The organism is Variovorax sp. UC74_104, from assembly GCF_044055375.1.
In the GTDB taxonomy this organism is placed as follows: Bacteria; Pseudomonadota; Gammaproteobacteria; order Burkholderiales; family Burkholderiaceae_C; genus Variovorax.
On record NZ_CP171978.1, the window covers coordinates 3,038,609 to 3,150,245 of the forward strand.

The following is a 111,637-nucleotide window of genomic DNA, read 5'->3' on the forward strand; positions in this document are numbered from 1 at the left end:
GTGGTCATGCTCATCGCTTGTGCAACGACCTCATTGGCCGCTGCCGCTAAAGAAGACCTGGTCTATTTCCACGGCCTTGGTGCCGAAGGTTGCGACAAGCACATTGCATGGCGGAGAAACAAGGACGTCGTCTATGAGGACGGCATTGTTCAGTGGTCATGGGGCTTCATCAGCGCTTTCAACAACGTGGCGCGGATACAGACGCCAAACAAGGCTCTTCCCCCCACGAAGGTGCTTGCGTATCTAGACAAGTACTGCCGAGATCATCCTCTGGAGCCGGTCTATGGAGGCGTCGAAGACTTGATCACGGAACTTGGTGGTCGGCGCTAGGCTTGGACGGCGGAGGGCGCCTAAGCCGTCACAACTCTATTGCTCTTGGCGCTTGAGTTAAATGCCGTTGTCGCGCCAGACGGCACGTGCGCGTGGACAAAGAAGAAAGCGATCCCCATGGAAGACTGGATTGTTCTGAATGACTGGAATCCGAGTGAGCAGACGCTCCGGAAATGGGCGTACGACGAGCGCATCCAACTTTCCGATCAAGACGCCGACTTGGTTCTGCATGAAGAGGAGTATTTGCCGCTGCTCCTCGAACTCGCGGACGAACCGTCCTGTCCCCGGTCTTCCGAGATTTTGGGCACGTTGGACTACTACCTGATGTTCCTGGTTCTTCGGGGAGTTGAAGAACACATTCGCATCGTGGAGAAGGCAGTGGCCCTTGCAAGGTCCGCGAAGACCGCGCCTGTGATTGAGTGGCGGCAGCTGCAGGAGCGCCGACTCCGCTATAGGGCCGGTGCGGGGCCGCTCAGTCGGGAGCAGGCCGTGGCCGCCGCACGGGATTTGCTGATTGGCATCGATCGCATTGCCGAATTGAAGGTCGTGGACGAGAACCCGAAGACGTGGGAAATTGAACTGTCCGTTCCTCCATCGCACCGCTATCGAGACCGGCTGTCGTTTGACAGGGCCACGGGAGTATTTCGGTTCTCCCGATAGCCGCTACTCAGAGGGGCCTTGTCACAGCGTCTATCGCTGCGGCATATCCTTGACCGAATACCCCAGGCTCACAGTCGCATCCTCCGGAATAGCCGGCATCGTCGCATTCCAGGCCTGCCAATCCGCCCGCATCGCAGCCAGCCGCTCCGGCTCCTTCTTCGCCAGGTTCGCCCGCTCGCGTTCGTCGCCGGGAATGTTGAACAGGTACTCGTTGCCGTCGACCTTCAGGTACTTCCAGTCGCCGTCGCGCAGCGCCTCTTGCCCGCGATGGTTCATGCGCCAGTGCAGGGGGCGGCGGAAGGATTGCTTCGCGTCCTTCAGCACGGGCATCAGCGAGACGCCGTCCAGCGGGTAGTCGGGGTGCGCGGCCACGCCGGCTGCGTCGAGCATGGTGGCGGACCAGTCCATGGTCATGCACAGCTGGGTGCTCTCGCCGCCCTTGCCGATCACTGCGGGCCAGTGGGCGATCCATGGCACGCGGATGCCGCCTTCGGTCAGGTCCATCTTGCCGCCGACCAGCGGCCAGTTGTCGGAGAAGCGCTCGCCGCCGTTGTCGCTGGTGAACACGACCAGGGTGTTGTCGGCCATGCCGTGCTTCTTCAGCGCGCTCATGATCCAGCCGATGCCTTCGTCCATGTGATGGATCATGCGGCGGTACACGTGGATGTTGCCGCCGGCCAGGTCGAACAGGTTGTCCTTGATGTTCGGGGCCTTGGCCGCGTCGTCGCGGGTTTCCCAGGGCCAGTGCGGGGCGGTGTAGTGCAGGCTCAGGAAGAAGGGAGCGTCGTCCTCTTTCTTCTGAAGCTCCGACATGCGCTCGACGTAGTCGACGGCGCGCTTCGAAAGGATGTCGGTGAGGTAGCCGTCTTCCTGCTTGTCTTCCTCGCCGAACCACAGGTCGTGGCGGCCGGTGGAATCGCAGTGGGTGAAGTAGTCGACGCCGCCCGACATGGGGCCGAAGAATTCGTCATACCCCGAGCGCAGCGGGCCGAAGCTGGGCGGGTAGCCCAGGTGCCACTTGCCGATGAGGGCGGTCTGGTAGCCGCTGGCCTTCAGCAGCGAGGGCAGGGTGGGGTGGTCGGTGGGCAGGCCCAGGGTGGTGCTGCCACGGCTGCGGCTGTTGATGGGCTCTTCGGCCGCGCCGCGCAGGCGGTACTGGTAGCGGCCGGTGATCATGCCGAAGCGCGTGGGCGAGCACACGGGCGAGTTCGAGTAGCCCTGGGTGAGCTTCAGGCCGTTGGCGGCCAGGCCGTCGAGCACGGGCGAGACGGGGCCGAACACCGCGTCGCGGCCGCCGTAGCAGCCGAGGTCGGCATAGCCGAGGTCGTCGGCGACGATGAAGATGATGTTGGGTCTTGCCATGTGTCTCTTGGGCTCTCTCGCTGGGTTTTGCTTCTGGTTGCCGGGCTTAGGGCTGGTAGCCGGACTTCTGGACCACGGGGGCCCACTGCGCGCGGTAGGCCTTGAGCATCGCGGCGGTCTGCGCCTGGGTGCTCACCACAGGCGTCATGCCCGAGTCCTTGAACTTGCGCTGGGTGTCGGCGTCCTGCATGACTTCGCGGATCACCACGGCGAGGCGCTCGACCTTTTCCTTGGGCATGCTGGCCGGCGCGAAGAAGGTGTTCCAGCCGGTGGCGGCGAGGTCGAGGCCGGCTTCCTTGAAGGTGGGCACGTCGGGCACGAAGGGCGAGCGCTTGGCGCCCGAGATGGCGAGGATGCGCGCCTTGCCCGCGGTGTGCTGGGGCACGACGACGTCTTCGGTGTCCACCGCGATCGGAATCTGCCCGCCGATCAGGTCGTTCAGCAGCGGGGCCGAGCCGCGGTAGCCGATCACCTGGGTCTGCACCTTCGCCTTCTCGCCCACCATGAGGCCGAAGAAGTGCGGCAGGCTGCCGGTGGCCGGCACGCCCACGTTGGCCTGGTTGGGGTTGGCGCGCATCCAGGCCAGCAGGTGGTTCAGCTCGCGCACCGGCAGGGTGGGCGACACGGCGAGCGCGAAGTTGTAGTCGTTGACGTACGACACGGGCACGAAGTCGTGGTCGGGGTCGTAGTTGTTGTCCTTGAAGACCAGCGGCGCCACCACCATCACGGCGGGGTTGGCGAGCATCAGCACGTTCTGGCTGGCGGGGGTGGTCTTCACCTGCTGCGCGGCAAGGCGGCCGCCGGCGCCGGGCTTGTTGTCGACCACCACGGGCACGCCCAGGCGGGCGGTGAGCTTGTCGCCCACGACGCGCGCCACGCGGTCGGTGGCGCCGCCGGGGGCGTAGCCCACCACGATGCGCAGGGGCGTGTCGAACTTCACCTCGGCGGCCGTCGCGCCGCCAGCGAAAGCCGTCGCGAGGCCGGCGATGGCCAGCAGGCCGGCAAGGCGGCGGGTGATGGAGAGGGATGGGGTCGGCAGCATGGTGAGCAGGTCCTTGTTTCGTCGTTCAGGCGATGGCTATCGATGGCAATCGAGTATGGCCGCGGGATCCGCAGTTGCGGACGATTCTGAAGAGGCCGCGCTCGATTGATCAAATCAACCATTCCCGGGACTTACCCTTCCTCGACCTGCTGTCTCAATCCACCTTCATGCCGGTGGCTTTCACGATGCGGCCATAGCGCGCCTGGTTGGCGGCCAGGTGCTCGCTGGCGGCGGCGCCGGTTTCTCCCAGCGGCACCATGTCGAGCGAGGCAAGGCGCGACTTGATCTCGGGCAGCGCCATCGCCTTCTGCAGCGCGGTGCGCAGCGTCTGCGCCACGGGCTCGGGCGTGCCGGCCGGCAGCATCGAGACATAGAGCACCTCGAATTCCAGGCCCTTCAGGCCCAGTTCGCCCACGGTCGGCACCTGGGGCAGCAGCGGAGAGCGTTGCTTGCCGGTCACGGCCAGGGCGCGCAGCTTGCCCGACTGCACCTGCGGCAGCAGGCCCGGCGTGGCGAGGATGCCGGCCTGCACCTCGTCGCCCATCAGCGCCAGCACGGCGGGCGCGTTGCCCTTGTAGGGCACGTGGGTGATCTTCGCGCCGGTGTCGCTGGCGAAGATCTCGGCGGCGATGTGGCCCGGGCTGCCGTTGCCGGCCGAGCTGAAGGTGGCGGGCTCGGCCTTGGCCTGGGTAATGAACTCCGGCAGCGTCTTCGCTTTCACGCCGGGCGCCACGCCGAAGGCCAGGCCCGAGGAGCTGAAGATCATCAGCGGCTTCAGGTCCTTGGCCGCGAAGGGCATCGAGGCATACAGGTGCGGGTTGATGGTGAAGGTGCTGTCGATGCCCAGCAGCACCGTGTAGCCGTCGGCCGGGCTCTTGGCGACCAGGTCGGCGCCGATGTTGCCGCCCGCGCCGGGGCGGTTGTCGACGATGAAGGGCTGCTTCAGGTCCTTCTGCAGCGCGTCGGCCAGCGCGCGGGCGAGGATGTCGATGGGTCCGCCCGCCGGAAAGTTGACGAGCAGCCGCACCGCCTTGGCGGGGTAGGGCGCGTCGGCGGCCAGGGCCTGCGTGGGCGCGGCGGCGCCGAAGGCGAGGGCGGCGCAGGCCGCCAGGGCAGCGGCGAGGCGGCGGCGCGTGCCGCTGAAGGAGTTGCTGGGCGAACCGGTGGTCATGTCGTCTTGTCTCCGTTGTCCGGCCGACTCTAGGTGCGCGGCAGGGGCGGCACAACTGAAAGCTCTTCTGCCAGCTATTCCGGCTGGTTATATTGGAGCGGCCACTTTCCTGAGGAAACGCCGTGTCAGACATGAACTTTGGGCGCCTGAAGATGCGCCACCTGCAGTGCCTCGTGATGGTGGCGCAGGAGCGCAACCTGGTGCGCGCGGCCAAGGCGCTGTCGCTCACGCAGCCGGCCGTCTCCAAGACGGTGGCGGAGCTGGAAGAGATCGTCGGCCGCCAGCTGCTGCTGCGCCGCCGCCGCGGCGTGGAGCTCACGCCGGCCGCCGAGGTGTTGGTGCGCCATGCCGTCTCGGCGCTGCGCGGTCTGCGCGAGGGCCTGGGCCTGGCCATGGACCAGCCCGAGGCCGACCAGCTCCGGGTGGCCGTCGGAGCGCTGCCGAACATGGTGGCCAACCTGCTGCCCGAGGCCGTGGCCACGCTGCATGAATCGCAGCCGGCGCTGCGCGTGCGCGTGGTGAGCGGCACCAACGCGCAGCTGATGACGCAGCTGCGGCAGGGCGAGATCGACCTCGTGCTCGGCCGCCTCGCGCAGGCCTCTGCCATGGCCGACCTGGCCTTCGAGCAGCTCTACAGCGAGCCGCTGCTGCTGGTGGCGCGGCCCGGGCATCCGCTGGCGGCGCGGCGCAAGCCGCCGCTCGACGCGCTGGCGGGCCATCCGCTGGTGCTGCCGGTGTCGGGCACGCTGATACGGCACACGGCCGATGCCTTTCTCATCGCGCAGGGCATGGCGCTGCCTGGGCGGCTGGTGGAGGCGACGGACACCAGCTTCGTGCTGGGGTTGCTTCAGCGCTGCGATGCGGTGTGGTTCGCGCCGCAGGGAGCGGTCGAAGGGCTGGTCGAGCGCGGCGAACTCAAGCGGCTGGCCATCGACACCTCCAGCACCGAGGGGCCGGTGGGGCTCACCATGCGGCGCGGCGACGAGCCGGCCGAAGGCGCCCGGCTGCTGATCGAGGCCATCCGCGAGATCGTGGCGGCGAGGCACCGCACGGCCGAGGGAGTGCCCGCATGAGCGGCAGCGAAAAGACGATGCCCGCCGAGCGCCAGTCGCTGGTCGACGCCCTGCGCGGCTTCGCGTTGCTGGGCATCCTCGTCGTCAACATCGCGAGCTTCTCCTCCACGTACTACGGCGCGGGCATTCCCGACCCGATGGCGCAGTCGGTGCTCGAACGCGCGGCGCTGCTGGTGCGCACGCTGGTGTTCGAGACCAAGTTCTACCTGCTGTTCTCCTTCCTCTTCGGCTACAGCTTCACGCTGCAGATGCAGTCGGCCGAGCGCGGCGGCAAGGCTTTCGCGCCGCGCATGGGGCGACGGCTGGTGGGGCTGTGGGTGCTGGGGCTTGTGCACGCGGTGGTGCTGTACCACGGCGACATCCTCACCACCTATGCGGTGCTGGGGGCGGTGCTGCTGGCGCTGCGTCGGCGCGGCGACGTTTTCATGGCGCGCGCCGCGGTGTTCCTGGTGCTGGCGACTTCGCTGCTGTGGGCGGGCATCGGCTACCTGCTGGTGACGGCGGGCGCGCCCAACGACACGCGCACCGCCTACATGGATGCCGTCGCGGCGCTGGCGGCATATCGCGGGACGCCGTTCACGGTGATCGTGCAGCACCTGCGCGAGCTCTCGCAGATCTGGTGGATCACCGGGCTGGTGCAGGCGCCGACGGCGCTGGCGATGTTCTTTGCGGGCTTCATCGCGGGGCGGCGCGAGTTGTTCGCCAACGTCGATGCGTATCGGCCGCTGTTCAAGCGACTGCTGCGCTGGGGGCTGGTCATCGGGCTGCCGGGCGCGGCGGTGTACGCCTTTCCTTCGATCCGGCTGGACAACCCGGTGCGCGAGCTCTATGGCCTCGCGGCCACGCTGCTCACCGCCCCGTTCCTCACGGCGGCCTACGCGGCCGGCCTGGTGCTGCTGATGCTGTCGCCGCGCGGCCGGGTGCTCGAAGCCATGCTCGCACCGGCAGGCCGCATGGCGCTGACCAACTACCTGACGCAGTCGCTGGTGTGCGCGTGGCTCTTCCTGGCCTACGGGCTGCGCTGGATCGGCACCATGGGCCCGCTGGCCGCCACCGGCATCGCCTTCGCGATCTTCGCGGCGCAGCTGGTGCTGAGCCGCTGGTGGCTGGGCCGCTTCGTCTATGGGCCGGTCGAGTGGCTGCTGCGCGCGTTCACGAACCTGGAGCTTCCGCCGATGCGGCGAAAGGCGGTGGCGCAGGCTCAGCGCGGCAGCAGCGTCGACAGCTGATAGACCGCAAAGGCCAGCAGGATCGCGCCCGACAGGCGGTTGATCGACTGCATGGTCTTGGCACTGAGCTTGTGTCGCACCGACGACACCATCGTCGACAGTCCCAGCCACCACAGCGCGGAGCCCAGGAACACGCCGAGCACCACGGTCGCGGCCTGGGTGCCGCCCGTGGTGTGGCCGGTGGAGATGGAGGCGAACACCGCGACGAAGGACAGGATCGTCATCGGGTTCGCCAGCGTCAGCACGAAGACCGAGAGCGTGGCCTTCAGCGGCGTGGTGGCGTCGGCGGCCTGCCGGGCCTGCGTGGCGACCGGCGCGCGAAGCAGCTGCACGCCCATCCACGCGAGGAAGGCCGCGCCGCCCAGCGCCAGCGGCACGCGCGCCGCCACCATCGAGGCGATGACGGCCGACACGCCCAGCGCACCGATGGCGCCGTAGAAGGCGTCGGCCAGCGCGGCGCCGAGCCCGCTGAGAAAGCCGATGGTGCGGCCGTGCGCGAGGGTGCGCTGGATGCACAAGAGGCCGATGGGGCCGACAGGTGCCGCGATGGAGAGCCCGATGACGAGGGCCTTGAGGAAGAGGGTAGAGTCCATTTGTAAATTGTCTTTACCACGTCGCCTGATGAAAATGGCGAAGCTCAGGCGGAATGCGCTTTCCGCCTTAAATTCAAGACGAATCGATCGGCTGAAGCCTGAAATCCATGGAAATCGACAGCAAGAACTGGCAGATCCTCGAAGTGCTGCAGGCCGATGCGCGCACCTCGCTCACCGCGCTGGCGCGGCAGGTGGGCCTGTCGGTGCCCTCGACCTCGGAGCGCGTGAAGCGGCTCGAAGAAGCCGGCGTGCTCGCCGGCTATCGCGCCGTGGTGCCGCCGCGCAACGTGGGCTACACGGTGATGGCGCTCGTGGGCATCACCACGCCGCAGCCCGAGAAGGCGCGGCTGCTGAAGCTGCTCGAGGGCAGGCGCGAGGTGCTCGAGTGCTTCCACGTGACGGGGCAGGACTCGTACGTGCTGAAGGTGGCGGCGCGCGACATCGAACACCTGGAGGCCTTCGTGAGCAGCATCAACCACCTGGGCGAGACGCGCACGTCGATCGTGATGTCGGTGCCTATTCCGGCGCGCGCCATCGCCGCGCCCGAACCGGAAAAGCCGCCGCGCCGCTAACCCGGAGGCAGCGGCCGCGACCAGAGCCAGGCCAGCACGCAGGCCATGCACCCGATGGCCAGCGCGGCCAGCCACGCACGGTGCGCGGTGAAAGAGACGATCACTGCGCAAACCGCCATCGTCACGGTCGCGCTCCACTTGGCGCGCCGGCTCACGGTGCGGCCGTTGGCCCAGTTGTGCAGCAGCGGGCCGAAGAGGCGGTGGTTCAGCAGCCAGGCATGCAGCCGGGGCGAGCTGCGCGCCGCGGCCCATGCGGCCATCAGGATGAACACCGTGGTCGGCATGCCGGGCACGATCACGCCGATGAGGCCCAGCACCAGGCACAGCACCGCAAAGGCATAGAGCAGCGCTCGCGTGAGCGCGGACTTGCGTTCAGGGGCTGGGGCCGGCTCGGGCTTCAAGACAGGATCAGGCCGGGGCCTGCCCTTGTTGCGGCGGCTGCGGCGGCTGTTCGCGCTCGGGCAGCCCGTCGGCCGAGATGCGCATCTTCGGCAGGAACTGCGGGTACTCGCGCTGCATGAAGTCGATGAGGCCTTCGCGCACGCTGCAGCGCAGGTCGAAGGTCAGGCCCGAGGTGGCGGCGGTGCAGAGCACGCGGATCTGCATCGTGCGCTCGGTGGCGTCGGTCACGCGCAGGTTGAAGAAGCGGCCGTCCCATTCGGGGGCGGCCTTCACGATGCGCTCGACCTCGGCGCGCAGCGGCGCGAGCGGCATGCCGTAGTCGACGTAGATGAACACCGCGCCCAGCAGCTGGGCCGAATGCCGCGTCCAGTTCTGGAAGGGCTTCTCGATGAAGTAGGTCAGCGGCAGGATCAGCCGGCGCTCGTCCCAGATCTTCACGACCACGAAGGTGCCGGTGATCTCCTCGACGCGGCCCCACTCGCCCTCGACCACCAGCACGTCGTCGATGCGGATGGGCTGCGCCAGCGCGATCTGCAGCCCCGCGATGAGGTTGCTGAACACCGGCTTGGCCGCCAGACCGGCCACGATGCCGATCACCCCGGCAGAGGCCAGCAGGCTCGCGCCCACCTGGCGCGCGCCCGGAAAGGTCATGAGCATCATCGCGCCGCCCGCCACGACCACCACGGTCATCGCGGTGCGCGCGAGCACGCGCGTCTGCGTGAGCACGCGGCGGGCCTGCAGGTTGTCGGCGATGTCGGAAGGGTGCTGCGCGAGCACGCCGTCGGCGAAGCCGCTGATGGCCTTCACCGCGAGCCAGGTGGTGGCGGCGATGAGCAGCAGGCCGGTGAAGTGCCGAACGTTGCCGATGAAGCGCAGGTCGTCCGGCGCGCCCTGCCACACCATGGTGAGCGCCACCAGCGGGAACACGAGCCGGGCGGGCGCCCTGCAGTTGACCACCATCGCATGGATGGCCGGCGCGGGGCGGGTGATCCGCCTGAGCACCAGGCCGACGATGCGGTGGGCAAGAAGAGAGAGGGGAACTGCGATCAGTGCGGCAAGCCAGGTGCCGAACCAGGGATGGGCGAGTATCTCTTTGGTCATCAGGCGGGAGTCGTCTTCGCTTGTTCTGTTGTCTCGTTCAGAGGTTGAAGAATGCGCGCCGCGTCGTCGCGCAGCTGCGTGGCGAGTGCCGTGGCCAGGTCGAGCCGGCGAAGCAGCCAGGGGCTGATGTCGTTGTCGAACGGGTCGGGCAGGGGGATCGGGCCGCCGACCGTGGTCGAACCGGCACTCTCGGGGTGGGAGGGACCGGTGGTTGGAATAGTTCCGATGGCCGCCTCGATGCGCTGCGCGGTGCGGCCGATGGGGCCTTCCACCTCGGCCGGCGTGAGGCGGTCGCGCCGCAGCACCAGCATCGACTTCACCGCGCTGAGCTGCGCGAGCAGCTGGTAGCTGTGGGCCTGCAGGTGCTCCAGCGGCTCCAGCGGCGGCTGCACAGCGCGCGGCTCCGACAGCGAGCGCTGCGTGGCCTGCACCAGCGCCGAGAGGCTGTCGTAGGCCTCGCGGCGCGCGAGGCGCCATTCGAGCTCGGGGCTGCTGTCGATGGCCTTGAGCTGGCCCAGGCCCAGCGCCAGGCGCGCATGGCGGGCCTGCGCGGTGAGCACGCGTGCGACCAGCGCCGGCAGCTGCGTGCGCTCCCACGAGGGCAGCACGTAGCAGAAGGCCCAGGCGAGCGCGGCACCGATGAGCGTGTCGGCGATGCGCTCGAAGAGCGCGAAGATCGGCGCCACGCCCACGTTCAGCATGTGGGCCTGCACCAGGCCCAGCACGGTGGCGGCCACCGCGGTAATGAGGTAGCGCCGCACCGCGAAGCTGTGCGCGATGGCCTGCGACACCGTGACGATGACCAGCAGCATCAAGGCCGACGGATGCGCCGACAGCAGCCCCACCGCGAGCACGCAGCCCAGCAGCGTGCCGGCCACGCGGGCGTTGCGCCGCTCCAGCGTCTGCGAAAGGCTGCCGCGCAGCACAACCACGATGGTCAGCAGGATCCAGTAGTCGTGCGAGCCCCAGGGCATCGACACCGCGATGGCGTAGCCGGCCGCGATGGCCAGCGCGGCGCGGATCGCGTGGCGCAGCGGCGGCTGGTCCCAGCTCCAGAGCGTGAAGAAGGGGCGCAGCGACCAGTCGGTGGGGCTCACGAAGAGCTGCCAGTTGGCGCGCACCACGGCCAGGTTGGGCTCGACGTCGCCGCGCGCCATGGCCGACAGGCGCAGCACCTCGTCGTTGATGTGGCCGATGCGGCTGGCCAGCCCGCGCGCGAGCATGGCCGCGGTGGGGCCGATGTGGCCGCCGCCCTCGGCGCTGTCGTCGGCCGAGACGTGGATGGCTGCCAGGCGCGGGCGGCGGTCGGGCACCGCGTCGGGTTGCCGGCCGAACATGAGCGCGTCGGCCAGGGCGATGGTTTCGTCGGCCAGCTCCTCGAGCACGCGGCGCATCTCGATGAGCGCCTCGGCGTGCGCGGGGTGTGCGCGCAGGGTGTCGAGGTCGAGCTCGCTGGCCAGCAGTTGGTCGCGCATCTCGAGCACGATCACGAGCATGGCCGCCAGCCGCTGGCGGCGCGGGGTGCGCGGCGATTCGAGCACGATGTCGCGCGTGGCCTGCAGCTGGTCGGCCAGCGCGGCCTGCTCGCGCAGCAGCCGGCCCAGCATGGGGGCGGGAACGTCGCGCACGTCGCGGGTCTCGTCCTGCGGCAGGAACTGGCTGGCCTCGGTGCGCATGAGCGCGGCCAGCGAATACAGCACGTCGGCGATCGACTGCGTGCGAAAGCGCCCGTTGAGCGCCAGGTTGGCCAGCGTGGCCCAGATCACGTACAGCCCCGCGCCCAGCCCGAAGTGCCAGGTGCGCTCGATGACGTCGGCCATGCCGGCGGGCGCCTGCGTGGCCATGGAGAACACCATCGAGAACATCACCGCGATGGCGATCGGGATGCCCCGCTTGCCCCAGGCCATGGCCAGGAAGGCCATGAAGGTGGCGGGCACCAGCAGCAGCCCCAGGCGGATGGGGGCGCTGTGCAGCATCTGCACCGCGAAGAACAGCGGCAGCCCGATGAGCGGCGCCGGCAGCATCTGCAAAAACTTGCCGCGGCGCGGGCCGGGCAGGTCGGGCGGCGCGGTGACGATCACGCCGGTGGCGGCGGTCGAGGCCGCGAGGGTGCCCAGCCACAGGTGGATGCCGCCGGAGATGAAGAGCAGGCCCAGCGCGACGGTGAGCCCGCTCGCGACATAGTGGCTCAGCGCGACGCGCAGAGCGGCTCGGACCCGGGGCGCGGTGCTGCTGGGCCCCGGCATCGTCACTTGGCGGAGGAGTTGCCTTGGGAAGGGGCGCCGTTGGCGGGCGCTTCGCGGCGCACGCGCGTGAGCTTGCGGGGCGCGGGAGGCGCGGCGGCAGGGGCCGGGGCTTCGGCGGCCTCGTCGGCAAAGCCCGTGACCGTGCTGCGGGCGTAGAGGTCGGCGGAGGCGTCGTCCGTGCCCGCGCTCGCCTTGGTGGAGGCCGACACGGCGCGAACGCGGTCGCTGGCGCGCAGCTTGTCGTCCACGTTGGCGAACTTGGAATACTTGGCGAGCAGCGGCACCAGCTGCCCGTACACGCGCGGAGCGCCGGCCAGGCATTCGCGCTGGTCGATGAACTCGGGCTCGCCCGTGAAGTTGCCGATCAGGCCGCCGGCCTCGGTGACCAGCAGCGAGCCCGCGGCCACGTCCCAGGGGTTCAGGCCGGTCTCGAAGAAGGCGTCGGTGAAGCCCGCGGCCACGTAGGCCAGGTCGAGCGCGGCGGCGCCGGGGCGGCGCAGGCCGGCGGCGCGGGGCATCATGTCCGCCATGATGGCCAGGTACTGCTTGAAGTTGTCGCCGGTGCGGAAGGGGAAGCCGGTGGAGATCAGGCACTCGTTGAGGCGGGTGCGCTTCGAGACGCGGATGCGGCGCTCGTTCATGTAGGCGCCGCGGCCCTTGGTGGCGGTGAACAGGTCGTTGCGGGTGGGGTCGTACACCACGGCCTGCTCGATCTTGCCGCGCACCGACAGCGCGATCGACACGCAGTACACCGGGAAGCCGTGGATGAAGTTGGTGGTGCCGTCCAGCGGATCGATGATCCAGACGTAGTCGGAGTCCTTGGCGCCGTACTGGCTGCCCGATTCTTCCGCGAGGATGCCGTGCCCCGGGTACGCGCCGAGCAGCGTCTCGATGATCGCTTGCTCGCTGGCGTGATCGACTTCGGTGACGAAGTCGTTGACCTGCTTCTGGGAGATGCGCACGGCCTCCACGTCGAGGGCGGCGCGATTGATGATGGCGCCAGCGGCGCGTGCGGCCTTGACGGCCACGTTGAGCATGGGATGCAGGTTGGGGGACGACATTGGATTGTGGGAAGAACGGTGGGGAGGGCCCCCGGAGACGGCCCGGCGATGCGGGCGGCGAGAATCGGGGGATTTTACCGGCTCCGCCCGTTAGTGTCCGCCAACCCTCCATGCGCACCCGTTTCATCCTGATCCAGACCAGCCACGCCGGCAACGTGGGCGCCGCCGCCCGCGCCATGAAGACCATGGGTTTTTCCGACCTGGTGCTGGTGGCCCCGCGCTGGGCCAACGTGCTGCGGCGCGAGGAAACCATCCAGCGCGCGAGCGGCGCGCTCGACGTGCTGGCCAACGCCCGCATCGTCGAAACGCTCGACGAGGCCCTCGACGGCGTGACCCACCTGTGCGCCACCGCCATGATCCCGCGCGACTTCGGCCCGCCCACGCGCACCCCGCGCGAGCACCTGGAGCCCCTGGCAAAGCAGGGCGACCAGCACGTGGCCTTCCTGTTCGGCTCCGAGCGTTTCGGCATGCGCAACGAGGACGTCTACCGCTGCAACGTGGCGCTGAGCATTCCCACCGACCCGAAGTTCGGCTCGCTCAACCTGGGCGCGGCCATCCAGGTCGTCGCCTACGAATGGCGGCTGGCGCTGGGCGGCTACGAGGTGCGCGAGGCCATCCAGCCCGTGCAGGCGGCCGACGCGCAAGCCGTGGCCGGCATGCTCGACCACTGGGAGCGCTCGCTGGTGGAGATCGGCTTCCTCGACCCCGAGGCGCCCAAGAAGCTCATGCCCAGGCTGCGGCAGCTCTTCAACCGGGCCCAGCCCACGCCGGAGGAGATCCACATCCTGCGCGGCATCGCCAAGGCGATGAGCGACGCGACCCGGCCGCCCAGGGGAGACAAGGGCGACAAGGGCGGAAAGGCCCCCAGGAACGACTAAAACCTTATCGTTCGTACGCGAAGACACGCGGCCTTAGACTGCGCGGCCCCTATCGATATAACGACAACAGACAGAAGGCATAAGGCAGCGATGTTCTCCAGACTGCGCGCCGACATCCGGTGCATCCTCGAACGCGACCCGGCCGCCCGAAGCGCCTGGGAAGTGATCACGGTCTATCCCGGCTTCCACGCCGTGGTGCTGCATCGCTGGGCGCACGCCTGTTGGACCCATGGCTTCAAGTGGCCCGCGCGCTTCATCGCGCACTGGTCGCGCTGGCTGACCGGCATCGAGATCCACCCCGCCGCCAAGATCGGCGAGCGCGTGTTCTTCGACCACGCCATGGGCGTCGTCGTGGGCGAGACGGCCGAGATCGGCGACGGCTGCACCATCTACCAGGGCGTGACCCTGGGCGGCACCTCGCTCTACAAAGGCACCAAGCGGCATCCGACGCTGGGGCGCAACGTGGTGGTGGGCGCGGGCGCCAAGGTGCTCGGCGGCTTCGTGGTGGGCGACGGCGCCAAGGTGGGCTCGAACGCGGTGGTGACCAAGCCGGTGCCCGCGGGCGCCACGGCGGTGGGCAACCCGGCGCGCATCATCGAGGCTGAAGCCGCCGCGCGGCGCGAGGAAACCGCCTCGCGCATGGGCTTCTCCGCCTACGGCGTCACGCAGAACGACGACCCGCTGAGCCAGGCGCTGCGCGGCCTGATCGACAACGCCTCGGGCCAGGAACACCAGATCGCGCTGCTGTGGCAGGCCATCGAGAAGCTGTCGGCCCAGCCGGGCAGCAGGGACTGCGTGCCGGGCGACGCCGCGCGCGACGAGAGCTTCGAGGCGGACAAGCTCACGCAGCTGATCGGCAAGTAGGCAGGTCGACCGGTCAGCCGCCGCGCTTGGCCGGCGCGTGCAGCGCGCCATGCACGTGGCCCGCGTGCTGCCCGAAGGTCTCGGGCGCGAGCGCGGCTGTATCCAGCTCCTGCAGGATGCCGCAGGCGTTCGCCGATTCGGGGCCGCAGCACTGCTGGCGCAGCGCCTTCAGCTGCTTCTCCAGCGTCTTCAGCTCGGCGATGCGCGCGGCCACGTGGCCGATGTGGTCGTCCAGCAGCTGGTTGACCTCGCCGCAGTCTTCCTGCGGCGCATCGCGGAATTTCAGCAGGCTGCGGATCTCGTCGAGCGTCATGTCCAGCGAGCGGCAGCGGCGGATGAAGCCCAGGCGCTGGGCGTGGTCCTCGTCGTAGATGCGGTAGTTGCCGTCGGTGCGCGCGGGCTCGGGCAGCAGGCGCTCGCGCTCGTAGTACCGGATGGTTTCGACCGGCGTGTTCGCGGCCTTGGCCAGTTCACCGATTTTCATGATGCGGCAAATGAAAGGGTGGAGATGGGTGGTTGACTCTACACCTGCTTCAGGGTTTCCAATCGATTCCATGACGAACCAGAACGCCCTGAACCCGACCGTGCCGCGCTCGCATGCGCACCCTCACCCGCATGCGCATGAGGAGGGGCACGGCCACGATCACGGCCATGAACATGACCACGCGCACGAGCACTCGAAGGCCAAGCCGGCCGACGCCTGCTGCGGCTGCAGCAGCACCGCCAGCCACGGCCCGATTCCGCTGGCGCCCGATGTCGGCGACGTGCCCAAGGGCGCCTTGCTCTTTCGCATTCCCACCATGGACTGCGCGGTGGAAGAGTCCGAGATCCGCCGCGCGCTGGAGCCCATTGCCGGCGTCAAGGCGCTGCGCTTCCGCCTCGGCGAGCGCACCATGGCCATCACCACCGACGACGGCGTGCTGCCCGATGCGCTGGCCGCCATCCGCAAGGCCGGCTTCAAGCCCGAGCCGCTGAATGCCCCGGGCGCGCAGGCCGCTCCTGCAGCACCCGCGAAGATCGCCGGCATGAGCGCTGGCCTGGCGCGGCTGGTCGCGGCGCTGGTGCTGGCCGTCGCGGCCGAGTCGGTCTCTTTCATGGGGCTGGAGGGCCGGGGCTTCATGGCGTTCGAGATGGCGCTGGCGCTGGGCGCCATCGGCCTCGCGGGGCTCGATACCTACAAGAAGGGCTTCGCGGCGCTGGTGCGCGGCCGCCTGAACATCAACGCGCTGATGGCGGTGGCCGTCACCGGCGCATTCATCATCGGCCAGTGGCCCGAGGCCGCGATGGTGATGGCGCTCTACGCGATTGCCGAACTCATCGAGGCCCGCGCCGTGGACCGCGCGCGCAACGCGATCCAGAGCCTGCTGGCCCTCGCGCCCGAGCAGGCCGAAATCAAGCAGGCCGACGGCGGCTGGAAGACGGTGATGGCGAGCGAGGTGCCGCTGCAGGCCATCGCGCGCATCCGTCCCGGCGGTCGCGTGCCGCTGGACGGCATCGTCACCGAAGGCACCAGCGCCATCGACCAGGCACCGGTCACCGGCGAGAGCATTCCGGTCGACAAGACCATCGGCGACCAGGTGTTCGCCGGCACCATCAACCAGACCGCCGCGCTCGAGTTCCGCGTGACGGCCGTGGCCGCCAACACCACGCTCGCGCGCATCATCCACGCGGTCGAGGAAGCCCAGGGCTCGCGCGCCCCCACGCAGCGCTTCGTCGACAGGTTTGCTGCCATCTACACGCCCGCCGTCTTCGTGCTGGCGCTGGCCGTTGCGGTGCTCACGCCGTTCCTGATGGACTGGACCTGGACGCAGGCCATCTACAAGGCGCTGGTGCTGCTGGTCATCGCCTGCCCGTGCGCGCTCGTCATTTCCACGCCGGTCACGGTGGTGAGCGCGCTGGCCTCGGCGGCACGGCGCGGCATTCTCATCAAGGGCGGCACGTACCTCGAAGAGGCGCGCAAGCTCAAGGCGGTGGCGCTCGACAAGACCGGCACCATCACCGAAGGCAAGCCGAAGCTGGTGGAGTCGTCGCTGGTCGGCGATTCTTCGGCCGGCAACCAGGCGGCGGTGTTCGCCATTGCCGCCAGCATCGCGGGCCGCTCCGACCACCCGGTGTCCAAGGCGATTGCCGAAGGGCTCAAGGGCGAGCAGGGCGAAGTCGCCGACTTCACCGCGCTGCCCGGCCGCGGCGTGCAGGCCGCGCATGAGGGGCAGGTCTACGTGCTGGGCAATCACCGCTTGATCGAGGAGCGGGGCCTCTGCATGCCGTCGCTCGAAGCCGAGCTCCAGCGCCACGAGGAGGCCGGCCGCACCGTCACGCTGCTGGCGTCCGACAAGGCCGTGCTCGCGCTGTTCGCCGTGGCCGACACCATCAAGGAATCGTCGCAGGCGGCGGTGGCCGAACTGCGCTCGCTCGGCGTGGTGCCGGTGATGCTCACCGGCGACAACACCGCCACCGCCAGGACCATCGGCGCCCACGCCGGCATCGAGGACGTGCGCGGCAACCTGCTGCCCGAGGAGAAGCTCGACGCCGTCAAGGCCATGCAGCAACGCTACGGCGCGGCCGCGATGACCGGCGACGGCATCAACGACGCCCCCGCGCTCGCCCGGGCCGACATCGGCTTCGCGATGGGCGGCGCCGGCACCGACACCGCGATGGAAGCGGCCGACGTGGTCATCATGAACGACGACCTGCGCCGCATTCCCGAAACCATCCGCCTCTCGCGCCGCGCCCACTCGGTGCTGTGGCAGAACATCACGCTCGCGCTGGGCATCAAGGCCGTGTTCTTCGTGCTCGCCGTGTTCGGCAGCGCGACGATGTGGATGGCGGTGTTCGCGGACATGGGTGCGAGCCTGCTGGTGGTGGCCAACGGACTGCGGTTGATGCGCGCGCCGAAGTGAGGGAACGGGCAGGCTGGGAGGGCAGCCGGGAGGGCAGGCCCGGCTGGCTCCGCGACATGGCTTGGGACTAACATAGGCCGGGTTTCCGTTCCCCAGCCAGAGTCCTTCGATGTCCGTCACCTCGCTCCTGCTGCAGCTCATCGTCATCCTGGTCACCGCGCGCCTGTGCGGCTGGATCCTTCGCCACGTCGGCCAGCCCGGCGTGGTCGGCGAGATGGCGGCGGGCCTGATGCTCGGGCCGGTGGTGATGGGGGCGCTCTTTCCCTCGCTGCACGCGCAGCTGTTCTCCAAGGAATCGCTGCAGGGGCTGTCTTCCCTTTCCACGCTGGGGCTGGTGCTCTTCATGTTCGTCGTCGGCCTGGAGCTGCGGGCTTCCAAGGGCGTGCGCGAGCAGCTGCGCTCGGCGGGCTACGTGGGCGTGCTGAGCGTGGTCGTGCCGATGGCGCTGGGCATCGCGATCGCGCCGGCGCTGCATCCCACGCTCGCGCCGGCCGGCGTGGCCTTCTGGCCCTTCGCGCTGTTCATCGCGGCGGCGCTGTCGATCACCGCCTTTCCGGTGATGGCGCGCATCCTGAAGGACCGCGGCATGACGCGCACGCCTTTCGGGCAGCTCTCGCTGAGTGCGGCGGCCGTGGTCGACGTGTTCGCCTGGATCCTGCTCGCGGTGGTGATCGCGCTGGTCGGCGCGGGCGAGGGCTACCAGGGACTGCTGAAGACCACGCTGGGCATGGCGGTGGTGCTGGCGGCGCTGTTCCTCGGGCTCAAGCCGGCCTTCGCGTGGCTGCTGCGCGTGAAGGCGCCCGAGGGCGAGCCTTCGACAACCGTGATGGCGGCGCTGATGATCGGCCTGCTGGCGACCTCGCTGGTCACCGAGTGGCTGCATCTTCACGCGGTGTTCGGCGCATTCCTGTTCGGCGCCTGCCTGCCGCGCGACGACCGCCTGCTGAAGTCGCTCACCGAGCGCATCGAGCCGATCTCCATCGTGGTGCTGATGCCGCTCTTCTTCGCGCTCGCCGGCCTGGGCACCACGGCCAACGCCTTCTCGGGGGCGAGCCTGGGCGCGATGCTGCTGATCGTGGGCGTGGCCACCGTGGGCAAGATCGCCGGCGGCGCGGCCGGTGCGCGCATGGCGGGCTACGGATGGCGCGACAGCCTAGCCACCGGTTCGCTGATGAATGCGCGCGGACTGATGGAACTCATCGTCATGAAGATCGGCCTCGACGCGGGCCTCATCGGCCCTGAGCTCTTCACCATGCTGCTGGTGATGGCGCTGGCCACCACCGCAATGACGGGGCCGCTGATCAACCTGTTCATCGGCCGCAAGCAAGCGGTAGCGGCAGACGCCGCGCACGCGAAGCCCTGAATTCGATCAGCGCTTCGCCACGGTGAAGCCGATGCGCGTCTCGCCGCCCCGGCTCGCGGCGAACACCCGCCCGCCGTGCATGCGAGCGATGGCTTCCACGATCGACAGGCCCAGCCCGTGGTGGCGCGTCGAGCCGTCGCGGGCCCGCGCGGCGCGGTAGAAGCGCTCGAACAGGCGGGGCAGGGCGGCAGGGGCGATGGGCTCGCCCTTGTTGACCACGGCCACGGCGAACTCGGTCGCGCTTTCCTCGCCGATCTCGATGCGTATCGTCGAAGCGGGCGTGGCAAAGCGGATCGCGTTGCCCAGCAGGTTGAAGAGCGCGCGGCGTACCAATGCGGCATCTACGTCGGCCATGGCGTCGCCGCGCACCTCGGCGCGCAGGCCGGCTTCCTCGAGCATGGCGTCGTAGAAGTCGATCACGTCCGTGGCCTGCGCGGCCAGGCTCGTCACGGCCCGGGTGCGCATCGGCGCGCCGCGCTCGGCCTGCGAGAGGAACAGCATGTCGGTGACGATGCCGGAGAGCCGCCCGACCTCCTCGAGGTTAGATGCGAGCACGGTCTGCAGCTCCTCGTTGCTGCGTGGGCGCGTGAGCGCGAGTTCGGTGGAGCCGATCAGGTTGGCCAGCGGCGTGCGCAGCTCGTGTGCCACGTCGGCGTTGAAGGATTCGAGCTGCACGTAGGCGCGCTGCACCCGCAGCAGCAGGGCGTTGAACTGGGTGATCCAGGGGCGCAGCTCTTGTGCGAAGTCGTCGGCGTCGATGGGCTGGTTGGCCTTGTCGGGCGCCATCGCGGCGGTGCGCTCGGTGAGCGTCTTCAGGGGCTTCAGGCCGCGGCGCACCAGCCACATGCCCGTGAGCGAAACCAGCGCGGTGCCCAGCACCACGGCGCCCAGCAGGGTCCACGCCAGGCGGCGCAGCAGCTGGGCTTCCTGCGCGGTGTTCACGCCGATGCGCACCGCGAGCTGGGTGGTGGCGCCGGCCTGCGTCCAGGGCACCTGCAGGTCGCGCAGCATCCACTTGCCGCCGGCCGTGGGGCGCGATTCGAAGAGCTGCCTGCCGCCGGCGGAGATCGACAGGGTCACGTCGTCCTGCATCGAGAAGAAGTCGTCGAGCTTGTGGCGCAGGAAGACGAGGTCGCCGCCTTTTTCCGCCTCCTGCAGCAGGTGCTGCACCAGCTCGGCCTTGTTGGAGAGTTCCTCTTCCTGTTTCTGCCCGAAATTCCAGGCCGTGACCAGATAGATGGCGAAGCAGATCACGCTCAGCCCGAACAGGGTCTGCGCGGCGAGCCAGAGCGACAGCCGGCTCTGCAGGGATCGCGGCCGGGGGCTCAATGCCAGGAGCGGTCTTCGAGCACGTAGCCCATGCCGCGCACGGTGTGCAGCAGCTTCACCTCGAACGGATCGTCGAGCTTGCTGCGCAGCCGGCGGATGGCCACCTCGACCACGTTGGTGTCGCTGTCGAAGTTCATGTCCCACACCTGCTCGGCGAGCGTGGTGCGCGAGAGGATCTGCCCGCGCCGGCGCAGCAGCACCAGCAGCAGCGTGAACTCCTTGGCGGTGAGGTCCAGCCGCGTGCGGTTGCGCATGCACTTGCGGCTGACGAGGTCGACCTCCAGGTCGGCCAGCCGCAGCACGGTGGATTCCTGCGGCTTGCCGCGGCGCAGCAGGGCCTGAACGCGCGCCAGCAGCTCGGAGAAGGAGAAGGGCTTCACGAGGTAGTCGTCGGCGCCCTGCTGCAGGCCCTGTACGCGGTCTTCCACCTTGTCGCGCGCCGTGAGCACCAGCACGGGCACGTTCTTCGTGCGCCGGATAGCCTGCAGCACGGCAAAGCCGTCGATGCCGGGCAGCATCACGTCGAGAAGGATCAGCGCGTAGTCTCCCTCGGTGGCGAGGTACTTCCCCTCGATGCCATCGCGGGCTATGTCGACGACGTAGCCGTTCTCCTCCAGGCCCTTCTTGAGGTAGTCGCCCAGCTTGGGCTCGTCTTCGATGACAAGGATTCGCATCTGCGGATGGTATCGAAGCACTTCCGATACGGGGGTTACGTTTCGGTAATCCTGCTGACAGACAAAGCCTCGCCCCGCGGTCGTACATTGCGCCGGCCCGCATTCTTCAGGGCCTGCGCCTTGCAGGGCCATTGCCCAAATGCCCGATGCAGGCCGCCGATATACTTTTTGCCTCCATGCGCCGCTGGTTCCTCATTCTCATGCTCGCCTTGCTGCCGTTCCAGTTCAGCTGGGCGTCGGCATCGGCGTACTGCCAGCATGAGCGCGACACACGGCCCGACCACTGGGGCCATCACGAAAGCGAGACGCGCGGCACCGACCGCAGCCACAGCGGCGAAGGCGCGCAGAAGAACTCGAGCACCCAGCCCAACGCCGTTGTGGGCGATTGCGCGGTCTGCCATTTCGGCCATGCCCAGCATGCTGACGCGCTGGACGAGCCGGCGCAGTCGGCGGCGCACGAGGCGCAGCCGCTGCGCGCGACGCCCGACGAGCGCTTCGCCTCGCATGTCTCCGACGTGCCGGTCCGCCCCGACTGGTCTCTCGCCTCCTGATTCGGCGAGAGAACACAACCCCCTTCTGATACCCACCATCAGCTAGCCGAGCTCTCGCCGAATTCGTCCGTCCGTTGTTTCGCAACCCAGGAGAATTCGATGCGCACGCTCTTCGTGCCGCTGGCCGTGCTGGCCATGGCGGCGCCCCCGGCTTTTTCGCAGGTCGCCCAGGCCTCGGCCGGTGCCCTCTATTCACAACCCGCGCAGTCCGGCGCGGCCAATGCCCCACGCGTGCAGGAGCCCGCGGGCCCGCTCACGCTTCGCAGTGCCGTTGCGATGGCGATGCAGGCCAACCCCGGCCTGTCTTCCGCATTGCGCGAGCAGGAGGCCACCGAGGCCGCCATCGTCCAGGCCGGCGCCTGGCCCGATCCCACGCTCGACGCGCAGCTCGAAGACCTGCGCCGCGACAACCGCACCACCACGCTGCAGCTGAGCCAGCCCATCGAACTGGGCGGCAAGCGCTCGGCCCGCGTCACGGCGGCCGAGCGGGCGCGCGACCAGGCCGCGTCGGCGCTGGCAGGGCGCCGCGCAGAGATCCGCGCGGCCACCGTCACCGCCTTCTTCGACGTGCTCACCGCGCAGGAGCGCCTGCGGCTTGCGCAGGATTCGGTGGGCCTCGCGCAGGCCGCCACCCGTGCCGCGGCCAACCGCGTCGCGGCAGGCAAGGTCTCGCCGCTGGAGGAAACCAAGGCGCGCGTGGCCGAGGCCGGCATCCGCGTCGAGCTGATGCAGGCAGAGGGCACGCTGCGCTCCGCGCGCCAGCAGCTCGCGGCGTTGTGGGGCAACCCGAGCCCGCGCTTCACGCAGGTGGACGGCGCGGTCGACCAGCTGCCCGCGACGGCCTCGGCGCAGGACATCGCCAACCGGCTGGTCGATGCACCGGTGGTGCGGCAGGCCCGGCTGGAAGTGGAGCGGCGCAAGGCGCTGGCCGACCTGGAGCGCGCCAGGCGCATTCCCGACGTGACCGTTTCGCTCGGCGCCAAGCGCGTGCCGGCCTCCGAGGGCGAGAACGGCGGCAGCCGGCGCAACCAGGTGGTGCTGGGCCTGTCGGTGCCGCTGCCGATCTTCGACACCAACCGGGGCAACGTCGCCGAAGCCCTGAGCCGCGAGGAAAAGGCACGCGACGACCTCGCCGCCGCCGAGCTGCAGCTGGGCACCGACGTGGCCCAGGCCACCGAGCGCCTGCGCTCCGCGCACGCCACCGCCGAGACGCTGCAGCGCGATGCGCTCCCCGGCGCCGAGAGCGCCTACAAGGCCGCGACCAAGGGTTTCGAGCTGGGCAAGTTCAGCTTCCTGGAGGCGCTCGATGCGCAGCGCACGCTGTTCCAGGTGCGCGCGCAGTACCTGCTCGCGCTGGCCGATGCGCACCGCGCCGCGGGCGAGCTCGACCGGCTGCTGGGCAATGAAGGCGGCGAAACCTCTCCCGCGACGGCGCCCGCCACGCGCTGAAAAGCAATCAAGGAATTCCACAGATCATGAACACAGAAGAACGCAAGACCTTCGCCGAGCGTGTCGGCAGGAAGCAGCTGATCGCCATCGCGGCCGTGCTCGCGCTGGGCGCGGGCGCCGGGGCGCTGATCCTGCGCAGCGCGCCAGCCAAGCCCGAGGCGGCCGGCCATTCGGAAGCCGCAGGCCATGGCGACGGCGAGCACCACGAGGAGGGCGGCCACAAGGAAGAGGGCCACAAGGAGGCCAAGGCCGGCGAAGACCACGACCACAGCCACGGCGAGGCCAAGGGCCACGGCGACAAGGAACACCACGCCGAGGAAGGCAAGGGTGAAGCCAAGTCTGCTTCGGGTGAGGCCAAGGTCGAGGAGAAATCCGCCGCGCACAAGGAAGACGAGGAAAAGATCGCCTTCACCGACGAGCAGGTCAAGGCCGCCGACATCTCCGTCGAAAGCGCCGGCCCCGCGCGCATCAAGCTGTCGCTGCAGCTGCCCGGCGAGATCAAGTTCAATGAAGACCGCACGGCCCATGTGGTGCCGCGCGTGGCGGGCGTGGTCGACAGCGTGTCGGCCAACCTGGGCCAGGAGGTCAGGCGCGGGCAGGTGCTCGCGGTGCTGTCGAGCCCGGGGCTTTCGGAGCAGCGCAGCGAGCTGCAGTCGGCGCAGCGCCGGCTGGAGCTGGCGCGCACCACCTACGAGCGCGAGAAGAAGCTGTGGGAGGAAAAGATCTCGCCGCAGCAGGACTACCTGCAGGCCGAGCAGGCCATGCAGGAGGCCCGCATCGCCGTGGCCAACGCCAACCAGAAGCTGCTGGCGCTGGGCGCCACGCCCGGTTCGTCGGCGCTGGGCCGCTACGAACTGCGCGCACCCTTCGACGGCATGGTGGTCGAGAAGCACATCTCGCTCGGCGAATCGGTGGGCGAGGCGGTCAACGTCTTCACCATCTCCGACCTGTCGACCGTGTGGGCCGAGATCAGCGTGGCCGCCAATAACCTGAACCTGGTGCGCATCGGCGAGCCGGTGAAGATCCGGTCCACCGCCTTCGACCAGACCGCGACCGGCAAGGTGTCGTACGTGGGCTCGCTGATCGGCGCGCAGACCCGCACCGCCACGGCACGCGTCACGCTGACCAACCCCGAGCGCATCTGGCGCCCGGGCCTGTTCGTGAACGTCGAGCTGGTGGCCTCGGAGACGGAGGCGCCCGTGACCGTCGCGGCCGACGCGGTGCAGACGGTGGAAGACAAGCCAACCGTGTTCCTGCGCGTGCCCGGCGGCTTCATGCCGCAGCACGTGCAGACCGGGCGCAGCGACGGCAGGCGCGTCGAGATCGTCGGCGGGCTGAAGCCCGGCGCGGCCTACGCGGCCGGCGGCAGCTTCGTCGTGAAGTCGCAGCAGGGCAAGAGCTCGGCCACGCACACCCACTGAGGAAGCCCGCATGTTCGAACGAATCATCCGCTTCTCCATCGAGCAGCGCTGGCTGGTGCTGCTCGCCGTGTTCGGCATGGCGGCGCTGGGCATCTTCAGCTACCAGAAGCTGCCCATCGACGCCGTGCCCGACATCACCAACGTGCAGGTGCAGATCAACACCGCCGCGCCCGGCTACTCGCCGCTGGAGACCGAGCAGCGCGTGACCTACCCGATAGAGACCGTCATGGCCGGCCTGCCGGGGCTGCAGCAGACGCGCTCGCTCTCGCGCTACGGCCTCTCGCAGGTGACGGTGATCTTCAAGGACGGCACCGACATCTACTTCGCGCGGCAGCTCGTCAACGAGCGCATCCAGTCCGCGCGGGAGAGCATGCCGCGCGGCATCTCGCCGGTGATAGGGCCGATTTCCACCGGCCTCGGCGAGATCTACCTCTGGACCGTCGAGGCGGAGGAGGGGGCCAGGAATGCCGAAGGCAAGCCCTACTCGCCCACCGACCTGCGCGAGATACAGGACTGGATCATCAAGCCGCAGCTGCGCAACGTGCCGGGCGTGACCGAGATCAATTCCATCGGCGGCTTCGCCAAGGAGTTCCAGATCGCGCCCGACCCGGCCAAGCTGCTGGCCCACGGCCTCACGATGAGCGACATCGTTCTTGCGCTGGAGCGCAACAACGCCAACGTGGGCGCGGGCTACATCGAGAAGCGCGGCGAGCAGTACCTCATCCGCGCGCCCGGGCAGGTGAAGTCGGCGGAGGACATCGGCAACGTGATCCTGGGCAACGCCAACGGCATCCCGCTGCGCGTGCAGGACGTGGCCGAGGTCGGCATCGGCCGTGAGCTTCGCACCGGCGCTGCCACCGACAACGGCCGCGAGGTGGTGCTGGGCACGGTGTTCATGCTGATCGGCGAGAACAGCCGCACCGTGTCGCAGGCCGTCGACAGGAAGATGCAGGAGATCAACCGCACGCTGCCGGCCGGCGTGAAGGCCGTGACGGTGTACGACCGCACGGTGCTGGTCGACAAGGCCATCGCCACGGTGAAGAAGAACCTGTTCGAGGGCGCGGTGCTGGTCATCGCGATCCTGTTCCTGTTCCTGGCCAACATCCGCGCGGCCGTCATCACCGCGCTGGTGATTCCGCTGTCGATGCTCTTCACCTTCACGGGCATGGTGAACCAGAAGGTCAGCGCCAACCTCATGAGCCTGGGCGCGCTGGACTTCGGCATCATCATCGACGGGGCGGTGGTGATCGTGGAGAACTGCGTGCGGCGCCTGGCCCATGCGCAGGCACACAAGGGACGGCCGCTCACGCGCAGCGAGCGCTTCCACGAAGTGTTCGCGGCCTCGCAGGAGGCGCGGCGCCCGCTGCTGTTCGGCCAGCTGATCATCATGATCGTGTACCTGCCGATCTTTGCGCTCACGGGTGTCGAGGGCAAGCTGTTCCACCCGATGGCCTTCACCGTGGTGATCGCGCTGCTGGGCGCGATGATCCTGTCGATCACCTTCATTCCGGCGGCGGTTGCGCTCTTCATCGGCAACAAGGTGAGCGAGAAGGAGAACCGCCTGATGGCCTGGGCCAAGCGCGGCTACGAGCCGCTGCTGGCGCGCGTCATGGCTGCCAAGCCGCTGGTCATCACCTTCGCGGTTGTGACCGTGGTGCTGTCGGGCCTGCTGGCCACGCGGCTGGGCACCGAGTTCGTGCCGAGCCTGAGCGAGGGCGACTTCGCCATCCAGGCGCTGCGCATTCCGGGCACCAGCCTCACGCAGTCGGTGGAGATGCAGAAGCAGCTCGAGCGCACGCTGAAGGCGAAGTTTCCGGAGGTCGAGCGGGTGTTCGCGCGCACCGGCACGGCGGAGATCGCCTCCGACCCGATGCCGCCGAACATCTCCGACGGCTACATCATGCTCAAGCCCGAGAGCGAGTGGCCCTCGCCGAAGCGTTCTCGCGCGGAAGTGCTCGCGGCGGTGCAGGAAGAAGTGGAGAAGCTGCCGGGCAACAACTACGAGTTCTCGCAGCCGATCCAGCTGCGTTTCAACGAGCTGATCTCCGGCGTGCGCAGCGACGTGGCGGTGAAGATCTTCGGCGACGACATGGACGTGCTGAACAAGACTGCGGCCGAAGTGTCCGGCGTGCTCAACGGCATCGCCGGCGCGGCAGAGGTGAAGGTGGAACAGACGACGGGCCTGCCGATGCTCACGGTGAACATCGACCGCAGCAAGACCGCGCGCTACGGCCTCAACGTGGGCGACGTGCAGGACGCCATCTCCGCCGCCGTCGGCGGGCGCGAGGCGGGCACGCTGTTCGATGGCGACCGGCGCTTCGACATCATCGTGCGCCTGCCCGAGGAACTGCGCACCGACCTGGAGGCTATCAAGCGCCTGCCTGTGGCCCTGCCCAAGGGCGCGGGCGCCGAAGGCCTGCGCACCAGCTTCATCCCGCTGGGCGAGGTGGCCACGCTGGACATCGCGCCCGGCCCCAACCAGGTGAGCCGCGAGGACGGCAAGCGCCGCATCGTGGTCAGTGCCAACGTGCGCGGGCGCGACCTGGGTTCCTTCGTGGCCGAGGCCGAGGAGGCGATGGGCAAGGTGAAGATTCCCGCGGGCTACTGGACCGTGTGGGGCGGGCAGTACGAGAACCTCGCCTCGGCCACGCAGCGGCTGCAGGTGGTGGTACCGGTCTCGCTGCTGCTGGTGTTCACGCTGCTGTTCGCGATGTTCGGCAACATCAAGGACGGGCTGCTGGTGTTCACCGGCATTCCGTTCGCGCTCACCGGCGGCATCGTGGCGCTGTGGATGCGCGGCATTCCGCTGTCGATATCTGCGGCGGTGGGCTTCATTGCGCTGTCGGGCGTGGCGGTGCTCAACGGGCTGGTGATGATCTCCTTCATCCGCAACCTGCGAGAGGGCGGCCTGCCGCTGGACGCGGCCATCCGCGAGGGCGCGCTCACGCGGCTGCGGCCGGTGCTGATGACGGCGCTGGTCGCCTCGCTGGGCTTCGTGCCGATGGCCATCGCCACCGGCACCGGCGCCGAGGTGCAGCGGCCGCTGGCCACGGTGGTGATCGGCGGTATCCTGTCCTCGACCGCGCTGACGCTGCTGGTGCTGCCGCTGCTCTATCGCATCGCGCACCGGCGCGACGAGGAGGAGGGGCAGGTGCAAGTGCAGCAGCAGGCCCACGGCGCGCCGCTCGATCCTTCACTGCGAGGTTCCCATGGCACATGAGCATTCGCACGCCACCGGCGGCAACGAGAAGGCACTGCGCTGGGCGCTGCTGCTGACCTCGCTCTATCTCGTCGCCGAGGTGGTGGGCGGACTGGTGTCGGGCAGCCTCGCGCTGCTGTCCGACGCGGCGCACATGTTCACCGACACGGTCGCGCTGGCGATCTCGCTCGTGGCCATCCGCATCGGCAAGCGGCCGGCCGACAGGCGGCGCACCTTCGGCTACTACCGCTTCGAGATCCTGGCGGCGGTGCTCAACGCGGTGCTGCTCTTCTTCGTGGCGATCTACGTGCTGTACGAGGCGTACAGGCGCATCTCGCAGCCGGCCGAGATCCAGTCGACCATGATGCTGCTGGTGGCCGCAGGCGGCCTCGCGGTCAACTTCATCGGCATGCGGCTGCTGGCGTCGGGCAAGGACGAGAGCCTCAACGTGAAGGGCGCCTACCTGGAGGTGTGGGCCGACATGCTGGGCTCCATCGGCGTGATCGTGGGCGCCATCGTGATCCGCTTCACCGGTTGGGGCTGGGTCGACTCGGTGATCGCCGTCGCCATTGGCCTCTGGGTGCTGCCGCGCACCTGGCGCCTGCTGCGCGAGAGCCTCAACGTGCTGCTCGAAGGCGTGCCCGAAGAAGTGGATTTGCCGGCGGTCGAGGGCGCGCTGCTGGGCAGCGAAGGCGTCGCGAGCCTGCATGACCTGCATGTGTGGGCGCTGTCCAGCGGCAAGGTGAGCCTGAGCGTGCACGTGGTGTGCACGCCGGATGTGGGCGACCTGGCGCCGCTCGTGCAGCGGCTGCGCGCGATGCTGGCCGAGCGCTTCGACATCCACCATTCGACCGTGCAGGCCGAGCGGGTGCCCTGCGAGCAGGCGGCCGACACGCACGGTTTCGGGGCGGAGAAGGCTTAGGAAGGGTTTTCAGGCCGATCTGGAAAGAAGAACGATCCGGCTGTCACAGGCGCGTGGGGTCGGACGTCTTGAAGGCGAGGGCAGCCATCGGGGCGCTCTTTCCCACACCTTCTTGACCAAGGAATCGACCATGAAAATCACCATCATCGGAGGCTCCGGCCTCATCGGCTCCAAGCTCGCCGCCCGCCTGCGCGAGGCCGGCCACGACGTCGTCGCCGCATCGCCGTCCACGGGCGTCAACACACTCACCGGCGAGGGCCTGGACGAAGCGCTCGCGGGCGCCCGCGTCGTCGTCGACGTGGCGAACTCGCCCTCGTTCGAGGACAAGGCGGCGCTCGACTTCTTCGCGACCGCGGGGCGCAACCTGCTCGCGGCCGAGGTGAAGGCCGGCGTGGCGCATCACATCGCGCTGTCGGTGGTCGGCACCGCGCGGCTGCTCGACAGCGGCTACTTCCGTGCCAAGCAGCTCCAGGAAGACCTGATCGAGGCCTCGCCCGTGCCCTACACCATCGTGCAGGCGACGCAGTTCTTCGAGTTCGTGGGCGCCATCGCGGCGTCGGGCGTGCAGGACGGCGTGGCGCGGCTCTCGGACGCGCTCATCCAGCCGATGGCGGCCGACGACGTGGCGGCGGCGCTGGCCGAGGTCGTGACCGAGCGGCCGGCGCACGGCCGGATCGAGATCGCCGGGCCCGAGGCCCTGCCGCTCGATGCGCTGGTGCGCCGCTTCTTCGCGGCGACGGGCGACGCCCGGAAGGTCGTGACCGATCCCGGCGCGCGCTACTTCGGCGTGCAGCTCGACGACGGCTCGCTGACGCCCGGATCGAAGCCGCGCCTGGGCACGATCCGCTTCGACGAGTGGCTGGCGCAGCGCGCGACGGCCTGAGCGACGAGGAACACAGCCATGAACCGTTTCATCAGGGCCGTCTGCATCCCGTTCGGCATCGTCCTTGGCGCATTCGCCGCCATGCCTGCCGCGGCCGCCCCCGAAGCCGCCGTGACCATGCTCAGCGCCAAGGACCTGGCGGACATGCCCGGCAAGGAAGCCATCGTGTTCACGGTGGACTTTCCGCCGGGCTCGGTCGACCCCGTGCATCGTCACGACGCCCATGCGTTCGTCTACGTGCTCGAAGGCTCCATCGTGATGGGTGTGCAGGGCGGCCGGGAGGTCACGCTGACGCCCGGCCAGACCTTCTACGAAGCCCCGGGAGACATCCACACCGTGGGCCGCAACGCCAGCAGCACCAGACCGGCGAAGTTCGTCGTGACCATGGTGAAGAACAAGGGCGTGCCCTTCTTCATTCCGGTGAAGTAGCGCGCCGGCTGCCGTTTCAGCTTGCGGGGGCCGGGTGTTGGACAATCCCGCCCGGACTCACACCCATGCACGCAGATCGATGAGCAACCGCTACGACAACAAGTCTTTCACCCAGGCGAAGGCCGAGCCGCGCGCCCCGCAGCGCCGCAGGGTCCATGGCGGCTCGGCGGCGCAGCCACCGATGGCCCTCGACGTGGGTTACGGCTCGGCACCTCCCGCCGCGCCGGTGCGAACCTGGCGATCGACGGTGGTCGGCTTCGCGATCGGCTTCGGCATCGTGCTTGCCTTGGCCATGAAGTGGCTCATGGGCTACCAGATCGACAGCGCGCAGGAGCGCCACGAGCAGCAGAAGGCGATGCGCGCGGCCGCAGCGCGCTGCTACGAGCTGGCGTCGAACGCGGCGATCAATGCCTGCCTGAAGGACGTGGAGGCCAGGGGGCGCGAGGCCCAGTAGAACCCAGTAGAACGGCCTCAGCGGGCGCGGATGGCCGACTTTGGCCTGAAGGCCTTGCAGACCGAATCGTCGGTTTCGAGGTACGGCCCGCCGATCAGGTCGATGCAGTAGGGCACTGCCGCGAAGATGCCCGGCACCACCTGAACGCCTTCGGTGTCCTTCAGCCCTTCGAGCGTTTCGGCGATCGACTTGGGCTGGCCTGGCAGGTTGATGATCAGGCTCCTGTCGCGGATCACCGCCACCTGGCGCGAGAGGATCGCGGTGGGTACGAAGCGCAGGCTGATCTGGCGCATCTGCTCGCCGAAGCCCGGCATTTCCTTGTGCGCCACGGCCAGCGTGGCCTCGGGCGTCACGTCGCGCAGGGCGGGTCCGGTACCGCCGGTGGTCAGCACCAGCGAGCAGCCGGCGTCGACCAGCTCGATCAGCGTGGCGCTGATGCGCTCGGCCTCGTCGGGAATCAGGCGGGGCTCGAACTCGATGGGGTTCTTCAGCGCCCGGCCCAGCCATTCCTTCAGCGAGGGCAGGCCCTTGTCTTCATAGGTGCCGCTGGAGGCGCGGTCGCTGATGGAGACGATGCCGATGCGCACCGGGTCGAAAGCGCCTGATCCGCTCATGCGTCTTCTTCCCTGTCCTGTGCGGCGGCAGCGGCCGCGTGGTCGTCGCTGCCGTGCACGGCCAGCTGGGCGCGCACCAGCTGGAAGATCTCGCGGTAGGCCTTGCCCTGGCGGGGGGCTTCGCCAGCGGGGCCGGTCTTCATGTCCTTGCGGGCCTGGCGGACCAGGGCGCGCAGCTGCTGCGAGTCGGTGGCGGGGTGGGTCTCGATCCAGCCGCCCAGGGCATCGTCATCGGCTATGAGGCGGTCGCGCCAGCGTTCGGCCTCGTGCAGGGCGGCCACTTCGGCGGCGGGCACGGTGTTCTGCTCCTGCAGGGCCTGCTTCACGGATTCCAGCACCTCGGGCTCCAGCTTGCGCATGAGCTTGCCGATGAACTGCATCTGGCGGCGCTTGCCCTCGAAATTGGTGATCCGCTTGGCCTCGGCGAGGGCTTCGACCAGTTTTTCGTCGAGCTGGAGGGCATCGAACAGGCCGGCGCGCAGGGTGAGCAGCTCGGCGCCCAGCTTCTGCAGCTCTTCGCTTTCGCGCTTGAGGTCGGTGCGGCTGGCTTCGTCGGAGCCCTTGAGCTCGCGCTTGAGCTCGAGGTCGAGCTCGCTGCCTTCGGCCACGAAATGGCCGCGGACGTAATAGCCTTTTTTGGGTTTGCGGGACATGGAAGGGATTCTGGGCCGCGCCTTGCGGCGTTGCAACGCGTGCAATGCGCAGCGGGAAGCTGCTGAAAACGGGAAATGGGGGCCGCAAGTATCATAGCCACCACATGACGACATCCTCTTCGCGCGCCGATTCCGGCTTCGCCTACAGCCGCTCCTTCTTCGAAAACCTGGTCGACACCGCATTGGCGCACGCCAAGAAGCTCGGTGCCACCGACGCCGGGGCCGAGGCCTCCGAGGGCTGCGGCCTGAGCGTCTCGGTGCGCAAGGGCGAGCTCGAGAACGTCGAGCGCAACCGCGACAAGTCGCTGGGCGTCACCGTCTATGTGGGCCACCGCCGCGGCAACGCCAGCACCTCCGACTTCTCCGAGGCGGCCATCGCCCAGACGGTGCAGGCGGCCTACGACATCGCCCGTTTCACGGCCGAAGACCCCGTCAGCGGCCTGCCGGACGAGGAAGACATCGCCAAGGAACACCCCGAGCTCGACCTGTTCCACCCCTGGGACGTGACCAGCGAGCAAGCCGCGAAGCTCGCCCTGGAATGCGAAGAGGCCGCCCTGTCGACAGACAAGCGCATCACCAACAGCGAAGGCGCGGGCGTCTCGGCCCAGCAGAGCCACTTTTTCAGCGCCCACACGCACGGCTTCCGCGGCGGCTATGCCAGCTCGCGGCACTCCATCTCGGTGGCCCCCATCGCCGGCAAGGGCGACGACATGCAGCGCGACGCCTGGTACAGCTCCATGCGCTCGGCCGACGAGCTGGCCAGCCCGCAGGCCGTGGGCCGCTACGCCGCCGAGCGCGCGCTCAGCCGACTGAAGTCGCGCAAGATCAAGACCACCGAATGCCCGGTGCTGTTCGAGTCGCCGCTGGCCGTGGGGCTGCTGGGCTCACTGGTGCAGGCCGTGAGCGGAGGTTCGCTCTACCGCAAGAGCAGCTTTCTGCTCGACTCGCTGGGCAAGCCCGTGCTGCCGAAGCACGTCGACGTGGCCGAAGACCCGCACGTGCTGCGCGGCAAGGGCAGCGCCCCCTTCGACGACGAGGGCGTGACCACCCGCGCGCGCAAGGTGGTCGATGCCGGCCGCCTCGAGGGCTATTTCCTCTCGACCTACTCGGCGCGCAAGCTGGGCATGAAGACCACCGGCAACGCCGGCGGCTCGCACAACCTGACGCTGAGCTCGCGCCTGACGAAGCACACCGACGACCTCGACGCCATGCTCGCCAAGCTCGGTACCGGCCTCTTCGTGATCGAGCTGATGGGGCAGGGCGTGAACTATGTGACCGGCGACTACTCGCGCGGCGCCAGCGGCTTCTGGGTCGAGAAGGGCAAGATCGCCTTCCCGGTGCAGGAGATCACCATCGCCGGCAACCTCAAGGACATGCTGCTGGGTATTGAAGCCATCGGGGCCGATGCCTACACTTTCGGCGCCAAGACCACGGGGTCGGTCCTGGTGAACCGCATGAAGGTCGCCGGCGCCTGAAGGCTGCGCCGCCGGCCTGCGCGCGAGGGCTAGTCGAACATGAGGCACAACGCAGCGCGAAAACCGGAACTCGAGCACGAACTGATGCGCGACCCGCGGCTGGGCTTCGAGCCGGCGGGCGGCAGTTCGGTGCGCTGCCTGCAGCACGGCGTGCCCTGGCCCTTCGACTGCTGGCACTACCACGACGAATACGAGCTGCAGTGCATCAACCGCAGCAGTGGCGACGCCTTCGTGGGCGACCACATCGGCCGCTTCGAGCCCGGCTACGTGGCGCTGGTGGGCGCCCGGCTGCCCCACACCTGGATCTCGCACGACGTGCCGCCCGAGGGCATCGCCGAGCGCAGCATGGTCATCCACTTCCGCGACGAGCCGCTGCGCAAGGGCACCGACCTGTTCCCTGAAATGAAGACCGTGCTGCCGATGCTCGACCGGGCGAAGCTGGGCATCGAGTTCTTCGGCATCGGCGACCTCGTGCGCGAGCGCTTCCAGCGGGTGCAGCAGCAGGAGGGCATGGCCCGGCTGGCCGAGTTCATCGGCCTGCTGCACGAACTGGCCCGCTGGCCCGACTGGCGCCAGATTTCCAGCACCGCCGACCCGGCAGGGGAAGACCCGAGCGCCAACACCCGCATGCGCCGCGTGCTCGACTACCTCGACCGGCACCTGACCGAGGAGCTCTCGCTGCCGGCCGTGTGCGCCGTCGCCAACATGGCCGAAAGCAGCTTCTCGCGCTGGTTCCACCGGCACATGGGCGCCACCTTCACCGACTTCGTCACGCGGCTGCGCGTGGCCAAGGCCTGCGAGATGCTGCAGGTGTCCGACCGGCTGGTCAGCGACATCTGCTACGAGGTGGGCTTCGCGAACCTCGCCAACTTCAACCGCCGCTTCCTGCAGCTCAAAGGGATGACGCCCTCGGCCTACCGGCAGCAGGCGCAGGACCGCTTCGGGCTGCGCACCGCGCAGAACACGCCGCTCGCCACCGCGGACTGAGCCGCCGCGGTTTCAACGGACGGTGTCCTGCGGCGTCAGGTGCCGCGTGAGCGCCCAGAACGCCAGCGCCATGCCGCTGACGAGTGCTCCGGCAATGCAGACGCCGTTCCAGCCCACATGGGCATAGACCATCGTCGAGGCCATCGACCCGGTGGCGGAGCCGATGGAGTAGAAGATCATGTACCCGGCCGTCAGCCGGCTCTGCGCCTCGGGGCGCACGCGGTAGATCAGGCTCTGGTTGGCCACGTGCACCGATTGCAGCCCGAAGTCGATGACGACCACGCCGGCCACCATCGCCCAGATCGACCACGGCAGCAGGGCGATGAGCGGCCATGACAGCAGCATCGCGGTCAAGCCGATGAAGGTGGTGCGCTGTGCGCGGCCGCGGTCCGCCTGCCGGCCGGCCCGAGCGGCGCCCAGCGCGCCGGCGGCGCCCGCCAGACCGAACAGCCCCACCTGCGTATGCGACAGCGAGAAGGGCGGCGCGGTCAGCGGCAGCACCATCGGCGTCAGCAGCAAGGTGATGGCCATGAAGATCAGCATCGCGAGCACGGCGCGGACGCGCAGCACCGGCTCCTGCGCGAAGAGCGCGAACACCGAGCGGATCAGCTGCGGATACGCAATGCCCGGCGCGGGCCGCGTGCCGGCCGGGAGCGCCGTCCAAAGCAGGCCGGCGACCACCAGCGTGGCCGCCGCCGAGGCCAGGTACACCGAGCGCCAGCCGAAAAGATCCGACAGCGTGCCCGACACCGCCCGCGCCAGCAGGATGCCGATGATGATGCCGCTGGTGACGGTGCCCACCACCCGGCCTCGCTCGCCCGGCGCGGCCATGCCCGCGGCGTACGCCACCAGAACCTGCGTCACGACCGCCAGCAGGCCCACGGCAGCCATCGCCGGCAGCAGCACCGACGCGCTCGGCGCCAGCGCCACCGCCAGCAGCGCGGCCACCGACAGCAGCGACTGCCCGACGATCAGCCGCCGCCGGTCGACGAGGTCGCCCAGCGGAACCACCAGCAGCAGCCCCAGCCCGTAGCCGATCTGCGTGATGGTGATGACCGCCCCCACCGTAGCGGGCCGGATGCCGAAGGTGTGGGCCAGCGTGTCCAGCAGCGGCTGCGCGTAGTAGACGTTCGCCACCGCCAGGCCGCAGGCGATGGCGAAGAGGAGCGCCAGCGCGTTCGATATCGACGGCGCGGCGCAGGGGGGCGCGAAGGTAGCCTGGCATGGTGGCGTGGTGCTCATGATTGCCCTACTTGGTTTCAAATAAAAACTGAAATAGATTCTATCGATGCAGTTTTGAATTGCAACCAAGCAGGAGCGAAAGCCCCCGACTCCGGCAAAACCCCAAGCAGGGTGGTCATGAAAATACCAGTGGCCCGGCTCGCGTGTACGCGGCGCCGCACCGCCGCTGCCTACGCTTCGTCCCACCTGTTTCCGCCGCGATCCGCCGGCAATCCACGACAGGCTCAAAGGAGACGAAAGCGATGGCTGTTCAAGTAAACCGGTACCGGATGACGGGCTGCGCGATGCTGCTGGCGGCGCTGGCCGCAGGGGGCGGCGCGGCCCAGGCGCAGCAGGTCTGCAAGGAGGACCTGCGCGTCCTGTCCCAGCCCCGCGACGGGCTGACCCTGCTCGAAAAGTACAAGGACGAGTTCAAGGCCCTGGCCGGCGCCTCGTTCAACATCGACAACCTCAACGAGAACGACCGCCGCACCAAGACCCGCGCGGACGCCTCCACGGTGGGCAAGTACCACGTGTACTACGTCGACGAGGCCAACGTGCCGCTGTTCGCCCAGTCGAAGTGGATCGTGCCGCTGGCCAAGTACTACCCCGCCGACTACGACTACGCCGACTTCGACCCCGGCCGCCAGAAGGTCGCCACCTTCGACGGCCAGGTCTGGTTCGCGCCGCTCACCGGTGGCGGCGACCTGCTGGTCTACCGCAAGGACCTGCTCGAGAAGGCCGGCATCAAGCCGCCGACCACGCTGGAGGAATTTGCCGAGGCCGCGAAGAAGCTCAACGACCCGGCCAACGGCGTCTACGGCGTGGCGCTGCGCGGCCAGCGCGGATCGGGCGCCAACGTGTGGCGCTGGATGCCCTTCTTCCGCGGCTATGGCGGCCAGTGGTTCGACGGCGACAAGCCCGTGTTCGACTCGCCCGCCGCGGTGAAGGCCACGCAGACCTACCTCGACCTCTTCAAGTACTCGGCGCCGGGTACCAAGACCGGCGGCTGGGACGAGTCCACCGGCGCTTTCCTCGCGGGCAAGGTGGCGATGCTGATCGAATCGACTCCGCTGGCCGGCAATGCGCTCGACCCGAAGATGTCGACCGTGATCGGCAAGGTCGCCTACCTGCCGCCGCCCGCGCCGCTGACCGGCGGCGGCTACGGCCACGGCCTGGCCATTGGCGCCAAGGCCAACAAGACCGAGGAGGCGAAGAAGTGCGCCGGCCTGTTCGTCGCCTGGGCCACTTCCAAGAAGCAGGAGCAGCGCCGCCTCGCGGAAGGCCAGTTCGGCGAGCTCAACCGCACCAGCGTGCTGTCCAGCCCCGAGTTCGCCAAGCGCTACGGCGCCGACCTCGGCAAGGCGCTGGCCGACACCGGCAAGCTCACGGCCGTCAACTTCTGGCAGGACCCGGCCTGGCCCGACCTCGGCGACCGCTGGGGGATCATCCTCGAAGAGCTGATCACCGGTTCGCGCACCGACATCAAGGCAGGCCTCGACGAGCTCGACGGCTACGCGAAGCAACTGGTCGCGCGGCGCAAGAAGTAATGACGCTCAGGGAGAAGAAAAAGAAGACGACGAGGCTCCCTCTCGTCTTCATCGGGCCCGGCCTGCTGGTGCTTGCAGTGCTGGCGCTGGTGCCCACCCTTTTCGCGATCGGCATCTCGCTGCAGGACCGCGAGCTGGGCCAGGCCGACACGGCCTGGGTCTGGCTGTCGAACTACCTCCAGCTCTTTTCCGACCGGCGCTTCCTCAATTCGGTGCGCGTATCGCTGGTGTGGGAGGTGCTGACGGTCAGCGCCACCATGGGGCTCGCGGTGCTGCTGGGCGTGCTGATGTTTCAGTGCACCACCACGCGCTGGCGCAACGTGCTGTCGATGCTGTTCATCGTGCCGGTGCTGCTGCCGCGGGTGTCGGCCGCCTTCGTGTGGAAGTTCGCCTTCCATCCGCTCTTCGGCCTGCTCACGTGGCCGTACAAGGCCATCACCGGAGAACCGCTGGACCTGCTGGCCAGCCCCGTGACCGCGCTGCTCACGGTGGCCTTCGTCGACGTGTGGCAGTGGGGCCTGTTCTTCGCCGTCATCGTACTCAAGCTGCTCGAGACACTGCCGCCGCAGCCCTTCGAGGCCGCGCGCATGGACCACGCGAAGACCTGGGAGGTCTACGCCTATGTGGCGCTGCCGATGCTCAAGGCGCCGCTGGTCAGCCTGTGCTTCGTGAAGATGGTGGAGTCGCTGCGCGCCTTCGACCTCATCTACGTCATGACGCGCGGCGGCCCGGGCATCTCGACCGAGACGCTGGACATGTACGCGTTCTCGCAGGGCTTCATCGAGTCGGGCCGCATCTCGTATGCATCGGGCATGGCTGTGCTGATGATGGTCGCCTCGACCGTGGCCTTCACCTACATCTGGAAATGGACGCGGCCGAAATGAGCGCATCCCTCAAGAAAAAGCTGTCCCTCGGCACGCTGCTCGCGCGGCTGGTGCTGATCGCGGCCGGGCTCTCGGCGCTGGTGCCGGTGCTCTGGACCTTCCTCAACTCGTTCAAGAACCGGGTCGACATCGTCTCGGCGGTGCCGAAGTTCTTCTTCACGCCCACGCTGGAGAACTACGTCTACGTGCTGAGCCGCGAGGCGGTGGCGCAGGGGCTGCTCAACTCCGTGGTTGTGGTGGGCTCCGCGGTGATCGCAGGCGCCGTGCTCGGGCTGCCTGCTGCCTATGCACTGGCGCGCTACCCGCTGCGCTGGGCCAACGACATCCAGTTCTTCGTGCTCTCGATGCGCTTTCTGCCGCCGGTGGCGGTGGCGATTCCGCTGATGGTGATCTGGCTGCAGCTGGAGCTGTACGACACGCGCATCGCGCTCGTCGTCACCTACACGCTGCTCACGCTTTCCACGGTGATCTGGCTCGCCATTCCCGCCTTCAAGGCGGTACCGAAGGAAGTGGAGGAGGCCGGCCGCGTCGACGGCTACGGTCCCTACGCGATCTTCTTCAAGGTGGCGCTGCCGATCGCCGCGCGCTCGCTGATCGGCGCCATCGCCTTCGGCTTCGTGCTGGTGTGGAACGAATTTCTCATCGCGCTGATGCTCACCACGTCGGATGCCAAGACGCTGCCCATCGTGGCTTCGGAGCTGAGCCAGCTCGGGCGCGACGTGCCCTGGGGCATTCTGAATGCCTCCGTCATCCTGCTCTCGCTGCCGCCGCTGCTCATGGTGGGCGTGCTCAGCGGCTTCCTCAATGCGGCGTTCAAGCGCAGGCGCGACGCGGCATGAGCCCCGAGGCGATCCCTCTTTCCCGGAAGAACGAAATGTCCGCAATCAGCTGTCACAAGATCATCAAGCGCTACGGCGACACGCAGGTCGTCCACCAGTTCGACCTGGACGTGTCCGACAACGAGTTCGTCGTGTTCCTCGGCCCCTCGGGCTGCGGCAAGTCGACCATCCTGCGCATGCTCGCGGGTCTGGAGGACATCTCCGACGGCGACCTGCTAATCGGCGGCCAGCGCGTGAACGACCTGCCGCCGCAGGAGCGCGGCATCGCGATGGTGTTCCAGAACTACGCGCTCTATCCGCACATGAGCGTGCGCGACAACATCGCCTTCGGCCTCAAGCGGCTGAAGGTGCCGAAGGCGGAGATCGACGCGCGCATCAAGGAGGTGTCGGACACGCTGGGGCTGGAGCGCTACCTGCAGCGCAAGCCCACGGAGCTCTCGGGCGGGCAGCAGCAGCGCGTGGCGATCGCGCGGGCGATGATCAAGACGCCGAAGGTGTTTCTCTTCGACGAGCCGCTGTCGAACCTCGACGCCAAGCTGCGCAACCACATGCGCATCGAGATCGCCCGGCTGCACCAGGCGCTGAAGACCACCACCGTCTACGTGACCCACGACCAGCACGAGGCGATGACGCTGGCCGACCGCATCGTGCTGCTGCGCGATGGGCGCATCGAGCAGGTCGGCTCGCCGCGCGAGATTTTCGAGCGGCCGCGCTCGGCCTTCGTGGCGGGCTTCATCGGCACGCCGCCGATGAACCTGGTGGAGATGAAGGTGCGCGATGCCGGCGGCCATTTCGAGCTGACGGGCCGCGAGGGCACGGTGCGCGTGGACCCGCGGCGTTTTGCGCTGGAGGGCCGCGAGCGCGTGACGCTGGGCATCCGGCCCGCGCACATGCAGGTCGATACGCAGGACGGCCGCGACGGAGGCTTTGCCGGCGAGGTCCAGCTCATCGAGTACCTCGGCAACGAGGTGCTGGTGAGCTTCGGCCAGGGCGAGGGCGAGATCGCCGCGCTCATGCCTTCCGCGCACTGCCCCAGGCTGCGCGAGCGCGTGCGCTTCGTGGCCGACCCGGCGCAGGTGCACCTGTTCGACATCGACTCCGGCGCCTCGCTGCTGCGCGCGGACACCCCATTGCATTGACCCCATACCGACAACACTCATTCAAGGACTCGAGAACATGAAGGCACTGGTTCTGGAAAAAGCGCACGAGCTCAGGCTGCGCGAGCTCGACATACCGCTTCACGTGGGACCGCGCGACGTGAAGATCCGCATGCACACCGTGGGCGTGTGCGGCAGCGACGTTCACTACTACCAGCATGGCGGCATCGGCCCGTACGTGGTGGAGGAGCCGATGGTGCTGGGCCACGAGGCCTCGGGCGTCGTGGCCGAGGTGGGTGCCGAGGTCACGCACCTCAAGCCCGGTGACCGCGTGTGCATGGAGCCCGGCATCCCGCGCATGGATTCGCGCGCCACGCTCGAAGGCATCTACAACCTCGACCCCGCCGTGCGCTTCTGGGCCACGCCGCCCATCCACGGCTGCCTCACGCCCTTCGTGGTGCACCCGGCGGCCTTCACCTTCCGCCTGCCCGACAACGTGAGCTTCGGCGAGGGCGCCATCGTGGAGCCGCTGGCCATCGGCCTTCAGGCCGCGAAGAAGGCCGCGCTGAAGCCGGGCGACGTGGCGGTGGTCGTCGGCGCCGGCACCATCGGCGCGATGACGGCGCTGGCGGCGCTCGCAGGCGGCGCGGCGCGCGTGATCCTCGCGGACCTCGTGCCCGAGAAGCTGGCGCTGTTCGCCGGCAACCCTGCGGTGACGACCGTCGACGTGCGCGGCACCAACCTTGCCGAGGCCGTGAAGTCGCTGACCGACGGCTGGGGCGCCAACGTGGTCTTCGAGGCCAGCGGCAGCGCGCGCGCCTTCGAGGGCATCGTCGACCTGCTGTGCCCCGGCGGCTGCCTCGTGCTGGTGGGCATGCCCGGCGGCAAGGTGCCGATGGACATCGTCGCGATCCAGTCGAAGGAGGTGCGCATCGAGTCGGTGTTCCGCTACGCCAACATCTTCCCGCGCGCGCTGGCGCTGATCGCCTCGGGGCAGGTTGATGTGAAGCCTTTCATCTCGCGCACCTTCGCCTTCGAGGACGGCATCGAGGCCTTCGAGGAAGCGGCGGCCGGCCGCGCGACGGACGTGAAGATCCAGATCGAGTTTCCGGAACCGGCTGCCTGAGGACCTGGCCCCAAGGCGCCGGGCAAGGGGAAATGCCGGGGGGCGCGGCGCGCGTGCACGGATAAAGTGGCCGGGTTTTTGCCACCCGGAGCCCGCGCGCCAATGCCCTTGCCGTTCCGCAACGTCGTCCTCACCGGTGCCTGTGGCGGGCTGGGGCAGGCGCTGGCGCGCGAACTGATCGGCAACGGGGCGAGCGTGGCGCTGGTGGGGCTCGACACCGGCCGGCTCACCGAACTTGCAGCGCTCGCGCCCGGGCGCTGCGCGGCCTACACCCCCGACGTGTCGCAGGGCGGCGCCATGCAGGCCATGGCCGCCGACTGGATGGCCCGCGCTGGCGCGCCCGACCTCGTGATCGCCAACGCAGGCGTCGCTGGCGGCTACGACACCGCACAGGCCGACGACCTGGCCGTGTTCCGCCGCATGCTCGAAATCAACCTGCTGGGCGCGGCCACCACCTTCCAGCCTTTCGTGGCCGCCATGCGTGCGCAGCGGCGCGGCGCGCTGGTCGGCATGGCCAGCATCGCAGGCTGGCGCGGCATGCCGGGCAACGGCGCCTACTGTGCGAGCAAGGCGGGACTGATCCGCTACCTCGAAAGCCTACGCGCCGAACTGCGCGAGACCGGGCTCACGGTGCACACGGTGAGCCCTGGCTACATCCGCACCGCGCTCACTGCCGGCAACCGCTTCGCGATGCCGGGGCTGCTGGAGGCCGACGATGCCGCGCACCGGCTGCTGGCGGCCGTGGCGGCTGGGCGCGAGAAGATCGTGCTGCCGCGCCGCATCGGCTGGCTCTCGAAGGCGCTCGACCTGTTGCCGGAGAAGCTGCATGACCGCCTGCTGCGCGGCCAGCCGCGCAAGCCGCGCGTGGGCGAGGCTGGCGCCACTGCAATTCCCGGCCTTCCCAAGGAGCCTCCGACCCGATGACGCCGCCGAACGACGCCGTACCCACCCACGAACAGATCGCGCTGATCGGCGCGGGCCCCTCCGGTCTTGCCGGTGCGCGCAACCTGCAGAAGCACGGCGTGCCGTTCCAGGGCTTCGAGGCGCATGGCGACGTGGGCGGGCTGTGGGACATCGACAATCCGCGCTCCACCGTCTATCACTCCGCGCACCTGATCTCGAGCAAGCGCACCACCGAGTTCAGCGAATTCCCGATGGCCGACACGGTGGCCGACTATCCGAGCCACCGCGAGCTGCGCCGCTACTTCAGCGACTTCGCCGACAAGTTCGGGCTGCGCGAGCACTTCCGCTTCAACACGCGCGTGCTGCGCGTCGAGCCCGTGAGCGACGCGCCCGGCACGCGCTGGCTCGTGACCACCGAAGACGGCGAGGGCACCGTCGAGACGGCCGAGTACAGGGGCGTGGTCATCGCCAACGGCACGCTCGCCGAGCCCAAGCGGCCGAGCTTCGACGGCCACTTCGAGGGCGAGCTGCTGCACACCAGCGACTACAAGCACCCGGATCTCTTCAAGGACAAGCGCGTGCTGATCGTCGGCGCGGGCAACTCGGGCTGCGACATCGCGGTCGACGCGGTGCATTACGCGCAGAGCGTCGACATCTCGGTGCGGCGCGGCTACTACTTCGTGCCCAAGTACGTGTTCGGCAAGCCGGCCGACACGCTGGGCGGCAAGCGGCCGCTGCCGCCATGGCTCAAGCAGCGCATCGACTCGACGGTGCTCAAGTGGTTCACCGGCGACCCGGTGCGCTTCGGCTTTCCGAAGCCCGACTACCGGATGTACGAATCGCACCCCATCGTGAATTCGCTCGTGTTGCACCACGTGGGCCACGGCGACATCGGCGTGCGCGCCGACATCGCGCGGCTCGACGGGCGCACGGTGCATTTCAAGGACGGCAGCGCGCGCGACTACGACCTGATCCTCGCGGCCACCGGCTACGCGCTGCACTACCCCTTCATCGAGCGCGAGCTACTGAACTGGCAGGGCATGGCGCCGCGGCTGTACCTCAACATCTTCTCGCCGCGCTTCGAGAACATCGCGGTGCTCGGGATGATCGAGGCCAGCGGCATCGGATGGCAGGGCCGCTACGAGCAGGCCGAGCTGGTGGCGCGCTACTTCCGCGCGCAGGCGGGCGGTTCGCCGAAGGCAGCCGCGTTGCGGAGCGCCGCCCAGGGGCCGGCGCCCGACCTGTCGGGCGGCTTCAAGTACCTCCAGCTCGAGCGCATGGCGTACTACGTGCACAAGGACACCTACCGCGCGGCAGTGCGCAACGCCGCCGCGGCGCTGGCCGACCAGGGCTGAACGAAGGAGCAACGCGCATGCTGCCCGTCGACGAGATACGCCTTCACTTCAACCCGGCCTCGCTGGTGCTGCTCAACGTGGTGCTGGGCTTCCTGATGTTCGGCATCGCGCTGGACACGCGCATCGAAGACTTCAAGCGCGTGGCGCGCATGCCCGGCGCGATGGCCGTGGGCATCGGCGCGCAGTTCATCGTGCTGCCGGCGGTGACCTACGTGCTCACGCTGATCCTCAAGCCTGGGCCGAGCATCGCGCTGGGCATGATCCTGGTGGCCTGCTGCCCGCCGGGGAACATCTCGCAGATCCTCACGCACCGCGCGGGCGGCAACGTGGCGCTGTCGGTGTCGATGACGGCGATCTCGAACGCGATCTCCATCGTGGTGATGCCGCTGAACTTTGCGTTCTGGGGCGGGCTGCATCCGACGGCCTCGGCGCTGCTGAAGACCATTGCGCTCGATCCGCTGGACATGCTGGGGCACATCGTGGCGATCATCGGCATTCCCTTCGTGCTGGGCGTGGCCTGTGCGCACAGGCTGCCGACGCTCACGGCGCGCATCAAGAAGCCGGTGGGCGTGCTGAGCTTCGTCGCGCTGATCGTGTTCATCGTCGGCGCCATCGCGGGCAACTGGCGCTTCTTCCTCGACTACGTGGGGCTGGTGCTGCTGGCGGTGGTGATCCACGACGCGCTGGCCTTCAGCACCGGCTACCTGTGTGCGCGGCTCTCGGGGCTGGGCGACTACGACCGGCGCGCCGTGTCCATCGAGGTGGGCATCCGCAATTCGGGGCTCGGGCTGGTGCTGATCTTCAGCTTCTTCGGCGGGCTCGGCGGCATGGCCGTGGTGGCGGGCGTGTGGGGCTTCTGGGACATCATCGCGGGCCTTGCGCTGGCGAGCTGGTGGGGGCGCAAGCCCGCGAAGCCATGAGCGGCGAAGGAATCGTCGCGCGCTGCGTGCTGGTGACCGGGGCCGACGGCTTCCTGGGTCGCAGCCTGCTCGCCGCGCTGGCGCAGCAGGGCAGGCTGGAAGCGCTGGTCGCGGTCGACGTGCGCGAGGTGCCGCCGGACCGGCGGCTCATGGGCGTGGCCTACCGGCAGCTGGACGTGCGCGACTCGCGCATCGCCGAAGCCATCGCCGACCATGCGATAGACACCGTGGTGCATCTCGCTTCCATCGTCACGCCGGGCAAGGACTCGAACCGCGCCTTCGAGCATTCGGTGGACGTGGGCGGCACGCGCAATGTGCTCGAAGCCTGCGTGGCGAACGGCGTGCGGCACATCGTGGTGTCGTCCAGCGGCGCGGCCTACGGCTACCACGCGGACAACCCGGCGTGGATCACCGAGTCGCAGCCGCTGCGCGGCAACGCCGTGTTCGCCTACGCCGACCACAAGCGGCAGGTGGAGGAGATGCTCGCCGACTATCGCGAGCGGCATCCGTCGCTGGCGCAGACGGTGCTGCGCATCGGCACCATCCTGGGCGAGCGGGTGGACAACCAGATCACGGCGCTGTTCGAGAAGAAGCGGCTCATCGCCATCCGAGGCAGCGCGAGCCCCTTCGTGTTCGTGTGGGACGAGGACGTGACAGGCGCCATCGCCCATGCGCTCGGCGGCGCGTCGCCCGGCTGCTACAACCTCGCGGGCGACGGCGCGCTGAGCATCCACGAGATCGCCTCGCGGCTCGGCAAGCGAGCGGTCGACTGGCCGGCCGGCGTTCTGAAGGCGGCGCTGGCGGCGGGCTCGGCGCTGGGCGTGAGCCGCTACGGGCCGGAGCAGCTCGACTTCCTGCGCTACCGGCCGGTGCTGCTCAACACCGCGCTGAAAGAGCGCTTCGGCTATGTGCCGCGCAAGACCAGCAGCGAGGCCTTCGACGCCTTCGTGGCGGCGCGGGCGCGGCTGGGGCGGCCGGTCACTGCTTCGTCCTGACCTCGTCGGGCGGCGGCGCGACCAGGTAGTCGAGCATGCGCCGCGCGTTGAGCGGCAGGTCTTCCGACGAGCGCACGCAGGCCATCAGCGTGCGCTCGGCCCAGGCGTCGGCGAGCGAGGCGCGCGCGATCTTCATCGAGCGGGCGCAGCGCTCGGCGGCGGTCTGCGGGACGATGCCGACGCCGATGCCGTACTCGACCATGCGGCACACCGCCTCGAAGTTGCGCACGCGCACGCGGTAGGCCAGGTGCTTGCCCAGGGCGCGCACGTGCTGGGTGATGAGCTGCTGGAGCGCGCTGTCGGCGGGCAGGCCGACGAATTCGCTGTCGACCACCTCGGCCAGCCTCAGGCGCCGTCGGCTGGCCAGTGCATGGCCGCGCGGCATCACCAGCACCAGGTCGTCGCGGCGGAAGGGATGGCATTCGAGGCCCTCGCTGTCGATGGCGTCGGAGACGATGCCGATGTCGCACAGGCCGGCGCGCAGGGCTTCCACGGTGTCGGGGCTGGCGCGCTCTTCCAGGTCGACCGAGATGCGCGGATGCTCCGCCAGGAAGCGGCTCAGCACCTCGGGCAGGTGCTCGGTCAGCGCCGAGGTGCCGCACATGAAGCGCACATGGCCCTTGAGGCCCTGGCCGTACTCGCCGAGCTCGCCGCGCAGGCGCTCCATCTGCTGCAGCACGACGCGCGCATGGTGCAGCAGCGTGCGGCCGGCCTCGGTGGGGCGCACGCCCTGCGCGTGGCGGGTGAGCAGGGGGCTGCCCAGGGCGTCTTCCATGCCGCGCACGCGCTGGCTGGCGGAGGCCAGCGTCATGTGCGAACGCCCCGCGCCGGCAGTGAGGCTGCCGGCCTCGACGACATGGATGAAGAGCCGCAGGTCGGTGAGGTCGAATCGCATGATCCGGCGGAGTGTGCACCAGGAGCCTCAGCCGCAGACTGAGGCCCGCTTCGCGAATGCCGCATTTGCGGCGGCGGGCTTCGTTGGCAGAGTCGGCCTCCGATGACGCATCCGATCGACGCAACTGCTTTCTGGGCCGCCGCCACGGCCGTGTACCTGCTGGCCGGGGTGATCAAGGGCGTGGTCGGCCTCGGGCTGCCGACGGTGTCGATGGCGCTGCTCGCGCTGTGGATGTCGCCGGCCCAGGCCGCCGCGCTGCTGATCGTGCCCTCGCTGGTCACCAACATCTGGCAGACCGGGCCGCGCGCGACCTTCATGCCCGTGCTGCGGCGCATCGGCGGCATGCAGGTGGGCGTGGTGATCGGCACGCTGGCCGGGGCGCTGTGGCTGGGCGTGCCGGCCGGTGCCTGGGCCTCGTTCGCGCTCGGGGTGGCGCTGATCGTCTATGCGCTCTGGGGGCTGACCGGGCGACAGTTGCATGTGAGCGACGCGCAGGCGCGCTGGGTGGGGCCGCTGGTGGGCGTGGCCACCGGCCTGGTGACGGCCGTGACGGGCGTGTTCGCGGTGCCTGCGGTGCCTTACCTGCAGGCGCTGGGCTTCCAGCGCGATTCGCTGATCCAGGCGATGGGGATCTCGTTCACCACCTCGACGGTGGTGCTGGCCATCGGGCTGGCCGTGAACGGGGGATATCCGGTGTCGGCGATCGGAGGTTCGGTCGCGATGCTGGCGCCGGCCATCGGCGGCATGGTGCTGGGGACCTGGCTGCGCAAGCGGCTGTCGGTGGAGGTGTTCCGGCGCTGCTTCCTGGTCGGGCTGGCGCTGCTGGGCCTGTACATGGCCGTGCGGGCGGCCGCGGGGTGACGATGGTGGCTCAGGCCGCCAGCAGCAGGGCCGAACGTACGCGCTCGATGGTCTGGCGGTAGGGCAGGGCGAAGTCGTCGATCGGGTCGTTGGCGTCGAGCCAGCTGAAGAGGAAGACCAGTCCTTCTTCCTCGGGGCTGCCCGTGGCCGTGTGCGTGAAGCTCTCGGGCAGGGCGCTCTCGGCGCGCATCAGGAACAGGTGCCACAGCTGCGGGTGGCGGTGCGTGTTGCCTTCGATGCCGGCCTCGCATTCGCGGTTCAGCGTGCCCAGCGACTGCAGTTCGCCGGCGTAGTCGATGCCCGATTCCTCGAGCAGCTCGCGGCGCACCGCCACCTCGGGCGACTCGCCGGGCTCGATGGTGCCCTTGGGCAGCTGCATGTTGCCGTCCTCGGGATGGCGGAACACCAGCAGCCGGCCCCTTGCGTCGACCAGGCAGGCGCAGGCCTTGGGGATGGTGACGCTGGGGCTGCCGGCGTTCATGCTCAGGCGCCCGTCAGAGCGGCCTTGACCGCTGCGCTGACCTGACTCATGTCGGCCTTGCCGGCCAGGCGGGTCTTGACCACGCCCATCACCTTGCCCATGTCGCCCGGGCCCTTGGCGCCCAGCTCGGCCACGATGGCCTTCACTTCGGCGGCGACTTCCTCGGCGCCCATGCGCTGGGGCAGGTAGACCTCCAGCACCTTGATCTCGGCGGCTTCCTTGTCGGCGAGGTCGGTGCGGCCGCCGGTGGTGAAGGCGGCGATCGAGTCCTTGCGCTGCTTGACCATCTTGTCGACGATGGCCACGACCATGGTGTCGTCGAGCTCCACGCGCTCGTCGACTTCCTTTTGCTTCATCGCGGCCAGCAGCAGGCGGATGGTGGCCAGGCGCTCGGAGTCCTTGGCGCGCATCGCCGTCTTCATGTCTTCGGTGATCTGTTCTTTGATAGTCATTCGGCAACCTTTCGGAAAAAACAAAAGCCGCGGCAGGTTTCCCTGGCGCGGCTGAGGCAACGGAGCGGCGGTGCTGACTTTCGTCTGGCGCCTGCCACCCGGGGCGTTGCTTAGTACAGCTTCTTGGGCAGCTGCATGCTGCGCACGCGCTTGTAGTGGCGCTTGACCGCGGCTGCCTTCTTGCGCTTGCGCTCGGCGGTCGGCTTTTCGTAGAACTCGCGGGCGCGCAGGTCGGTCAGCAGGCCGAGCTTTTCGATGGTGCGCTTGAAACGGCGCAGGGCGACGTCGAAGGGCTCGTTTTCTTTAACGCGGATGGTGGTCATTGATGAATCGTTGAAATGGATTTGGCCTGGAGAGATCGAGGCCCCAAGCCGGGGTTCCTCAACTGAAATCTTTTGCGGCCGTTGAGGTAAGGCCAAGAGTTAGCCCATGAGTATAGCACTCCCCCAGGCGGAAATGGCACTCCCCCAGGCTGCGCGCACTTCGTGTCGCTTCGCCGACCCCCTCGCCGGGGGCGACACCTGAAGCCCGGCAAAGCCGGTTCCTCGGTGTCTCTGAAGGGGGCGAGAAGGTCAGAGGGCCTGGGCGCACGCATGTGCGCTTGCCCAGGCCCACTGGAAGTTGTATCCGCCCAGCCAGCCGGTCACGTCGACCACTTCGCCGATGAAGTACAGGCCCGGCTGCTTCGATTCCATCGTCTGGGACGACAGGTCGCGGGTGTCGACGCCGCCGGCCGTGACCTCGGCCTTCTTGTAGCCCTCGGTGCCGCTGGGAATGATCTGCCAGCGGGAAATGCGCTCCGACAGGGCCGCCAGAGCCTTGTCGGCGGCCTCGTTGACCGGCCGCTGCAGGGCTGGGTCCTGTCCGACCCAGGCGTCCGCCAGCCGGGAGGGCACCAGGGCGGCCAGTTCGTTGGCGATGCGTTTCTTCGACCGCAGCTTGGCCTCGCCCAATGCCTCGGCCACGTTCACGCCGGGGGCGAAATCGAGCGTCAGCGGCGCGCCGGGCTTCCAGTAGCTCGAGATCTGCAGCACCGCCGGGCCCGACAGGCCCCGGTGGGTGAAGAGCAGGTCTTCGAGGAAGGCCATCTTTTCCTTCTTGGCGCCGGTCTCGATGCGCACCGGCAGCGCCAGCCCGGCCAGTTCGGCGTACGGCGCCCAGGCCTCGCCGCCGAAGGTCAGGGGCACCAGCGCGGGCCGCGGCGCCACCATCCGCAGGCCGAACTGCTCGGCGACGCGGTAGCCGAAGTCGCTGGCGCCGATCTGGGGGATCGACAGGCCGCCTGTGGCGACCACAATTTTCGGCGTTTCGATGGGGCCCCGGCTGCTCTCGATTCGATAGCTGCCAGCGCTCTTGCCGTCTGCATTGCCGGCGGAAAACGTGATCTCGCCGATCCTGCACGGCTGCCAGCGCTCGACCCCGCCCGCCGCGCATTCGGCCAACAGCATGTCGACGATCTGCTGCGAGGAGCCGTCGCAGAAGAGCTGGCCCTTGTGCTTCTCGTGAAAGGCGATGCCGTGCTTTTGCACCAGCTCGATGAACTGCTGCGGCGCATAGCGCGACAGCGCCGAGCGGCAGAAATTCGGGTTGTCGCCGATGAAGTGCCGCTGCGGTGCGCGCACGTCCAGGTCGCGGTTGGTGAAGTTGGCGCGCCCGCCGCCGGAGATGCGGATCTTCTCGCCCACCTTCTCGCTGTGGTCCACCACCAGCACCTTCAGCCCGCGCTGGCCCGCCACGCCGGCGCAGAAGAGCCCGGCGGCGCCGGCGCCGATCACGACAGCGTCGAATTTCGCCGCGCTCAAGGGCCGTCTGCCGCCAGGATCGGCGGCGGGTTGTATTTCAGGTGGCCGACGTAGCGCAGCGGCTGCGTGGCGGCGATGGAGGGCACGTCGCCCTCGCGCATGTGGAGCAGGTCGGCCGGGCTCACCCAGCGCGGGTCGGCATTGGTGATCGGCATGCCTACCTGGCGATACGCTTCCAGCACGAACTGGGAGCAGAAGAACTGGTCGTCGCGGCTCGCGCCCAGCTGCACCATGGCCAGGCCGCTCATGCAGTAGTGGCTGACGGCGGTGGGCACCAGCGGCAGCTCGCACAGGCGGCGGTTCAGCACGAAGGGCGCGTTCAGCAGCACGCCCACGGTGTTGTAGCTGGTGCCGACCTGAGACAGCGCCCATTCGCGCAGGCGCGCGGCGCCGGCGTCGTCCACGCCCGGCACGCGGAAGGCCACGACCATCTGTTCCTCATCGACCACTTCGGCGAGCGGCCGCGCGCGCACGCCCGTGCCCACGGCCTCTGCGATCTGGCCGTCGCCCAGGTACAGCACCGCGTGGCTCACCGGCGAGAAGGTGCCCAGCCGGATGCCGAAGGAGTTCACCGTGGCGATGGAGGTCAGCAGGATGTCGCCCGGCGCCAGCGCGTCGGCGGCGATGAGCTCGCCGCCGTTGCCCGGCGCGATAACCGAGCTCTGCACGCGAAGGCGCAGGCCGGCATCCTTGGTGGGCAGGTCGAGGCGCGTGGCGCAGGCCGCGAGAAGCAGGGCGGCGCCCGCGGCAGCGATGGCCGCGGCGGCCCGGAAAGCGATGCGCATCAGCCCTTCCAGACGAACGGGAACTTCAGCTGCTTGAAGAAGCCGTTGGGCACGTAGTCGCCCAGCACGCCGTACTTCTCGGGCCAGAGCTTGGTGCTCTTCACGGCGGTGCCGAAGATGTAGTCGAGGAAGGCGTAGTGCGCCGCGTAGTTCTTATCCAAGGCTTCCTGGTCCTGGCTGTGGTGCCAGTGGTGGAAGTTGGGCGTCACGATCAGGTAGCGCAGCGGGCCCAGCCGCACGCTCACGTTGCAGTGGTTGAATACCGCCTGGAAGCCCACCACCACGATGTAGGCGTCGATCACGTCCTTGCTGAAGCCCAGCACGTAGATGGGCGCCAGCACCAGGGTGCGCGTGATCAGCAGCTCCAGGATGTGCTGGCGCGAGCCGGCCATCCAGTCCATGCTCTTCACGCTGTGGTGCACCGCGTGCAGGCGCCACAGCACCGGCACCTCGTGGTAGGCGCGATGCGTCCAGTACTGCACCAGGTCGGCCACCAGGATGATCAGCAGCAGCCCGGCCCAGAAGGGCAGGTTGCTCACCCAGCCCCGGATGCCGTCGTTGGCCGCCCAGCCGAAGAGCTTGTGCACCATCAGGTTGGTGGCCAGCAGCACGAAGCCCACGATCATGTGGTTCACCACGAAATGGTGGAAGTCGGTCTGCCACTCCTCGCGGAACACCGGCTGGTCTTTTCGCAGCGCGAACAGCTTCTCGATGAAGATGAAGATCAGCGAGGAGCCCAGCAGGTCGAGGATGAACCAGTCGAGCCCGATGTAGGGCGTGTTGTCCGCGAAGTCGTGCACCGGCACCTTGTGCCCGCCCAGCAGGGCCGAGGCCGCCACCAGCAGGAACGCGGCCGACGAAAGCCAGCGCGAGCGGTTGAAGATGATGTTGACCAGCGAGAGCCCGCCCGAGATGACCAGCGCCGTCAGCAGGATGATGCGCATCACGTCGACGTTGTAGCTCTTGCGCAACTCCGGCGTCGTGAGGTACTGCGGGAAGTGGAAGGCCAGCACGCCCAGGAAGCACAGGATGGCCAGGCTCAGCGCGATGGTCCCGGTGACCAGCCCCTTGCCGCGACGCAGCTCGCCGTGGCTTTCCGTGAATTCGTTGAGTTTTTCGAGCATTTCCGCCTCTCTCGCTTGTGTTTTTGTCGGGGCGCGATTTTAGAGGGGGCTGCCGGAAAACGCTTACCTTCTGCGGATGGAGCGCCGCCGCAGCAGTGCACCCGCACCCAGCGCCACAGCCATCACCAGCAGCGACACCACCGTCGTCACCGTCCCCAGCGCATAGATCGAAGGCGTGGTCACCGTCGACGTCAGCCCCTGCAGTTCGAGCGGCAGCGTGTTCACGTCGCCGATGGCCTGCGAGGTGCGGGCGATCTCGTCCCACGACAGCGTGAAGCCGAACATGCCGATGCCCACGATCGACGGGCCAATGAGCGGCAGCACCACGAAGCGGAAGGTCTGCCAGGGCGTGGCGCCCAGGTCGCGCGCGGCTTCCTCGTAGGCGGGGTTGAAGCGGTTGAACACCGCGAACATGATGAGCAGTCCGAAAGGCAGCGTCCACGTCAGGTGCGCGCCCAGCGCTGAGCTGAACAGGCCCAGCGCGGTGCCGTAGCCTTCGAGCAGCGAGGTGGCGTCCATCGCCGTCAGCACGCTCTTGATGCCGGTGTCGATCAGCCGGAACTGCAGGCCGATGCCCAGCGAAATGATGATCGACGGCATGATGAGGCTCGCGACCGTCACGAAGAAGAGGGCGTTGCTGCCCGCGAGCTTCTTGCGGAACGCGAGGCCGGCGAGCACCGACAGCACCACGGTGAACCCCATCACCACCGCGCCCAGCGCCAGCGAGCGCCTGAAGGCCGCGCCGATGTCGACCGTGCCCAGCCCTTCGGCCAGCTTGTGGAACCAGTGCAGCGACACTCCGCGCAGCGGAAAGGTCAGCCCGCCTTCGGGCCCCTGGAAGCTCAGCACGAAGATGGTGATCATCGGGCCGTAGAGGAACAGCACGAAAAGCCCGAACACGGTGGCCAGCGGCCAGAAGCCGGGGGCGCGATGGGCGCCGATGGGTGTCTGCATCTCAGAGCTCCTTGCGGATGTCGACCATCCGGGTCAGGCCCCAGATGATCATCAGCACCACGGCCAGCAGGATCATGGCGTTGGCTGCCGCCAGCGGGAACTGCAGGTACGAGGTCTGCACCTGGATGATCTTGCCGATCGAGGCGATCTGCTGCCCGCCCATCACGCCGATGGTGACGAAGTCGCCCATCACGATGGTGATGACGAAGATCGAGCCGATGAGGATGCCGGTGCGCGACAGCGGCACCACCACGTTCCACAACGTCTGCCAGCCCGAGGCGCCGGCGTCGCTGGCCGCTTCGAGCAGCGAACGGTCGATGCGCATCATGCTGTTGAAGATCGGCACGATCATGAACATCGTGTACAGGTGCACGAAGGCCAGCACCACCGAGAAGTCGGAGAACAGCAGCCATTCGACCGGCTGGTTCACGAGGCCCATGCCCATGAGCGCCTGGTTGACCAGCCCGTTGCGCCCCAGCAGCGGCACCCAGGAGATCATGCGGATCACGTTCGATGTCCAGAACGGCACCGTGCACAGCACGAACAGCACCGTCTGCATGGTCGACGAGCGCACGTGGAAGGCCAGGAAGTACGCTACCGAGAAACCGATCACCAGCGTGATGCCCCACACCAGCAGGCAGAACTTGAAGGTGCTCAGGTAGGTGTTCAGCGTGACGCAGAGATCGCCGTTGTCGGTGAGCCGCGAGCAGCCCTCGAACAGGCTCAGGTAGTTGCGCAGCGTGACCGCCGGTATCAGCTCGTACTCGTTGAAGTTCCACAGGCTGACCATCGCGACCAGCCCCAGCGGAATCAGGAAGAACAGCAGGAACACCAGCGCGAACGGCGCCGCCTGCCACCAGGCCTTCACGGCGTGAACGGGAGCTGTGGCGGCATGGCCGGACGCGATGGGAGTACTCATAGGTTATGTCCAAGGGCGAGCGAAGCGATGCCCGTTCGCGGGACACCGCGGAACCGGCTTTGCCGGGCCGCAGGTGTCGCCCCCTTACAGGGGGGTGGCGAAGCGAAGCGCAGCCTGGGGGTCGAGTTCGTGGACCGCCGTCAGGCGGCCACGAACTCGTTCCACTTCCTCACCATGTATTCGTTCTCGTCCATCACCGCGTTCCAGCACGCGATGCCGCCCATGCGCTGCTCGTAGCTGCCGCCGTCGCGCACCGAGCCGGCCTTGGCGATCACGTCGCCCTGCGGGCTCTTGATGTCCTGCGCGGCGGGCTTGCCTTCCATCCAGTAGGCCCACTCGTAGGCTTCCATCTTGGTCTTGGCGGTGTCGAGCACGGCGCTGTAGTAGCCCTGGCGGTTGAGGTAGGCGCCGGCCCAGCCGTCGAGGAACCAGTTGATGAATTCATAAGCGCCGTCGAGCTTCTTGCCCGAGAGCGTGGCCGGCAGGCCGAAGCCCGAGGCCCAGGCGCGATAGCCTTCCTTGAGCGGCTGGAAGGTGCAGTCGATGCCTTTGCTGCGCACGGCCGTGACCGCGGGCGACCACATCGACTGGATCACCACCTCGCCCGAGGACATCAGGTTCACCGATTCGTTGAAGTCCTTCCACAGCGCGCGGAACTGGCCGGCCTTCTTGGCCTCGATCAGGGTCTTGATCGTCAGGTCGATCTCGGCCTTGGTCATGTTGCCCTTGTCGGCGTACTTGTGGATGCCCTTGGCCTCCACCACCATCGCGGCGTCCATGATGCCGATCGAGGGGAATGTTCAGGATCGCGGCCTTGCCCTTGAACTCAGGGTTCAGCAGCTCGGCCCACGAGCCGATGGGGCGCTTGATGAGGTCGGGGCGGATGCCCAGCGTGTCGGCGTTGTAGGTGGTCGGGATCAGCGACATGTACTGCGTGGCCGACTTGGCGAAGGCCTTGCTCTTCTCGCCTTCGAGGTAGATCACCTTCACCGGCGCCGTGCCCTGGTCGCCCACCTTCTTGCCGGCCACTTCGCCCTTGGTGAAGAGCGAGGTGATCTTGCCGGCGTTCTTCACGCGCTTGGTGTCGATGCCCTTCAAGTTGCCCGTGGGCACGATCTTCTTGAGCGAGAAGAACTCGGTGTCGATCAGGTCGAAGCTGTTGGGCGCGGTGACGGCGCGCTTGGTCACGTCGTCGGTGGTCACGGCCACGTACTGGATCTCGATGCCGGTGTCGGCCTTGAACTTCTCGGCGATCGCCTTGTCCTGGTTCACCGCGGTGCCCAGATAGCGCAGCACGACCTTCTCCTGCGCATGCACGAAGGGTGCGATGCCCGTGGCCAGGATGCCGGCGGTGCCTTGCAGCAGGGTGCGGCGCTTGAGGCCGTTGTTGTCGATGGAATCGGTCATGGGCAGGGTCTCCATTGAAGAAAGAAAAAGGAAGGTGAAGGGAAACGAACGCGGAGAAAAGCGGGAGGCGCGGGCGCTCAGAAGGGAACGGCGAGCACGGCGGTGTCGTCCTGCCGGGCGGCTTCGGCACCGGTGGGTGCCGGTGCCCGCTCGCTCGGCGGCTTGACGCCGGGGCCGAGCACGCGCGCGTCGGCTTCGGCCCAAGAGAGGTGCACCGCCTCGCCGTGCGCATAGGGGCGCGCGAGGAAAGCGGCTTCGCTGAGCAGCACCGAAACGTTCTGGCGTCCGGCGGCGGCACCATCGAGCGCCAGCCCGAGCAGGACGTAGGTGCCCTGGTACTCGACGTCGGTGACAGTGGCTGCGAGGGCTCCATCCGTTGCTGCCTGCGTGGCGGCTGCGATCCGCATGCGGTCGTTGCGCACCGCGATCGGCCCGGCGGGCGTGTCGAACACGTTGTGGCCGCCCATGAATCGCGCCACGAATTCGCTCGCCGGATGGTTGTAGACCGCGTGCGGCGAGCCGACCTGCTCGATCACGCCGTGGTTCATGACCACCATGGTGTCGGCCAGCGCCATCGCCTCTTCCTGCGAGTGCGTGACGTGGATGAAGGTCAGGCCCAGCTCCTTCTGCCAGCGCCGCAGTTCGGCGCGCATCTGGATGCGCAGGAAGGGGTCGAGGGCGGAAAGCGGTTCGTCGAGCAGCAGCACTCGCGGCTCGGTGATGAGCGCACGCGCCAGCGCCACGCGCTGCTGCTGGCCGCCGGAAAGCTCACCCGGCTTGCGCGCGGCAAGGTGGCCCATCGCGACGCGCTCGAGCAGGTCGTTCGCGCGCTTGTGGCGCTCGGCCTTGCCCACGCCCTTCATCTTGAGGCTGAAGGCCACGTTGTCGGTGGCAGAAAGGTGCGGGAAGAGCGCGAAGCTCTGGAACATCATCGCCGTGCCGCGCGCAGCGGCGGGCAGGTTCGTGATGTTGCGGTTGTCCAGCAGGATGTCGCCGCTGCTGACCGACTCGTGCCCCGCGATCATGCGCAGGGTCGTGCTCTTGCCGCAGCCCGAGGGCCCCAGCAGGCAGCAATAGCTGCCGCTGGCGATGCGCAGGTCTATCCGGTCGACGGCGGCTGGCGTACCCGGGGCGTAGCGCTTGGTGAGAGCGACGATCTCGACGGCGGCGGGTTCAGGCGTGGCGGCTGCATTCATTGCCCATCGCTGAGCACGATCCATGCCACGTTGTGGTGCGCGGCGCCCGCGCCGCTTGCACTGGCGCCGCCCTGGTCAGGTGCGGTTCAGGTGCCGAACCTGGTCGCGCCCACCGCTGTCTCGGCCGCTGCCAGCCCGCGCAGCACGTCGCCCACCACGATCACCGCCGGGCTCGCGATGCCCGCTTCGGCGATGCCGTCCTGAAGCCTGCCCAGCGTGGTCGCGATGTGCTTCTGGTGCGGCAGGCTCGCGTGCTGGATGACCGCCACCGGCGTCTCGGCCGGCAGGCCGTGCAGCAGCTCGCGCTCGATGTGCGCCGCACCCGACACGCCCATGTAGATCACCAGCGTGAGGCGCGCGTTGTAAGCCGTCGCGGCCAGCGCGCGCCAGTCGGTCGGGTCTTCGGCGGCGCCGGCGCCGGTCTTGGCGTGGCCGGTGACGAACACCACGCCCTGTGCATGGTCGCGGTGCGTGAGCGGCACGCCCAGCGTGGTCACGGCCGCGAGGCCCGCGGTGATGCCGTTGACCACAGCGCATTCGATGCCGGCCTCGCGCAGGTGCTCTACCTCCTCGCCGCCGCGGCCGAAGATGAACGGGTCGCCGCCCTTGAGGCGCACCACCGTCTCGCCCTCGCGCACGGCGGTGATCATCAGCCGCTCGATGAAGGCCTGCGGCGTGCTCTTGCAGCCGCCGCGCTTGCCCACGTGCACGATCGCGCGCGCCGGGCCGGGCGTAGGCCTGCACGATCTGGTCGTTCACGAGGTCGTCGACCAGCAGCACCGTGGCCGCCTGGATCGCCTTCACGGCCTTGATGGTCAGCAGTTCCGGGTCGCCGGGGCCTGCGCCCACCAGCGTGCAGCGGCCGGCGATGAGGGAGGTGGGGTTGTCGTTGTTCATGCGTGGGATGCCAATGCCAGTTGCGTGATGTGCCTGACCTGCGTCGCGATGGCCTCCGGCACGGGAAGCTCGCCGTCCAGCACGCGGCGCGTGTAGCCGGCGGTGGTGGCGACGTCGATTTCCTTCGGCAGTCCCGGCACTTCGGATGCGGTGCCGGCCTGCTGCGACTGCAGCTCGGTGCGCACGCCGCGCACGAAGCCGTCGATCTGCGCGGTGCGGCGCGGGTCCGACACCACTTCGCCTTCGAGGCCGCGCGAGAGCAGGGCGGTCATGCCCGTCAGCTCGAAGGTCTCGGCCATGACGCGGGCGTACTCGGGATGCGTGTAGCTGGCGACCACGAGGCTCGGGCCGGCGGTGGGCTGCATCAGCTTCACCACGCTGTGGCCCGGGTTGCGCAGGCCGACCACGCGGCGCACGTCGAGCAGGCGCTTGAGCGCGGGGTTCAGAAGTTCGGTGGGCGCGAAGGCCGCCTCGCCATTGGCGACGGGGCGGATGGCCGTCATCGGCGCATGTCCCAGCGCCGCGAGCACGTTCGACGCCAGCACGCGCGATGTTTCGCTGGCGCTGCCGTGCACCAGCACCGGCAGGCCCTCGCGCGCCAGCAGCAGTGCCAGCAGCGGCGTGAGCACCGGCAGCTTGCGCGCGCCGTTGTAGCTGGGCAGCACGATCAGCGGGCGGTCGCCGGCAGGGATCATCTGGAGCCGCGCATGGGTGGCATCGAGGAAGCCGGCCATCTCCTCGGGCGTTTCGCCCTTGATGCGCATGGCCAGGCAGAAGCCGCCGATCTCGAGGTCAGTCACGGTGCCGTCCAGCACCTGGCCGAACAGGTCGGTGGCCTGCTCGCGCGTGAGCGGCTTGGCGCCCCGCGCGCCACGGCCGATTTCCTTGATGTATTGGCTGATTCCCATGGGTAGGGGGATTGTCCTGCAACGCTTATGCCGGAATGTGAGTCGGCTTATGCATGGGTTTTGCCCCTTCCCCCGCTGGGGGAAGGCCGGGATGGGGGCAAGCGGCGCCGGCATGGTGGCGCTGTCGTGCCCCCACCCCAGCCCTCCCCCAGAGGGGGAGGGAGCAGGTTGTGGGCGCATCACGACAGCGCCTCCGCCTCGACCGGCGTCGCCCGCACCATCCGCTTGAGCTCTGGAATGCACGAGCCGCAGTTGGTGCCGCACTTCAGCGCCCCCTGCAGCTTGGCCAGCCGTTCGTCCGGCGTGCCGGCGCAGCGCGCCAGCTCGGTCTGTATCGCCGCATCGGCCACGCTGAAACAGGTGCACACCGTCTTGCCGCGCGACTGCACCGCCACCGGCGCCTTCGAGCCCGGCGACAGCAGCAGGCGGCCGTAGCTCTGGGCGGGCAGTTCCTCGCGCAGCAGGGTGGCGATCCAAGCCTCGGCGCTGGTGTCGCCGCCCAGCAGAAAGGCTTCGAGGCCGGCGCTGCCGTCGGCACGGCGCACCAGCCGGGCCGAGCGGCGCTGGCCGCGGCGGCGGTCTGCGTAGCGCAGCGCGTCGGCGGCCTGAAGGCCCAGCAGCGTCTCGATCTTCTCGATCAGCGCGTCGTCGGGCGCGTCGTGCGCGGCGGCGCGGAAAAGGATGCCCGTGCGCTCGGTGCCCTGCGTGTTGCCGGAAAACGGCACGCAGGTCGCGAAAGGAAACAGCGCCATCGCCTGCTGCAGCGCGCGATGCGCCGCCAGCGCCTCGCCATCGGGCAGCCAGGCCATGGCCAGCAGCGACCACGGCAGCTCGGCCTTGAGGATCTTCACCGCCGCGTGCTTCAGCTCCGGCTGCTTCGAGGTAGGGCAGAAGGCCGGCGTGGTGATCGCGTTGATGCCCGCCAGCCGCGTGCCGTTCGAGGAGACGCCGCTCAGGTATTCCTCGCCCCAGTGCATGGCGACGAAGGCCTGGCTCAGCCCCACCTCGGCGCTGGCCCGAGCGGGCAGCATGATCGAGCCTCGCTTCGAGGTCAGGTGCACCAGGTCGCCTTCGCCGATCTGGCGGCGCGCCATGTCCTGCGCATTCATCTGCACCACGGGCTCGGGCACGTGGCCGAACAGGCGCCCGGCCGTGCCGGTGCGGCTCATGCCGTGCCACTGGTCGCGCAGGCGGCCGGTGTTCAGCGAGAAGGGGTGGCGGGCTTCGCGCGCCTCGGCCACGGGCTTGTAGACGGTGTCGACGAAGCGGGCGCGGCCGTCTGGCGTGGGAAACACGCCGTCTTCATAGAGGCGCGCGCGGCCTGTGTCTTCGCCTTCCTTCAGCGGCCATTGCTGTGGGCCGGCGCTCTCCAGCATCGCGTAGCTCAGGCCGGTGATGTCGAGGTCGCGCCCGCGCGTGGATTCGCGGTGTTCGTTCCAGACCGACTCGGCCGTCTCGTACGGGAACAGCGTGAAGGTGCGGCCCAGCTGCCGTTCGAGCCGGCGGGCGAAGGCCACCGCGATCGACCAGTCGTTGCGTGCCTCGCCCGGCGCCGGCACTGCCGCGCGCACGCGCGAGATGCGGCGCTCGCTGTTGGTCACGGTGCCTTCCTTCTCGCCCCAGGTGGTCGCGGGCAGCAGCAGGTCGGCGAAGGCGCAGGTGGCGGTGGTGGCGAAGGCTTCCTGCACCACCACGAACTCGGCGCGCTCCAGAGCGCGCCGCACCGTGGCCTGGTCGGGCATGGACTGCGCCGGGTTGGTGCAGGCGATCCAGAGCGCGCGGATCTCGCCGTCGGCTGCCGCCTGGAACATCTCCACGGCCGTCTTGCCCGGCTTCTCCGGCACGGAGGGCACGCCCCAGAGCGCGGCCACCTCGGCGCGATGGTCGGGGTTGGCCAGGTCGCGATGGGCGCTCAGCAGGTTGGCGAGGCCGCCCACCTCGCGACCGCCCATCGCATTGGGCTGGCCGGTCAGCGAGAAGGGCCCGGCGCCGGCGCGGCCGATCTGGCCGGTGGCCAGGTGCAGGTTGATGAGCGCGGCGTTCTTCGCCGTGCCGCTGGAAGACTGGTTCAGCCCCTGGCAGTACAGGCTCAGCGTGGCGGGGGAGGTGGCGAACAGGCGTGCTGCCTCCAGCAGGTCGTCCTTGGAAATGCCGCATACCTGCGCCACCTTGTCGGGCGTGCATTCGCGCACCGTGGCCTTCAGCGCATCGAAGCCGCTGGTGTGCGCGGCGATGTACTTCGCATCGGTCCAGCCCTCCCACAGCATCAGGTGCAGCATGCCGTTGAACAGCATCACGTCGGTGCCGGGCTGGATGGGCAGGAACAGGTCGGCGATCTCGACCGTGTCGGTGCGGCGCGGATCGGCCACCACGATCTTCAGCGCCGGGTTGGCCGCCTTCGCGTCCTCGATGCGGCGGAAAAGAATCGGGTGCGCCCAGGCCGTGTTGCTGCCCACGATGAAGAGGCAGTGCGCGTCCTTCAGGTCGTCGTAGCAGGCCGGCGGCGCATCGGCGCCCAGCGTCTGCTTGTAGCCGGCCACCGCGCTGCTCATGCACAGGCGCGAGTTGGTGTCGATGTTGTTGGTGCCGATCAAACCCTTGGCGAGCTTGTTGAAGACGTAGTAGTCCTCCGTCAGCAGCTGGCCCGACACGTAGAAGCCGACCGCGTCGGGGCCGTGGTCACGGATCACCTGCGCGAACTTGCCGGCGGCGTTGTCCAGCGCGGTGTCCCAGGCGACGACCGAGGGCGCTTCGCCGCGCACGAGGCGCTGCATGGGCTGCAGCAGCCGCGTCTGGCGCGTGACCGTGGCGCTGGCCGTGAGGTGCAGCGTCGAGCCCTTGGTGCACAGCCGCCCGAAGTTGGCCGGGTGCTCCGGGTCGCCACGCACGCCGGTGATCTCGTCGCCGCTCGACTCGATGATCACCCCGCAGCCGACGCCGCAGTACGGGCAGGTGGACCGGGTCTCCCGCGTCATGGGTTATTCCAGCGGAAGAACGGACAGCACCGCGAAAGGCTTCGGGCCCGCGCTCGGGCGCTCCAGGTCGATGGCGTGCGTGGCCAGCTCGGCCGCGTCGAGATGCACCACGCCGTCTTCCACCTTCACGGCGAACTTCGGCGTGCAGCCCTCGTCGGGCGCCTTGGCGCAGCCGTCGTCCAGCCCGATGGCCCAGTTGTGCAGCGGGCAGGCCACGCTGGTGCCGAACACGATGCCCTGGCTCAGCGGGCCGCCCTTGTGCGGGCAGCGGTCGAGCAGCGCGAACACCTGGTTCTCGGAATTGCGGAACACGGCCACGTCCAGCCCGGCCGGGCGCGTCACGCGGCGCGCGCCGAGCACGGGGATGTCGTCGATGCGGCAGATCACTTTCCAGTCGCTCATGGTGGGGACTCTTCTTTCTCTCGTTCTGTGTTCCGGTTCAGGCGGCTGCGGTCAGCGGCGTGAACTGCCGCACGTCGACCGACGCCTGCGCCGACTCGAACCACGGATCGGGCTCGCCGTCGAGCGCGAACTGCAGGCGCTCCCACAGCGCCTTGCGGCCCTCGGCGTCGTCCAGGATCTTCTTTTTCACGTAGTCCAGGCCCACGCGGCCGATGTAGTGCACCGTGCGCTCCAGGTACCAGCCTTCCTCGCGGTACAGCTGCAGGAAGGCGCCCGAGTACTCCATCACCTCGGCGGCTGTCTTCACCTTCACCAGGAACTGCGCCACCTCGGTCTTGATGCCGCCGTTGCCGCCCACGTAGAGCTCCCAGCCGGAATCGACGCCGATCACGCCCACGTCCTTGATGCCGGCTTCGGCGCAGTTGCGCGGGCAACCCGACACCGCCAGCTTGACCTTGTGCGGCGAATACATGGCCCACAGCGCGCGCTCCAGGTCTTTGCCCATCTGCGTGCTGTCCTGCGTGCCGAAGCGGCACCACTCGCTGCCCACGCAGGTCTTCACCGTGCGCAGCGACTTGGCGTAGGCAAAGCCGCTGGGCATGCCGATGTCCTTCCACACGCCTTCCAGGTCTTCCTTCTTCACGCCCAGCAGGTCGATGCGCTGGCCGCCCGTGACCTTGACGGTCGGGATCTTGTACTTGTCGGCCGCGTCCGCAATGCGGCGCAGCTCGTCGGGCGTGGTGTGGCCGCCCCACATGCGCGGGATGACCGAATAGGTGCCGTCCTTCTGGATGTTGGCGTGGCTGCGTTCGTTGATGAAGCGGCTCTGCGGATCGTCCTTCGCCTCCTTGGGCCAGGTGCTGATCAGGTAGTAGTTGACGGCCGGGCGGCAGGTGGCGCAGCCATTGGGCGTGCGCCAGCCGAGGTTGCGGTAGACCTCGTCGTGCGTCAGGTAGTGCTCCTTGCGGATCGCGTCGCGCACGTCCTGGTGGTTCGCGTCGGTGCAGCCGCACACGGCCTTCTTCTTGGGCGTGGCGGAGTAGTCGCCGCCCGCGGTGAACATCAGGATCTGCTCGACCAGCCCGGTGCACGAGCCGCAGCTCGCGCTGGCCTTGGTGTGCTTCTTCACCTCGTCGAGCGTGAACAGGCCCTTTTCCTTGATGGCCTTGCAGATGGTGCCCTTGTTTACGCCGTTGCAGCCGCACACCTCGGCGTCGTCGGGCATGCTCGCGGCCTTGTTGTGGCCTTCATGGCCGGTGTCGCCGATGTTCGATTCCCCGAACATCAGCTTGTCGCGGATGTCGTGCACGCTGCGGCCGTCGCGCAGCAGCTTGAAGTACCAGCTGCCGTCCACCGTGTCGCCGTAGAGGCAGGCGCCCACCAGCTTGTCGTCCTTGATGACCAGCTTCTTGTAGACGCCGCCGAAGGGGTCGCTCATGACGATCTCCTCCGTGCCTTCGCCGCCCATGAACTCGCCGGCCGAGAACAGGTCGATGCCCGTCACCTTCAGCTTGGTGGAAGTGAGCGAACCCAGGTAGCGGCCGATGCCGAACTGCGCCAGGTGGTTGGCCGCCACCTTGGCCTGCTCGAAGAGCGGCGCCACCAGCCCGTAGGCGATGCCGCGGTGCGCCGCGCATTCGCCCACCGAGTAGATGCGCGCATCGGTCACGGTCTGCATGGTGTCGGTGACGACGATGCCGCGGTTGCAGTGCAGCCGCATCTTCTCGGCCAGCTCCACGTTGGGGCGGATGCCCACGGCCATCACCACCAGGTCGGCGACGGTCTCGGTGCCGTCCTTGAAGCGGATGGCCTTGACACGGCCGTCCTCTCCACCCACCAGCTCCTGCGTCTGCGCGCCCATCATGAACTTCAGGCCGCGGTCTTCCAGCGACTTCTGCAGCAGCTTGCCCGCCACGTCGTCGAGCTGGCGTTCCATCAGCCAGGGCATGACGTGCACCACGGTCACGTTCATGCCGCGCAGCATCAGGCCGTTGGCGGCTTCCAGGCCCAGCAGGCCGCCGCCGATGACCACCGCGTTCTTGTGCGTGCGCGCGGTCTCGATCATGTAGTCGGTGTCGGCGATGTCGCGGTAGGCGATCACGCCCTTCAGGTCCTTGCCGGGCACCGGCAGCATGAAGGGGTTGGAGCCGGTGCACATCAGCAGGCGGTCGTAGGCGGCCTCGGTGACGCCACCTTCCGAATCCACGGCGCGCACGATGCGCTTGACGCGGTCGACCTCCACCACCTTCTTGCCGGCGTGCAGCGTAATGTTGTTCTCCGAATACCACTCCCAGCTGTTGAGCACGATCTCGTCGATGGTCTGCTCGCCCGCGAGCACCGGCGACAGCAGGATGCGGTTGTAGTTGGGATGCGGCTCCGCGCCGAAGACGGTGATGTCGTACAGGTCGGGCGCGATCTTCAGCAGCTCCTCGAGCGTGCGCACGCCGGCCATGCCGTTGCCGACCATCACGAGTTTCATTTTCTTCATGGGGCTGGACCTTTCAGGGAAATCAAGCGGACTTGCGCCCGCGGCGCGCGTTCAGAATCGCGCCATGAGCTTTGAAGTGGACATCGGCTACAGCAGCCGGCGCGGACCGCGCGAGGTGAACGAGGACTTCGCCGGCGCGGTGCATGCGCCGCCGGGCGACGAGGCACGCGGGCTCATCGCGGCCATTGCCGACGGCGTGTCCAGCGGAGGCCGGGGCCGCGAAGCGGCGCAGACCACGGTGATGGGGCTTCTGGCCGACTACTTCGCCACGCCCGCCACCTGGGAGCCGACCGCCGCGCTCGACCGGCTGGTCGCCGCGCAGAACGGCTGGCTGGCCGACCACAACCGCCGCCGCCAGAGCAGGCGCAGCGAGGAGGGCGGCACGGCCCTCACCACGCTCACCGCACTGGTGCTTCATGGCCAGAGCTACACGCTGGCCCACGTCGGCGACACCCGCGCCTGGCGCGTGCGCGCCGGCGGCGAAGCGGCCGTGCCGCTCACGCAGGACCATGCCTTCGACCATCCCGACATGCGCAGCCGCCTGACGCGCGCCATCGGCCTCGACGACCAGGTGCGTGTCGACTACGTGCAGGGCGACGTTCGCGTGGGTGACTGCTTCGTGCTCACTTCCGACGGCGTGCACGGCGTGCTCAAGCCGCAGCAGGTGGCTGCGCTGGCGCTGCGGGGCGACGACGCCGAGGCTGCCAGCGAGGCGCTGGTGCATGCCGCGCTCGACGCCGGTACGCGCGACAACGCGACCGCGCTGGTCATCCGCGTGTTGGGTTTGGACGCCCGGCAGCTCGACGACGAACTCGGCGACGGCCGCAGGCTCGCTCCGCCGCCCGCGCTGAAAGTGGGCGAGGTGCTCGACGGCTACGCGATCACTGCGCTTGTGGCCGACACCGGCGTGCATCTGCTCTACCAGGCGCGTCATCCGGTCACGCGCGAGCTGGTCGCGCTGAAGACGCTGCATCCCTCGCGCGCCGGCGATCCGCAGGAGCGCGCGATGCTGGCGCACGAGGCCTGGCTGGGGCTGCGCGTGGGCGGCAGCGGCTTCGTCCGCGTGCATGAACGCGCCGAGAACGCGAGCGCGCTCTACATCGTTTTCGACTGGCACGGCGGGCGCACGCTGGAGCAACTGCGCAAGGCCAATCCGCGCGGCGCGGTGGCCGATGTGGTGGCCGCCGGCATCGAACTGAGCCGCGCGCTCGGCCGGCTGCATCGGCAAGGCGTGATCCACCGCGACATCAAGCCCGGCAACCTGCACCTGGGCGACGACGGCCGCTGGCGCATCCTCGACCTGGGCGTGGCGCTGTCCGGCAGGGAGGGCGCGGCCCAGCGCGAGCTGCATGCGGGCACGCCCAGCTACATCAATCCCGAGCAGTGGGAGGAGGGCGGCACCGCCAATGCGGGCAGCGACCTGTTCGCCCTCGGCGTCACGCTCTACCAGTGGCTCACCGGCCATCTGCCCTACGGCGAGATCGAGCCCTACCAGGTGGCGCGCTACCGCCGCGACCCGGTCGCGCTTTCGCGGCTGCGGCCCGACCTGCCGATCTGGCTCGACCACCTGGTGCGCAAGGCCGTCGCGCGCGATCCGCGCGAGCGTTTCGAGACCGCCGAGGAACTGCTGCTCGCGCTCGAACGCGGTGCATCGCGCCCCGTGAACGCACCCGCCGCCACGCCGCTGATCCGCCGCGATCCGCTCGTGCTCTACCAGCTGGCGCTGGGCGTGTCGGTGCTGTTCAACCTCCTGTTGATCGTGTGGCTGCTTTTTCTGCCGCATTGAGCTCACCCCCAGGCTTGCCCACTGCGTGTGGCCGCCAACCCCCTCTCCGGGGGCAGCACCGGTGGCCCGGCAAAGCCGGTTCCACGGTGTTCCTGGCATAGGGGCGCGCGGATTCATGCGGAGCGCCTCGCCGGTTGCGAAGCCGGCGCATGGGCCGGCACGACGCGCGCGCGGCCACCCTTCTCGGCCCAGGTGCGGGTCCAGCGGATCTGCATCACGCGCATCACGCCCAGCATCACGAGTGAGAGCGCCGCGAAGAAGATGAAGCCCCAGAGGTAGCTGCCCAGGTACTGCTTCGACAGGCCCATGGCGTTGGGCACCAGGCCGCCGCCCAGCGCGCCGATCTCGCCGATCATCGAGCCGGCCACCGCCGTGCTCGCGGGCCAGCGCAGCGGCACCAGCTGGAAGAGGGCGCCGTTGCCCGCGCCCAGCGCGGCGAAGCAGACGATCAGCACCAGCGTGGTGACGGTCAGCGAACCGGAAGAGACGCCCACCAGCACAAGGCCCACGGCCACCACCAGCAGCACCACGGTAAGCGTGTTCACGCCGCCCCAGCGGTCGGAGATCCAGCCGCCCACGACGCGCACCGCCGCGCCCATGAAGGCCGCGAGCATGGTCAGCTGGCCGGCCTGCACTTTGCTCACGCCGAACTGGTCGTAGTAATACGAGGGCAGGAAGGTCGTGAGGCCGATGAAGCCACCGAAGGTCACGCCGTAGATCAGGCTGAACACCCAGCCGTCTTTTTCGAACAGGCAGGCGATGTGCTCGCGGAAGCTCGAATGCGCGTTCACGTCCGGCGGCTCCTTGGCGAAGAGCACCATCACGACCATCGGGATCAGGATGGCGACGGCGGCCACGCCGTACACCGCCTGCCAGCCCAGCCAGTTGGCCAGCGGCGGCGCCACCAGCACCGACACGGCCGTGCCCACGTTGCCCGCGCCCACCAGCCCCATGGCCAGGCCCTTGTGCTGCGGCGGGAACCAGCCCGAGCCCAGCGACAGCGCCACGCCGAAGCTGGCGCCCGCGATGCCCAGCAGCACGCCCATGGCGAGCAGGTCGTTGAAGCTCTTGACGAAGAAGAACCCGAAGAGCATCGCCACCGCGATCAGCGCCATCTCGACCAGCGTGGCCTTCTTGCGGCCGATGTACTGCGAGAGGATGCCCAGCGGAAAACGCATGAGCGCGCCCGCGATGATCGGCACCGACAGCATCAGGCCCTTCTGCGCCGGCGAGAGGCTGAAGGTCTCGCCGATGAAGGGCGCCATGGCGCCGTTGAGCACCCAGATGCAGCAGGAGAACGAGAAGTACAGGAAGGCCGCGAACAGTGTCGGACTGTGGCCTGACTGCAAGAAATTCCTGAAACCTGACATGGCGTTCAAAGATGCAAAAAGCCGCGGCGCGGCCCTGGAGGGGCCGTGTCGACGGACGGGGTTGGGAGCGGGGTGCCGGCAGCGGACGCTGCAAGCGTGGGGGTGCGCGCGGCATGTGTGTTGCCGGGCCGGATGCAGGAGCCTGCAGCCTCTTCACCAAAGCGGTGCTTCGTTACACCGCGCCCTGTTTCATGCAAGAGGCGTGCCCGCGGATTCGCGCGGGCGTGGCCTATGCTCGCGGTGCGCTCCCGCACCGTTCTTTCTCCACGATGTCCCTTCTCGTTGTCCTGCCCGATGAACCTGCCGGCCCGGTGCTGCCGCAGCCGCTGGCGAAGGCCTTGTCCGGCGCTGGGATCGACGTGCTCGGCGTTGCCGATTGCGTTGGTTTCGCACGGCAGTTCGAGGCGCTCGCTCCTCGGCAGGTGCTGATCTTCCTGCCCGTGCCCACGCCCGCGCTGCTCGATGCCCTGCGCGGCTGGGCCGGTGTGCCGCCGTGCGCTGTGGGCCTCGCCAGCGGGTCGCTGAACGCCGCGCAGCACGAGGAACTGGTCGCGCTCGGCGTGCACGCCTGGCTGCATGCCGATGCCATCGAGGCCGGATCGCTTGCCGCATTGATGGCGCGCGCCTCGTCCCGCTGGCAGCGCGAGGCCGCGCTGCGCACCGAACTGGAGAACCTGCGCACCCGCATGGACGAGCGCAAGTGGGTCGATCGTGCCAAGGGCCTGCTGATGTCCGCGCGCGGCATCGGCGAGGACGAGGCCTTCGGCCTGCTGCGAGGCGCCGCGATGCACGCGAACCTGCGGCTCGGCGAGGTGTCGCGTTCGGTCATCGAGGCCGCGCAGTGGGCGGAGGCGATCAACCGCGCCGGGCAGCTGCGCATGCTCTCGCAGCGGCTGGTGCGCGTGGCGGCGCAGCTGCTGGGCGGCATCGACGCGCAGCGGGCCAGGCTGCTGCGCACGCAGTCTTCCGAGCGGGTGCAGCAGAACCTGGATCACTTGGCGGCCCTCGGACTCGGCGCGGGCGGCGTCGAGGCGCTCGCGCAGGCGCAGTCCGCGTGGAGCGGGCTGGCCGAAGCCCTGACTGCAAAGCCGACGGCGGCGGGACTGGCCGACATCGACCGGCGCGCCGAAGTGCTGCTGAACGCCGCCGAGGCGCTCACCGAGGCGCTCGAAACCTCGGGCGCGCGGCGCGCGCTGCGCATCGTCAACATCTGCGGGCGGCAGCGCATGCGCGCGCAGCGGCTCGCCAAGGACGCGCTGCTGGCCGCAGCGCTGAAGGAAGAAGCGACCAAGGCACGGCTGGTGCCGACCATGGCCGAGTTCGAAGCCGCGCTGCTCGAACTGGAGCGTGCGCCGCTGAGCACTGCCGAGATCCGTGCCGCGCTGGCGAGCGCGCGCGACGAATGGCTGCGGCTGGTGGGCGGCGTGCAGGCGCTCGACAGCGCCGACGGCCGCGCCACGCTGGTGCGTTCCAGCGAGGCGCTGGTCGACACTTTCGAACGCCTCACGGCGTCGTACGAGCACAGCCTGCAAGTGATCATGTCCTGACGCCGGTTGTGCTGGCGCGGGGCGCGGTATCAGGCCGCGACCTTCTCCACGTGCGCCTGGCGCGTGTAGAGGAAGTCGATCACCGCCTTGCGCGCATGCACGTAGGCCGGGTCTTCGGCCAGTTCGACGCGGTTGCGCGGGCGCGGGATGTCCACCGACAGCACCTCGCCGATGGTCGCTGCCGGGCCGTTGGTGAGCATCACGATGCGGTCGCTCAGCAGCACGGCCTCGTCCACGTCGTGCGTGACCATGACGACCGTGCTGTGCGTCTTCTGCACGATCGCGAGCAGCTCGTCCTGCAGCTTGGCGCGGGTGAGGGCGTCGAGCGCGCCGAAGGGCTCGTCCATCAGCAGCACCTTGGGCTCCATCGACAGCGCGCGTGCGATGCCCACGCGCTGCTTCATGCCGCCGGAGATCTCGCCGGGGCGCTTCTGCGCGGCGTGCGAGAGGCCGACCAGCGCCAGCGCCGCGTCGGTGCGGGCGCGAAGCTGCGCCTTGCTCTCGGTGGCCGCGAACACCCGCTCCACCGCGAGGTACACGTTCTCGAAGCAGGTGAGCCAGGGCAGCAGCGAGTGGTTCTGGAACACCACCGCGCGCTCGGGGCCGGGGCCCTTGATCTCCTTGTTGGCGCACAGCAGCGAACCCTGCGTGGGCGTGGTGAGCCCGGCGATCAGGTTCAGCAGCGTCGACTTGCCGCAGCCCGAGTGGCCGATGAGCGTGATGAACTCCCCCTTGGCCACGTTCAGGTTCACGTCGCGCAGCGCGACGAAGCGGCCCTTGGGCGTCTTGAACGCCTGCTCGACGCCGTGGATCTCGATGTACTTGGTGTCGTCGATCATTGGAAACCTCCGTGCAGCAGCGCTGCGGTATTCGCCTTCGGAGCGGCCGTGCGGCTCATGACTTCACCTCTTCGAACGTGAACGCGGTTGCGAGCTTGATGAGCGCGAACTCCAGCACCAGGCCGACGATGCCGATCACGAAGATCGCGATGATGATGTTGGCTACGTTGAGGTTGTTCCACTCGTCCCACACCCAGAAGCCGATGCCGACGCCACCGGTAAGCATTTCGGCGGCCACGATCACCAGCCAGGCGGTGCCTACGGCCAGCCGCACGCCGGTCAGCATGTAGGGCAGCACGGCGGGAAAGAGGATCTTGGTGAGGATCTTCCACTCGCTCAGGTTCAGCACCTTGGCCACGTTCATGTAGTCGGCGGGCACGCGCTGCACGCCCACGGCGGTGTTGATGATCATCGGCCAGATCGAGCAGATGAAGATGGTCCAGATGGCCGCCGGGTTGGCGCCCTTGAACACCAGCAGGCCGATGGGCAGCCAGGCGAGCGGCGACACGGGGCGCAGCAGACTGATCAGCGGGTTGAACATGCGCGAGAGGAACTCGAAGCGCCCGATGGCGAAGCCGGCCGGAATGCCGACCAGCGCGGCGAGGCCGAAGCCCAATGCCACGCGCTGCAGCGAGGAGAGCACGTTCCAGCCCACGCCCTGGTCGTTGGGGCCCTTGCTGTAGAACGGGTCGCTGAACACCGTCACCGCCTGCTGCCAGGTGGCAGCGGGCGTGGGGAAGCCGGTGGTGCTCTTCATGGCCACCACCTCCCAGATCAGCAGCAGCAGTCCGAAGCCCGCCAGCGGCGGAAGCACGCGCATCCAGAAGGCGCGCAGGTCGAGCGGCGCGCGGGTGCGCGGCTCGGGTGCGGGGGCCGGCACCGGCTGCGGAGCCGCCACCTTGGAGGCGGCCGGCTTGGGCGGGGCGGAGGGCGCCGACTGGGCGGCGGCCACATCGAGCGGCGAGTGGAAGACTGCGCTGACCATGGTGTTCTCCCTATGCATGGAGCTTGAAGGAATCGGCGTACTTCTTCGGGTCCTTGCCGTCCCAGACGGAGCCGTCGAAGAGCTTGCTGGTGCGCATCGTTTCCTTGGGCACCGGCGTCTGCGTGGCGGCGGCGGCCTGCTTGTAGATGTCGATGCGGTTGATCTCGGTGGCCACCTTCAGGTAGTCGGGGTGCTCCTTCAGCAGGCCCCAGCGCTTGTGCTGCGTGAGGAACCACATGCCGTCCGACAGGTACGGGAAGGTCACGGCGCCGCCGTTGTAGAACTTCATGTGGTTGGGGTCGTCCCAGCTCTTGCCCAGGCCGTTGGTGTAGCGGCCCAGGATGCGCTGGTTGATGGCGTCCACGCTGGTGTTGACGTAGCTCTTGTCGGCGATGGTCTCGGCCATCTTGTTCTTGTTCTGCAGGCCGGTGTCGATCCACTTGCCGGCCTCCAGGATGGCGGCCGTCACGGCGCGCGCGGTGTTGGGGTACTTCTTCGCGAACTCGGCGGTGGTGCCCAGCACCTTCTCGGGGTGGTCCTTCCAGATGTCCTGCGTGGTGATGGCGGTGATGCCGATGCCGTCCATGATCGCGCGCTGGCCCCAGGGCTCGCCCACGCAGTAGCCGTCCATGTTGCCCACGCGCATGTTGGCGACCATCTGCGGAGGCGGCACGGTGATGTTCTTCACGTCCTTGAACGGGTCGATGCCGGCCGATGCGAGCCAGTAGTACAGCCACATGGCGTGCGTGCCGGTGGGGAAGGTCTGCGCGAAGGTGTATTCGCGCTTCTCGCTCGCGATGAGCTTGGCGAGCGATGCGGCGTCCACCGCGCCCTTGTCGGCCAGCTTCTTCGACAGCGTGATGGCCTGGCCGTTGTTGTTGAGCGTCATGAGCACGGCCATGTCCTTCTTCGGGCCGCTCAGGCCCAGGTGCATGCCGTAGACCAGGCCGTAAAGCACGTGGGCGAAGTCGAGCTCGCCGTTGGCCAGCTTGTCGCGCACGCCGGCCCAGCTGGCTTCCTTGCTGGGCACGATCTTCACGCCGTACTTCTTGTCGATGCCCAGCACCGAGGCCATCACCACGCTGGCGCAGTCGGTCAGCGGGATGAAGCCGATCTTCACTTCTTCCTTCTCGGGCTTGTCGGAGCCCTGGGCCCAGACGGCCGCGCGCAGCGCAGGGTCGATGCCCACGGCGCCGATGGCGGCGGCTTGCAGGACGCGGCGTCGGCTGAGACGGGTTTTGAGCAGGTCGGTCATGTGGCGGGGCTCCGGTTGAAGACGAACAAACAAGAAAGACAAAAACGAAAAGGCGTCCGCACCGCGCAGGGGCTGCTCGAAAACGAGCCCTTGCGGGATGGGGACGCCTTTGTCCGGTCGGTAGGAAGCACCCGCCGTTGGATGCCGCCTGCCTGAAGGTCCATCGAGGACCTATGAACTTATTGCTTGCAAGCGGTGTGCCAGCTTCGAGATTTGCCGGCTGCTATCAAGAAAGTAGCTGGATGTCGCACGAAGCCGCAGCGCGCAGCGGGGGAGGGGCAGGCCGGGCGGCAAAGGGTGGGTGGCACGGTTGTTGTGCGGTGCACCAAATTCGAACGCCCGGGCCGCTCGCTTCAGCGCGGCGGTGCGCGGTCGAGCATGGGCAGGTAGTCGGCCATCGCGAGCATCGACTCGGCCACGTCGACCAGCCTGCGCTTCTGGTTCATGGCGGTCTGGCGCAGCATCTTGTGGGCGTCTTCCTCGCTGAGGCGGCGGTGCGCCATCAGCAGGCCCTTGGCGCGCTCGACGATCTTGCGTTCGTTGAGCGAGGCGCGCACGGTCTCGAGTTCATCGCTCATGGCCTGCAGCCGGCGCGACTGCTCCTGGACCATGTCGAGCACCGAGCGCTCCAGGTGGCGGCCCAGCTGGGCCGGTGCTGCCGCCTGGGCATCGGCGTCGTCGAAGAAGAGCGCGCCGGCCTGCGGCGCCAGAGAGTCGAGCAGCTGGCGGTATTCGCGAAGCTCGCTGCGGGCCTGCGCGGTCTTGTGCTCGCACAGCGCGCGCAGGTCGCCGGCCAGACGCTCCTCTACGGTCTTCATGGCGTCGATGCGGCGGGTGCAGCAGTCGAACCAGGCCTGGCTCAACGGCACGTCGGCCGGCCCGGACGCCGCGCCGCGCCGGCGGATGCGTTCGAGATCGGCCACTTCGGCGTCGGGCTGGATGTCGTGCCAGAGCGCGAGCACCTCTTCGCCCGAGAAGTCGGTGAAGACCTGGAAGCAGCGCTCCTGCGATTCGATCAGGTGAAGCCACTGCAGGCGCTGCGCCTCGTCGCTGCGGCCCAGCGCGAGCGCGGCGGAGCCGAATGCGCGCTCCTGGCCGGCGAATTCCTTGCCCTGCATGAAGTTGAACATCGCGACCAGCAGGCGAGAGATCTCGGGGTCGGTGGCGCCGTCGGCGGCCTCGAACACCACCGAGAGCAGGCCCGCGACCAGCTTGGCGAAAGCGGCGGTGGATTGCGCCGGCTTGAGCTCGAGCGCGTCGATGCGGCGGCGCAGGGCGGGCAGGGCGTCCAGGCCCGGCAGCACCCAGGCGATGCGGCTGAACAGGCGCGCGTTGTTGCCGGCGTCGGAGCCGCGGTGGTAGTTGTCGGCCTCGAGCTGGTCGAAACAGGTGCGGACCTCCTGCTCGAGCGCGACGCATTCGGCGATCTGCGGGCCGCGCTGCTCGGCGAAGCGGCCGCCGCGCGAGGTGAGGAACATGTTCGACATGCCCCGCTCGCGCTGCAGCGCGTGCACCAGCCGGCCGATCAGGCCCACCAGCTCGCTGGTGCGGGCGAGCCGGTCCAGTTCGTCGATTTCGCAGCGGCGGGCGGCGATGAGGAAGCTCAATCCGGATTTCATGGTGGGGCGCGTGGCTCTGGCTGCGTCACTGCAACATCCGTGCCGTTTGCCCCCTTGCGGGCGTCGGCGGAGGGCGGCGCCTACACTCGGCGCCATGCTCTTGTTGGGAATCGAATCATCCTGCGACGAGACCGGCGTGGCGCTGGTCGAGTCGCACGGCAACGCGCTGCCGGTGCTGCGTTCGCACGCGCTGCACAGCCAGATCGCCATGCACCAGGCCTACGGCGGCGTGGTGCCCGAACTGGCCAGCCGCGACCACATCCGCCGCGTGCTTCCGCTGACCGAGACGGTCATGGCCGAGGCCGGCCGCTCGCTCGGCGAGATCGACGTGGTGGCCTACACGCGCGGGCCGGGGCTCGCGGGCGCGCTGCTGGTGGGCGCCGGCGTGGCCTGTGCGCTGGGCGTGGCGCTGGGCAAGCCGGTGCTGGGGGTGCATCACCTCGAAGGGCACCTGCTGTCGCCGTTCCTGAGCGCCGACCCGCCGGAGTTTCCGTTCGTCGCGCTGCTGGTGTCGGGTGGGCATACCCAGCTGATGCGGGTGGATGGCGTGGGGCGCTACGAGCTGCTCGGTGAAACCATCGACGACGCGGCCGGCGAGGCCTTCGACAAGAGCGCCAAGCTGATGGGCCTGCCGTATCCCGGCGGGCCGTGGCTCGCGAAGCTGGCAGAGGGCGGCGATGCCGCGGCCTTCAAGCTGCCGCGCCCGCTGCTGCACAGCGGCGATCTCGACTTCTCCTTCGCCGGACTGAAGACCGCAGTGCTCACGCAGGCAAAGAAGCTGGGCGACGAGCTCGAAGCCCGCAAGGCCGACCTGGCGGCGTCCACGCAGGCGGCCATCGTCGAGGTGCTGCTGAAGAAATCTCTGACTGCGCTGGACCAGACCGGCCTCAAGCGGCTGGTGGTGGCTGGAGGCGTGGGGGCCAACAGGAGCCTGCGCGAGCAGCTGGATGCGGCATGCGCCAGGCGCAAGGTGCGGGTGCACTACCCCGAGCTGCACCTGTGCACCGACAACGGCGCCATGATCGCCATGGCTGCCGCGATGCGGCTGCAGTCGGGGCTGTCGCAGGCGAGCGAGCGCTATGCCTTCGACGTCAGGCCGCGATGGCCCATGGCTGCGCTGTCCGTGCCTGAATCGGCGCTACCTGAGACTGCGTAATCGTTTGCCTCGACTGCCTGCCGGCGGCCGGCAGCGGCAGCACATCCAGCACGTTGCGCCATAGCTGGCGCCATTGCGGCCAGTCGTGGCCGCCCTCGGTCGTGAAGACGCGCCCCGGCGGCAGGGCGTCGGCCAGCAGCTTGTGGTTGCTGGCAAAGCGGTCTTCCAGGCCGAACCCGAGGTACAGCGGCGGCAGGTTCTTCGACGGCTTGGCTTCCAGGTACTGCTGGAAGAAGGGCCAGAGCTTGCGGTCGGGCTCCTCGTCGGGCTGCGGTCCGGTGGGTGCCTGCCAGGCGCGCAGGCCGCCGGCCTTCTTGATCTCCGCGCCGAGCACCCGGCGACCCAGGTAGGGCGCGAGCGCCACGATGCCGTCCACCGAGCCCGGCCGCGCCAGTTCGTGGATCAGCGCGCCGAAGCCGCCGATGGAAATGCCCACGAGCCAGATCGACTTGTAGCCCTTGGCGCGCTGCGGCTCGATGACCTCGGTGTGCAGGCGGTCGCTCAGCGTCTGCTCGTAGTAGTAGGAAACATCCGCGTCGACCAGCAGCGCGTCGGCCGCCAGATGACGCTCGCGCACGGCGTCGATGAAACCTTCGCGCTCGAACTCGTCGGGCTTCAGGTAGGCCCCGGGCAGGAACACCAGGAGCGTGTCGGATTGTTCGTTGGGGTTGGCGGGCTGAAGGTGCGTTTTCATGGTGCCTTTTGGGGGCACCCGAACCGCACCGTAGCCGTTCGGTGCGTTTACAAGACGCCCACGAAGAAGAAAGTTCTAAGAAAACGTCACATCATGTGACGTTATCCAGCGCTATTGTGAATAAGGTGCTCGTTTAAAGTCAAAAACCGAGCCTTACTAACATTTTCCTCTTGTGGGCATAGGCCGAATTAGTTGATTTGCAACTGCGTGGCCTGGCTCACCGGCACCAGCTTGCCGAGCTTCAGCGTGAGCACGCCGTTCTCGAGCTTCGCTTCGCTGGCGGCCACGTCGATGTCCTGCGGCAGTTCGTAGGCGGCCTTGAACAGGCGCTTGGCTTCGGCCTTGCTCTCGATGCGCAGGACGGCGCCTTCGATGCTGATCGAGAGGTCTTCACGCGCGAAGCCCGGCACGTCGAGCGAGAGGGTCCAGCTCTTGTCGTCCTGCTCCACCAGGGGCGAGCGGCGGGCGCCTGCGAAGGCTTCGTTCACGAAGCGTTCGAACGAGCGGTCATACGCACGGGGAGCGAAGCGGGCGGTGCGAAGGGTGGGGGCGAAAAACATGATGAAGAACTCCTGAATCAACACAATGGGGACAAGGAATGTGTGTCCCTTACACTGCGCGGCCGTTCAATCGTGAGTGCCGCTTGAGACCTCATCTAGGCGCAGCGGCACGCGTTTCAAGACAATGAATCCCCCCTTTAATTTGCGTCGCGAGACCTTGAAATTCGCGGCGCTGGCGCTATGCGCGAGGCCCTTCGCGGCGCTTGCGCAGGCGCCGTCCGCAGCGCCTCCCGCGCCCATCCGGCTGGCTCTCATCGAAAGCATGAGCGGACCCTTCGCCAACACCGGGGAAGCCGTGTTCCGCAACCTGCTGTGGGCCGTGGAGCGCGTGAATGCGCGAGGCGGGGTCAAGCTGGCGGGTGTTCCCGGAGGTGCACGGCCGCTGCAGCTCGACCGCTACGACAGCAAGGGGCAGAACGAGGAAGCGCTCTCCGCGCTGCGCGCCGCGCTGGACGACGGCGCGCGCATCGTGCTGCAGGGCAATTCGTCGGCCACGGCAGCGGCGCTGGTCGATGCTATCGACAAGAACAACGAGCGCGATCCTTCGCGGCGCGCGATCTTCCTGAACTACGCGGCGGTCGATCCGTCGCTCACGAACGAGCGCTGCAGCTTCTGGCACTTCCGCTTCGACGCGCACGCCGACATGCGCATGGCCGCGCTGATGGACGTGGTGAAGGACGACGCGGCGCTCAAGCGCGTCTACCTGATCGGACAGGACTACAGCTTCGGCCAGGCCGTGCTGCGCGAGGCACGCCGGCAGCTCGGCGCGCAGCGGTCCGACGTGGAGATCGTCGGCGACGAACTGCACCCCATGGGCAAGGTGAAGGATTTCGCGCCCTACGCCACGAAGATCATCGCCAGCGGCGCGCAGGCGGTGGTCACGGGCAACTGGGGCAACGATCTCACGCTGCTGGTGAAGGCCGCGCGCGAGGCGGGCTTCAACGGCAGCTTCTACACCTTCTACGGCAATGCGCTGGGCGCGCCGGCCGCGATCGGCGACGCGGGCATCGGGCGCGTGGTGGCCGTGGCCGACTGGCTGCCCAACGTGCAGACGGCGCAGTCCGAGGCTTTCTACCGAGCCTTCCGGGCGCGCTTTCCGAAGCCTTCCGACGACTACGTGCACATGCGGCTGCAGCTCATGGTCGAGGCGCTGGTGCAGGCTGTCGAACGCGCGGGCAGCGTCGATGCGGTACCGGTGGCGCGCGCACTGGAGCAGGCCGACGTGAGCCTGTACGGCCAGCGCGGACGCATGCGCGCAGCGGACCATCAGTTCCAGCAGCAGCTGGTGGTGGGCGTGATGGACAGGCAGGGCAGGCCCGGCGTGCAGTTCGACGTGGAAGGCTCGGGCTACGGCTTCCGCGTGGTCAAGACGATTGCCCCCGAGCGCGCCGAACTGCCGACCTCGTGCAAGATGAAGAGACCTTGAATCCGATGACGAACAACAGGAACTGCCGACATGCGTGAAGCCATCCACAACCTCGAAGCATCGAAGATCCGCGAAGTCGCCAACGCCGGCATGGGGCGCGACGACGTGCTGGCCTTCTGGTTCGGCGAGAGCGACGAAGTCACCCCCGAGGTGGTCCGCCAGGCGGCCATCGAATCGCTGCAGCGCGGCGAGACCTTCTATGCCCACAACCTCGGCCTGCCCGAGCTGCGCGAGGCCATCGCGCGCTACACCAGCGCGCTGCATCCGGCAGTCGATGCATCGCGCATCGCCGTCACCTCGGGCGGTGTGAGCGCGCTGATGCTGGCGGTGCAGGCGCTGGTCGATGCGGGCGACGAGGTGGTCGCGGTCACGCCGGTGTGGCCGAACCTGACGGCGCAGCCCGCGATCATGGGTGCGCAGGTGCGCACGCTGCCGCTGGTGCCGGTGAACGGGCAATGGACGCTCGACCTGCCGGCGCTGCGCGCGGCGGTCACGTCGAAGACGAAGCTGCTGATCGTCAACGCGCCGAACAATCCAACGGGCTGGACCATGAGCCGCGACGAGCAGCAGGCCGTGCTCGACCACTGCCGCCAGACCGGCACCTGGATCCTGGCCGACGAGGTGTACGAGCGGCTCTACTTCGAGCCCACGCCCAACGCCTGCGCGCCGAGCTTCCTCGACATCTCGAAGCCGGACGACCGGCTCGTGGTCACGCACAGCTTCTCCAAGAGCTTCCTCATGACCGGCTGGCGCCTGGGATGGCTGGTGCTGCCGCCGTCGATGGTGGAGGGCATCGGCAAGCTGATCGAGTTCAACACTTCCTGCGCCAGCGTGTTCACGCAACGCGCCGCCATCGCCGCCATCGAGCACACGGCCGAGATCACGCCGCGCGTGGTGGCGCACCTGAAGCAGTGCCGCGATACGCTGGTGCCGCTGCTGGCCGCGCTGCCGGGCGTGCAGGTGGCGCCGGCCAAGGGCGGCATGTACGCCTTCTTCCGTCTCGAAGGTTTCGGCGATTCGCTCGAAGTGGCCAAGCGGCTGGTGGCGGAGGCTGGCCTGGGGCTCGCGCCGGGCAATGCCTTCGCGCCCGAGGCGCAGGGCTGGCTGCGCTGGTGCTTCGCCTCGAAGGATCCGCAGCGGCTGGTGAAGGGCGTGGAGCGGCTGCGCGACTGGCTGGCGCGGCAGAAGTAGAAACAGGCAGGGCAGGGCGGCAGCTCGACAGGAGCCTCCGGGGGCGCGCGCGAAGGGGCAAAAAAGCCCCGACGGGACGGTCGGGCTATAATCCCAAGGCTTTGCATGCCGCAAGGCGCACGGCGAGGGCAGTTCCAGCCCTTGCCGCAAGTCAAACACCCAGGAACAAGGAAATCAACATGATCGCAGCCTCCATCAAGGCCGAAGTTGTCAAGGACAACGCCCGTGCCGCCAACGACACCGGCAGCCCCGAAGTGCAAGTCGCACTGCTGACCGCCCGCATCAACGAGCTCACCCCCCATTTCAAGACGCACGCCAAGGACCACCACGGTCGCCGCGGCCTGCTGCGCATGGTGAGCCGCCGCCGCAAGCTCCTCGACTACCTCAAGTCCAAGGACGCCGACCGTTACACCGCGCTGATCGCCAAGCTGGGTCTGCGCAAGTAATCCAAATCGCATGAAGAAACGCCTGGGTTAGTCCGCTAGCTCAGGCGTTTTTTACTTCGCGATCCACTTTCGGAGTGCCCAAACAGAGCGAAGCTGTGTCATTCCAATGAAGTTCCTGCCGAGCTTCGCTGGAATGGCATCGTGTTCTGAGAAGCCTCCGTCACCTGCGGACTCCGTGTAGTTCGCTATCAAAACAGGAGCAAAACATGAGCCTCTTCAACAAAGTCACCAAGTCGTTCCAATGGGGCGGCAAGACCGTGGTCATGGAAACGGGCGAAATCGCCCGCCAGGCCAGCGGCGCAGTGCTCGTCGACATCGAGGGCACCGTCATCCTCGCGACCGTGGTCGCCTCCAAGTCGGCCAAGCCCGGCCAGGACTTCTTCCCGCTGACCGTCGACTACATCGAGAAGACCTACGCCGCCGGCAAGATCCCCGGCAGCTTCTTCAAGCGCGAAGCCAAGCCCAGCGAACACGAAACGTTGACCAGCCGCCTGATCGATCGCCCGATCCGCCCGCTGTTCCCCGAAGGCTTCCTGAACGAAGTGCACGTGGTCATCCACACGATCTCGCTGAATCCCGAAGTCGACGCCGACATCGCAGCCATGATCGGCGTGAGCGCCGCGCTGTCGATCTCCGGCGTGCCGTTCAACGGCCCGATCGGTGCCGCCCGCGTGGGCTACATCAACGGCCAGTACGTGCTGAATCCGGGCCAGACCGCCCGCAAGGATTCGCAGATGGACCTCGTCGTCGCCGGCACCCAATCCGCCGTGCTGATGGTCGAATCCGAAGCCCTGCAGCTCAGCGAAGAAATCATGCTGGGCGGCGTGGTGTTCGGCCATGAGCAGGCCAACATCGCCATCGACGCGATCCATGAACTCGTGCGCGACGCCGGCAAGCCGGTGTGGGACTGGAAGGCTCCCGCCGAAGACGAAGCCTTCGTCGCCAAGGTCAAGGGCCTGGCCGAAGACAAACTGCGCGCTGTGTACCAGATCCGCAGCAAGCAGGCCCGTACGCAAGCCCTGCGCGAAGCCAACGCCAGCGTGCTCGAGGCCCTGAAGGCCGAAGGCGCCGAATTCGACTCCGGCAAGGTTTCCGACCTGCTGTTCGCCATCGAATCGAAGATCGTGCGCAGCCAGATCCTGTCGGGCGAGCCCCGCATCGACGGCCGCGACACGCGCACCGTGCGCCCCATCGAGATCCGCAATTCGGTGCTGCCCCGCACCCACGGCTCGGCGCTGTTCACGCGCGGCGAAACGCAGGCGCTGGTCATCACCACGCTCGGCACCGAACGCGACGCGCAGCGCATCGACGCGCTGGCCGGCGAGTACGAAGACCGCTTCCTGTTCCACTACAACATGCCTCCCTTCGCCACCGGCGAAGTGGGCCGCATGGGCTCGACCAAGCGCCGCGAAATCGGCCACGGCCGCCTGGCCAAGCGCGCGCTCGTCGCCGTGCTGCCGAACAAGGAAGAGTTCCCGTACACGGTTCGCGTGGTGTCGGAAATCACCGAGTCGAACGGCTCGTCGTCGATGGCTTCGGTCTGCGGCGGCTGCCTCTCGATGATGGACGCCGGCGTGCCCATGAAGGCGCACGTGGCGGGCATCGCCATGGGCCTGATCAAGGAAGACAACCGCTTCGCGGTGCTGACCGACATCCTGGGCGACGAAGATCACCTGGGCGACATGGACTTCAAGGTGGCCGGCACGACCAACGGCATCACCGCCTTGCAGATGGACATCAAGATCCAGGGCATCACCAAGGAAATCATGCAGGTCGCGCTGGCCCAGGCCAAGGAAGCGCGCATGCACATCCTCGGCAAGATGCAGGAAGCGATGGGCGAGGCCAAGGCCGACGTGTCGCAGTTCGCTCCGCGCCTGACCACGCTGAAGATCAACCCCGAGAAGATCCGCGACGTGATCGGCAAGGGCGGCGCGGTCATCCGTGGCCTGCAGGAAGAAACCGGCACGACGATCAACATCGACGAAGACGGCACCATCACCATCGCCTCGACCGATCCGGAAAAGGCCGAGCTGGCCAAGAAGCGCATCGAGCAGATCACGGCCGAAGTCGAAATCGGCAAGGTTTACGAGGGCCCGGTCACCAAGATCCTGGACTTCGGCGCGCTCATCAACCTGCTGCCCGGCAAGGACGGCCTGCTGCACATCAGCCAGATCGCGCACGAGCGCGTCGAGAAGGTGACCGACTACCTGAGCGAAGGCCAGATCGTGAAGGTCAAGGTCCTGGAAACGGACGAGAAGGGCCGCGTCAAGCTGTCCATGAAGGCTCTGACCGAGCGTCCGGCCGGCATGGAATACAGCGAGCGCCCGCCCCGCGAAGACCGTGGTGACCGCGGCGAGCGTCGTGAACGTGGCGATCGCGGCGACCGTGGCGATCGCGGTGGTGATCGCGGCGAGCGTGGCGAGCGCGCACCGCGCTTCAACGGCGAGCAGCAACAGCAGCCGCGCAGCGAAGCGCCCGCCGGCGAGCAGCCGCAGGCCCCGCGCGAGCCTCAGGAGTAAGAAGGGCGCAGCGGCGGCGGCTTGCTCGTGCAGCCGGCCGCCGTTGCTATCTTTTGAACGTCAAGCTTCGCCCCATCTGCGGGCGATGGAGGCCGAAAGACCATGAAAGCCATTGAAATCACTTCGTACGGCGCCCCCGAGGTGCTGCGCGTCGCGGAACGTCCCGACCCCGTCGCGGGCGCGGGCGAACTGCTGATCCGCGTTGCGGCGAGTGGCGTCAATCGCCCCGACGTGCTGCAGCGCAAGGGGCACTACCCCGTGCCGCCGGGCGCCTCCGATCTGCCGGGCCTCGAAGTGGCTGGCGAGATCGTGTCGGGCGACGCCGCGGCGCTGGCCGAGGCCGGCTTCAAGGTCGGCGACCGCGTCTGCGCGCTCATTGCCGGCGGCGGCTATGCCGAGCTGTGCGTTGCGCCCGTGGCGCAGTGCCTGCCCGTGCCCAAGGGGTGGAGCGATCTCGAGGCGGCATCGCTGCCCGAGACCTTCTTCACCGTCTGGAGCAACGTGTTCGAGCGCGGCCGCCTGCAGAAGGGCGAGACCCTGCTGATCCAGGGCGGCTCGAGCGGCATCGGCGTCACGGCGATCCAGATCGCCAAGGCGCTCGGCGCGACCGTCATCGTCACGGCCGGCAGCGACGACAAGTGCGAAGCCTGCCTCAAGCTCGGCGCCGACCACGCCATCAACTACCGCACGAGCGATTTTGTCGAAGAGGCGAAGAAGCTCACCGGTGGCAAGGGCGTGGACGTGGTGCTCGACATGGTCGCTGGCGACTATGTGGCGCGCGAGGTCGAATGCCTGGCCGAAGATGGCCGCCTGGTCATCATCGCGGTGCAGGGCGGGGTGAAGAGCGAGATCAACGCGGGCCTCGTGCTGCGCAGGCGTCTCACGATCACCGGCTCGACGCTGCGTCCGCGGCCGGTGGCATTCAAGGGCGCCATCGCCAAGGCGCTGCGCGAGAAGGTTTGGCCGCTGCTGGAAAGCGGCGCGATCAAGCCCGTGATCCACAGCACCTTTGCTGCAGCGGGTGAGCCCAGCGGCGCCGCCCAGGCTCATGCGCTGATGGAGTCGAACCAGCACATCGGCAAGATCGTGCTGACGTGGTGAGTGACGAGAAGACGAACGCGATGACAACCAAGAAGAAACTGATCGCCGGCAACTGGAAGATGAATGGCAGCCTGACTGCCAACGAGGCGCTGGTGAAAGCCCTCCAGCAGGGCCTGGCCGTGAATCCGGCCGCTTGCGACGTGGCGCTTTGCGCGCCCGCTGCGTATTTCGCGCAACTGCAGTCGCTGCTGGCCGGCTCGCCGGCCATCGCGCTCGGTGCGCAGGACGTCTCGGCGCACCCGCAAGGTGCGTTCACGGGCGAGCAGTCGGCTGCGATGCTGAAGGACTTCGGCGTGCGCTATGCCATCGTCGGTCACTCCGAGCGTCGCCAGTACCACGGCGAGAGCGACGAAGTCGTTGCCGCCAAGACATCGGCGGCGCTGGCCAACGGCATCACGCCGATCGTGTGCGTGGGCGAGACTCTGGCGCAGCGCGAAGCAGGGCAGACCGAAGAGGTCGTCAAGCGTCAGTTGGCCGCCGTCATTCACGTGAACGGCCATTGCATCAGCGAGATCGTCGTGGCGTACGAGCCCGTGTGGGCCATCGGCACGGGCAAGACGGCCACGCCGGAGCAGGCGCAGGCGGTGCACGCGGTGCTGCGCGCACAGCTGCATCACGCGGCGAGCGAGCATGCCGCAGGCATTCGCATCCTCTACGGCGGCAGCATGAATGCAGCGAATGCCGCCGAACTGCTGGCACAGGCCGACATCGACGGTGGCCTCATCGGCGGCGCATCGCTCAAGGCGCCCGACTTTCTGCAGATCATTTCCGCCGCTGCGCGCTGATCGCGCAACGGCTGCATCAAATTAGGAGTAAGAACGAATGAACGTGGTCCTCAACCTTCTGGTCGGCGTGCAGATGCTGGCAGCCCTCGCAATGATCGGCCTGATCCTGATCCAGCACGGCAAGGGCGCCGACATGGGCGCGGCCTTCGGCAGCGGCAGCGCCGGCAGCCTGTTCGGTGCCAGCGGCAGTGCCAACTTCCTCTCGCGCACCACTGCAGTGCTTGCTGCGGTGTTCTTCGCGTGCACGCTGCTGCTGGCCTACTTCAGCCATGCGCGTCCTGCGGGTGGCGGCAGTCTTCTGGAGCGTGCTGCGGTGGGTGCGCCTGCTGCGCCGGCCTCCGGTACGGCCAACGAAATTCCCGGTGCGGCTGCTCCCAATGCGCCTGCTTCGGCTCCTGCAGCCCCTGTTTCGGGTGCGGGCCAGATTCCGAGCAAGTAATCAACTCGTTTTCATGAGTTGCCCGTGAGAAATGGCTCCATTTCAGGGTAAACTCTAAATCTGTTCGGAAAGCCAAATTCCTCTTGCAGGTACCTCATGCCATCCGAACAGAAAAAACCGCGGTCGTGGTGAAATTGGTAGACACGCTATCTTGAGGGGGTAGTGGCGAAAGCTGTGCGAGTTCGAGTCTCGCCGACCGCACCAAATCTCATCGGCAGAAAACCTCATCCAGAGGTTCTTCCTGCCGGTGGCAAGCGGTGAAAAACTCTCGATGAATCTCGACTCCTACCTCCCCGTCCTTTTGTTCATTCTGGTCGGAGTCGGCGTAGGCGTCGCCCCTCAGGTCATCGGATACATTCTCGGCCCCAACCGGCCCGACGCCGCAAAGAACGCTCCCTACGAGTGTGGCTTTGAAGCCTTCGAGGATGCGCGCATGAAGTTCGACGTGCGCTATTACCTCGTTGCGATTCTCTTCATCCTGTTCGATCTCGAGATTGCCTTTCTCTTTCCGTGGGCCATTGCGCTCAAGGAGATCGGTGCTGTCGGCTTCTGGGCCATGATGATCTTTCTCGCCATCCTCGTCGTGGGCTTCGCCTACGAGTGGAAAAAGGGCGCGCTCGACTGGGAATGACAAGGAAGAAACACGATGGCCATTGAAGGCGTTCTCAAGGAAGGCTTCGTCACCACGACCTACGATTCGGTCGTCAACTGGGCGAAGACTGGTTCTCTCTGGCCGATGACCTTCGGCCTCGCATGCTGTGCGGTGGAGATGATGCACGCGGGCGCCGCCCGCTACGACATCGACCGCTTCGGCATGCTGTTCCGCCCCAGCCCGCGCCAGTCCGACCTGATGATCGTGGCCGGCACGCTGTGCAACAAGATGGCGCCGGCTCTGCGCAAGGTCTACGACCAGATGCCCGAGCCGCGCTGGGTTCTCTCGATGGGTTCGTGCGCGAATGGCGGTGGCTACTACCACTACAGCTATTCGGTCGTGCGCGGCTGCGACCGCATCGTGCCGGTCGACGTCTATGTTCCGGGTTGCCCGCCCACCGCCGAGGCATTGCTCTATGGCGTGATCCAGCTGCAGCAGAAGATTCGCCGCACCAACACCATTGCCCGCGCCTGAGGGATTGCCGACGATGACTGACTTTGCAATTTCGCCGGAGGTGCTGCGCGCCACCGTTGCTGAGACGCTCGGCGCCAAGGCCAAGAGCGTGACCGTTGCCCTCGACGAAGTGACCGTCGTGGTCGGCGCGGCTGACTATCTCGAAGCCGCCTTGCTGCTGCGCGATGCGCCCGGCTGCCGCTTCGAACAGCTGATCGACCTGTGCGGCATGGACTACTCCGACTACCGCGAAGGCGAGTGGCAGGGCGAACGCTACGGCGTCGTCTCCCACCTGCTGTCGGTGAGCCTCAACCAGCGTGTGCGCCTGACGGTGTTCGCGCCGAGCGACGATTTCCCTGTTGTCGATTCGCTGCAGTCCGTGTGGAACTCTGCCACCTGGTTCGAGCGCGAGGCGTTCGACCTCTACGGCATCGTGTTCGAAGGCCACGACGACCTGCGCCGCCTGCTGACCGACTACGGCTTCATCGGCCACCCGTTCCGCAAGGACTTCCCGGTGTCGGGCCATGTCGAGATGCGCTACGACGAAGAGCAGAAGCGTGTGGTCTACCAGCCGGTTTCCATCGAGCCGCGCGAAATCACCCCGCGCGTGATCCGCGAAGACAACTACGGCAGCGGCTTGCACTGACTGATATGGCCGAAATCAAGAACTACACACTCAACTTCGGTCCCCAGCACCCGGCAGCGCACGGCGTGCTGCGACTGGTGCTCGAACTGGATGGCGAAGTCATCCAGCGCGCCGACCCGCACATCGGCCTGCTGCACCGCGCGACCGAGAAGCTCGCCGAGACGCGCACCTTCATCCAGTCGCTGCCGTACATGGACCGTCTCGACTACGTGTCGATGATGAGCAACGAGCACGCCTACTGCCTCGCCATCGAGCGCATGCTGGGCCTCGAAGTGCCCGAGCGCGCGCAGTACATCCGCGTGATGTTCGCCGAGATCACCCGCCTGCTGAACCACCTGCTGTGGCTCGGCGCGCACGGTCTGGACTGCGGTGCGATGAACATGCTCATCTACTGCTTCCGCGAGCGCGAAGACCTGTTCGACATGTACGAGGCCGTCTCCGGCGCGCGCATGCACGCGGCGTACTTCCGTCCGGGCGGCGTGTACCGCGACCTGCCCGACGAGATGCCGCAGTACAAGGTCAGCAAGGTCAAGAACGCGAAGGCCATCGAGAAGCTCAACGAGAACCGCCAGGGCTCGCTGCTCGACTTCGTCGACGACTTCTGCAAGCGCTTCCCGAAGATGGTCGACGAGTACGAGACGCTGCTCACCGACAACCGCATCTGGAAGCAGCGCACCGTGGGCATCGGCGTGGTCACGCCGGAGCGCGCGCTGAACCTCGGCTTCACCGGCCCCATGCTGCGTGGCTCGGGCATCGAATGGGACCTGCGCAAGAAGCAGCCCTACGACGTCTACGACCGCATGCAGTTCGACGTGCCCGTCGGCAAGACCGGCGACTGCTATGACCGCTACCTGGTTCGCGTGGAAGAAATGCGCCAGGCCAACCGGATCATCCAGCAGTGCTCGGCCTGGCTGCGCGCCAACCCCGGCCCGGTCATCACCGACAACCACAAGGTCGCCGCGCCTGCGCGCGAATCGATGAAGGCGAACATGGAGGAACTGATCCACCATTTCAAGCTTTTCACCGAAGGCTTCCATGTGCCCGAAGGCCAGGCCTACGCCGCCGTCGAGCATCCGAAGGGCGAGTTCGGCATCTATCTGGTGAGCGACGGCGCCAACAAGCCGTACCGCCTGAAGATCCGCGCCCCTGGTTTCCCGCACCTCGCCGCCCTCGACGAAATGTCGCGCGGTCACATGATCGCCGACGCTGTCGCGGTGATCGGCACGATGGACATCGTGTTCGGCGAGATCGACAGGTGAGAAAGAGCGAATGACTTCCTCGACCCACCATGACACGGCGCCCTCGGCGCCTTCTGCCCCTCTGGAGCCTGCGATCCTCGAGCGCTTTGCGCGCGAGGTGGCGAAGTACCCCGAAGCGGGCAAGCAGTCGGCCGTGATGGCCTGCCTGTCCATCGTTCAGCAGGACGAGGGCTACGTCAGCCTGCAGCGCGAGCGCGAGATCGCCGAATACCTCGGCATGGCGCCCATCGCCGTGCACGAGGTGACGACCTTCTACAACATGTATAACCAGCACCCGGTGGGCAAGTTCAAGCTCAACGTGTGCACCAACCTGCCTTGCCAGCTGCGCGACGGTGTCACCGCCCTCGTGCATCTCGAGAAGAAGCTCGGCATCAAGATGGGCGAGACCACGCCCGACGGCCTGTTCACGCTGCAGCAGAGCGAATGCCTCGGTGCCTGCGCCGATTCGCCCGTGATGCTGGTCAACGACCGCACGATGTGCAGCTTCATGAGCAACGAGAAGCTCGACCAGCTGGTCGACGGCCTGCGCAACGCCGCGCCGGCCACCAAGGGGGAGGCTTCCTGATGTCACCCGAACAAGTGCTCCAGCAGTTCCAGGCGACGGGCGTCCAGACCTGTTTCCATGACCGCCACATCGAGCCGCAGATCTATGCCGGCCTCGACGGCACCAACTGGCGCCTGGCCGACTACGAAGCGCGCGGCGGCTACCAGGCGCTGCGCAAGATCCTGACAGAGGGGCTCACGCCCGACCAGGTGATCGCCGAGGTCAAGGCCTCTGGCCTGCGCGGCCGTGGCGGCGCGGGCTTCCCGACCGGCCTGAAGTGGAGCTTCATGCCCCGCCAGTTCCCGGGCCAGAAGTACCTCGTCTGCAATTCGGACGAAGGCGAACCGGGTACGTGCAAGGACCGCGACATTCTGCAGTTCAACCCACACATCGTGATCGAAGGCATGGCCATCGCCGCGTATGCGATGGGCATCAGCGTGGGCTACAACTACATCCACGGTGAGATCTTCCAGACCTACGACCGCTTCGAGGAAGCCCTCGAAGAGGCGCGCGCCGCGGGCTACCTCGGCGACAAGATCATGGGCAGCACGTACAACTTCCAGTTGCACGCGGCCCACGGCTTCGGTGCCTACATCTGCGGCGAGGAAACCGCGCTGCTCGAATCGCTGGAAGGCAAGAAGGGCCAGCCGCGCTTCAAGCCGCCGTTTCCCGCAAGCTTCGGCCTGTACGGCAAGCCGACCACCATCAACAACACCGAGACCTTCGCGGCGGTGCCCTGGATCATCCGCAACGGTGGCCAGGCCTACCTCGAGTGCGGCAAGCCGAACAACGGCGGGACCAAGATCTATTCGGTGAGCGGTGACGTCGAGCTGCCCGGCAACTACGAGGTCCCGATGGGCACGCCGTTCTCCAAGCTCCTGGAGCTGGCCGGCGGCGTTCGCAAGGGCCGCACGCTGAAGGCGGTGATTCCCGGCGGTTCGTCCGCTCCGGTGCTGCCCGCGTCGATCATGATGGAATGCACGATGGACTACGACTCCATCTCCAAGGCCGGCTCCATGCTGGGCTCGGGCGCGGTCATCGTGATGGACGACAGCCGCTCGATGGTCGAGTCGCTGCGCCGCCTGTCGTACTTCTACATGCACGAGTCCTGCGGCCAGTGCACGCCCTGCCGCGAAGGCACGGGCTGGCTCTACCGCGTGGTGGACCGCATCCACAACGGGCAGGGCAGGGCGTCCGACATGGACCTGCTGAACTCCGTGGCCGACAACATCCAGGGCCGCACGATCTGCGCCCTCGGCGACGCGGCGGCGATGCCGGTGCGCGCCATGATCAAGCATTTCCGTCACGAGTTCGAGGCCCTGATCCCGGGCTACGTACCGAAAGCGCCCGTCAAGGCCTGAGCGCGAGAAACACACATATGGTTGAAATCGAACTCGACGGCAAGAAGGTCGAAGTCGCCGAAGGCAGCATGGTCATGCATGCGGCCGACAAGGCCGGCACGTACATCCCGCACTTCTGCTATCACAAGAAACTGAGCATCGCGGCCAACTGCCGCATGTGCCTCGTGGACGTGGAAAAGGCGCCCAAGCCGATGCCGGCCTGCGCCACGCCCGTTACGCAGGGCATGATCGTTCGCACCAAGAGCGAGAAGGCCATCAAGGCGCAGCAGTCGGTCATGGAGTTCCTCCTGATCAACCACCCGCTGGATTGCCCGATCTGCGACCAGGGCGGCGAATGCCAGCTGCAGGACCTGGCCGTCGGCTACGGCGGTTCCTCTTCGCGCTACGAAGAGGAAAAGCGCGTCGTGTTCCACAAGGACGTCGGCCCGCTGATCAGCATGGAAGAGATGAGCCGCTGCATCCACTGCACGCGCTGCGTTCGCTTCGGCCAGGAAGTGGCCGGCGTGATGGAGCTCGGCATGTCGAACCGCGGCGAGCACTCCGAGATCGAGACCTTCGTGGGCGACTCGGTCGACTCCGAACTCTCGGGCAACATGATCGACATCTGCCCGGTCGGCGCGCTCACGAGCAAGCCGTTCCGCTACAGCGCCCGCACCTGGGAACTGTCGCGCCGCAAGTCGGTGAGCCCGCACGACTCCACCGGCGCCAACCTGATCGTCCAGGTCAAGAACAACCGCGTGATGCGCGTGGTGCCGCTGGAGAACGAAGACGTCAACGAATGCTGGATCGCCGACCGCGACCGTTTCTCGTACGAAGCGCTCAACGGTCCGGAACGACTGACGCAGCCCATGCTGAAGCAGGGCGGCCAGTGGCAGCAGGTCGACTGGCAGACCGCGCTCGAGTACGTTGCCAACGGCCTGAAGCAGATCAAGGCCGACCACGGCGCACAGAGCATCGGCACGCTGGTCAGCCCGCACAGCACGCTTGAAGAGCTGCAGCTGGCCACCATGCTCACGCGCGAGCTCGGCAGCGACAACATCGACTACCGCCTGCGCAACGCTGAATTCGCGGCCTTCGAAGGCGTGCGCTGGCTCGGCACCTCGATCGCCTCGCTCACGCAAGTGCAGCGCGCGCTGGTCGTGGGCTCGAACCTGCGCAAGGAACATCCGCTGTTCGCGCAGCGCATCCGCCAGGCCGTGCGCAAGGGCGCCGCGCTGTCGGTGATCACCTCGGCCAGCCTGATGGCCGACCGCGACGCCTGGGCCATCAACGTGGCGCAGTCGTCCATCGTCGAAGCCGATCAATGGGTCGAAGCGCTGGCCGCAGTGGCCGCCGCCATCGGCGAGACCAACGGCGCTGCCGCGCCGCTGGCCCCGAAGAATGCACCCGACGCGACGGCGAAGGCCATCGCAGCCTCGCTGCTGAGCGGCGAGCGCAAGGCCATCCTGCTCGGCAACGCTGCCGCGCACCACGCCCAGGCGAGCAGCCTGCTGGCGCTGGCCAACTGGATCGGCGCGCAGACCGGCGCCACAGTCGGCTACCTGACCGAAGCCGCCAACACCGTGGGCGCGCAGATCGTCGGCGCATTCCCGAAGAACGGCGGCCTCGATGCCGGCCGCATGCTCGCCGCAGGCTCCGGCCTGAAGGCCGTGCTGCTGCTGAACACCGAACCGGTGTTCGATTCGGCCGCCGGCGCAGCCGCTGCCGATGTCATCGGCAATGCGCAAATGGTCGTCACGCTGAGCCCCTTCAAGGCCAACCTCGAATTCAGCGACGTGCTGCTGCCGATCGCACCGTTCACCGAGACCCCGGGCACCTTCGTCAATGCCGAAGGCCGCCTGCAAGGTTTCCATGCCGTCGTGAAGCCGCTGGGCGAAACGCGTCCGGCCTGGAAGGTGCTGCGCGTGCTGGCCAACCTGCTGGGCCTGCCGGGCTTCGCGTTCGAATCGACCGCCGAAGTGCTGGCCACCGTCGGCGACAAGGGCGCGGTGCCGGCGAATGCGCTGAGCAATGCCACGTCCGCGAATGCCGTCGCCTCGAACGGCGCGGTTGCCGCACCCGTGGTCGCGAGCATCTATCAACTGGACTCGATCGTGCGCCGTGCGCCGTCGCTTCAACTGACCGCCGACGCGCGCAATGCGCTGGCCGGCTCGAACGTGTCGGCTGGTGCCGAGGAGGCATTGGCATGATCGACGCGATTCATGGCTTCGGCCAGGGGCTGATCGCCGCAGGCTGGTGGACGGCCGTGGCTTGGCCGGTGATCTGGACGCTGATCAAGATCATCGTGGTCGTGCTCCCGCTGATGGGCGCCGTCGCCTATCTCACGCTGTGGGAACGCAAGGCCATCGGCTTCACGCAGATCCGCATCGGCCCCAACCGCATCGGACCGCTGGGCCTGCTCCAGCCGATCGCCGACGCGCTCAAGCTGATGACCAAGGAAATCATCCTTCCGACGGTCGCCAACAAGGGCCTGTTCCTGCTCGGCCCGATCATGACCATCATGCCGGCGCTTGCCGCATGGGCGGTGATTCCCTTCGGCCCCGACGTGGCGCTCGCCAACATCAACGCCGGCCTGCTGTTCGTGATGGCCATCACCTCGCTCGAGGTGTACGGCGTGATCATCGCCGGCTGGGCATCGAACTCGAAGTACGCCTTCCTGGGCGCGCTGCGCGCCTCGGCACAGATGGTGAGCTACGAAATCGCGATGGGCTTCTGCTTCGTCGTGGTGCTGATGGTCACCGGCAGCCTGAACATGACCGAGATCGTCAACGTTCAGGGCAAGGGCATCTTCGCCAACATGGGCGTCGGCTTCCTGTCGTGGAACTGGCTGCCGCTGCTGCCGATCTTCGTCGTCTACTTCATCTCGGGCCTTGCCGAAACCAACCGCCACCCCTTCGACGTGGTGGAAGGCGAGTCCGAAATCGTGGCCGGCCACATGATCGAGTACTCGGGCATGAGCTTCGCGATGTTCTTCCTGGCCGAGTACGCCAACATGTGGCTCGTGTCGATCCTGACCGTGGTGCTGTTCCTCGGCGGATGGCTGCCGCCGTTCGAGTTCCTGAGCTTCATCCCGGGCTGGATCTGGCTGGGCCTCAAGACCTTCTGCGTGGTCACCATGTTCCTGTGGGTGCGCTCGACGTTCCCGCGCTTCCGCTACGACCAGATCATGCGTCTGGGTTGGAAGATCTTCATTCCCGTCACGCTCGTGTGGCTGGTCGTGGTCGGTGGCTGGATGCAGACGCCGTTCAACATCTGGAAATAACAGGGAGCGCCAACATCATGTCTGCTGCGCACACTGCAACACCATCCGCGCCTTTCTCGCTCAAGGACTTCCTGAGCAGCTTCATGCTGTTCGAGCTGTTCAAGGGCCTGGCCATCACCGGCAAGTACGCCTTCGCCCGCAAGATCACGGTGCAGTTCCCCGAAGAGAAGACGCCGCTGTCGCCGCGCTTCCGCGGCCTGCACGCACTGCGCCGCTATGAGAACGGCGAAGAGCGCTGCATCGCCTGCAAGCTCTGCGAGGCCGTCTGCCCGGCGCTGGCCATCACCATCGAATCCGATGTGCGCGACGACGGCTCGCGCCGCACCACGCGCTACGACATCGACCTGACCAAGTGCATCTTCTGCGGCTTCTGCGAAGAGAGCTGCCCGGTGGACTCGATCGTCGAGACGCACATCTTCGAGTACCACGGCGAAAAGCGCGGCGACCTGTACTTCACCAAGGACATGCTGCTGGCCGTGGGCGACCGCTACGAGAAGGAAATCGCAGCGAACAAGGCGGCCGACGCCAAGTACCGCTGACCCGGTTCAGCCCGAAACCCGTACCAATTCGAATTCCAATGGACGTCAAGACCGGTCTGTTCTATCTGTTTGCCGTAGTGCTGCTGTTCGCAGCATTCCGCGTCATCACCGCCCGCAACCCCGTGTACGCAGCGCTGTACCTGGTTCTGGCCTTCTTCCAGGCATCGGCCATCTGGCTGCTGCTGCGCGCCGAGTTCCTCGCGATCTCGCTCGTGCTCGTGTATGTGGGCGCCGTGATGGTGCTGTTCCTGTTCGTGGTGATGATGCTGGACATCAACGTCGACAGCTTGCGGGAGGGCTTCTGGAAGCACTTCCCGCTGGCGGCGGGCGTGGGTGCGCTGATCGCGCTCGAAATGGCGGCCGTGCTCATGGGCGGCTTCCGCCTGGGCGAGCCGCGCGCTGCAGCCGGCGCGGCGGGGGCCAACACTTCCAACACGCTCGAACTGGGCAAGCTGCTCTACTCCGAATATCTCTACCCGCTGGAAATCGCCGCGGTCATCCTGCTCGTGGCCATCGTGGCTGCCATCGCACTGACGCTGCGCACCCGCAAGGACAGCAAGTACGTCAACCCGGCCGACCAGGTCCGCGTGAAGGCGCGCGACCGCGTGCGCATCGTGCAGATGCCGGCAACGCGTGCCGCGGAGCCTGTGGTCGAAGCTGCGGACGCTGCAAAGGAAAACAAGGCATGACGCTCACGCTCGGACACTTTCTTTCGCTCGGCGCGATGCTTTTCGCGCTGTCCGTGATCGGCATCTTCCTGAACCGCAAGAACCTGATCGTGCTGCTGATGGCCATCGAGCTGATGCTGCTGGCGGTCAACATGAACTTCGTGGCGTTCTCGCACTTCCTGGGCGACATGCACGGACAGATCTTCGTGTTCTTCATCCTGACGGTGGCCGCGGCCGAGTCGGCCATCGGGCTGGCTCTGCTGGTGCTGCTGTTCCGCAACAAGTCGAACATCAACGTCGACGAACTCAACTCGCTCAAGGGTTGACAGCAACATGAGCGCAACCCTTTCCGCATCCACGCTGCTGGCCGTTCCGCTGGCACCCCTGGTCGGCGCAGCCCTCGCCGGCGTGTTCGGCACCAAGTTCGGTGGCAATCACATCGGCCGCAAGGTCACGCATTCGCTGACCATCCTCGGCGTGCTGGTCGCCTTCATCATCTCGGCGATGACGCTCAAGAGCGTGATCGCCGACGGCGCCCGCTTCAACCAGACCATCTACGAATGGATGGTGGTCGGCGGCCTGAAGATGGAAGTCGGCTTCATGGTCGACGGCCTCACCGCCATGATGATGTGCGTCGTGACCTTCGTGTCGCTGATGGTCCACATCTACACCATCGGCTACATGGAAGAGGACGACGGCTACAACCGCTTCTTCGCGTACATCTCGCTGTTCACCTTCTCGATGCTGATGCTCGTCATGAGCAACAACATGCTCCAGCTGTTCTTCGGCTGGGAGGCGGTGGGTCTGGTGTCGTACCTGCTGATCGGTTTCTGGTTCAACAAGCCGACCGCGATCTTCGCGAACATGAAGGCCTTCCTGGTCAACCGCGTGGGCGACTTCGGCTTCATCCTCGGCATCGGCCTGATCGCCGCCTACGCCGGCACGCTGAACTACACCGAAGCCTTCGCCAAGGCGGGCACGCTGGCTGGCATCACCTTCCCGGGCACCGAGTGGATGCTCATCACGGTGATCTGCATCTGCCTGTTCATCGGCGCGATGGGCAAGAGCGCGCAGTTCCCGCTGCACGTGTGGCTGCCCGACTCGATGGAAGGCCCGACCCCCATCTCCGCGCTGATCCACGCGGCAACGATGGTGACGGCCGGCATCTTCATGGTGGCGCGCATGTCGCCGCTGTTCGAGCTGAGCGACACGGCCCTGAGCTTCATCCTCGTGATCGGTGCCATCACCGCGCTGTTCATGGGCTTCCTGGGCATCATCCAGAACGACATCAAGCGCGTGGTCGCGTACTCGACGCTCTCGCAGCTCGGCTACATGACAGTCGCGCTGGGCGCCTCGGCCTATTCGGTCGCGGTGTTCCACCTGATGACGCACGCGTTCTTCAAGGCGCTGCTGTTCCTCGGCGCGGGCTCCGTCATCATCGGCATGCACCACAACCAGGACATCCGCTGGATGGGTGGCGTGCGCAAGTACATGCCGATCACCTGGATCACCTCGCTGCTGGGTTCGCTCGCGCTGATCGGCACGCCGTTCTTCTCGGGCTTCTACTCGAAGGACAGCATCATCGAGGCCGTGCATGAGAGCCACCTGTGGGGCGCGAACTTCGCCTACTACGCGGTGCTGGCCGGCGTGTTCATCACGGCGTTCTACTCGTTCCGCATGTACTTCCTGGTCTTCCACGGCAAGGAACGCTACGACCAGAACCCCGACGCGCACCATGACGACCATGGTCACGACGACCACGGCCATGGCCACCACGACCACAAGCCGCACGAGTCGCCCTGGGTTGTCTGGCTGCCGCTGGTGCTGCTGGCCATCCCTTCGGTGGTGATCGGCTTCATGACCATCGACTCGATGCTGTTCGGCGAGTTCTTCAAGAACGCGATCTTCGTGGACGGTGCCAAGCACCACGCGATGAAGGAACTGGAAGAAGCCTTCCACGGCCCGGTGGCCATGGCCATCCACGGCCTGCAGACGCCGCCGTTCTGGCTGGCGCTGGCAGGCGTGATCCTGTCCTGGTACATGTACATGATCAACCCGGCGCTGCCGGCGGCGATCAAGCGTGCCTTCGGCCCGATCTACCGCCTGCTCGAGAACAAGTACTACATGGACTGGTTCAACGAGAACGTGATCGCCCGTGCCACGCGTGCCCTGGGCACCGGCCTGTGGAAGGGCGGCGACCAGGCCCTGATCGACGGCGCCGTGGTGAACGGTTCCTGGAAGATCGTGGGTCGTATCTCTGGTGTTGTGCGCTGGATGCAGTCGGGCTACATCTACCACTACGCCTTCGCGATGCTGCTCGGCATCTTCATCCTGATGACGTACTTCGTCTGGTTCAAACGCTGAGCCTAGCGCTGGAGAAAAAGAAAAATGGGTTTGTTGAGCCTTGCCATCTGGGTGCCGATCGCATTCGGCGCCGTGCTGCTGGCGTTTGGCCGTGACGAGCACGCCAGGGGCGTGCGCTGGGTCGCGCTCGTCGGTTCCATCGTGAGCTTCCTGGTCACGGTGCCGCTGTTCACGCGTTTCCAGAACGGCACCGCCGCGATGCAGTTCGTCGAGAAGACGGGCTGGATCTCGCGCTTCAACGTCAACTATCACCTCGGGATCGACGGCCTGTCGCTCTGGCTGGTGCTGCTGACGTCGTTCATCACGGTCATCGTCGTCATTTCCGCCTGGGAAGTGATCACCGAGCGCGTGAACCAGTACATGGGCGCGTTCCTGATCCTGTCGGGCTTCATGATCGGCGTGTTCGCCGCGCTCGACGGCGTGCTGTTCTACGTGTTCTTCGAAGCCACGCTGATCCCGATGTACCTGATCATCGGCATCTGGGGCGGCCCGAACAAGATCTACGCGGCCTTCAAGTTCTTCCTCTACACCTTGCTCGGCTCGCTGCTGATGCTGGTGGCGCTGATCTACCTGTACAACAAGTCGGGCGGAAGCTTCGACATCCTGTCGTGGCACAAGCTGCCGCTGGGTTCGACCGCGCAGACCTTCCTGTTCTTCGCCTTCTTCGCGGCCTTCGCGGTGAAGGTGCCGATGTGGCCGGTGCACACCTGGCTGCCCGACGTGCACGTCGAAGCGCCGACCGGTGGTTCCGCCGTGCTGGCCGCGATCATGTTGAAGCTGGGCGCCTACGGCTTCCTGCGCTTCTCGATGCCGATCGCGCCCGACGCCTCGCACGAATGGGCCTGGCTCATGATCGCGCTGTCGCTGATCGCCGTGATCTACGTCGGCTTGGTGGCGCTGGTGCAGCAGGACATGAAGAAGCTGGTGGCCTACTCGTCGGTGGCCCACATGGGCTTCGTGACGCTGGGCTTCTTCATCTTCAACGAGCTGGGCGTGTCCGGCGGCATCGTGCAGATGATTGCCCACGGCTTCGTGTCGGGCGCCATGTTCCTGGGCATCGGCGTGCTGTACGACCGCGTGCACTCGCGCCAGATCGCCGACTACGGCGGCGTGGTGAACACCATGCCCAAGTTCGCCGCGTTCGCGCTGCTGTTCGCCATGGCCAACTGCGGCCTGCCGGGCACCGCCGGTTTCGTGGGCGAGTGGATGGTGATCCTGGGTGCGGTGAAGGCCAATTTCTGGATCGGCCTCGGGGCCGCAACCGCGCTGATCTTCGGCGCCGCCTATACCCTCTGGATGTACAAGCGCGTGTATCTGGGACCGGTCGGCAACGACCACGTGAAGGAACTCAGCGACATCAATTCGCGCGAATTCCTGATGCTGGCGCTGCTGGCCATCGCCGTGCTGTGGATGGGCCTGTTCCCGAAGCCGTTCACCGACGCGATGGATGCCTCCGTGACCGAGCTGCTGCGCCACGTGGCAGTTTCGAAGCTGCCCTCCTGATGCCACGCTGAAGAAGAGAACGAGATGATTGACAAACTCAGCTGGGTCACGATCTACCCCGAAATCGTGCTGCTGGTCATGGCCTGCATCATTGCGCTGGTCGACCTGTCCGACACGAGCCCGCGCCGTACCCGCACCTATGTGCTGACGCTTGCCACGCTGGCCGTGGTTGCCGTGCTGTCGGGTCTGCAGGCTTCCGAAGCCAAGACCATCTACGGTTTCGGCGGCATGGTCGTCAGCGACCCGATGGGCAACTGGCTCAAGTGCTTCGCCACGGTCGCCCTGATGATCACGCTGGTCTACGGCCGTCCCTACGCGGCCGATCGCGAGATGCTGCGCGGCGGCGAAATGTTCACCATCAGCATGTTCGCGCTGCTGGGCATGTTCGTGATGATCTCGGGCAGCAACTTCCTGCTGATCTACCTGGGCCTCGAGCTGCTCACGCTGTCGAGCTACGCGCTGGTGGCGCTGCGCCGCGACAACGCCGTGGCCAGCGAAGCCGCCATGAAGTACTTCGTGCTCGGCGCCATGGCCAGCGGCTTCCTGCTCTATGGCCTGTCGATGATGTACGGCGCGACCGGTTCGCTCGACGTGAACGAGGTGTTCAAGACCATCGCCAGCGGCAAGGTCAACCACCAGGTGCTGGTGTTCGGCCTCGTGTTCATCGTTGCCGGCCTGGCCTTCAAGGTGGGCGCTGCTCCGTTCCACATGTGGGTGCCCGACGTCTACCAGGGCGCTCCGACGGCGATCACGCTGCTGATCGGCGCTGCGCCCGAGCTGGCCGCCTTCGCCATCATCATCCGCCTGCTGGTCGACGCGCTGCAGCCGCTGGCCATCGACTGGCAGCAGATGCTCGCCGTGCTGGCCATCGCCTCGCTGCTGGTCGGCAACCTGGCCGCCATCGCGCAGAGCAACCTCAAGCGCATGCTGGCCTATTCGACGATCTCGCAGATGGGCTTCATGCTCCTCGGCCTGGTCGCGGGCTCGGACCAGCAGGGCACCTACAACGCCCAGTACGCCTACAGCGCCTCGATGTTCTACATCGTGACCTACGTGCTGACCACGCTGGCGAGCTTCGGCATCATCTTGCTGCTGGCGCGCGAAGGCTTCGAGAGCGAGGAGATCACCGACCTGGCCGGCCTGAACCAGCGCAGCCCGCTGTACGCCGGCGTGATGTCGATCGCGATGTTCTCGCTGGCCGGCCTGCCGCCGCTGGTGGGCTTCTACGCGAAGCTGGCCGTGCTGCAGGCGCTGATCGCCTCGGGCCACGCCATCTACATCGGCCTGGCCGTGTTCGCGGTGATGATGTCGCTGATCGGCGCGTTCTACTACCTGCGCGTGGTCAAGGTCATGTACTTCGACGCGCCCGTCACGGCCACCACCGTGTCGGCACCGCGCGACGTGCGCACCGTGCTGACGATCAACGGCGCGCTGATCCTGATCCTGGGCATCGTGCCCGGCGGCCTGATGACGCTGTGCTACGACGCGATCGTGGCAACCCTGGCCCATTGACGCGGCCGACCTCGGGTGTCGCAAACCGCGTCGGTCTGGGTCGTATTGCTGGTGGCCCTCGTGGCCGCCAACCTGCCGTTCTTCAACGACCGCCTGTTCGGCGTCGTGCCTCTGGCGACTGCCCCCAAGTCGCTGGCGGTGCGCCTCGCCGAACTGGTGGTCTTGTACTTTCTGGCCGGCGGCGTCGGCCTGCTGTTCGAGCGCAGGGCTGGGCAGATCGCCGCACAGGGCTGGGAGTTCTATGCGGTGACCGGCGCGCTGTTCATCGTGCTGGCCTTTCCGGGGTTCACCTGGCGCTACCTGATGAAGCACAGGCACTGAAAAGAGGACGAGCGACCGACCATGACCATCAAGCCGACCGACACCTCCACCGCCGATTCGCACCTGAAGGAAGAACTCCAGAGCCGCGAGGAGCTGTTCAACGGCAAGTTCCTGAAGGCCCGGCGCGACACCATCCGCCTGCCCGATGGCCATAGCGCCACACGCGAGTACGTGGTGCACCCGGGCGCCGTGGTCGTCATTCCGCTGCTGGACGACGGCCGCATCGTTCTGGAGCGGCAGTTCCGCTATCCGGTCGGCCACGTGATGATCGAGTTTCCCGCGGGCAAGCTCGATGCGGGCGAGGATCCGTTCGACTGCGGCCGGCGCGAGCTGATCGAGGAAACGGGCTACACCGCGCGCGAGTGGGCGTATGCGGGTGCCATGCACCTTGCTGTGGCCTACTCGACCGAGATCATCCATATCTACTTTGCGCGGGGCCTTTCGCTCGGCGAGCGGCAGCTCGACCACGGCGAGTTCCTCGACGTGTTCACGGCCACTCCCGACGAGCTGGCCGGCTGGTGCCGCGAAGGCAAGGTCACCGATGCCAAGACGCTGACCTGCACGCTCTGGCTGCAGAACGTCCTTTCGGGCGCATGGGCACTGGATTGGCAGGCTGCGCCCGCGCAGGGCAGCGCGGGATAATCCGCGCCATGAAGGTTCTCGATCTCCGCTGTACCCATGGCCACGGCTTCGAGGGCTGGTTCGCCTCGAGCGAAGACTTCGAGTCGCAACTGGCCTCCGGCCTGGTCGAATGCCCCGTTTGCGGCGACACCGGCATCGTCAAGCTGTTGAGCGCTCCGCGCCTCAACCTGGGCAACGCCAAGGCTCCGCAGGAAGCCGCCGCGGCTGCGCCCGTGCCAGCCACTGCCTCCAACGTTCCCGCCGACATCTCGCCCGAGGCGCGCTGGATGCGCGCCGTGCGCGAAGTGCTGGCCAAGACCGAAGACGTCGGCGACCGTTTCGCCGACGAAGCCAGGAAGATGCACTACGGCGAGACCAAGGAGCGCGGCATTCGCGGCCAGGCGACGCCCGAGCAGACCGAAGCGCTGCTCGACGAAGGCATTCCGGTGATGGCGCTGCCGATTCCGGCCGCGCTGAAGGAAACCCTGCAGTAGTCCGGCCGGCTGGCTCGGGGCGGCCGTTCAGGTCGTGAACTGAAGCGCGGCCAGCCGCGCGTAGACGCCGCCCTGCGCGACCAGCGCCGCGTGCGTTCCCTGTTCGACGATCCCGCCGTGGTCCAGCACCACGATGCGGTCGGCCTTCTGCACGGTGGCCAGGCGGTGGGCGATCACCAGCGTGGTCCGGTTCTCCATTGCCGACTCCAGTGCTGCCTGCACCATGCGCTCGCTTTCGGCGTCGAGCGCGCTCGTGGCTTCGTCCAGCAGCAGCAGCGGCGGGTTCTTCAGGATCGCGCGCGCGATGGCGATGCGCTGTCGCTGTCCGCCCGACAGGCGCACGCCGCGCTCGCCGAGGAAGGTGTCGTAGCCCTCCGGCAGGGCCTGGAGGAAGTCGTGGGCGAAGGCGGCGCGGGCGGCGGCTTCCACTTCCTCGGCGGTCGCCTCGGGGTTGCCGTAGCGGATGTTCTCGAACGCGCTGGCCGAGAAGATCACCGCGTCCTGCGGAACGAGGCCGATGCGGGTGCGCAGCTCGGGCAGGGCGAGCGAGGCCAGCGGTGCGCCGTCGAGCAATACGCGGCCCGTTTGCGGGTCGTAGTAGCGAAGCAGCAGCTGGAATACGGTGCTCTTGCCGGCGCCGCTCGATCCCACCAGCGCAACAGTTTCGCCTGGCGCAATCTCCAGGCTGAAGTCGCGCAAGGCCGGTGTGCTGGGGCGGGAAGGGTAGTGGAAGGTGACCGCGTCGAATTTAATGGCGCTGCCCGCGACGGGAACGGGCGCAACCGCCGGGTTCGCGGGCGAAACGATGGCTGCGGGCGCGTGCAACAGCTCCATCAGCCGCTCGGTCGCGCCGGCTGCGCGCAGCAGGTCGCCGTACACCTCGCCGAGCACGGCGGTCGCGCTGGCGAGGATGGCCACGTAGACGACGGTCTGGCCCAGGTGGCCGGCGGTGATGTCGCCGCGCAGCACCGCCTGGGTTCCTTGGTACAGGCCCCAGAGCAGCGCCGCCGAGGTCGCGATGATGATGAAGGCCACGAGCACCGAGCGGGCCTTGGTACGGCGCACGGCGGTGCGGAAGGCGTTCTCGGTCGAGCCGCTGAAGCGTGCGGCCTCGCGGCCTTCGGCGGTGTAGCTCTGAACCACCGGAATCGCGTTCAGCACCTCGGCGGCGATGGCGCTGGAGTCGGCCACGCGGTCTTGGCTGGCGCGCGAGAGCTTGCGCACGCGGCGGCCGAACACCATGCTCGGCAGCACCACCAGCACGAGGATGCCCAGCACCTGCACCATTACGTAGGGGTTGGTCCAGATCAGTACCGCCAGGGCGCCCACGCCCATCACCGCGTTGCGCAGGCCCATGCTCAGCGATGAGCCGACGACCGTCTGCACCAGGGTGGTATCGGCCGTCAGGCGCGACAACACCTCGCCGGTCTGCGTGGTCTCGAAGAAGACGGGGCTCTGCTTGAGCACGTGGCTGTAGACAGCGTTGCGGATGTCGGCCGTCACGCGCTCGCCCAGCCAGCTCACCGTGTAGAAGCGCGCCGCCGAGAAGACGCCCAGCGCCACGGCCACGGCGAAGAGGGCGCCGAAGTGCTCGCGCAGCGCCATGGTCTGCGCGCCCTTGTCGGAGCTGATGAGGCCGTTGTCAATCAGACTGCGCAAGGCGATAGGAAAAGCCAGCGTGGTAACCGCCGCCAGCACCAGGAACAGGGTCGCCAGAACGATCTGCACACGGTACGGGCGAAGAAAAGGGCTCAGGCCCGAGAGCGATCGGGGCGAGCCCTTGGCCATGGAAGACGGTGGGGAGGAAGCCATTGCCCGATTCTACCGATCCCTTGCCTCTACAAAGGTAGCCTTGACAATAATTGCCGAGGCAACTAATATTTGCCCCATGAGCGATGCCAACACCCCTCAAAACCCGCCGGCTTCCACCGGCGAGGAGCGTCGTGCGCCCGTCGCCTTCTACAGCCCCGAAACCTATCGCGCCGAGGAAAGCATCGGCTACCTCATGCGCCGCATCGTCACGGCGGTCGGCCAGTCGGTCGAAACCCGCATGTGCGAGCCGGGCAGCCCCACCTATCCGCAGTGGGTTCCTCTCTACAAGCTGCACGTGGGCGCCGCAACAACCGTGGCCGAGCTGGCCCGCGCCTGCGAACTCGACACCGGCGCCATGACGCGCCTGCTCGACCGCCTCGAGGCCAAGGGCCTGTGCCGCCGCGTGCGCTCGCTCGAAGACCGCCGCGTGGTCAACATCGAGCTCACCGACGAAGGCCGCGCGTCCGCCAAGGAAGTGCCGCACGTGCTCAGCAGGGTGCAGAACGAGCACCTCGCAGGTTTCACCGTAGAGGAGTGGGAGCAGCTCAAGGGCTATCTGCGCCGCATCCTCGACAACGCCCAGGCCCTCGCGGCCCGTGGAGATAAAAATGACTGACTCCCTCGCCGTGCGCGCCATGCGCCGCACTCCCGTCGTGGCCGCCGCGCTGCTGGTGGTCGCACTCGCCGGCTGCGCCGACATGGCCGGCATCGGCTCGCAGGCGAAGCTGCGCGACGCCTCGTCGCTGGGCATCGCGCCCGACAGCGCCGCCGTCCCGGTGTCCCGGCTCGACAGCCAGTGGTGGCTCGCCTTCGGCGATTCGCAGCTCAATTCGCTTGTCGACCAGGCGGTGGCCGGCAACCCCAACCTGCAGGTCGCGCAGGCCCGCCTCGCGCGCGCGCAAGCCTCGGCCGACATCGCCGGCGCCGCGCTCAAGCCGCAGGTCAAGGCCGATCTCGACCTGAACCGCCAGAAGTTCAACAGCAACTACATCTACCCGGCGCCGCTGGGCGGCTCCACCCAGAACATCGGCCTGCTGCAGCTGGGCGCGAGCTGGGAGCTCGACTTCTTCGGCAAGAACCGCACCGCGCTCGACACCGCCATCGGCGCGGCCAACGCCGCAGCCGCCGATGCCGACGCAGCCCGCGTGCTGCTCGCGAGCAACGTGGCGCGCAGCTACTTCCAGTGGGCTCGCCTGAACGACCAGCTCACCGTCGCCCAGCGTACGCTGGCACAGCGCGACGAAACCCTGAAGCTGGTGCGCGACCGCGTGTCCGCCGGCCTCGACACCCGCCTCGAACTGCGCCAGAGCGAAGGCGGCCTGCCCGAGGCGCGCCAGCAGATCGAAGCGCTCAACGAGCAGATCGCGCTGCAGCAGCATGCGCTCGACGCGCTGGTGGGCCAGCCGAACGTCACCGCCTCGCTCAAGCCGCCGGTGCTTTCGGGCGTGAAGCCGATGGCGCTGCAGGCGAACATCCCGGCCGACCTGCTCGGCCGCCGCGCCGACATCGCCGCCGCGCGCTGGCGTGTCGAGGCGGCCACCAGCGACGTGGCCGATGCGAAGACGCTCTTCTATCCCAACGTGAACCTCACGGCCTTCGTCGGCTTCCAGAGCCTGGGCTTCGGCAAGCTGCTGAAGTCGGGCAGCGAGCAGTGGGGCGTGGGCCCGGCCATCAGCTTGCCGATCTTCGAAGGCGGCAGGCTGCGCGCCAACCTGCGCGGCAAGTCGGCCGACCTTGATGCAGCCGTCGAGAGCTACAACGCCACCGTCATCGACGCGGTGCGCGACGCGGCCGACCAAGTCACGAGCGCCCAGTCGATTGCACGCCAGCAGGCCGAGCAGCGCGCCGCGCAGACGGCGGCCGAGGGCGCCTACGACATCGCCGTGCAGCGCTACCGCGCGGGCCTCGGCAACTACCTCAACGTGCTGACCGCCGAAACCTCCGTGCTGGCCCAGCGCCGCCTGGCCGTCGATCTCGCCGCCCGCGCGCTCGACACGCAAGTTGGCCTGGCGCGCGCGCTCGGCGGCGGCTGGCAGCCACCGGCCACCGCCACGGCATCGGTTCCCTCGGCCCCGCTGAACTGACCGGCACAGCGCAGATCCAGCCCGGCCGACTTCTTCGTCTTCGGAAAGAACTTCATCATGAGCGACAACAACACTCCGACGCCCGCTGCAGCCGCAGCTCCAGCAGCCCCCGAGGCGACCGCCGGCAACGGCAAGCGCCGCCGCGCACTCACCGCGCTCGCCGCGGTGGTGATCGTCGCCGGCGGCGGCTGGGGCCTGTACGAATGGCTGGTCGCCAGCCACTACGAGGACACCGACAACGCCTACGTGCAGGGCAACGTCATCCAAATCACGCCGCAGATCGGCGGCACCGTGATGGCCATCAATGCCGACGACACCGACTTCGTGAAGGCCGGCCAGCCGCTGGTGCAGCTCGACCCGGCCGACGCCAAGGTGTCGCTCGAGCAGGCCGAGGCCGCGCTCGCGCAGGCGGTGCGCCAGGTGCGCACGCTGTATGCCAACAACGGCTCGCTGGCCGCGCAGGTCACGCTGCGCCAGGCCGACATCGTGAAGGCGCAGAGCGACATCGCCAAGGCGCAGGACGACCTGCAGCGCCGCCGCGCGCTGTCGGGCAATGGCGCCGTGTCGAAGGAAGAACTCAATCACGCCGAGACGCAGCTCGAAACGGCCAAGAGCCAGCTCGCCGCGGCGCAGGCCGGCGTGGTGGCCGCCAAGGAGGCGCTTGCCAGCAACCAGTCGCTGACCGAAGGCACCAGCGTGGCCCAGCACCCGAGCGTGCTGGCCGCCGCCGCCAAGGTGCGCGAGGCCTACCTCGCCACGCAGCGCGTGGCCATGCCCGCGCCGGTCGACGGCTACGTTGCCAAGCGCACCGTGCAGCTCGGCCAGCGCGTGGCCGCCGGCACGCCGATGATGTCGATCGTGCCGCTCAACCAGCTGTGGGTCGACGCCAACTTCAAGGAAGTGCAGCTGCGCAACATCCGCATCGACCAGCCCGTGAAGCTCACCGCCGACGTGTACGGCAAGAAGGTCGAGTACACCGGCAAGGTCGCGGGCCTGGGCGTGGGCACCGGCAGCGCGTTCGCGTTGCTGCCGGCGCAGAACGCCACCGGTAACTGGATCAAGGTGGTGCAGCGCGTGCCGGTGCGCATCGCGCTGGACCCCGAGCAGCTCAAGGCCAACCCGCTGCGCATCGGCCTGTCGATGGACGCCGAGGTCGACATCTCGCAGAAGACCGGCAAGATGCTCGCCGACGCGCCGCGCGCCACCGCGCTGGCGCAGACGGCGGTCTACAGCCAGCTCGACCGCGGTGCCGACGCCGAGGTGGAGCGCATCGTTGCCGCCAACATCGGCGGCAAGGGCGGTGCGCCGGCCGCGGCCTCGGCTCCGGCCAAGGCGTCGCCTGCTGCGAATACCTCCGTGGCCGTGCAGGGCCAGCCGGGCTGATCGCGCGAGCGTTCGTCCGGACTTTTCTTCCGTCCAGGTAAACAGCCCGCCCCATGGCCACCGCTGCTCCTGCATACGTTGCGCATCCGCCGCTCGAGGGCGCAGCCCGCGTCTGGGGCACGGTCGCGCTTTCTGCGGCAACCTTCATGAACGTGCTCGACTCGTCGATCGCGAACGTGTCGCTGCCTGCCATCTCGGGCGACCTGGGCGTGAGCACCACGCAGGGCACCTGGGTCATCACCAGCTTCGCGGTGGCCAACGCCATCGCGGTGCCGCTCACCGGCTTCATGACGCAGCGCTTCGGACAGGTGCGCCTGTTCATGGCCAGCGTGATCCTGTTCATGATCAGCTCGCTGCTGTGCGGCCTGGCGCCGAACATGACGACGCTGATCGCCTTCCGCGCGCTTCAGGGCTTCGTCGCGGGGCCGATGATCCCGCTGTCGCAGGCGCTGCTGCTGTCGAGCTATCCGCGCGCCAAGGCGGGCCTGGCGATGGCCATGTGGTCGATGACCACGCTGGTCGCGCCGGTGATGGGGCCGCTGCTGGGCGGCTGGATCACCGACAACATCTCGTGGCCGTGGATCTTCTACATCAACATCCCGGTGGGCATCGTCGCGGCGGCCATCACCTGGGCGCTGTACCACAAGCGCGAGAGCGCCACGCACAAGGTGCCCATCGACGCCGTCGGCCTCGCGCTGCTGGTGCTGTGGGTGGGCTCGCTGCAGCTCATGCTCGACAAGGGCAAGGAGCTCGACTGGTTCCACTCCGCGCAGATCGTCACGCTGGCGGTGGTGTCCGTGGTCGGCTTCGCCTTCTTCCTGGTCTGGGAGCTGACCGACAAGCACCCGGTGGTCGACCTGTCGCTCTTCAAGCGCCGCAACTTCTGGTCGGGCGCGGTGGCGACGGCAGTGGCCTACGGCCTCTTCTTCGGCAACGTGGTGCTGCTGCCGCTGTGGCTGCAGCAGTGGATGGGCTACACCGCCACGCAGGCGGGGATGATCATGGCGCCCGTGGGGCTCCTGGCCATCTTCTTCTCGCCGGTGGTGGGCCTCACCGTGGCCAAGATCGACCCGCGCCGCTACGCGACCTTCTCGTTCCTGGTGTTCGCGCTGGTGCTGTGGATGCGCTCGAACTTCAACACGCAGGCCGACTTCGTGACGATCATCATCCCGACGATCATCCAGGGCATCGCGATGGCGTTCTTCTTCATCCCGCTGGTGACGATCACGCTGTCGGGCCTCACGCCCGACCGCATCCCGGCCGCGTCGGGGCTGTCGAACTTCCTGCGGATCACCGCGGGCGCGATGGGCACCTCGATCACCACCACGCTGTGGGACAACCGCGCGACGCTGCACCACGCCCAACTGGCCGAGACGGTCAACCAGGGCAACAACGCAGCCGCCAGCGCGATGGCCGGGCTCAACGCCAATGGCTTCAGCACCGACCAGGTGATGGGGCAGATCAACCGCCTCGTCGACCAGCAGTCGTACATGCTGGCGACCAACGACATCTTCTATGCGTCGGCGGTCCTGTTCCTGCTGCTGATCCCGCTGGTGTGGCTGGCAAAGCCCCAGAAGGGCGGAGCCGGTGGAGACGCCGCCGCGGGCGCGCACTGATTGGGTTCTCCCCCAGGCTTCGCGCACTTCGTGTCGCTTCGCCAACCCCCTCGCCGGGGGCAACACCTGCGGCCCGGCGGAGCCGGTTCCGCGGTGTTCTCGAAAAGACAGAACGTTTTCAGGCGCCCAGTGCGCGCAGCACGTCGTAGCAGGCGCCCATCGTGTGGTAGTCGGTCTTGCCGGCCGGGCTCTTCTCGTCGCTGATCTTCCCGTTCGCCGGCGTGAGGATGCGATACCAGGCGCCGTGCCTGTGGTCGACGAAATGCTCCCAGCTGTAGGCCCAGATGCTGTCGTACCAGTCCCAGTAGCCGGCTTCCCCGGTCCGCAGCGCGAGCAGGGCGGCGGCGGCGAAGCTCTCGGCCTGCACCCAGAAGTACTTGCCGCCGTCGCACACCTTGCCGTCGGGGCCGAAGCCGTAGACCAGCCCGCCGTGGTCGGCGTCCCAGCCGCGTTGCATGGCGGTATCGAAGAAGTGGCGTGCGCGCGGAAGCGCCCATTCGGCCTTGTGGTCCTGGGTGGCGAGATGGCCTTCGAGCTGCAGCAGCAGCTTGGCCCACTCCGTCAGGTGGCCGGTCTGGAAGCCCCAGGGCTTGAAGATGTCGGTCTTGTTGCCGCGGTTGTAGTCCCAGTCGACCGACCAGTCCTCGCGGTAGTGCTCCCAGACGAGGCCGTCGGCCTGCGCGGCCAGCCGGCCGGTCACCGACTCGGCCACCGCCAGCGCGCGATCGATGTAGCGTGATTCCCGCGTCGCCTCGAAGGCCGCCATCAGCGCCTCGCAGGCGTGCATGTTGGCGTTCTGCCCGCGATAGCTGCCCACGCGCCAGTCCGTGGTGGCTTCGTCGGCATAGAGCTGGTGCCGCGGCTCCCAGAAATGCGCCTCCATCAGCCGCCAGGCGTTCTCCAGCCCGGCATGCGCTTCCTCGATGCCGGCCATGAGCGCGTGCGCGTGCGCGAGCAGCACGAAATCCAGCCCATAGCAGCGGTTGGTGCCGTCCTGCACCGTGGCGCGCTGTTCGTGCCAGTCGATCTGCCATGCATAGCCGCCATCCTGCTGCCTGTGGGCACGTTCGATGAAGGCCAGGCCATGCCGCGCGGCCGCGAGGTCGGCAGGCTTGCCGAAGCGCCGGTACGCCATCGCATGGTTGAACACGAAGCGCGTACTGCTCACCAGGTGGCGGGTGCGGCGGTCGTATACCGTGCCGTCGTCCTTGAAGAAGTGGAAGAAGCCGCCGCTGGGGTCGAGGTTGCGGCCCTCGTAGAAGGCCAGCGTGTGCTGGATGTGGTCGGCCAGGAAGTCAGGAGAGCGGAAGTCGGGCATGTGCGGCGATGTCGTTGGTGCGATGGGCGCGATCATGCCCAATCGAAGCGGGTGCTGCGAGGGCTCGATGCGCGGCATCTTCGCCGGTTCGCGTGCCGCCTTTGTCGTCGAGATGACAGTCGTGCGGAAGGAGCCGGCGAAGCCTCGGAATGGTTGCAGTGCAGCATAGGCATTTGCCCCAGTATGCAAGTGGGAGACGCGCACGAACAATCGGTCCGCGCTCGATGGTGGCGCATTGAGATGGACCGCATGACGCACATTCTTTCCACGCACACGGGCGACCTCGCGAGATGAGCGACGTCATCCTCGAAACACGCGAGCTCACCAAGGAATTCAAGGGGTTCACAGCGGTCAGCAAGGTCGACCTGTCGGTGGTGCGCGGCTCCATCCACGCGCTCATCGGCCCGAACGGCGCGGGCAAGACGACCTGCTTCAACCTGCTGACCAAGTTCCTCGAGCCCACCACCGGCACGATCCTCTTCAACGGCCAGGACATCACGCGCGAGCGCCCCGCGCAGATCGCGCGCCGCGGCATCATCCGCTCGTTCCAGATATCGGCCGTGTTCCCGCACCTCACGCTGCTGGAGAACGTGCGCCTCGGCCTGCAGCGCCGCCTGGGCACCTCGTATCACTTCTGGAAGAGCGAGAAGTCGCTCAAGCCGCTGGATGCCAGGGCCCGCGAGCTGCTGGCCGAAGTCGGCCTCGAGGAACTCGCCGACGAACAGACGGTGAACCTGCCCTATGGCCGCAAGCGCGCCCTGGAGATCGCCACCACGCTGGCGATGGAGCCTGAGCTCATGCTGCTCGACGAGCCCACGCAGGGCATGGGCCATGAAGACGTACACCGCGTGGCCGAGCTCATCAAGCGCGTGTCGGCCGGCCGCACCATCCTCATGGTGGAGCACAACATGAGCGTGGTCTCGACCATCGCCGACACCATCACCGTGCTGCAGCGCGGCGCGGTACTGGCCGAGGGGCCGTACGCCGTGGTCTCGAAGAACCCGCAGGTGATGGAGGCCTACATGGGCACGACAGAAGGCCAGCTGCAAGGAGCCCACTGACATGACGGCAGCATTGGAGATAAAAGGCCTGCAAGCCTGGTACGGCGAATCGCATGTGCTGCACGGCGTCGACATGGTCGTGCAGCCGGGCGAGGTCGTCACGCTGCTGGGCCGCAACGGCGCGGGCCGCACCACCACGCTGCGCGCCATCATGGGCCTGACGGGCGCGCGCAAGGGCAGCATCGAGATCAACGGCCGCGAGACCATCGGCCTGCCCACGCATCGCATCGCGCACCTCGGCGTGGGCTACTGCCCGGAGGAGCGCGGCATCTTCGCGAGCCTCTCGTGCGAGGAGAACCTGATGCTGCCGCCCGAACTGAAGGGCGCGGGCAAGGGCATGTCGGTCGAAGAGATCTACGCCATGTTCCCCAACCTCGCCGAGCGCCGCCACAGCCAGGGCACGCGCCTGTCGGGCGGCGAGCAGCAGATGCTGGCCGTGGCGCGCATCCTGCGCACCGGCGCCAGGCTGCTGCTGCTCGACGAGATTTCCGAAGGCCTCGCGCCGGTCATCGTGCAGGCGCTGGCCCGCATGATCACCACGCTGCGCGCCAAGGGCTACACCATCGTGATGGTGGAGCAGAACTTCCGTTTCGCCGCGCCGCTGGCCGACCGCTTCTACGTGATGGAGCACGGCCGCATCGTCGAGAAGTTCGGCGCGGCTGAACTCGAAGCCAAGATGCCGGTGCTCACCGAGCTGCTGGGCGTCTGAAACGCATCAAGTCCACAAGACCTGTCCTTCCATCCCACAAAGATTTCTCTAGGAGACAACAGCATGAACAAGAAACTCGGCCTCATCGCAACCGCAATCGGCATCCTCGCCATGAGCGCGGGCGCCGTGCAGGCGCAGGAGAAGGTGAAGATCGGCTTCGTCACCGACCTGTCGAGCCTGTACGCCGACCTCGAAGGCAAGGGCGGCGCCACCGCCATCCAGATGGCCATCGACGACTTCGGCGGCAAGGCGCTGGGCCAGCCCATCGAGCTGCTGGTGGCCGACCACCAGAACAAGGCCGACATCGCCGCCTCCAAGGCCCGCGAATGGGTCGACACGGCCGGTGTGACCATGATCTTCGGCGGCACCAACTCCGGCACCGCGCTGGCCACGGCAAAGGTGGCCGAAGAGAAGAAGCGCGTGTACTTCAACAACGGCGCCGGCAGCTCGGTGCTCACCAACGAGCAGTGCAGCCCCTACACCATCCACTACGCCTACGACACCGTGGCGCTGGCCAAGGGCACCGGCGCGGCGGTGGTCGACCGCGGCGGCAAGAGCTGGTTCTTCCTGACGGCCGACTACGCCTTCGGCCACGCGCTCGAAGCCGACACCACCAAGGTGGTGAAGGAAAAGGGCGGCACGGTGGTGGGCGCAGTGCGCCATCCGCTGAACGCGTCGGACTTCTCCTCGTTCCTGCTGCAGGCGCAGAACTCCAAGGCGCAGATCCTGGGCCTGGCCAACGCGGGCGGCGACACCATCAACTCGATCAAGGCCGCCAAGGAATTCGGCATCAACAAGACGATGAAGACGGCGGGCCTGCTGGTCTTTCTGAGCGACATCCACAGCCTGGGTCTGAAGAACACCGAAGGCCTGCTGCACACCACCAGCTGGTACTGGGACCTGAACGACGAGACGCGCAAGTTCGCCAACCGCTTCTTCGAGAAGACCAAGCGCATGCCCACCGACGTGCAGGCCGCCGACTACTCGGCCACCATGACCTACCTGAAGGCCGTGGCCGCCGCCAAGACCACCGACTCCGACAAGGTGATGGCGCAGCTCAAGAGCATGAAGATCGACGACTTCTACGGCAAGGGCCAGATCCGCGCCGACGGCAGCTTCATCCACGACATGTACCTGGTCGAGGTGAAGTCGCCCGCCGAATCGAAGAAGCCCTGGGACTACCTGAAGGTGCTCAAGACGCTGCCGGGCGACCAGGTCTTCACCACGAAGGCCGAAACCAAGTGCGCGCTCTGGAAGTAACTGGCTGAAGCCGCGCCAGACTTTTTCACCGAAGCCAACCAAGAGGATCACTCCATGAACCGCACGCTCATTGCTTCTGCCTGCCTCGCTGCTACCTGCCTGATGGCCGCCGGCGCGGCGCAGGCCCAGGACAAGGTCAAGATCGGCTTCATCACCGACATGTCCAGCCTCTACGCGGACGTGGAGGGCAAGAACGGGGCGCTGGCGATCCAGATGGCCATCGACGACTTCGGCGGCAAGGTCAACGGCATGCCCATCGAGCTGCTGCAGGCCGACCACCAGAACAAGGCCGACATCGCCGCCTCCAAGGCGCGCGAGTGGATCGACACGCAGGGCCTGACGATGCTGTTCGGCGGCACCAGCTCGGGCACCGGCCTGGCCATGGCCAAGGTGGCGCAGGAGAAGAAGCGCGTGTTCATCGTGAATGGCGCGGGCAGCTCGGCGCTCACCAACGAGCAGTGCAGCCCCTACACCGTGCACTACGCCTACGACACCGTCGCGCTGGCCAAGGGCACGGGCAGCGCCGTCATCGCGCGCGGCGACAAGAGCTGGTATTTCCTGACGGCCGACTACGCCTTCGGCCAGGCCCTCGAAGCCGACGCGACCAAGGTCGTGAAGGAGAAGGGCGGCACGGTGCTCGGCAGCGTGAAGCATCCGCTGAACACCTCCGACTTCTCCTCGTTCCTGCTGCAGGCGCAGAACTCCAAGGCGCAGGTGCTGGCGCTCGCGAACGCGGGCGGCGACACGCAGAACGCGATCAAGGCGGCGAAGGAATTCGGCATCTCCAAGACCATGAAGATGGTCGGCCTGCTGGTCTTCGTGACCGACGTGCACAGCCTGGGCCTGAAGAACACCGAGGGCCTGCTGCTGACCACCAGCTGGGACTGGAACCTCGACGCCAAGACGCGCGCCTTCGGCAAGCGCTTCTTCGAGAAGACCAAGCGCATGCCCACCGACATCCAGGCCGCCGACTACTCGGCCACCATGACCTACCTGAAGGCCGTGCAGGCCGCCAAGACGGTCGATGCCGACAAGGTGATGGAGACGCTCAAGTCCACCCCGATCGACGACTTCTATGCCAAGGGCAGCATCCGCGCCGACGGCCGCTTCGTGCACGACATGTACCTGGTGCAGGTGAAGTCGCCGGCCGAGTC

101 protein-coding genes, 1 tRNA gene and 2 pseudogenes (1 of these 104 only partly in view) are annotated in these 111,637 nt (G+C 67.7%); 65 read left to right on the forward strand and 39 right to left on the reverse strand.

Annotated elements, in window-relative coordinates; genetic code table 11:
• Both ACHMXA_RS14130 and ACHMXA_RS14135 read left to right on the forward strand, forming a co-directional pair.
• The gene (locus tag ACHMXA_RS14130; protein WP_395321070.1) at window positions 1–330 is read left to right on the forward strand and encodes a hypothetical protein; all 330 of its coding nucleotides are present in this window, start codon (window positions 1–3) and stop codon (window positions 328–330) included.
• Window positions 331–447: 117 nt separating this feature from the next.
• Complete coding sequence (locus ACHMXA_RS14135) at window positions 448–990, forward strand: hypothetical protein (protein WP_395321072.1); 543 nt, start codon at window positions 448–450, stop codon at window positions 988–990.
• Between the two features lie 30 nt (window positions 991–1,020).
• On the opposite strand, the gene ACHMXA_RS14140 is transcribed toward ACHMXA_RS14135, so the two are convergent.
• From ACHMXA_RS14140 to ACHMXA_RS14150, 3 genes are all read right to left on the reverse strand, one after another.
• Window positions 1,021–2,352 carry a sulfatase gene (locus ACHMXA_RS14140; RefSeq protein ID WP_395321074.1) on the reverse strand — a complete coding sequence of 444 codons (1,332 nt, stop codon included), beginning with the start codon at window positions 2,350–2,352 and terminating at the stop codon, window positions 1,021–1,023.
• A 46-nt stretch (window positions 2,353–2,398) separates the two neighbouring features.
• The gene (locus tag ACHMXA_RS14145; RefSeq protein ID WP_395321076.1) at window positions 2,399–3,394 is read right to left on the reverse strand and encodes a Bug family tripartite tricarboxylate transporter substrate binding protein; all 996 of its coding nucleotides are present in this window, start codon (window positions 3,392–3,394) and stop codon (window positions 2,399–2,401) included.
• A gap of 154 nt (window positions 3,395–3,548) precedes the next feature.
• A complete protein-coding gene (locus ACHMXA_RS14150; RefSeq protein ID WP_395321077.1) occupies window positions 3,549–4,565 on the reverse strand; it encodes a Bug family tripartite tricarboxylate transporter substrate binding protein in 1,017 nt (338 codons plus the stop codon).
• 131 nt (window positions 4,566–4,696) lie between these two features.
• Here ACHMXA_RS14150 and pcaQ point away from each other — a divergent pair, with 131 nt between their 5' ends.
• Entirely contained in the window at window positions 4,697–5,638 is a 942-nt protein-coding gene (pcaQ, locus tag ACHMXA_RS14155) for a pca operon transcription factor PcaQ (protein ID WP_176667602.1), read from the forward strand.
• Window positions 5,635–6,867: a DUF418 domain-containing protein gene (locus ACHMXA_RS14160; RefSeq protein WP_176667302.1), complete on the forward strand. Its 1,233-nt coding sequence runs from the start codon at window positions 5,635–5,637 to the stop codon at window positions 6,865–6,867. The genes pcaQ and ACHMXA_RS14160 overlap by 4 nt, the downstream gene beginning before the upstream one ends.
• Here ACHMXA_RS14160 and ACHMXA_RS14165 read toward each other — a convergent pair.
• Window positions 6,840–7,460: a LysE/ArgO family amino acid transporter gene (locus tag ACHMXA_RS14165; protein WP_176667303.1), complete on the reverse strand. Its 621-nt coding sequence runs from the start codon at window positions 7,458–7,460 to the stop codon at window positions 6,840–6,842. The two genes, ACHMXA_RS14160 and ACHMXA_RS14165, sit on opposite strands and share 28 nt — an antisense overlap.
• Window positions 7,461–7,567: 107 nt before the next feature.
• Between ACHMXA_RS14165 and ACHMXA_RS14170 the strand changes: the two genes are divergently transcribed.
• Window positions 7,568–8,032: an Lrp/AsnC family transcriptional regulator gene (locus tag ACHMXA_RS14170; protein ID WP_176667304.1), complete on the forward strand. Its 465-nt coding sequence runs from the start codon at window positions 7,568–7,570 to the stop codon at window positions 8,030–8,032.
• Here the strand turns inward: ACHMXA_RS14170 and ACHMXA_RS14175 are convergent.
• From ACHMXA_RS14175 to ACHMXA_RS14190, 4 genes are read right to left on the reverse strand one after another with little or no spacing between them, the layout of a single operon-like run.
• On the reverse strand, window positions 8,029–8,433 hold the full coding sequence (locus tag ACHMXA_RS14175) for a YbaN family protein (RefSeq protein WP_176667305.1): 405 nt from the start codon (window positions 8,431–8,433) through the stop codon (window positions 8,029–8,031). The two genes, ACHMXA_RS14170 and ACHMXA_RS14175, sit on opposite strands and share 4 nt — an antisense overlap.
• 7 nt (window positions 8,434–8,440) lie before the next feature.
• Window positions 8,441–9,535 (reverse strand): mechanosensitive ion channel family protein, encoded by a 1,095-nt coding sequence (locus ACHMXA_RS14180; RefSeq protein ID WP_176667306.1) that lies wholly within the window; start codon window positions 9,533–9,535, stop codon window positions 8,441–8,443.
• Window positions 9,535–11,781 (reverse strand): FUSC family membrane protein, encoded by a 2,247-nt coding sequence (locus ACHMXA_RS14185; protein ID WP_176667307.1) that lies wholly within the window; start codon window positions 11,779–11,781, stop codon window positions 9,535–9,537. Before ACHMXA_RS14185 ends, ACHMXA_RS14180 begins: the two co-directional genes overlap by 1 nt.
• Window positions 11,782–11,783: 2 nt before the next feature.
• Window positions 11,784–12,842 (reverse strand): inositol monophosphatase family protein, encoded by a 1,059-nt coding sequence (locus ACHMXA_RS14190; protein ID WP_176667308.1) that lies wholly within the window; start codon window positions 12,840–12,842, stop codon window positions 11,784–11,786.
• A gap of 110 nt (window positions 12,843–12,952) precedes the next feature.
• Here ACHMXA_RS14190 and ACHMXA_RS14195 point away from each other — a divergent pair, with 110 nt between their 5' ends.
• Both ACHMXA_RS14195 and cysE read left to right on the forward strand, forming a co-directional pair.
• Window positions 12,953–13,720, forward strand: coding sequence for an RNA methyltransferase (locus tag ACHMXA_RS14195; RefSeq protein WP_395321081.1), 768 nt, complete (start codon window positions 12,953–12,955; stop codon window positions 13,718–13,720).
• 90 nt (window positions 13,721–13,810) lie between these two features.
• A complete protein-coding gene (cysE, locus tag ACHMXA_RS14200) occupies window positions 13,811–14,584 on the forward strand; it encodes a serine O-acetyltransferase (protein WP_176667310.1) in 774 nt (257 codons plus the stop codon).
• Window positions 14,585–14,597: 13 nt separating this feature from the next.
• Here cysE and cadR read toward each other — a convergent pair whose 3' ends face one another.
• Window positions 14,598–15,068 (reverse strand): Cd(II)/Pb(II)-responsive transcriptional regulator, encoded by a 471-nt coding sequence (cadR, locus tag ACHMXA_RS14205; RefSeq protein WP_176667311.1) that lies wholly within the window; start codon window positions 15,066–15,068, stop codon window positions 14,598–14,600.
• A gap of 70 nt (window positions 15,069–15,138) precedes the next feature.
• Between cadR and ACHMXA_RS14210 the strand changes: the two genes are divergently transcribed.
• Both ACHMXA_RS14210 and ACHMXA_RS14215 read left to right on the forward strand, forming a co-directional pair.
• Window positions 15,139–17,484, forward strand: a complete 2,346-nt coding sequence (locus tag ACHMXA_RS14210) for a heavy metal translocating P-type ATPase (RefSeq protein ID WP_395321082.1) — start codon at window positions 15,139–15,141, stop codon at window positions 17,482–17,484.
• A 109-nt stretch (window positions 17,485–17,593) separates the two neighbouring features.
• A complete protein-coding gene (locus ACHMXA_RS14215; protein ID WP_176667313.1) occupies window positions 17,594–18,847 on the forward strand; it encodes a cation:proton antiporter in 1,254 nt (417 codons plus the stop codon).
• A gap of 6 nt (window positions 18,848–18,853) precedes the next feature.
• Here the strand turns inward: ACHMXA_RS14215 and ACHMXA_RS14220 are convergent, their stop codons facing one another.
• Window positions 18,854–20,176 (reverse strand): heavy metal sensor histidine kinase, encoded by a 1,323-nt coding sequence (locus ACHMXA_RS14220; protein WP_395321085.1) that lies wholly within the window; start codon window positions 20,174–20,176, stop codon window positions 18,854–18,856.
• Window positions 20,173–20,850, reverse strand: a complete 678-nt coding sequence (locus ACHMXA_RS14225) for a heavy metal response regulator transcription factor (RefSeq protein ID WP_176667315.1) — start codon at window positions 20,848–20,850, stop codon at window positions 20,173–20,175. Before ACHMXA_RS14225 ends, ACHMXA_RS14220 begins: the two co-directional genes overlap by 4 nt.
• A 176-nt stretch (window positions 20,851–21,026) precedes the next feature.
• Here ACHMXA_RS14225 and czcI point away from each other — a divergent pair, with 176 nt between their 5' ends.
• From czcI to ACHMXA_RS14265, 8 genes are all read left to right on the forward strand, one after another.
• On the forward strand, window positions 21,027–21,401 hold the full coding sequence (gene czcI / locus ACHMXA_RS14230; RefSeq protein WP_395321087.1) for a cation efflux protein, CzcI family: 375 nt from the start codon (window positions 21,027–21,029) through the stop codon (window positions 21,399–21,401).
• Window positions 21,402–21,500: 99 nt separating this feature from the next.
• A complete protein-coding gene (locus ACHMXA_RS14235) occupies window positions 21,501–22,850 on the forward strand; it encodes a TolC family protein (RefSeq protein WP_395321089.1) in 1,350 nt (449 codons plus the stop codon).
• Between the two features lie 26 nt (window positions 22,851–22,876).
• Window positions 22,877–24,271 carry an efflux RND transporter periplasmic adaptor subunit gene (locus tag ACHMXA_RS14240; RefSeq protein WP_176667318.1) on the forward strand — a complete coding sequence of 465 codons (1,395 nt, stop codon included), beginning with the start codon at window positions 22,877–22,879 and terminating at the stop codon, window positions 24,269–24,271.
• Between the two features lie 10 nt (window positions 24,272–24,281).
• Window positions 24,282–27,491: a CusA/CzcA family heavy metal efflux RND transporter gene (locus ACHMXA_RS14245; RefSeq protein ID WP_395321091.1), complete on the forward strand. Its 3,210-nt coding sequence runs from the start codon at window positions 24,282–24,284 to the stop codon at window positions 27,489–27,491.
• Window positions 27,481–28,392 (forward strand): cation diffusion facilitator family transporter, encoded by a 912-nt coding sequence (locus ACHMXA_RS14250; protein WP_395321093.1) that lies wholly within the window; start codon window positions 27,481–27,483, stop codon window positions 28,390–28,392. The genes ACHMXA_RS14245 and ACHMXA_RS14250 overlap by 11 nt, the downstream gene beginning before the upstream one ends.
• 130 nt (window positions 28,393–28,522) lie before the next feature.
• The gene (locus ACHMXA_RS14255) at window positions 28,523–29,275 is read left to right on the forward strand and encodes an SDR family oxidoreductase (protein WP_395321094.1); all 753 of its coding nucleotides are present in this window, start codon (window positions 28,523–28,525) and stop codon (window positions 29,273–29,275) included.
• 18 nt (window positions 29,276–29,293) lie between these two features.
• Window positions 29,294–29,704 carry a cupin domain-containing protein gene (locus ACHMXA_RS14260; RefSeq protein ID WP_395321095.1) on the forward strand — a complete coding sequence of 137 codons (411 nt, stop codon included), beginning with the start codon at window positions 29,294–29,296 and terminating at the stop codon, window positions 29,702–29,704.
• Window positions 29,705–29,783: 79 nt separating this feature from the next.
• Window positions 29,784–30,158, forward strand: a complete 375-nt coding sequence (locus tag ACHMXA_RS14265) for a hypothetical protein (RefSeq protein ID WP_395321097.1) — start codon at window positions 29,784–29,786, stop codon at window positions 30,156–30,158.
• Between the two features lie 17 nt (window positions 30,159–30,175).
• Here ACHMXA_RS14265 and mog read toward each other — a convergent pair whose 3' ends face one another.
• Entirely contained in the window at window positions 30,176–30,772 is a 597-nt protein-coding gene (gene mog / locus ACHMXA_RS14270; protein WP_176667324.1) for a molybdopterin adenylyltransferase, read from the reverse strand.
• The gene (gene yjgA / locus ACHMXA_RS14275; protein WP_176667325.1) at window positions 30,769–31,425 is read right to left on the reverse strand and encodes a ribosome biogenesis factor YjgA; all 657 of its coding nucleotides are present in this window, start codon (window positions 31,423–31,425) and stop codon (window positions 30,769–30,771) included. Before yjgA ends, mog begins: the two co-directional genes overlap by 4 nt.
• A 104-nt stretch (window positions 31,426–31,529) precedes the next feature.
• Between yjgA and pmbA the strand changes: the two genes are divergently transcribed.
• Together pmbA and ACHMXA_RS14285 are read left to right on the forward strand one after the other, a co-directional pair.
• On the forward strand, window positions 31,530–32,900 hold the full coding sequence (gene pmbA, locus ACHMXA_RS14280; RefSeq protein ID WP_176667326.1) for a metalloprotease PmbA: 1,371 nt from the start codon (window positions 31,530–31,532) through the stop codon (window positions 32,898–32,900).
• A 39-nt stretch (window positions 32,901–32,939) separates the two neighbouring features.
• On the forward strand, window positions 32,940–33,887 hold the full coding sequence (locus ACHMXA_RS14285; protein ID WP_176667327.1) for an AraC family transcriptional regulator: 948 nt from the start codon (window positions 32,940–32,942) through the stop codon (window positions 33,885–33,887).
• A gap of 12 nt (window positions 33,888–33,899) precedes the next feature.
• Here the strand turns inward: ACHMXA_RS14285 and ACHMXA_RS14290 are convergent, their stop codons facing one another.
• Window positions 33,900–35,129 (reverse strand): MFS transporter, encoded by a 1,230-nt coding sequence (locus ACHMXA_RS14290; RefSeq protein ID WP_176667328.1) that lies wholly within the window; start codon window positions 35,127–35,129, stop codon window positions 33,900–33,902.
• A 242-nt stretch (window positions 35,130–35,371) separates the two neighbouring features.
• Between ACHMXA_RS14290 and ACHMXA_RS14295 the strand changes: the two genes are divergently transcribed.
• From ACHMXA_RS14295 to ACHMXA_RS14335, 9 genes are all read left to right on the forward strand, one after another.
• Window positions 35,372–36,658: a sugar ABC transporter substrate-binding protein gene (locus tag ACHMXA_RS14295; RefSeq protein WP_256099153.1), complete on the forward strand. Its 1,287-nt coding sequence runs from the start codon at window positions 35,372–35,374 to the stop codon at window positions 36,656–36,658.
• Window positions 36,658–37,542 carry a carbohydrate ABC transporter permease gene (locus ACHMXA_RS14300; RefSeq protein ID WP_176667329.1) on the forward strand — a complete coding sequence of 295 codons (885 nt, stop codon included), beginning with the start codon at window positions 36,658–36,660 and terminating at the stop codon, window positions 37,540–37,542. Before ACHMXA_RS14295 ends, ACHMXA_RS14300 begins: the two co-directional genes overlap by 1 nt.
• A complete protein-coding gene (locus tag ACHMXA_RS14305; RefSeq protein ID WP_218088413.1) occupies window positions 37,539–38,381 on the forward strand; it encodes a carbohydrate ABC transporter permease in 843 nt (280 codons plus the stop codon). The genes ACHMXA_RS14300 and ACHMXA_RS14305 overlap by 4 nt, the downstream gene beginning before the upstream one ends.
• Window positions 38,382–38,416: 35 nt before the next feature.
• Window positions 38,417–39,520: an ABC transporter ATP-binding protein gene (locus ACHMXA_RS14310; RefSeq protein WP_176667330.1), complete on the forward strand. Its 1,104-nt coding sequence runs from the start codon at window positions 38,417–38,419 to the stop codon at window positions 39,518–39,520.
• A 37-nt stretch (window positions 39,521–39,557) separates the two neighbouring features.
• The gene (locus tag ACHMXA_RS14315) at window positions 39,558–40,604 is read left to right on the forward strand and encodes an NAD(P)-dependent alcohol dehydrogenase (RefSeq protein WP_176667331.1); all 1,047 of its coding nucleotides are present in this window, start codon (window positions 39,558–39,560) and stop codon (window positions 40,602–40,604) included.
• A gap of 102 nt (window positions 40,605–40,706) precedes the next feature.
• Complete coding sequence (locus tag ACHMXA_RS14320; protein ID WP_176667332.1) at window positions 40,707–41,528, forward strand: SDR family oxidoreductase; 822 nt, start codon at window positions 40,707–40,709, stop codon at window positions 41,526–41,528.
• On the forward strand, window positions 41,525–42,862 hold the full coding sequence (locus ACHMXA_RS14325; RefSeq protein ID WP_176667333.1) for an NAD(P)/FAD-dependent oxidoreductase: 1,338 nt from the start codon (window positions 41,525–41,527) through the stop codon (window positions 42,860–42,862). The genes ACHMXA_RS14320 and ACHMXA_RS14325 overlap by 4 nt, the downstream gene beginning before the upstream one ends.
• A 17-nt stretch (window positions 42,863–42,879) precedes the next feature.
• Window positions 42,880–43,782, forward strand: coding sequence for a bile acid:sodium symporter family protein (locus ACHMXA_RS14330; protein ID WP_176667334.1), 903 nt, complete (start codon window positions 42,880–42,882; stop codon window positions 43,780–43,782).
• Window positions 43,779–44,777 carry an SDR family oxidoreductase gene (locus ACHMXA_RS14335; RefSeq protein ID WP_176667335.1) on the forward strand — a complete coding sequence of 333 codons (999 nt, stop codon included), beginning with the start codon at window positions 43,779–43,781 and terminating at the stop codon, window positions 44,775–44,777. The genes ACHMXA_RS14330 and ACHMXA_RS14335 overlap by 4 nt, the downstream gene beginning before the upstream one ends.
• Here the strand turns inward: ACHMXA_RS14335 and ACHMXA_RS14340 are convergent.
• Complete coding sequence (locus ACHMXA_RS14340) at window positions 44,761–45,672, reverse strand: LysR family transcriptional regulator (RefSeq protein WP_176667336.1); 912 nt, start codon at window positions 45,670–45,672, stop codon at window positions 44,761–44,763. The genes ACHMXA_RS14335 and ACHMXA_RS14340 overlap by 17 nt on opposite strands.
• A gap of 102 nt (window positions 45,673–45,774) precedes the next feature.
• On the opposite strand from ACHMXA_RS14340, the gene ACHMXA_RS14345 reads away from it, so the two are divergent.
• The gene (locus ACHMXA_RS14345) at window positions 45,775–46,533 is read left to right on the forward strand and encodes a sulfite exporter TauE/SafE family protein (protein WP_176667337.1); all 759 of its coding nucleotides are present in this window, start codon (window positions 45,775–45,777) and stop codon (window positions 46,531–46,533) included.
• Between the two features lie 10 nt (window positions 46,534–46,543).
• Here the strand turns inward: ACHMXA_RS14345 and ACHMXA_RS14350 are convergent, their stop codons facing one another.
• From ACHMXA_RS14350 to nirB, 15 genes and pseudogenes are all read right to left on the reverse strand, one after another.
• Entirely contained in the window at window positions 46,544–47,014 is a 471-nt protein-coding gene (locus tag ACHMXA_RS14350) for an NUDIX domain-containing protein (RefSeq protein WP_176667338.1), read from the reverse strand.
• Window positions 47,015–47,016: 2 nt separating this feature from the next.
• Window positions 47,017–47,466, reverse strand: coding sequence for a GatB/YqeY domain-containing protein (locus ACHMXA_RS14355; RefSeq protein ID WP_176667339.1), 450 nt, complete (start codon window positions 47,464–47,466; stop codon window positions 47,017–47,019).
• A gap of 110 nt (window positions 47,467–47,576) precedes the next feature.
• Window positions 47,577–47,789 (reverse strand): 30S ribosomal protein S21, encoded by a 213-nt coding sequence (rpsU, locus tag ACHMXA_RS14360; RefSeq protein WP_007833691.1) that lies wholly within the window; start codon window positions 47,787–47,789, stop codon window positions 47,577–47,579.
• A gap of 249 nt (window positions 47,790–48,038) precedes the next feature.
• Window positions 48,039–49,268, reverse strand: a complete 1,230-nt coding sequence (locus tag ACHMXA_RS14365; protein ID WP_176667340.1) for an NAD(P)/FAD-dependent oxidoreductase — start codon at window positions 49,266–49,268, stop codon at window positions 48,039–48,041.
• Window positions 49,265–50,053, reverse strand: coding sequence for a YaeF family permuted papain-like enzyme (locus tag ACHMXA_RS14370; protein ID WP_176667341.1), 789 nt, complete (start codon window positions 50,051–50,053; stop codon window positions 49,265–49,267). The genes ACHMXA_RS14365 and ACHMXA_RS14370 overlap by 4 nt, the downstream gene beginning before the upstream one ends.
• Entirely contained in the window at window positions 50,053–51,177 is a 1,125-nt protein-coding gene (locus tag ACHMXA_RS14375) for a sterol desaturase family protein (RefSeq protein ID WP_176667342.1), read from the reverse strand. Before ACHMXA_RS14375 ends, ACHMXA_RS14370 begins: the two co-directional genes overlap by 1 nt.
• Window positions 51,178–51,240: 63 nt before the next feature.
• A complete protein-coding gene (locus tag ACHMXA_RS14380) occupies window positions 51,241–52,131 on the reverse strand; it encodes an ABC transporter permease (RefSeq protein WP_176667343.1) in 891 nt (296 codons plus the stop codon).
• A gap of 1 nt (window position 52,132) precedes the next feature.
• Complete coding sequence (locus ACHMXA_RS14385; RefSeq protein ID WP_176667344.1) at window positions 52,133–53,050, reverse strand: ABC transporter permease; 918 nt, start codon at window positions 53,048–53,050, stop codon at window positions 52,133–52,135.
• 140 nt (window positions 53,051–53,190) lie between these two features.
• Window positions 53,191–54,457 (reverse strand): annotated as a pseudogene (locus ACHMXA_RS14390) (PotD/PotF family extracellular solute-binding protein).
• Window positions 54,458–54,534: 77 nt separating this feature from the next.
• Window positions 54,535–55,653: an ABC transporter ATP-binding protein gene (locus tag ACHMXA_RS14395; protein WP_176667346.1), complete on the reverse strand. Its 1,119-nt coding sequence runs from the start codon at window positions 55,651–55,653 to the stop codon at window positions 54,535–54,537.
• A gap of 86 nt (window positions 55,654–55,739) precedes the next feature.
• Window positions 55,740–56,550 (reverse strand): annotated as a pseudogene (gene cobA, locus ACHMXA_RS14400) (uroporphyrinogen-III C-methyltransferase).
• The gene (gene ybiB / locus ACHMXA_RS14405) at window positions 56,547–57,458 is read right to left on the reverse strand and encodes a DNA-binding protein YbiB (RefSeq protein WP_176667348.1); all 912 of its coding nucleotides are present in this window, start codon (window positions 57,456–57,458) and stop codon (window positions 56,547–56,549) included. Before ybiB ends, cobA begins: the two are co-directional and overlap by 4 nt.
• 179 nt (window positions 57,459–57,637) lie before the next feature.
• Window positions 57,638–60,433, reverse strand: a complete 2,796-nt coding sequence (locus tag ACHMXA_RS14410) for a nitrate reductase (protein ID WP_176667349.1) — start codon at window positions 60,431–60,433, stop codon at window positions 57,638–57,640.
• 3 nt (window positions 60,434–60,436) lie between these two features.
• Entirely contained in the window at window positions 60,437–60,835 is a 399-nt protein-coding gene (gene nirD, locus ACHMXA_RS14415; protein ID WP_176667350.1) for a nitrite reductase small subunit NirD, read from the reverse strand.
• A 37-nt stretch (window positions 60,836–60,872) separates the two neighbouring features.
• On the reverse strand, window positions 60,873–63,323 hold the full coding sequence (gene nirB / locus ACHMXA_RS14420) for a nitrite reductase large subunit NirB (RefSeq protein ID WP_176667351.1): 2,451 nt from the start codon (window positions 63,321–63,323) through the stop codon (window positions 60,873–60,875).
• A 64-nt stretch (window positions 63,324–63,387) separates the two neighbouring features.
• Between nirB and ACHMXA_RS14425 the strand changes: the two genes are divergently transcribed.
• Window positions 63,388–65,109 (forward strand): bifunctional protein-serine/threonine kinase/phosphatase, encoded by a 1,722-nt coding sequence (locus ACHMXA_RS14425; RefSeq protein ID WP_176667352.1) that lies wholly within the window; start codon window positions 63,388–63,390, stop codon window positions 65,107–65,109.
• 113 nt (window positions 65,110–65,222) lie between these two features.
• Here the strand turns inward: ACHMXA_RS14425 and ACHMXA_RS14430 are convergent, their stop codons facing one another.
• Window positions 65,223–66,479, reverse strand: a complete 1,257-nt coding sequence (locus ACHMXA_RS14430) for a nitrate/nitrite transporter (RefSeq protein ID WP_176667353.1) — start codon at window positions 66,477–66,479, stop codon at window positions 65,223–65,225.
• Between the two features lie 269 nt (window positions 66,480–66,748).
• Here ACHMXA_RS14430 and ACHMXA_RS14435 point away from each other — a divergent pair, with 269 nt between their 5' ends.
• A complete protein-coding gene (locus ACHMXA_RS14435) occupies window positions 66,749–68,026 on the forward strand; it encodes an ANTAR domain-containing protein (RefSeq protein ID WP_256099154.1) in 1,278 nt (425 codons plus the stop codon).
• A 29-nt stretch (window positions 68,027–68,055) separates the two neighbouring features.
• On the opposite strand, the gene ACHMXA_RS14440 is transcribed toward ACHMXA_RS14435, so the two are convergent.
• The 4 genes from ACHMXA_RS14440 to ACHMXA_RS14455 all read right to left on the reverse strand — a co-directional run bounded on the left by ACHMXA_RS14440 (window position 68,056) and on the right by ACHMXA_RS14455 (window position 72,724).
• Window positions 68,056–68,865 (reverse strand): ABC transporter ATP-binding protein, encoded by an 810-nt coding sequence (locus ACHMXA_RS14440; RefSeq protein ID WP_176667355.1) that lies wholly within the window; start codon window positions 68,863–68,865, stop codon window positions 68,056–68,058.
• A 55-nt stretch (window positions 68,866–68,920) separates the two neighbouring features.
• Window positions 68,921–69,850, reverse strand: coding sequence for a nitrate ABC transporter permease (gene ntrB, locus ACHMXA_RS14445; protein WP_176667356.1), 930 nt, complete (start codon window positions 69,848–69,850; stop codon window positions 68,921–68,923).
• Between the two features lie 10 nt (window positions 69,851–69,860).
• Window positions 69,861–71,105 carry a CmpA/NrtA family ABC transporter substrate-binding protein gene (locus ACHMXA_RS14450; RefSeq protein WP_176667357.1) on the reverse strand — a complete coding sequence of 415 codons (1,245 nt, stop codon included), beginning with the start codon at window positions 71,103–71,105 and terminating at the stop codon, window positions 69,861–69,863.
• A gap of 353 nt (window positions 71,106–71,458) precedes the next feature.
• Window positions 71,459–72,724 (reverse strand): nitrate regulatory protein, encoded by a 1,266-nt coding sequence (locus ACHMXA_RS14455; protein ID WP_176667358.1) that lies wholly within the window; start codon window positions 72,722–72,724, stop codon window positions 71,459–71,461.
• Window positions 72,725–72,818: 94 nt separating this feature from the next.
• Here ACHMXA_RS14455 and tsaD point away from each other — a divergent pair, with 94 nt between their 5' ends.
• On the forward strand, window positions 72,819–73,880 hold the full coding sequence (gene tsaD / locus ACHMXA_RS14460) for a tRNA (adenosine(37)-N6)-threonylcarbamoyltransferase complex transferase subunit TsaD (RefSeq protein WP_176667359.1): 1,062 nt from the start codon (window positions 72,819–72,821) through the stop codon (window positions 73,878–73,880).
• Here the strand turns inward: tsaD and ACHMXA_RS14465 are convergent.
• Window positions 73,816–74,574: an alpha/beta hydrolase-fold protein gene (locus ACHMXA_RS14465; RefSeq protein WP_176667360.1), complete on the reverse strand. Its 759-nt coding sequence runs from the start codon at window positions 74,572–74,574 to the stop codon at window positions 73,816–73,818. The genes tsaD and ACHMXA_RS14465 overlap by 65 nt on opposite strands.
• Before the next feature lie 188 nt (window positions 74,575–74,762).
• A complete protein-coding gene (locus ACHMXA_RS14470; protein WP_176667361.1) occupies window positions 74,763–75,134 on the reverse strand; it encodes an Hsp20/alpha crystallin family protein in 372 nt (123 codons plus the stop codon).
• A 124-nt stretch (window positions 75,135–75,258) separates the two neighbouring features.
• Here ACHMXA_RS14470 and ACHMXA_RS14475 point away from each other — a divergent pair, with 124 nt between their 5' ends.
• The 25 genes from ACHMXA_RS14475 (at window position 75,259) to ACHMXA_RS14595 (ending at window position 99,240) form a co-directional block, all read left to right on the forward strand.
• Window positions 75,259–76,560 (forward strand): branched-chain amino acid ABC transporter substrate-binding protein, encoded by a 1,302-nt coding sequence (locus tag ACHMXA_RS14475; RefSeq protein WP_176667362.1) that lies wholly within the window; start codon window positions 75,259–75,261, stop codon window positions 76,558–76,560.
• 30 nt (window positions 76,561–76,590) lie between these two features.
• Window positions 76,591–77,751 (forward strand): pyridoxal phosphate-dependent aminotransferase, encoded by a 1,161-nt coding sequence (locus tag ACHMXA_RS14480; protein ID WP_176667363.1) that lies wholly within the window; start codon window positions 76,591–76,593, stop codon window positions 77,749–77,751.
• Between the two features lie 179 nt (window positions 77,752–77,930).
• Window positions 77,931–78,197 carry a 30S ribosomal protein S15 gene (rpsO, locus tag ACHMXA_RS14485; RefSeq protein WP_007837783.1) on the forward strand — a complete coding sequence of 89 codons (267 nt, stop codon included), beginning with the start codon at window positions 77,931–77,933 and terminating at the stop codon, window positions 78,195–78,197.
• Window positions 78,198–78,403: 206 nt separating this feature from the next.
• A complete protein-coding gene (gene pnp, locus ACHMXA_RS14490; protein WP_176667364.1) occupies window positions 78,404–80,716 on the forward strand; it encodes a polyribonucleotide nucleotidyltransferase in 2,313 nt (770 codons plus the stop codon).
• Between the two features lie 102 nt (window positions 80,717–80,818).
• Window positions 80,819–81,817: an NAD(P)H-quinone oxidoreductase gene (locus ACHMXA_RS14495; RefSeq protein ID WP_176667365.1), complete on the forward strand. Its 999-nt coding sequence runs from the start codon at window positions 80,819–80,821 to the stop codon at window positions 81,815–81,817.
• A gap of 20 nt (window positions 81,818–81,837) precedes the next feature.
• Entirely contained in the window at window positions 81,838–82,602 is a 765-nt protein-coding gene (tpiA, locus tag ACHMXA_RS14500; protein WP_176667366.1) for a triose-phosphate isomerase, read from the forward strand.
• 37 nt (window positions 82,603–82,639) lie between these two features.
• Window positions 82,640–83,041: a preprotein translocase subunit SecG gene (gene secG / locus ACHMXA_RS14505; RefSeq protein ID WP_176667367.1), complete on the forward strand. Its 402-nt coding sequence runs from the start codon at window positions 82,640–82,642 to the stop codon at window positions 83,039–83,041.
• Window positions 83,042–83,160: 119 nt separating this feature from the next.
• A tRNA-Leu gene (locus tag ACHMXA_RS14510) sits at window positions 83,161–83,245 on the forward strand.
• Between the two features lie 67 nt (window positions 83,246–83,312).
• Window positions 83,313–83,672 carry an NADH-quinone oxidoreductase subunit A gene (locus ACHMXA_RS14515; RefSeq protein ID WP_012748607.1) on the forward strand — a complete coding sequence of 120 codons (360 nt, stop codon included), beginning with the start codon at window positions 83,313–83,315 and terminating at the stop codon, window positions 83,670–83,672.
• Between the two features lie 15 nt (window positions 83,673–83,687).
• On the forward strand, window positions 83,688–84,167 hold the full coding sequence (locus ACHMXA_RS14520; protein WP_007837763.1) for an NADH-quinone oxidoreductase subunit B family protein: 480 nt from the start codon (window positions 83,688–83,690) through the stop codon (window positions 84,165–84,167).
• Window positions 84,168–84,180: 13 nt separating this feature from the next.
• Window positions 84,181–84,792, forward strand: coding sequence for an NADH-quinone oxidoreductase subunit C (locus tag ACHMXA_RS14525; protein WP_176667368.1), 612 nt, complete (start codon window positions 84,181–84,183; stop codon window positions 84,790–84,792).
• 5 nt (window positions 84,793–84,797) lie between these two features.
• Window positions 84,798–86,051, forward strand: a complete 1,254-nt coding sequence (locus ACHMXA_RS14530; protein ID WP_176667369.1) for an NADH-quinone oxidoreductase subunit D — start codon at window positions 84,798–84,800, stop codon at window positions 86,049–86,051.
• Window positions 86,052–86,061: 10 nt separating this feature from the next.
• A complete protein-coding gene (gene nuoE, locus ACHMXA_RS14535; RefSeq protein ID WP_256099155.1) occupies window positions 86,062–86,616 on the forward strand; it encodes an NAD(P)H-dependent oxidoreductase subunit E in 555 nt (184 codons plus the stop codon).
• Complete coding sequence (nuoF, locus tag ACHMXA_RS14540) at window positions 86,616–87,956, forward strand: NADH-quinone oxidoreductase subunit NuoF (RefSeq protein ID WP_019653388.1); 1,341 nt, start codon at window positions 86,616–86,618, stop codon at window positions 87,954–87,956. Before nuoE ends, nuoF begins: the two co-directional genes overlap by 1 nt.
• Before the next feature lie 17 nt (window positions 87,957–87,973).
• Window positions 87,974–90,145: an NADH-quinone oxidoreductase subunit NuoG gene (gene nuoG, locus ACHMXA_RS14545; RefSeq protein ID WP_176667370.1), complete on the forward strand. Its 2,172-nt coding sequence runs from the start codon at window positions 87,974–87,976 to the stop codon at window positions 90,143–90,145.
• Window positions 90,142–91,218, forward strand: coding sequence for an NADH-quinone oxidoreductase subunit NuoH (gene nuoH, locus ACHMXA_RS14550; protein WP_176667371.1), 1,077 nt, complete (start codon window positions 90,142–90,144; stop codon window positions 91,216–91,218). The genes nuoG and nuoH overlap by 4 nt, the downstream gene beginning before the upstream one ends.
• Window positions 91,219–91,235: 17 nt before the next feature.
• Window positions 91,236–91,757 carry an NADH-quinone oxidoreductase subunit NuoI gene (nuoI, locus tag ACHMXA_RS14555; protein WP_019653385.1) on the forward strand — a complete coding sequence of 174 codons (522 nt, stop codon included), beginning with the start codon at window positions 91,236–91,238 and terminating at the stop codon, window positions 91,755–91,757.
• A 38-nt stretch (window positions 91,758–91,795) separates the two neighbouring features.
• Window positions 91,796–92,446: an NADH-quinone oxidoreductase subunit J gene (locus ACHMXA_RS14560; RefSeq protein ID WP_176667372.1), complete on the forward strand. Its 651-nt coding sequence runs from the start codon at window positions 91,796–91,798 to the stop codon at window positions 92,444–92,446.
• On the forward strand, window positions 92,443–92,751 hold the full coding sequence (gene nuoK / locus ACHMXA_RS14565; protein WP_019653383.1) for an NADH-quinone oxidoreductase subunit NuoK: 309 nt from the start codon (window positions 92,443–92,445) through the stop codon (window positions 92,749–92,751). The genes ACHMXA_RS14560 and nuoK overlap by 4 nt, the downstream gene beginning before the upstream one ends.
• A 7-nt stretch (window positions 92,752–92,758) precedes the next feature.
• Entirely contained in the window at window positions 92,759–94,789 is a 2,031-nt protein-coding gene (gene nuoL, locus ACHMXA_RS14570; RefSeq protein ID WP_176667373.1) for an NADH-quinone oxidoreductase subunit L, read from the forward strand.
• 24 nt (window positions 94,790–94,813) lie between these two features.
• Window positions 94,814–96,292 carry an NADH-quinone oxidoreductase subunit M gene (locus tag ACHMXA_RS14575; RefSeq protein WP_176667374.1) on the forward strand — a complete coding sequence of 493 codons (1,479 nt, stop codon included), beginning with the start codon at window positions 94,814–94,816 and terminating at the stop codon, window positions 96,290–96,292.
• 24 nt (window positions 96,293–96,316) lie between these two features.
• Window positions 96,317–97,804: an NADH-quinone oxidoreductase subunit NuoN gene (nuoN, locus tag ACHMXA_RS14580; protein WP_395321122.1), complete on the forward strand. Its 1,488-nt coding sequence runs from the start codon at window positions 96,317–96,319 to the stop codon at window positions 97,802–97,804.
• 15 nt (window positions 97,805–97,819) lie between these two features.
• Entirely contained in the window at window positions 97,820–98,125 is a 306-nt protein-coding gene (locus tag ACHMXA_RS14585; protein ID WP_126018312.1) for a DUF2818 family protein, read from the forward strand.
• Window positions 98,126–98,146: 21 nt separating this feature from the next.
• On the forward strand, window positions 98,147–98,767 hold the full coding sequence (locus tag ACHMXA_RS14590) for an NUDIX domain-containing protein (RefSeq protein ID WP_176667376.1): 621 nt from the start codon (window positions 98,147–98,149) through the stop codon (window positions 98,765–98,767).
• Window positions 98,768–98,775: 8 nt separating this feature from the next.
• The gene (locus ACHMXA_RS14595) at window positions 98,776–99,240 is read left to right on the forward strand and encodes a DUF1178 family protein (RefSeq protein WP_176667377.1); all 465 of its coding nucleotides are present in this window, start codon (window positions 98,776–98,778) and stop codon (window positions 99,238–99,240) included.
• Between the two features lie 27 nt (window positions 99,241–99,267).
• On the opposite strand, the gene ACHMXA_RS14600 is transcribed toward ACHMXA_RS14595, so the two are convergent.
• Window positions 99,268–101,052, reverse strand: a complete 1,785-nt coding sequence (locus ACHMXA_RS14600; RefSeq protein WP_395321125.1) for an ABC transporter transmembrane domain-containing protein — start codon at window positions 101,050–101,052, stop codon at window positions 99,268–99,270.
• A 76-nt stretch (window positions 101,053–101,128) separates the two neighbouring features.
• Here ACHMXA_RS14600 and ACHMXA_RS14605 point away from each other — a divergent pair, with 76 nt between their 5' ends.
• Genes ACHMXA_RS14605 through ACHMXA_RS14620 form a run of 4 tightly spaced genes read left to right on the forward strand, consistent with a single transcriptional unit; the run spans window position 101,129 to window position 106,135 of the window.
• Window positions 101,129–101,668: a MarR family winged helix-turn-helix transcriptional regulator gene (locus ACHMXA_RS14605; RefSeq protein WP_176667379.1), complete on the forward strand. Its 540-nt coding sequence runs from the start codon at window positions 101,129–101,131 to the stop codon at window positions 101,666–101,668.
• Entirely contained in the window at window positions 101,661–103,136 is a 1,476-nt protein-coding gene (locus tag ACHMXA_RS14610; RefSeq protein ID WP_395321127.1) for an efflux transporter outer membrane subunit, read from the forward strand. The genes ACHMXA_RS14605 and ACHMXA_RS14610 overlap by 8 nt, the downstream gene beginning before the upstream one ends.
• 57 nt (window positions 103,137–103,193) lie before the next feature.
• On the forward strand, window positions 103,194–104,519 hold the full coding sequence (locus ACHMXA_RS14615) for an efflux RND transporter periplasmic adaptor subunit (RefSeq protein ID WP_176667381.1): 1,326 nt from the start codon (window positions 103,194–103,196) through the stop codon (window positions 104,517–104,519).
• 53 nt (window positions 104,520–104,572) lie between these two features.
• Window positions 104,573–106,135, forward strand: coding sequence for a DHA2 family efflux MFS transporter permease subunit (locus ACHMXA_RS14620; RefSeq protein ID WP_176667382.1), 1,563 nt, complete (start codon window positions 104,573–104,575; stop codon window positions 106,133–106,135).
• Window positions 106,136–106,253: 118 nt separating this feature from the next.
• On the opposite strand, the gene ACHMXA_RS14625 is transcribed toward ACHMXA_RS14620, so the two are convergent.
• A complete protein-coding gene (locus ACHMXA_RS14625) occupies window positions 106,254–107,453 on the reverse strand; it encodes an AGE family epimerase/isomerase (protein ID WP_176667383.1) in 1,200 nt (399 codons plus the stop codon).
• Between the two features lie 290 nt (window positions 107,454–107,743).
• Here ACHMXA_RS14625 and ACHMXA_RS14630 point away from each other — a divergent pair, with 290 nt between their 5' ends.
• The 4 genes from ACHMXA_RS14630 to ACHMXA_RS14645 form a co-directional block, all read left to right on the forward strand.
• Complete coding sequence (locus tag ACHMXA_RS14630; protein ID WP_176667384.1) at window positions 107,744–108,514, forward strand: ABC transporter ATP-binding protein; 771 nt, start codon at window positions 107,744–107,746, stop codon at window positions 108,512–108,514.
• A gap of 1 nt (window position 108,515) precedes the next feature.
• Window positions 108,516–109,223 carry an ABC transporter ATP-binding protein gene (locus tag ACHMXA_RS14635; protein WP_019653369.1) on the forward strand — a complete coding sequence of 236 codons (708 nt, stop codon included), beginning with the start codon at window positions 108,516–108,518 and terminating at the stop codon, window positions 109,221–109,223.
• A gap of 63 nt (window positions 109,224–109,286) precedes the next feature.
• Window positions 109,287–110,483 carry an ABC transporter substrate-binding protein gene (locus ACHMXA_RS14640; protein WP_176667385.1) on the forward strand — a complete coding sequence of 399 codons (1,197 nt, stop codon included), beginning with the start codon at window positions 109,287–109,289 and terminating at the stop codon, window positions 110,481–110,483.
• 54 nt (window positions 110,484–110,537) lie between these two features.
• Window positions 110,538–111,637 carry the 5' portion of an ABC transporter substrate-binding protein gene (locus ACHMXA_RS14645; protein ID WP_395321130.1) on the forward strand. 97 nt of this gene lie beyond the right edge of the window, so the window shows 1,100 of its 1,197 coding nt (coding positions 1–1,100); it begins with the start codon at window positions 110,538–110,540; its stop codon lies off the right edge, out of view.

Bases quoted from the DNA above. Each gene is read 5' to 3' on its own strand.
- ACHMXA_RS14135 (WP_395321072.1), top strand. From the start codon at position 448: ATGGAAGACTGGATTGTTCTGAATGACTGGAATCCGAGTGAGCAGACG.
- ACHMXA_RS14140 (WP_395321074.1), bottom strand. From the start codon at position 2,352: ATGGCAAGACCCAACATCATCTTCATCGTCGCCGACGACCTCGGCTAT.
- ACHMXA_RS14145 (WP_395321076.1), bottom strand. From the start codon at position 3,394: ATGCTGCCGACCCCATCCCTCTCCATCACCCGCCGCCTTGCCGGCCTG.
- ACHMXA_RS14150 (WP_395321077.1), bottom strand. From the start codon at position 4,565: ATGACCACCGGTTCGCCCAGCAACTCCTTCAGCGGCACGCGCCGCCGC.
- pcaQ (WP_176667602.1), top strand. From the start codon at position 4,697: ATGAACTTTGGGCGCCTGAAGATGCGCCACCTGCAGTGCCTCGTGATG.
- ACHMXA_RS14160 (WP_176667302.1), top strand. From the start codon at position 5,635: ATGAGCGGCAGCGAAAAGACGATGCCCGCCGAGCGCCAGTCGCTGGTC.
- ACHMXA_RS14165 (WP_176667303.1), bottom strand. From the start codon at position 7,460: ATGGACTCTACCCTCTTCCTCAAGGCCCTCGTCATCGGGCTCTCCATC.
- ACHMXA_RS14170 (WP_176667304.1), top strand. From the start codon at position 7,568: ATGGAAATCGACAGCAAGAACTGGCAGATCCTCGAAGTGCTGCAGGCC.
- ACHMXA_RS14180 (WP_176667306.1), bottom strand. From the start codon at position 9,535: ATGACCAAAGAGATACTCGCCCATCCCTGGTTCGGCACCTGGCTTGCC.
- ACHMXA_RS14185 (WP_176667307.1), bottom strand. From the start codon at position 11,781: ATGCCGGGGCCCAGCAGCACCGCGCCCCGGGTCCGAGCCGCTCTGCGC.
- ACHMXA_RS14190 (WP_176667308.1), bottom strand. From the start codon at position 12,842: ATGTCGTCCCCCAACCTGCATCCCATGCTCAACGTGGCCGTCAAGGCC.
- ACHMXA_RS14195 (WP_395321081.1), top strand. From the start codon at position 12,953: ATGCGCACCCGTTTCATCCTGATCCAGACCAGCCACGCCGGCAACGTG.
- cysE (WP_176667310.1), top strand. From the start codon at position 13,811: ATGTTCTCCAGACTGCGCGCCGACATCCGGTGCATCCTCGAACGCGAC.
- cadR (WP_176667311.1), bottom strand. From the start codon at position 15,068: ATGAAAATCGGTGAACTGGCCAAGGCCGCGAACACGCCGGTCGAAACC.
- ACHMXA_RS14210 (WP_395321082.1), top strand. From the start codon at position 15,139: ATGACGAACCAGAACGCCCTGAACCCGACCGTGCCGCGCTCGCATGCG.
- ACHMXA_RS14215 (WP_176667313.1), top strand. From the start codon at position 17,594: ATGTCCGTCACCTCGCTCCTGCTGCAGCTCATCGTCATCCTGGTCACC.
- ACHMXA_RS14225 (WP_176667315.1), bottom strand. From the start codon at position 20,850: ATGCGAATCCTTGTCATCGAAGACGAGCCCAAGCTGGGCGACTACCTC.
- czcI (WP_395321087.1), top strand. From the start codon at position 21,027: ATGCGCCGCTGGTTCCTCATTCTCATGCTCGCCTTGCTGCCGTTCCAG.
- ACHMXA_RS14235 (WP_395321089.1), top strand. From the start codon at position 21,501: ATGCGCACGCTCTTCGTGCCGCTGGCCGTGCTGGCCATGGCGGCGCCC.
- ACHMXA_RS14240 (WP_176667318.1), top strand. From the start codon at position 22,877: ATGAACACAGAAGAACGCAAGACCTTCGCCGAGCGTGTCGGCAGGAAG.
- ACHMXA_RS14245 (WP_395321091.1), top strand. From the start codon at position 24,282: ATGTTCGAACGAATCATCCGCTTCTCCATCGAGCAGCGCTGGCTGGTG.
- ACHMXA_RS14250 (WP_395321093.1), top strand. From the start codon at position 27,481: ATGGCACATGAGCATTCGCACGCCACCGGCGGCAACGAGAAGGCACTG.
- ACHMXA_RS14255 (WP_395321094.1), top strand. From the start codon at position 28,523: ATGAAAATCACCATCATCGGAGGCTCCGGCCTCATCGGCTCCAAGCTC.
- ACHMXA_RS14260 (WP_395321095.1), top strand. From the start codon at position 29,294: ATGAACCGTTTCATCAGGGCCGTCTGCATCCCGTTCGGCATCGTCCTT.
- ACHMXA_RS14265 (WP_395321097.1), top strand. From the start codon at position 29,784: ATGAGCAACCGCTACGACAACAAGTCTTTCACCCAGGCGAAGGCCGAG.
- mog (WP_176667324.1), bottom strand. From the start codon at position 30,772: ATGAGCGGATCAGGCGCTTTCGACCCGGTGCGCATCGGCATCGTCTCC.
- yjgA (WP_176667325.1), bottom strand. From the start codon at position 31,425: ATGTCCCGCAAACCCAAAAAAGGCTATTACGTCCGCGGCCATTTCGTG.
- pmbA (WP_176667326.1), top strand. From the start codon at position 31,530: ATGACGACATCCTCTTCGCGCGCCGATTCCGGCTTCGCCTACAGCCGC.
- ACHMXA_RS14285 (WP_176667327.1), top strand. From the start codon at position 32,940: ATGAGGCACAACGCAGCGCGAAAACCGGAACTCGAGCACGAACTGATG.
- ACHMXA_RS14290 (WP_176667328.1), bottom strand. From the start codon at position 35,129: ATGAGCACCACGCCACCATGCCAGGCTACCTTCGCGCCCCCCTGCGCC.
- ACHMXA_RS14295 (WP_256099153.1), top strand. From the start codon at position 35,372: ATGGCTGTTCAAGTAAACCGGTACCGGATGACGGGCTGCGCGATGCTG.
- ACHMXA_RS14300 (WP_176667329.1), top strand. From the start codon at position 36,658: ATGACGCTCAGGGAGAAGAAAAAGAAGACGACGAGGCTCCCTCTCGTC.
- ACHMXA_RS14305 (WP_218088413.1), top strand. From the start codon at position 37,539: ATGAGCGCATCCCTCAAGAAAAAGCTGTCCCTCGGCACGCTGCTCGCG.
- ACHMXA_RS14310 (WP_176667330.1), top strand. From the start codon at position 38,417: ATGTCCGCAATCAGCTGTCACAAGATCATCAAGCGCTACGGCGACACG.
- ACHMXA_RS14315 (WP_176667331.1), top strand. From the start codon at position 39,558: ATGAAGGCACTGGTTCTGGAAAAAGCGCACGAGCTCAGGCTGCGCGAG.
- ACHMXA_RS14320 (WP_176667332.1), top strand. From the start codon at position 40,707: ATGCCCTTGCCGTTCCGCAACGTCGTCCTCACCGGTGCCTGTGGCGGG.
- ACHMXA_RS14325 (WP_176667333.1), top strand. From the start codon at position 41,525: ATGACGCCGCCGAACGACGCCGTACCCACCCACGAACAGATCGCGCTG.
- ACHMXA_RS14330 (WP_176667334.1), top strand. From the start codon at position 42,880: ATGCTGCCCGTCGACGAGATACGCCTTCACTTCAACCCGGCCTCGCTG.
- ACHMXA_RS14335 (WP_176667335.1), top strand. From the start codon at position 43,779: ATGAGCGGCGAAGGAATCGTCGCGCGCTGCGTGCTGGTGACCGGGGCC.
- ACHMXA_RS14340 (WP_176667336.1), bottom strand. From the start codon at position 45,672: ATGCGATTCGACCTCACCGACCTGCGGCTCTTCATCCATGTCGTCGAG.
- ACHMXA_RS14345 (WP_176667337.1), top strand. From the start codon at position 45,775: ATGACGCATCCGATCGACGCAACTGCTTTCTGGGCCGCCGCCACGGCC.
- ACHMXA_RS14350 (WP_176667338.1), bottom strand. From the start codon at position 47,014: ATGAACGCCGGCAGCCCCAGCGTCACCATCCCCAAGGCCTGCGCCTGC.
- ACHMXA_RS14355 (WP_176667339.1), bottom strand. From the start codon at position 47,466: ATGACTATCAAAGAACAGATCACCGAAGACATGAAGACGGCGATGCGC.
- rpsU (WP_007833691.1), bottom strand. From the start codon at position 47,789: ATGACCACCATCCGCGTTAAAGAAAACGAGCCCTTCGACGTCGCCCTG.
- ACHMXA_RS14370 (WP_176667341.1), bottom strand. From the start codon at position 50,053: ATGCGCATCGCTTTCCGGGCCGCCGCGGCCATCGCTGCCGCGGGCGCC.
- ACHMXA_RS14375 (WP_176667342.1), bottom strand. From the start codon at position 51,177: ATGCTCGAAAAACTCAACGAATTCACGGAAAGCCACGGCGAGCTGCGT.
- ACHMXA_RS14380 (WP_176667343.1), bottom strand. From the start codon at position 52,131: ATGCAGACACCCATCGGCGCCCATCGCGCCCCCGGCTTCTGGCCGCTG.
- ACHMXA_RS14385 (WP_176667344.1), bottom strand. From the start codon at position 53,050: ATGAGTACTCCCATCGCGTCCGGCCATGCCGCCACAGCTCCCGTTCAC.
- ACHMXA_RS14395 (WP_176667346.1), bottom strand. From the start codon at position 55,653: ATGAATGCAGCCGCCACGCCTGAACCCGCCGCCGTCGAGATCGTCGCT.
- ybiB (WP_176667348.1), bottom strand. From the start codon at position 57,458: ATGGGAATCAGCCAATACATCAAGGAAATCGGCCGTGGCGCGCGGGGC.
- ACHMXA_RS14410 (WP_176667349.1), bottom strand. From the start codon at position 60,433: ATGACGCGGGAGACCCGGTCCACCTGCCCGTACTGCGGCGTCGGCTGC.
- nirD (WP_176667350.1), bottom strand. From the start codon at position 60,835: ATGAGCGACTGGAAAGTGATCTGCCGCATCGACGACATCCCCGTGCTC.
- nirB (WP_176667351.1), bottom strand. From the start codon at position 63,323: ATGAAGAAAATGAAACTCGTGATGGTCGGCAACGGCATGGCCGGCGTG.
- ACHMXA_RS14425 (WP_176667352.1), top strand. From the start codon at position 63,388: ATGAGCTTTGAAGTGGACATCGGCTACAGCAGCCGGCGCGGACCGCGC.
- ACHMXA_RS14430 (WP_176667353.1), bottom strand. From the start codon at position 66,479: ATGTCAGGTTTCAGGAATTTCTTGCAGTCAGGCCACAGTCCGACACTG.
- ACHMXA_RS14435 (WP_256099154.1), top strand. From the start codon at position 66,749: ATGTCCCTTCTCGTTGTCCTGCCCGATGAACCTGCCGGCCCGGTGCTG.
- ACHMXA_RS14440 (WP_176667355.1), bottom strand. From the start codon at position 68,865: ATGATCGACGACACCAAGTACATCGAGATCCACGGCGTCGAGCAGGCG.
- ntrB (WP_176667356.1), bottom strand. From the start codon at position 69,850: ATGGTCAGCGCAGTCTTCCACTCGCCGCTCGATGTGGCCGCCGCCCAG.
- ACHMXA_RS14450 (WP_176667357.1), bottom strand. From the start codon at position 71,105: ATGACCGACCTGCTCAAAACCCGTCTCAGCCGACGCCGCGTCCTGCAA.
- ACHMXA_RS14455 (WP_176667358.1), bottom strand. From the start codon at position 72,724: ATGAAATCCGGATTGAGCTTCCTCATCGCCGCCCGCCGCTGCGAAATC.
- tsaD (WP_176667359.1), top strand. From the start codon at position 72,819: ATGCTCTTGTTGGGAATCGAATCATCCTGCGACGAGACCGGCGTGGCG.
- ACHMXA_RS14465 (WP_176667360.1), bottom strand. From the start codon at position 74,574: ATGAAAACGCACCTTCAGCCCGCCAACCCCAACGAACAATCCGACACG.
- ACHMXA_RS14470 (WP_176667361.1), bottom strand. From the start codon at position 75,134: ATGTTTTTCGCCCCCACCCTTCGCACCGCCCGCTTCGCTCCCCGTGCG.
- ACHMXA_RS14475 (WP_176667362.1), top strand. From the start codon at position 75,259: ATGAATCCCCCCTTTAATTTGCGTCGCGAGACCTTGAAATTCGCGGCG.
- ACHMXA_RS14480 (WP_176667363.1), top strand. From the start codon at position 76,591: ATGCGTGAAGCCATCCACAACCTCGAAGCATCGAAGATCCGCGAAGTC.
- rpsO (WP_007837783.1), top strand. From the start codon at position 77,931: ATGATCGCAGCCTCCATCAAGGCCGAAGTTGTCAAGGACAACGCCCGT.
- pnp (WP_176667364.1), top strand. From the start codon at position 78,404: ATGAGCCTCTTCAACAAAGTCACCAAGTCGTTCCAATGGGGCGGCAAG.
- ACHMXA_RS14495 (WP_176667365.1), top strand. From the start codon at position 80,819: ATGAAAGCCATTGAAATCACTTCGTACGGCGCCCCCGAGGTGCTGCGC.
- tpiA (WP_176667366.1), top strand. From the start codon at position 81,838: ATGACAACCAAGAAGAAACTGATCGCCGGCAACTGGAAGATGAATGGC.
- secG (WP_176667367.1), top strand. From the start codon at position 82,640: ATGAACGTGGTCCTCAACCTTCTGGTCGGCGTGCAGATGCTGGCAGCC.
- ACHMXA_RS14515 (WP_012748607.1), top strand. From the start codon at position 83,313: ATGAATCTCGACTCCTACCTCCCCGTCCTTTTGTTCATTCTGGTCGGA.
- ACHMXA_RS14520 (WP_007837763.1), top strand. From the start codon at position 83,688: ATGGCCATTGAAGGCGTTCTCAAGGAAGGCTTCGTCACCACGACCTAC.
- ACHMXA_RS14525 (WP_176667368.1), top strand. From the start codon at position 84,181: ATGACTGACTTTGCAATTTCGCCGGAGGTGCTGCGCGCCACCGTTGCT.
- ACHMXA_RS14530 (WP_176667369.1), top strand. From the start codon at position 84,798: ATGGCCGAAATCAAGAACTACACACTCAACTTCGGTCCCCAGCACCCG.
- nuoE (WP_256099155.1), top strand. From the start codon at position 86,062: ATGACTTCCTCGACCCACCATGACACGGCGCCCTCGGCGCCTTCTGCC.
- nuoF (WP_019653388.1), top strand. From the start codon at position 86,616: ATGTCACCCGAACAAGTGCTCCAGCAGTTCCAGGCGACGGGCGTCCAG.
- nuoG (WP_176667370.1), top strand. From the start codon at position 87,974: ATGGTTGAAATCGAACTCGACGGCAAGAAGGTCGAAGTCGCCGAAGGC.
- nuoH (WP_176667371.1), top strand. From the start codon at position 90,142: ATGATCGACGCGATTCATGGCTTCGGCCAGGGGCTGATCGCCGCAGGC.
- nuoI (WP_019653385.1), top strand. From the start codon at position 91,236: ATGTCTGCTGCGCACACTGCAACACCATCCGCGCCTTTCTCGCTCAAG.
- ACHMXA_RS14560 (WP_176667372.1), top strand. From the start codon at position 91,796: ATGGACGTCAAGACCGGTCTGTTCTATCTGTTTGCCGTAGTGCTGCTG.
- nuoK (WP_019653383.1), top strand. From the start codon at position 92,443: ATGACGCTCACGCTCGGACACTTTCTTTCGCTCGGCGCGATGCTTTTC.
- nuoL (WP_176667373.1), top strand. From the start codon at position 92,759: ATGAGCGCAACCCTTTCCGCATCCACGCTGCTGGCCGTTCCGCTGGCA.
- ACHMXA_RS14575 (WP_176667374.1), top strand. From the start codon at position 94,814: ATGGGTTTGTTGAGCCTTGCCATCTGGGTGCCGATCGCATTCGGCGCC.
- nuoN (WP_395321122.1), top strand. From the start codon at position 96,317: ATGATTGACAAACTCAGCTGGGTCACGATCTACCCCGAAATCGTGCTG.
- ACHMXA_RS14590 (WP_176667376.1), top strand. From the start codon at position 98,147: ATGACCATCAAGCCGACCGACACCTCCACCGCCGATTCGCACCTGAAG.
- ACHMXA_RS14595 (WP_176667377.1), top strand. From the start codon at position 98,776: ATGAAGGTTCTCGATCTCCGCTGTACCCATGGCCACGGCTTCGAGGGC.
- ACHMXA_RS14600 (WP_395321125.1), bottom strand. From the start codon at position 101,052: ATGGCTTCCTCCCCACCGTCTTCCATGGCCAAGGGCTCGCCCCGATCG.
- ACHMXA_RS14605 (WP_176667379.1), top strand. From the start codon at position 101,129: ATGAGCGATGCCAACACCCCTCAAAACCCGCCGGCTTCCACCGGCGAG.
- ACHMXA_RS14610 (WP_395321127.1), top strand. From the start codon at position 101,661: ATGACTGACTCCCTCGCCGTGCGCGCCATGCGCCGCACTCCCGTCGTG.
- ACHMXA_RS14615 (WP_176667381.1), top strand. From the start codon at position 103,194: ATGAGCGACAACAACACTCCGACGCCCGCTGCAGCCGCAGCTCCAGCA.
- ACHMXA_RS14620 (WP_176667382.1), top strand. From the start codon at position 104,573: ATGGCCACCGCTGCTCCTGCATACGTTGCGCATCCGCCGCTCGAGGGC.
- ACHMXA_RS14625 (WP_176667383.1), bottom strand. From the start codon at position 107,453: ATGCCCGACTTCCGCTCTCCTGACTTCCTGGCCGACCACATCCAGCAC.
- ACHMXA_RS14630 (WP_176667384.1), top strand. From the start codon at position 107,744: ATGAGCGACGTCATCCTCGAAACACGCGAGCTCACCAAGGAATTCAAG.
- ACHMXA_RS14635 (WP_019653369.1), top strand. From the start codon at position 108,516: ATGACGGCAGCATTGGAGATAAAAGGCCTGCAAGCCTGGTACGGCGAA.
- ACHMXA_RS14640 (WP_176667385.1), top strand. From the start codon at position 109,287: ATGAACAAGAAACTCGGCCTCATCGCAACCGCAATCGGCATCCTCGCC.